Origin of the sequence: Sphingobium xenophagum NBRC 107872, assembly GCF_000367345.1 — a bacterium.
Classification (GTDB): domain Bacteria; phylum Pseudomonadota; class Alphaproteobacteria; order Sphingomonadales; family Sphingomonadaceae; genus Sphingobium; species Sphingobium xenophagum.
In genome coordinates this window covers 1-111,637 of record NZ_BARE01000018.1, presented here as the reverse complement: position 1 = coordinate 111,637, position 111,637 = coordinate 1, and the positions used below count along the sequence as shown (strand labels likewise).

General features: G+C 64.4%; 110 protein-coding genes and 2 tRNA genes (1 of these 112 cut by a window edge). 66 read left to right on the top strand and 46 right to left on the bottom strand.

The genetic code is table 11. From position 1 onward, the window contains the following. From motA to flgB, 12 genes are all read right to left on the bottom strand, one after another. Positions 1 to 814, bottom strand: the 5' portion of a protein-coding gene (gene motA, locus SX1_RS11030; RefSeq protein ID WP_017181939.1) for a flagellar motor stator protein MotA. The gene continues 50 nt to the left of window position 1, outside the view; the window shows 814 of its 864 coding nt (coding positions 1–814); it begins with the start codon at positions 812 to 814; its stop codon lies off the left edge, out of view. Between the two features lie 128 nt (positions 815 to 942). Next, positions 943 to 1,788 carry a flagellin gene (locus tag SX1_RS11025; RefSeq protein ID WP_017181938.1) on the bottom strand — a complete coding sequence of 282 codons (846 nt, stop codon included), beginning with the start codon at positions 1,786 to 1,788 and terminating at the stop codon, positions 943 to 945. A 19-nt stretch (positions 1,789 to 1,807) separates the two neighbouring features. Next, a complete protein-coding gene (flgK, locus tag SX1_RS11020) occupies positions 1,808 to 3,145 on the bottom strand; it encodes a flagellar hook-associated protein FlgK (protein WP_017181937.1) in 1,338 nt (445 codons plus the stop codon). Then, positions 3,142 to 3,453: a rod-binding protein gene (locus tag SX1_RS11015; RefSeq protein ID WP_019053028.1), complete on the bottom strand. Its 312-nt coding sequence runs from the start codon at positions 3,451 to 3,453 to the stop codon at positions 3,142 to 3,144. Before SX1_RS11015 ends, flgK begins: the two co-directional genes overlap by 4 nt. After that, positions 3,453 to 4,517: a flagellar basal body P-ring protein FlgI gene (locus SX1_RS11010; RefSeq protein WP_255209741.1), complete on the bottom strand. Its 1,065-nt coding sequence runs from the start codon at positions 4,515 to 4,517 to the stop codon at positions 3,453 to 3,455. Before SX1_RS11010 ends, SX1_RS11015 begins: the two co-directional genes overlap by 1 nt. Positions 4,518 to 4,588: 71 nt before the next feature. After that, positions 4,589 to 5,266 carry a flagellar basal body L-ring protein FlgH gene (locus SX1_RS11005; RefSeq protein ID WP_017182997.1) on the bottom strand — a complete coding sequence of 226 codons (678 nt, stop codon included), beginning with the start codon at positions 5,264 to 5,266 and terminating at the stop codon, positions 4,589 to 4,591. A gap of 8 nt (positions 5,267 to 5,274) precedes the next feature. Continuing rightward, entirely contained in the window at positions 5,275 to 6,063 is a 789-nt protein-coding gene (flgG, locus tag SX1_RS11000) for a flagellar basal-body rod protein FlgG (protein ID WP_017182998.1), read from the bottom strand. A gap of 71 nt (positions 6,064 to 6,134) precedes the next feature. Continuing rightward, positions 6,135 to 6,878 carry a flagellar basal body rod protein FlgF gene (locus SX1_RS10995; RefSeq protein WP_017182999.1) on the bottom strand — a complete coding sequence of 248 codons (744 nt, stop codon included), beginning with the start codon at positions 6,876 to 6,878 and terminating at the stop codon, positions 6,135 to 6,137. A 73-nt stretch (positions 6,879 to 6,951) separates the two neighbouring features. Continuing rightward, positions 6,952 to 7,797 (bottom strand): flagellar hook-basal body complex protein, encoded by an 846-nt coding sequence (locus SX1_RS10990; RefSeq protein WP_017183000.1) that lies wholly within the window; start codon positions 7,795 to 7,797, stop codon positions 6,952 to 6,954. 60 nt (positions 7,798 to 7,857) lie between these two features. After that, on the bottom strand, positions 7,858 to 8,514 hold the full coding sequence (locus SX1_RS10985) for a flagellar hook assembly protein FlgD (RefSeq protein ID WP_017183001.1): 657 nt from the start codon (positions 8,512 to 8,514) through the stop codon (positions 7,858 to 7,860). Continuing rightward, positions 8,511 to 8,921 carry a flagellar basal body rod protein FlgC gene (flgC, locus tag SX1_RS10980; protein ID WP_026002365.1) on the bottom strand — a complete coding sequence of 137 codons (411 nt, stop codon included), beginning with the start codon at positions 8,919 to 8,921 and terminating at the stop codon, positions 8,511 to 8,513. The genes SX1_RS10985 and flgC overlap by 4 nt, the downstream gene beginning before the upstream one ends. Before the next feature lie 2 nt (positions 8,922 to 8,923). Beyond that, entirely contained in the window at positions 8,924 to 9,292 is a 369-nt protein-coding gene (flgB, locus tag SX1_RS10975; protein WP_017183003.1) for a flagellar basal body rod protein FlgB, read from the bottom strand. A 253-nt stretch (positions 9,293 to 9,545) separates the two neighbouring features. On the opposite strand from flgB, the gene SX1_RS10970 reads away from it, so the two are divergent. From SX1_RS10970 to SX1_RS10930, 8 genes are all read left to right on the top strand, one after another. Then, on the top strand, positions 9,546 to 10,214 hold the full coding sequence (locus tag SX1_RS10970) for a MotA/TolQ/ExbB proton channel family protein (protein WP_017183005.1): 669 nt from the start codon (positions 9,546 to 9,548) through the stop codon (positions 10,212 to 10,214). Continuing rightward, complete coding sequence (locus SX1_RS10965) at positions 10,211 to 10,705, top strand: flagellar motor protein MotB (protein ID WP_019053025.1); 495 nt, start codon at positions 10,211 to 10,213, stop codon at positions 10,703 to 10,705. The genes SX1_RS10970 and SX1_RS10965 overlap by 4 nt, the downstream gene beginning before the upstream one ends. A 68-nt stretch (positions 10,706 to 10,773) precedes the next feature. Further along, positions 10,774 to 11,340: a flagella basal body P-ring formation protein FlgA gene (locus tag SX1_RS10960; protein WP_019053024.1), complete on the top strand. Its 567-nt coding sequence runs from the start codon at positions 10,774 to 10,776 to the stop codon at positions 11,338 to 11,340. 44 nt (positions 11,341 to 11,384) lie between these two features. Next, positions 11,385 to 11,663, top strand: a complete 279-nt coding sequence (flgM, locus tag SX1_RS10955) for a flagellar biosynthesis anti-sigma factor FlgM (protein WP_019053023.1) — start codon at positions 11,385 to 11,387, stop codon at positions 11,661 to 11,663. 12 nt (positions 11,664 to 11,675) lie between these two features. Continuing rightward, positions 11,676 to 11,984 carry a hypothetical protein gene (locus tag SX1_RS10950; RefSeq protein WP_017183009.1) on the top strand — a complete coding sequence of 103 codons (309 nt, stop codon included), beginning with the start codon at positions 11,676 to 11,678 and terminating at the stop codon, positions 11,982 to 11,984. 266 nt (positions 11,985 to 12,250) lie between these two features. Further along, positions 12,251 to 13,069 (top strand): lysozyme family protein, encoded by an 819-nt coding sequence (locus SX1_RS10940; RefSeq protein ID WP_019053021.1) that lies wholly within the window; start codon positions 12,251 to 12,253, stop codon positions 13,067 to 13,069. Positions 13,070 to 13,078: 9 nt separating this feature from the next. After that, on the top strand, positions 13,079 to 15,217 hold the full coding sequence (gene flhA / locus SX1_RS10935; RefSeq protein ID WP_017183011.1) for a flagellar biosynthesis protein FlhA: 2,139 nt from the start codon (positions 13,079 to 13,081) through the stop codon (positions 15,215 to 15,217). Positions 15,218 to 15,231: 14 nt separating this feature from the next. After that, a complete protein-coding gene (locus SX1_RS10930; protein ID WP_019053020.1) occupies positions 15,232 to 15,960 on the top strand; it encodes a sigma-70 family RNA polymerase sigma factor in 729 nt (242 codons plus the stop codon). A gap of 109 nt (positions 15,961 to 16,069) precedes the next feature. On the opposite strand, the gene mdoH is transcribed toward SX1_RS10930, so the two are convergent. The 3 genes from mdoH to SX1_RS10910 form a co-directional block, all read right to left on the bottom strand. Beyond that, positions 16,070 to 17,905 (bottom strand): glucans biosynthesis glucosyltransferase MdoH, encoded by a 1,836-nt coding sequence (gene mdoH, locus SX1_RS22610; protein WP_052310909.1) that lies wholly within the window; start codon positions 17,903 to 17,905, stop codon positions 16,070 to 16,072. A 114-nt stretch (positions 17,906 to 18,019) separates the two neighbouring features. Further along, positions 18,020 to 19,507: an OpgD/OpgG family glucan biosynthesis protein gene (locus SX1_RS10920; protein WP_019053018.1), complete on the bottom strand. Its 1,488-nt coding sequence runs from the start codon at positions 19,505 to 19,507 to the stop codon at positions 18,020 to 18,022. A 277-nt stretch (positions 19,508 to 19,784) separates the two neighbouring features. After that, a complete protein-coding gene (locus SX1_RS10910) occupies positions 19,785 to 20,603 on the bottom strand; it encodes a flagellin N-terminal helical domain-containing protein (protein ID WP_017182887.1) in 819 nt (272 codons plus the stop codon). Positions 20,604 to 20,937: 334 nt separating this feature from the next. Between SX1_RS10910 and SX1_RS10905 the strand changes: the two genes are divergently transcribed. The 26 genes from SX1_RS10905 to queE all read left to right on the top strand — a co-directional run bounded on the left by SX1_RS10905 (position 20,938) and on the right by queE (position 44,279). After that, entirely contained in the window at positions 20,938 to 22,197 is a 1,260-nt protein-coding gene (locus SX1_RS10905; RefSeq protein ID WP_019053015.1) for a sigma-54-dependent Fis family transcriptional regulator, read from the top strand. Between the two features lie 14 nt (positions 22,198 to 22,211). After that, the gene (gene fliE, locus SX1_RS10900; RefSeq protein WP_026149673.1) at positions 22,212 to 22,562 is read left to right on the top strand and encodes a flagellar hook-basal body complex protein FliE; all 351 of its coding nucleotides are present in this window, start codon (positions 22,212 to 22,214) and stop codon (positions 22,560 to 22,562) included. 3 nt (positions 22,563 to 22,565) lie between these two features. Continuing rightward, positions 22,566 to 24,311: a flagellar basal-body MS-ring/collar protein FliF gene (gene fliF, locus SX1_RS10895; protein WP_017182884.1), complete on the top strand. Its 1,746-nt coding sequence runs from the start codon at positions 22,566 to 22,568 to the stop codon at positions 24,309 to 24,311. Continuing rightward, on the top strand, positions 24,304 to 25,320 hold the full coding sequence (gene fliG, locus SX1_RS10890) for a flagellar motor switch protein FliG (RefSeq protein ID WP_019053013.1): 1,017 nt from the start codon (positions 24,304 to 24,306) through the stop codon (positions 25,318 to 25,320). Before fliF ends, fliG begins: the two co-directional genes overlap by 8 nt. Before the next feature lie 109 nt (positions 25,321 to 25,429). Then, positions 25,430 to 26,044, top strand: coding sequence for a FliH/SctL family protein (locus SX1_RS10885; protein WP_019053012.1), 615 nt, complete (start codon positions 25,430 to 25,432; stop codon positions 26,042 to 26,044). Then, a complete protein-coding gene (locus SX1_RS10880; protein WP_019053011.1) occupies positions 26,041 to 27,369 on the top strand; it encodes a FliI/YscN family ATPase in 1,329 nt (442 codons plus the stop codon). Before SX1_RS10885 ends, SX1_RS10880 begins: the two co-directional genes overlap by 4 nt. Beyond that, positions 27,366 to 27,791, top strand: coding sequence for a hypothetical protein (locus SX1_RS10875; protein ID WP_019053010.1), 426 nt, complete (start codon positions 27,366 to 27,368; stop codon positions 27,789 to 27,791). Before SX1_RS10880 ends, SX1_RS10875 begins: the two co-directional genes overlap by 4 nt. A gap of 1 nt (position 27,792) precedes the next feature. After that, the gene (locus tag SX1_RS10870; protein ID WP_026149672.1) at positions 27,793 to 29,880 is read left to right on the top strand and encodes a flagellar hook-length control protein FliK; all 2,088 of its coding nucleotides are present in this window, start codon (positions 27,793 to 27,795) and stop codon (positions 29,878 to 29,880) included. A 27-nt stretch (positions 29,881 to 29,907) separates the two neighbouring features. Next, positions 29,908 to 30,531 (top strand): flagellar basal body-associated FliL family protein, encoded by a 624-nt coding sequence (locus SX1_RS10865; protein WP_017182879.1) that lies wholly within the window; start codon positions 29,908 to 29,910, stop codon positions 30,529 to 30,531. A 51-nt stretch (positions 30,532 to 30,582) separates the two neighbouring features. Then, the gene (locus SX1_RS10860; protein WP_017182878.1) at positions 30,583 to 31,467 is read left to right on the top strand and encodes a flagellar motor switch protein FliM; all 885 of its coding nucleotides are present in this window, start codon (positions 30,583 to 30,585) and stop codon (positions 31,465 to 31,467) included. Beyond that, complete coding sequence (fliN, locus tag SX1_RS10855) at positions 31,464 to 31,799, top strand: flagellar motor switch protein FliN (RefSeq protein ID WP_026149671.1); 336 nt, start codon at positions 31,464 to 31,466, stop codon at positions 31,797 to 31,799. Before SX1_RS10860 ends, fliN begins: the two co-directional genes overlap by 4 nt. Positions 31,800 to 31,884: 85 nt before the next feature. After that, the gene (locus tag SX1_RS10850) at positions 31,885 to 32,148 is read left to right on the top strand and encodes a FliO/MopB family protein (protein ID WP_026149670.1); all 264 of its coding nucleotides are present in this window, start codon (positions 31,885 to 31,887) and stop codon (positions 32,146 to 32,148) included. Continuing rightward, positions 32,132 to 33,031 carry a flagellar type III secretion system pore protein FliP gene (gene fliP / locus SX1_RS10845; RefSeq protein WP_019053007.1) on the top strand — a complete coding sequence of 300 codons (900 nt, stop codon included), beginning with the start codon at positions 32,132 to 32,134 and terminating at the stop codon, positions 33,029 to 33,031. The genes SX1_RS10850 and fliP overlap by 17 nt, the downstream gene beginning before the upstream one ends. Before the next feature lie 106 nt (positions 33,032 to 33,137). Beyond that, positions 33,138 to 33,410: a flagellar biosynthesis protein FliQ gene (gene fliQ / locus SX1_RS10840; RefSeq protein WP_017182874.1), complete on the top strand. Its 273-nt coding sequence runs from the start codon at positions 33,138 to 33,140 to the stop codon at positions 33,408 to 33,410. Then, positions 33,407 to 34,189, top strand: coding sequence for a flagellar biosynthetic protein FliR (fliR, locus tag SX1_RS10835; protein ID WP_019053006.1), 783 nt, complete (start codon positions 33,407 to 33,409; stop codon positions 34,187 to 34,189). Before fliQ ends, fliR begins: the two co-directional genes overlap by 4 nt. A 3-nt stretch (positions 34,190 to 34,192) precedes the next feature. Further along, positions 34,193 to 35,329, top strand: coding sequence for a flagellar type III secretion system protein FlhB (gene flhB, locus SX1_RS10830; protein ID WP_019053005.1), 1,137 nt, complete (start codon positions 34,193 to 34,195; stop codon positions 35,327 to 35,329). A gap of 7 nt (positions 35,330 to 35,336) precedes the next feature. Beyond that, positions 35,337 to 36,482: a glycosyltransferase family 87 protein gene (locus SX1_RS10825; RefSeq protein WP_019053004.1), complete on the top strand. Its 1,146-nt coding sequence runs from the start codon at positions 35,337 to 35,339 to the stop codon at positions 36,480 to 36,482. Positions 36,483 to 36,538: 56 nt separating this feature from the next. Next, complete coding sequence (locus SX1_RS10820) at positions 36,539 to 37,000, top strand: hypothetical protein (RefSeq protein ID WP_019053003.1); 462 nt, start codon at positions 36,539 to 36,541, stop codon at positions 36,998 to 37,000. 79 nt (positions 37,001 to 37,079) lie between these two features. Further along, a complete protein-coding gene (gene fliD, locus SX1_RS10815) occupies positions 37,080 to 38,483 on the top strand; it encodes a flagellar filament capping protein FliD (protein WP_019053002.1) in 1,404 nt (467 codons plus the stop codon). 17 nt (positions 38,484 to 38,500) lie between these two features. After that, the gene (locus SX1_RS10810) at positions 38,501 to 38,896 is read left to right on the top strand and encodes a flagellar export chaperone FliS (RefSeq protein ID WP_017182868.1); all 396 of its coding nucleotides are present in this window, start codon (positions 38,501 to 38,503) and stop codon (positions 38,894 to 38,896) included. 204 nt (positions 38,897 to 39,100) lie between these two features. Then, a complete protein-coding gene (locus tag SX1_RS10805) occupies positions 39,101 to 40,297 on the top strand; it encodes an aspartate aminotransferase family protein (protein WP_026149668.1) in 1,197 nt (398 codons plus the stop codon). A 107-nt stretch (positions 40,298 to 40,404) separates the two neighbouring features. Further along, positions 40,405 to 41,331, top strand: a complete 927-nt coding sequence (argF, locus tag SX1_RS10800; protein ID WP_019053000.1) for an ornithine carbamoyltransferase — start codon at positions 40,405 to 40,407, stop codon at positions 41,329 to 41,331. Positions 41,332 to 41,352: 21 nt separating this feature from the next. After that, positions 41,353 to 42,312, top strand: a complete 960-nt coding sequence (hslO, locus tag SX1_RS10795; protein WP_019052999.1) for an Hsp33 family molecular chaperone HslO — start codon at positions 41,353 to 41,355, stop codon at positions 42,310 to 42,312. A gap of 144 nt (positions 42,313 to 42,456) precedes the next feature. Next, positions 42,457 to 42,870, top strand: a complete 414-nt coding sequence (locus SX1_RS10790; RefSeq protein WP_017182864.1) for a DUF3617 domain-containing protein — start codon at positions 42,457 to 42,459, stop codon at positions 42,868 to 42,870. 55 nt (positions 42,871 to 42,925) lie between these two features. Next, positions 42,926 to 43,618 (top strand): 7-cyano-7-deazaguanine synthase QueC, encoded by a 693-nt coding sequence (gene queC / locus SX1_RS10785; RefSeq protein WP_019052997.1) that lies wholly within the window; start codon positions 42,926 to 42,928, stop codon positions 43,616 to 43,618. Between the two features lie 13 nt (positions 43,619 to 43,631). Continuing rightward, a complete protein-coding gene (gene queE, locus SX1_RS10780) occupies positions 43,632 to 44,279 on the top strand; it encodes a 7-carboxy-7-deazaguanine synthase (RefSeq protein ID WP_019052996.1) in 648 nt (215 codons plus the stop codon). 6 nt (positions 44,280 to 44,285) lie between these two features. Here queE and SX1_RS10775 read toward each other — a convergent pair whose 3' ends face one another. The 3 genes from SX1_RS10775 to lipB all read right to left on the bottom strand — a co-directional run bounded on the left by SX1_RS10775 (position 44,286) and on the right by lipB (position 46,078). Then, positions 44,286 to 44,981: a hypothetical protein gene (locus tag SX1_RS10775; protein WP_019052995.1), complete on the bottom strand. Its 696-nt coding sequence runs from the start codon at positions 44,979 to 44,981 to the stop codon at positions 44,286 to 44,288. Between the two features lie 74 nt (positions 44,982 to 45,055). Beyond that, complete coding sequence (locus SX1_RS10770; RefSeq protein WP_026149666.1) at positions 45,056 to 45,334, bottom strand: hypothetical protein; 279 nt, start codon at positions 45,332 to 45,334, stop codon at positions 45,056 to 45,058. Between the two features lie 48 nt (positions 45,335 to 45,382). Next, the gene (lipB, locus tag SX1_RS10765; RefSeq protein ID WP_019052993.1) at positions 45,383 to 46,078 is read right to left on the bottom strand and encodes a lipoyl(octanoyl) transferase LipB; all 696 of its coding nucleotides are present in this window, start codon (positions 46,076 to 46,078) and stop codon (positions 45,383 to 45,385) included. Positions 46,079 to 46,158: 80 nt separating this feature from the next. Between lipB and SX1_RS10760 the strand changes: the two genes are divergently transcribed. Further along, positions 46,159 to 46,953, top strand: coding sequence for a DUF7847 domain-containing protein (locus SX1_RS10760; protein ID WP_019052992.1), 795 nt, complete (start codon positions 46,159 to 46,161; stop codon positions 46,951 to 46,953). On the opposite strand, the gene SX1_RS10755 is transcribed toward SX1_RS10760, so the two are convergent. From SX1_RS10755 to SX1_RS10745, 3 genes are read right to left on the bottom strand one after another with little or no spacing between them, the layout of a single operon-like run. Beyond that, positions 46,935 to 47,534: a GNAT family N-acetyltransferase gene (locus SX1_RS10755; RefSeq protein ID WP_019052991.1), complete on the bottom strand. Its 600-nt coding sequence runs from the start codon at positions 47,532 to 47,534 to the stop codon at positions 46,935 to 46,937. The genes SX1_RS10760 and SX1_RS10755 overlap by 19 nt on opposite strands. Positions 47,535 to 47,540: 6 nt before the next feature. Beyond that, entirely contained in the window at positions 47,541 to 48,443 is a 903-nt protein-coding gene (hemF, locus tag SX1_RS10750) for an oxygen-dependent coproporphyrinogen oxidase (protein ID WP_052310908.1), read from the bottom strand. Then, entirely contained in the window at positions 48,440 to 48,910 is a 471-nt protein-coding gene (locus SX1_RS10745) for a tRNA (cytidine(34)-2'-O)-methyltransferase (protein ID WP_019052989.1), read from the bottom strand. Before SX1_RS10745 ends, hemF begins: the two co-directional genes overlap by 4 nt. A gap of 196 nt (positions 48,911 to 49,106) precedes the next feature. Here SX1_RS10745 and petA point away from each other — a divergent pair, with 196 nt between their 5' ends. The 4 genes from petA to SX1_RS10725 all read left to right on the top strand — a co-directional run bounded on the left by petA (position 49,107) and on the right by SX1_RS10725 (position 52,456). After that, complete coding sequence (gene petA / locus SX1_RS10740; protein WP_017182854.1) at positions 49,107 to 49,673, top strand: ubiquinol-cytochrome c reductase iron-sulfur subunit; 567 nt, start codon at positions 49,107 to 49,109, stop codon at positions 49,671 to 49,673. Positions 49,674 to 49,684: 11 nt separating this feature from the next. Beyond that, complete coding sequence (locus SX1_RS10735; RefSeq protein WP_017182853.1) at positions 49,685 to 50,977, top strand: cytochrome b; 1,293 nt, start codon at positions 49,685 to 49,687, stop codon at positions 50,975 to 50,977. A gap of 15 nt (positions 50,978 to 50,992) precedes the next feature. Next, entirely contained in the window at positions 50,993 to 51,844 is an 852-nt protein-coding gene (locus tag SX1_RS10730) for a cytochrome c1 (RefSeq protein ID WP_019052988.1), read from the top strand. Between the two features lie 78 nt (positions 51,845 to 51,922). Beyond that, on the top strand, positions 51,923 to 52,456 hold the full coding sequence (locus tag SX1_RS10725; protein WP_019052987.1) for an adenine phosphoribosyltransferase: 534 nt from the start codon (positions 51,923 to 51,925) through the stop codon (positions 52,454 to 52,456). Between the two features lie 17 nt (positions 52,457 to 52,473). Here the strand turns inward: SX1_RS10725 and SX1_RS10720 are convergent, their stop codons facing one another. Beyond that, on the bottom strand, positions 52,474 to 53,094 hold the full coding sequence (locus SX1_RS10720; RefSeq protein WP_019052986.1) for a 5'-methylthioadenosine/S-adenosylhomocysteine nucleosidase: 621 nt from the start codon (positions 53,092 to 53,094) through the stop codon (positions 52,474 to 52,476). Between the two features lie 64 nt (positions 53,095 to 53,158). Continuing rightward, positions 53,159 to 53,233 (bottom strand) — tRNA-Val (locus SX1_RS10715). A 127-nt stretch (positions 53,234 to 53,360) separates the two neighbouring features. Here SX1_RS10715 and SX1_RS10710 point away from each other — a divergent pair. Then, a complete protein-coding gene (locus tag SX1_RS10710; RefSeq protein ID WP_019052985.1) occupies positions 53,361 to 54,692 on the top strand; it encodes a dicarboxylate/amino acid:cation symporter in 1,332 nt (443 codons plus the stop codon). A gap of 9 nt (positions 54,693 to 54,701) precedes the next feature. On the opposite strand, the gene cpdR is transcribed toward SX1_RS10710, so the two are convergent. Beyond that, a complete protein-coding gene (gene cpdR / locus SX1_RS10705; protein ID WP_017182848.1) occupies positions 54,702 to 55,079 on the bottom strand; it encodes a cell cycle two-component system response regulator CpdR in 378 nt (125 codons plus the stop codon). A 153-nt stretch (positions 55,080 to 55,232) separates the two neighbouring features. Between cpdR and SX1_RS10700 the strand changes: the two genes are divergently transcribed. Beyond that, positions 55,233 to 56,126: an N-formylglutamate amidohydrolase gene (locus SX1_RS10700; RefSeq protein ID WP_019052984.1), complete on the top strand. Its 894-nt coding sequence runs from the start codon at positions 55,233 to 55,235 to the stop codon at positions 56,124 to 56,126. Positions 56,127 to 56,129: 3 nt separating this feature from the next. Here SX1_RS10700 and SX1_RS10695 read toward each other — a convergent pair whose 3' ends face one another. Together SX1_RS10695 and SX1_RS10690 are read right to left on the bottom strand one after the other, a co-directional pair. Continuing rightward, on the bottom strand, positions 56,130 to 57,977 hold the full coding sequence (locus SX1_RS10695) for an acyltransferase family protein (RefSeq protein WP_019052983.1): 1,848 nt from the start codon (positions 57,975 to 57,977) through the stop codon (positions 56,130 to 56,132). 393 nt (positions 57,978 to 58,370) lie between these two features. After that, positions 58,371 to 59,375, bottom strand: a complete 1,005-nt coding sequence (locus SX1_RS10690; RefSeq protein WP_017182845.1) for a class 1 fructose-bisphosphatase — start codon at positions 59,373 to 59,375, stop codon at positions 58,371 to 58,373. Between the two features lie 214 nt (positions 59,376 to 59,589). Between SX1_RS10690 and SX1_RS10685 the strand changes: the two genes are divergently transcribed. After that, positions 59,590 to 60,375, top strand: a complete 786-nt coding sequence (locus SX1_RS10685) for a TerC family protein (RefSeq protein WP_017182844.1) — start codon at positions 59,590 to 59,592, stop codon at positions 60,373 to 60,375. Positions 60,376 to 60,469: 94 nt separating this feature from the next. Here SX1_RS10685 and SX1_RS10680 read toward each other — a convergent pair whose 3' ends face one another. The 3 genes from SX1_RS10680 to rnd all read right to left on the bottom strand — a co-directional run bounded on the left by SX1_RS10680 (position 60,470) and on the right by rnd (position 62,446). Then, positions 60,470 to 60,859, bottom strand: a complete 390-nt coding sequence (locus SX1_RS10680; protein WP_019052982.1) for a nuclear transport factor 2 family protein — start codon at positions 60,857 to 60,859, stop codon at positions 60,470 to 60,472. Positions 60,860 to 60,917: 58 nt separating this feature from the next. Continuing rightward, entirely contained in the window at positions 60,918 to 61,199 is a 282-nt protein-coding gene (locus tag SX1_RS10675) for an I78 family peptidase inhibitor (RefSeq protein WP_019052981.1), read from the bottom strand. A gap of 80 nt (positions 61,200 to 61,279) precedes the next feature. Continuing rightward, positions 61,280 to 62,446 carry a ribonuclease D gene (rnd, locus tag SX1_RS10670; protein WP_017182841.1) on the bottom strand — a complete coding sequence of 389 codons (1,167 nt, stop codon included), beginning with the start codon at positions 62,444 to 62,446 and terminating at the stop codon, positions 61,280 to 61,282. 125 nt (positions 62,447 to 62,571) lie between these two features. Here rnd and aspS point away from each other — a divergent pair, with 125 nt between their 5' ends. From aspS to SX1_RS10650, 4 genes are all read left to right on the top strand, one after another. Then, positions 62,572 to 64,356, top strand: a complete 1,785-nt coding sequence (gene aspS, locus SX1_RS10665) for an aspartate--tRNA ligase (protein ID WP_019052980.1) — start codon at positions 62,572 to 62,574, stop codon at positions 64,354 to 64,356. Positions 64,357 to 64,468: 112 nt separating this feature from the next. Then, positions 64,469 to 65,260, top strand: coding sequence for a polyphosphate kinase 2 family protein (locus SX1_RS10660; protein WP_019052979.1), 792 nt, complete (start codon positions 64,469 to 64,471; stop codon positions 65,258 to 65,260). Between the two features lie 83 nt (positions 65,261 to 65,343). After that, positions 65,344 to 66,657: a methyl-accepting chemotaxis protein gene (locus SX1_RS10655; protein WP_019052978.1), complete on the top strand. Its 1,314-nt coding sequence runs from the start codon at positions 65,344 to 65,346 to the stop codon at positions 66,655 to 66,657. A gap of 74 nt (positions 66,658 to 66,731) precedes the next feature. Continuing rightward, positions 66,732 to 66,917: a hypothetical protein gene (locus tag SX1_RS10650; RefSeq protein WP_017182837.1), complete on the top strand. Its 186-nt coding sequence runs from the start codon at positions 66,732 to 66,734 to the stop codon at positions 66,915 to 66,917. Positions 66,918 to 67,033: 116 nt separating this feature from the next. On the opposite strand, the gene greB is transcribed toward SX1_RS10650, so the two are convergent. Beyond that, a complete protein-coding gene (greB, locus tag SX1_RS10645; RefSeq protein ID WP_019052976.1) occupies positions 67,034 to 67,519 on the bottom strand; it encodes a transcription elongation factor GreB in 486 nt (161 codons plus the stop codon). A gap of 81 nt (positions 67,520 to 67,600) precedes the next feature. Beyond that, a complete protein-coding gene (locus SX1_RS10640) occupies positions 67,601 to 69,688 on the bottom strand; it encodes a lytic transglycosylase domain-containing protein (RefSeq protein WP_026149664.1) in 2,088 nt (695 codons plus the stop codon). 99 nt (positions 69,689 to 69,787) lie between these two features. On the opposite strand from SX1_RS10640, the gene dapA reads away from it, so the two are divergent. The 7 genes from dapA (at position 69,788) to SX1_RS10605 (ending at position 77,063) form a co-directional block, all read left to right on the top strand. Next, complete coding sequence (dapA, locus tag SX1_RS10635; protein WP_017182834.1) at positions 69,788 to 70,666, top strand: 4-hydroxy-tetrahydrodipicolinate synthase; 879 nt, start codon at positions 69,788 to 69,790, stop codon at positions 70,664 to 70,666. A 107-nt stretch (positions 70,667 to 70,773) separates the two neighbouring features. Next, entirely contained in the window at positions 70,774 to 71,256 is a 483-nt protein-coding gene (gene smpB, locus SX1_RS10630) for an SsrA-binding protein SmpB (RefSeq protein ID WP_017182833.1), read from the top strand. A 3-nt stretch (positions 71,257 to 71,259) separates the two neighbouring features. Next, on the top strand, positions 71,260 to 71,856 hold the full coding sequence (locus tag SX1_RS10625) for a DUF2062 domain-containing protein (protein ID WP_017182832.1): 597 nt from the start codon (positions 71,260 to 71,262) through the stop codon (positions 71,854 to 71,856). Positions 71,857 to 71,903: 47 nt separating this feature from the next. Further along, the gene (locus tag SX1_RS10620) at positions 71,904 to 74,333 is read left to right on the top strand and encodes a hybrid sensor histidine kinase/response regulator (RefSeq protein WP_019052974.1); all 2,430 of its coding nucleotides are present in this window, start codon (positions 71,904 to 71,906) and stop codon (positions 74,331 to 74,333) included. 96 nt (positions 74,334 to 74,429) lie between these two features. Next, a complete protein-coding gene (locus tag SX1_RS10615) occupies positions 74,430 to 74,786 on the top strand; it encodes a response regulator (RefSeq protein WP_017182830.1) in 357 nt (118 codons plus the stop codon). A 99-nt stretch (positions 74,787 to 74,885) separates the two neighbouring features. Further along, a complete protein-coding gene (gene recA, locus SX1_RS10610) occupies positions 74,886 to 75,959 on the top strand; it encodes a recombinase RecA (RefSeq protein ID WP_026002329.1) in 1,074 nt (357 codons plus the stop codon). A 315-nt stretch (positions 75,960 to 76,274) separates the two neighbouring features. After that, the gene (locus tag SX1_RS10605) at positions 76,275 to 77,063 is read left to right on the top strand and encodes a transglutaminase-like domain-containing protein (protein ID WP_019052973.1); all 789 of its coding nucleotides are present in this window, start codon (positions 76,275 to 76,277) and stop codon (positions 77,061 to 77,063) included. 119 nt (positions 77,064 to 77,182) lie between these two features. Here SX1_RS10605 and SX1_RS10600 read toward each other — a convergent pair whose 3' ends face one another. Together SX1_RS10600 and SX1_RS10595 are read right to left on the bottom strand one after the other, a co-directional pair. After that, positions 77,183 to 81,400 carry a translocation/assembly module TamB domain-containing protein gene (locus tag SX1_RS10600; RefSeq protein ID WP_019052972.1) on the bottom strand — a complete coding sequence of 1,406 codons (4,218 nt, stop codon included), beginning with the start codon at positions 81,398 to 81,400 and terminating at the stop codon, positions 77,183 to 77,185. Continuing rightward, complete coding sequence (locus SX1_RS10595; protein ID WP_026149663.1) at positions 81,400 to 83,517, bottom strand: autotransporter assembly complex protein TamA; 2,118 nt, start codon at positions 83,515 to 83,517, stop codon at positions 81,400 to 81,402. The genes SX1_RS10600 and SX1_RS10595 overlap by 1 nt, the downstream gene beginning before the upstream one ends. A 148-nt stretch (positions 83,518 to 83,665) precedes the next feature. On the opposite strand from SX1_RS10595, the gene recJ reads away from it, so the two are divergent. The 3 genes from recJ to SX1_RS10580 all read left to right on the top strand — a co-directional run bounded on the left by recJ (position 83,666) and on the right by SX1_RS10580 (position 86,068). After that, positions 83,666 to 85,432, top strand: a complete 1,767-nt coding sequence (recJ, locus tag SX1_RS10590; RefSeq protein WP_019052970.1) for a single-stranded-DNA-specific exonuclease RecJ — start codon at positions 83,666 to 83,668, stop codon at positions 85,430 to 85,432. 101 nt (positions 85,433 to 85,533) lie between these two features. After that, a tRNA-Glu gene (locus SX1_RS10585) sits at positions 85,534 to 85,608 on the top strand. A 118-nt stretch (positions 85,609 to 85,726) separates the two neighbouring features. Further along, entirely contained in the window at positions 85,727 to 86,068 is a 342-nt protein-coding gene (locus SX1_RS10580) for a MerR family transcriptional regulator (protein ID WP_019052969.1), read from the top strand. Here SX1_RS10580 and SX1_RS10575 read toward each other — a convergent pair. Genes SX1_RS10575 through SX1_RS10560 form a run of 4 tightly spaced genes read right to left on the bottom strand, consistent with a single transcriptional unit; the run spans position 86,063 to position 90,301 of the window. Further along, positions 86,063 to 86,584 carry a GNAT family N-acetyltransferase gene (locus tag SX1_RS10575; protein ID WP_019052968.1) on the bottom strand — a complete coding sequence of 174 codons (522 nt, stop codon included), beginning with the start codon at positions 86,582 to 86,584 and terminating at the stop codon, positions 86,063 to 86,065. The two genes, SX1_RS10580 and SX1_RS10575, sit on opposite strands and share 6 nt — an antisense overlap. A gap of 14 nt (positions 86,585 to 86,598) precedes the next feature. After that, positions 86,599 to 87,141, bottom strand: coding sequence for a SixA phosphatase family protein (locus SX1_RS10570; protein WP_019052967.1), 543 nt, complete (start codon positions 87,139 to 87,141; stop codon positions 86,599 to 86,601). After that, positions 87,138 to 89,891, bottom strand: coding sequence for an ATP-dependent DNA helicase (locus tag SX1_RS10565; RefSeq protein ID WP_019052966.1), 2,754 nt, complete (start codon positions 89,889 to 89,891; stop codon positions 87,138 to 87,140). The genes SX1_RS10570 and SX1_RS10565 overlap by 4 nt, the downstream gene beginning before the upstream one ends. Positions 89,892 to 89,932: 41 nt before the next feature. Next, positions 89,933 to 90,301 (bottom strand): PilZ domain-containing protein, encoded by a 369-nt coding sequence (locus SX1_RS10560; RefSeq protein WP_019052965.1) that lies wholly within the window; start codon positions 90,299 to 90,301, stop codon positions 89,933 to 89,935. Positions 90,302 to 90,427: 126 nt separating this feature from the next. On the opposite strand from SX1_RS10560, the gene SX1_RS10555 reads away from it, so the two are divergent. Beyond that, complete coding sequence (locus tag SX1_RS10555; protein WP_019052964.1) at positions 90,428 to 92,008, top strand: lysine--tRNA ligase; 1,581 nt, start codon at positions 90,428 to 90,430, stop codon at positions 92,006 to 92,008. A gap of 208 nt (positions 92,009 to 92,216) precedes the next feature. Here the strand turns inward: SX1_RS10555 and SX1_RS10550 are convergent, their stop codons facing one another. The 3 genes from SX1_RS10550 to SX1_RS10540 form a co-directional block, all read right to left on the bottom strand. Next, positions 92,217 to 92,687: an RcnB family protein gene (locus tag SX1_RS10550; protein ID WP_017181501.1), complete on the bottom strand. Its 471-nt coding sequence runs from the start codon at positions 92,685 to 92,687 to the stop codon at positions 92,217 to 92,219. 231 nt (positions 92,688 to 92,918) lie between these two features. Continuing rightward, positions 92,919 to 93,605 carry a 2OG-Fe(II) oxygenase gene (locus SX1_RS10545; RefSeq protein WP_019052963.1) on the bottom strand — a complete coding sequence of 229 codons (687 nt, stop codon included), beginning with the start codon at positions 93,603 to 93,605 and terminating at the stop codon, positions 92,919 to 92,921. A gap of 96 nt (positions 93,606 to 93,701) precedes the next feature. Then, positions 93,702 to 94,571, bottom strand: a complete 870-nt coding sequence (locus SX1_RS10540) for an RcnB family protein (protein WP_019052962.1) — start codon at positions 94,569 to 94,571, stop codon at positions 93,702 to 93,704. 243 nt (positions 94,572 to 94,814) lie between these two features. Here SX1_RS10540 and SX1_RS10535 point away from each other — a divergent pair, with 243 nt between their 5' ends. After that, positions 94,815 to 95,354, top strand: coding sequence for a biliverdin-producing heme oxygenase (locus tag SX1_RS10535; protein ID WP_019052961.1), 540 nt, complete (start codon positions 94,815 to 94,817; stop codon positions 95,352 to 95,354). Continuing rightward, a complete protein-coding gene (locus SX1_RS10530) occupies positions 95,347 to 97,911 on the top strand; it encodes an HWE histidine kinase domain-containing protein (RefSeq protein ID WP_019052960.1) in 2,565 nt (854 codons plus the stop codon). The genes SX1_RS10535 and SX1_RS10530 overlap by 8 nt, the downstream gene beginning before the upstream one ends. Before the next feature lie 10 nt (positions 97,912 to 97,921). On the opposite strand, the gene SX1_RS10525 is transcribed toward SX1_RS10530, so the two are convergent. The 3 genes from SX1_RS10525 to SX1_RS10515 are packed head-to-tail and all read right to left on the bottom strand — an operon-like array spanning position 97,922 to position 100,195. Further along, positions 97,922 to 98,491, bottom strand: a complete 570-nt coding sequence (locus SX1_RS10525; protein ID WP_019052959.1) for a (2Fe-2S)-binding protein — start codon at positions 98,489 to 98,491, stop codon at positions 97,922 to 97,924. Then, the gene (locus SX1_RS10520) at positions 98,488 to 98,970 is read right to left on the bottom strand and encodes a DUF2721 domain-containing protein (protein WP_017181495.1); all 483 of its coding nucleotides are present in this window, start codon (positions 98,968 to 98,970) and stop codon (positions 98,488 to 98,490) included. Before SX1_RS10520 ends, SX1_RS10525 begins: the two co-directional genes overlap by 4 nt. Before the next feature lie 16 nt (positions 98,971 to 98,986). Then, positions 98,987 to 100,195, bottom strand: coding sequence for an LL-diaminopimelate aminotransferase (locus SX1_RS10515; RefSeq protein WP_017181494.1), 1,209 nt, complete (start codon positions 100,193 to 100,195; stop codon positions 98,987 to 98,989). 143 nt (positions 100,196 to 100,338) lie between these two features. Here SX1_RS10515 and SX1_RS10510 point away from each other — a divergent pair, with 143 nt between their 5' ends. The 6 genes from SX1_RS10510 to SX1_RS10485 all read left to right on the top strand — a co-directional run bounded on the left by SX1_RS10510 (position 100,339) and on the right by SX1_RS10485 (position 107,560). Beyond that, positions 100,339 to 102,078, top strand: a complete 1,740-nt coding sequence (locus SX1_RS10510) for a PHA/PHB synthase family protein (RefSeq protein ID WP_019052958.1) — start codon at positions 100,339 to 100,341, stop codon at positions 102,076 to 102,078. A gap of 130 nt (positions 102,079 to 102,208) precedes the next feature. Next, a complete protein-coding gene (locus SX1_RS10505; protein ID WP_019052957.1) occupies positions 102,209 to 103,039 on the top strand; it encodes a phasin family protein in 831 nt (276 codons plus the stop codon). A 111-nt stretch (positions 103,040 to 103,150) separates the two neighbouring features. Continuing rightward, on the top strand, positions 103,151 to 103,558 hold the full coding sequence (gene clpS, locus SX1_RS10500) for an ATP-dependent Clp protease adapter ClpS (RefSeq protein ID WP_017181491.1): 408 nt from the start codon (positions 103,151 to 103,153) through the stop codon (positions 103,556 to 103,558). A gap of 117 nt (positions 103,559 to 103,675) precedes the next feature. Beyond that, a complete protein-coding gene (locus tag SX1_RS10495) occupies positions 103,676 to 105,175 on the top strand; it encodes a catalase (protein ID WP_026149661.1) in 1,500 nt (499 codons plus the stop codon). A gap of 142 nt (positions 105,176 to 105,317) precedes the next feature. Further along, positions 105,318 to 107,105: a sensor domain-containing diguanylate cyclase gene (locus SX1_RS10490; RefSeq protein WP_026149660.1), complete on the top strand. Its 1,788-nt coding sequence runs from the start codon at positions 105,318 to 105,320 to the stop codon at positions 107,103 to 107,105. 77 nt (positions 107,106 to 107,182) lie between these two features. Next, the gene (locus tag SX1_RS10485; RefSeq protein WP_026002108.1) at positions 107,183 to 107,560 is read left to right on the top strand and encodes a MerC domain-containing protein; all 378 of its coding nucleotides are present in this window, start codon (positions 107,183 to 107,185) and stop codon (positions 107,558 to 107,560) included. Between the two features lie 56 nt (positions 107,561 to 107,616). Here the strand turns inward: SX1_RS10485 and glpX are convergent, their stop codons facing one another. Beyond that, positions 107,617 to 108,600: a class II fructose-bisphosphatase gene (gene glpX, locus SX1_RS10480; protein WP_026149659.1), complete on the bottom strand. Its 984-nt coding sequence runs from the start codon at positions 108,598 to 108,600 to the stop codon at positions 107,617 to 107,619. Between the two features lie 118 nt (positions 108,601 to 108,718). Between glpX and SX1_RS10475 the strand changes: the two genes are divergently transcribed. Further along, positions 108,719 to 109,147 (top strand): hypothetical protein, encoded by a 429-nt coding sequence (locus SX1_RS10475; protein ID WP_019052953.1) that lies wholly within the window; start codon positions 108,719 to 108,721, stop codon positions 109,145 to 109,147. A gap of 20 nt (positions 109,148 to 109,167) precedes the next feature. Here SX1_RS10475 and SX1_RS10470 read toward each other — a convergent pair whose 3' ends face one another. Together SX1_RS10470 and SX1_RS10465 are read right to left on the bottom strand one after the other, a co-directional pair. Next, a complete protein-coding gene (locus SX1_RS10470; protein ID WP_017181485.1) occupies positions 109,168 to 110,472 on the bottom strand; it encodes a homoserine dehydrogenase in 1,305 nt (434 codons plus the stop codon). Positions 110,473 to 110,557: 85 nt separating this feature from the next. Further along, positions 110,558 to 111,334: a hypothetical protein gene (locus SX1_RS10465; protein ID WP_019052952.1), complete on the bottom strand. Its 777-nt coding sequence runs from the start codon at positions 111,332 to 111,334 to the stop codon at positions 110,558 to 110,560. Positions 111,335 to 111,637: the final 303 nt, after the last annotated feature.

The following is a 111,637-nucleotide window of genomic DNA, read 5'->3' as shown; positions in this document are numbered from 1 at the left end:
CATGGGTCAGGCCGGACCGGGCCGCCTCGATCACCAGCGGCTGCGGATGGCCGTGCAGCGATGCGATGATGATCTGCTTGACGACATGGTAGATCGCCCCGTCCGCCTCGATAACCGAGCGGCACCGGTTGGCGAAGGGATTGACCATGCCATAGGCGAGCAGAATGCCAAGGAAGGTGCCGACCAGCGCCGATCCGATCATCGCGCCCAGAATGGCGGGCGGCTGGTCGATCGACCCCATGGTCTTGACCACGCCCAGCACCGCCGCGACGATGCCGAGTGCGGGCAGCGCGTCGGCCAGCCCCTGAAGATTGTCGGCGGGTTTGATCGCTTCATGATGATGGGTCTTGAGGCTGTTATCCATCACCTCTTCCACCGCATGCGGATCGAGCGTGCCGGACGAGATGACGACCAGACGCAGCGTATCGCTGATCAGGTGGATCAGCGCCTTGTCCTTCATCAGCTTGGGATATTCGGTAAAGATGGTGGAGGTCGATGGGTCCTCGATATGCGGCTCCAGCGCCACCGGTCCTTCGACCCGCAGCGTTTTCATGAGCTTGCTCACCAGAAAGATGCAGTCCAGAAAATCCTGCTTCTTGTACTTGGCGCCCTTGAACACCTTGCCCAGGCCACCGCCCAGCGCCTTGAGGTCCGATCCGCTGTTGCCGATGATGAGCGCGCCGACTGCCGCGCCGCCGATGATCAGCATTTCGTGCGGCAGCGCGTGAAGCACCGGGCCAAGATCGCCGCCGGTGAAGGCGAAGCCGCCAAACACCATGACAAGCAGGACGACCAGTCCGATGGCTGCGAACATGCGAAATTCCCCGATATAAACGATCCGGCGGCGTTTCGCCCCCGGCGGCGTCCCATGCGACGCTCTGTCATCTGGTTAATACGGACTGGTTAGCGTCCGGTTTAGGACGACGACTTAATTTCGTCGGATCAGCTGATCAGGTCGAACAATGTCCGCTGGTTGATCCGGGCGAAGGCCGATTGCGCGGCTTCCAGCTGCATCAGTTGCGCCTTCACATTGGAAATGACTTCGGTCAGGTCCGTCGATTCCAGCGCGGAGCGCCGTTCGGTCAGATCAAGGTCGATGTCGGTCAGCCGGTCGCCGACCACATCCAGCCGGTTGCTGCGCACGCCCTGCCGGGCCAGTTCCACCGTGATATGGTTTTGCCCGATCTTCATCGCGTCCAGACTCGCCGCAACCGCATCGTCGTCCCCGCTTTGCAGGGCGGCGATGCTCTGGCCCAGCATGTCGTCGATCGACATCGGCGTGCCGTTGACGTCGATCCCTTCGGAAACTTCCTGTCTCGTCGCAACCACGGCCAGGTTGAGGCCGCGGCTGACCGGCACCAGCACGCTCTGCTGATCGTCGAAAACCGATACGCCCTGATAGTCCGTCTGGTTCAGCAGTTCGCTGATGGTCGCGCGGATGGTCGACATTTCCTCGTAGATCGCGACGCGGCTGGTATCGTTGACCGATCCGTTGCGGGATGACGACACCAGTTCCTGCGCGCGGGTCAACAGATTGTTGACCTCGTCCAGATTGGCTTCGGCATTGGCGGCGCGGGTCTTGCCATAGCTGATATTGGTCTGCCACGCGGACTGCTGCGCCTGCGCCCGGCCCACGTCGGACAGTTGCACCCAGGCGAGCGCGTCGTCCGACGGCTTGTTCAGCGTGACGCCGGTGGAAATGGCGGTCTGTCCGTCGACGATATTCTGCGACAATTGCTGCTGCCGGCGGATTTCGGCGAGCATGATCTTGTTGGTGATACCTACCATGGCTCAGCCCTTTCGCAGCTCAGAGGATCTGAAGAATGGAATCGATGGTTTCCTTGGCGACCTGCAAGATCTTGGCGCTGGCCGAATAGGCCTGCTGGATGCGCAGAAGATCGGCCGCTTCCATGTCCAGATCGACGCCGCTCACCGCTTCGCGCGCCGCGACCGCCTGGTCGCTGCGGCTTTGCGCAGTGGTGTTTTCCGACTTTGTCGCCGCCAGCAGATTGCCATGGGTGGCGATCAGCGCGGTCCAGGCCTGTTCGACGCTGCCATTGCCACGCAGGGTGGACGTGACGGTCAGCAGGTTGCCGTTCAGCGTGCCGTTCGATGATCGGGTGGCCAGTTCCGCCGGATCGGTGATCAACGCCGCGACGCTGGCCGCGCTGCCGCCATAGGATAATAGCGCCGCGCCGGCATTGCCAGCATCGGTGACGCCCTGCGCGTGCCAGGCGTTCATGTCGGTGACGAATTGCCCGGCAATCGTGTCGAGGCTTGCGCGGCGGTCGGTGACGGTACTGGCCGCAGAAAACAGGCCGCCCAGCGCGCCATTGGCTGGCGTGGCGAGCGCCGTGCCATCGGCCAGCGTCAGGGCCAGCGTGCCGTCGGCATTGCTGTTCGCCACCAGGCTGGCGGCGACATTGCCCTGTACCAGCGTTTGCCCGCCATAGCTGATCTGCGCGCTGTCATGTGCGCCAAAGCTGATCGTGACGTTCAGATTTTCGGTCAGGTCCTGCAACGCGGCGTCACGGCTGTCGAGCAACTGCGAATAGGCAGAGGTGCCCGGCTGCGCGCGCAACAGGCTGTTGTTGATGTCGGCCAGCGCTTCGAGCGAACGGTTGACCGTGCTGACCGACGCCTGCGCTTCGGTCGCAATGCCCTCCGACACCGCTTCCAGGTCCGCGGCGGTCTGGTTGAAGGCCTGCGCGACGCGGGAAATGCTGTCCAATGTGGTGACGCGCAGCGATGTGTCGGACGGGCTGGCGGCCAGCTTTTCCATATTCTGGAACATGCCGGTCATCAGCGCGCCGATGCCGGTGCCCGTGTCGTTGAGCGCATTTTCAGCGTCGCTCAGCCAGCGCAGCCGCGCGGTCGAACTGCCCAGCCCCATGCCGGTCAGCCGCACCGTGGCGTCCAGATAGGGGTCGGTGCCGCGATTGATGCTCGTCACCTGCGTGCCGCCAAAATTCGCCTTGGACACATACATGGCCATGGTGGATGTGGACGCGCCGGATTCGGCCGTCGTCACGGACCGGCGGGCATAGCCATCGGTGCTGGCATTGGCGATATTCTCGCCAATCGCCGCCATCGCGGTGCGATAGGCGCGGGTGCCCGAAGCGCCGATGATGAACAGGTCGCTCATGGCGCGGTCGTCCCGGCGGGTGCGTCAGGCGCAGGCTTGGCGCCGAACTGCTTGATCAGCAATTGCGCGATGCCCAGGCTGTTGCCGCTCGCCATGGCGTCGGCGGTGCGCGAATCGGCCATCGACTGAAACTGCTCGGTCGCGCTGGAATCGGAAATGCCCTCGGCCAGGCTGGCGGATCGCATCGCGCCGATCATCTGGCGCAGGAAAATCGCCTCGAACTGCTGCGCGGTCTTTTCCAGACTGGCCTTGTTCGCGGGCGTTGCGCCCGACGGGGCGGTCGCGGAGGATGTCGCGCTGATCTGCATCACAATACCACCAGTTCCGCTTTCATTGCGCCCGCCTGCTTGAGCGCTTCCAGGATCGCGACCATGTCGGCAGGAGATGCCCCGATGGCGTTGACCGCCTTGACTATATCGGCCAGCGACGCCCCGCCTTTAAAATTAACCATAGGTTTTTTCTGTTCGTCGATGCTGATGTTGCTCGACTCTTCCTGCGCTGTCTGGCCCCGGCTGAACGGCGCGGGCTGGACGATGCGCGGGCTTTCATTGACGCTGACGGTCAATTTGCCGTGCGCGACGGCGGCGGGATGAATACGCACCGCGCCATTGATGACGACCGTGCCGGTACGCGCGTTGACGATGACCTTGGCTGGTGCATCGGCGGGCGCAATCTCGATATTTTCGATCATGCCCATCATCAGGATGCGGTCCTCCGCCCCCGGAATGGCGTCGATCGTCACGGATACAGCGTCCATGGCGCGGGCGCGGCGATCGCCAAAGGCGCGGTTGATGCCGTCGGCTACGCGCAGAGCCGTGGTCAGGTCCGCTTCGGCAAGGTTGAAGGTCAGCGTGGGCGCGGTATCGAACCCGGTCGCCACCGCGCGCTCTACCGTCGCGCCGCCGGGGATGCGCCCGGCCGAGGGGATATTGACCGACACCTGGCTGCCATCGGCGCCGGACACGCCCAGACCGCCCACGGCCAGATTGCCCTGCGCCATGGCATAGATTTCATTGTCCGCACCGCGAAGCGGCGTCAGGATCAGCGTGCCGCCGCGCAGCGACTTGGCCTTGCCCAGCGCCGACACGGTAATGTCCAGCCGCTGGCCGGGCTTGGAAAAAGCGGGCAGATCGGCGGTGACCAGCACGGCCGCCGCATTTTTGAGCGCGGGATTGATCCCCTGCGGCAGCGTCAGGCCAAAGCGCGAAACCACGCCCTTCATGCCCTCGGTCGCATATTGCAGGCTGTCGTCGCCTGTGCCTGCCAGACCGACGACGATGCCATAGCCGGTCAGCTGGTTGGGGCGAACGCCCTGGAACGTGCCCAGATCCTTCACCCGTTCCGCCTGCGCGGGCACGGCGAAGGAGGCCATCACGGCCAGTGTCAGGAGCGCCAGGAAGCGGATCGGATGCAGGGCAAGGATCATGGCTGGAAAACGCTCCATCAAAACGGGCTGATCTTTGAAAAGAAACTCTGCAGCCAGCCTTGCTTGCTGGCACGGGCGATCTCGCCCTTGCCGGTGTAGATGATCTTGGCGTCGGCCACGCGGGTCGATGCGATGCGGTTGTCCGGGCCAATATCGGCCTGGCGGACGAGACCGCTGATCTGGATGAATTCGTCGCCGCGATTGAGCGTCAGCGCCTTTTCACCCCGCACCAGCATGGTGCCATTGGGATATGTCGCCGCGATCGTCACGGTAATCTCGCCCGACAGCGCGTTGGACTGGGTCGCCCCGCCCTTGCCGTTAAAGCCGTTCTGGCCGCCCATGGCGACGTCGCTGGCGGAAAACAGCTTGGACAGCAGGCCGGTCGATGGCGGGGTTAGGCCCAGATTGCCGTCGCGGCTGGTGTCGGCGCTGTTGCTCTTGGTCGCCTGCGTCCGCTCGACCAGCACGATGGTGATGATGTCGCCCACCGCCGTCGCCCGCGCGCCGCTGGTCAGGGGGGTATAGCCCATGGATGCCTGAAAGATCGAACCATTGGATGGCGGCGCGACCGGCTGCGCCACCACGGTCGGCGCATAGAGCGCGCGCTCGGTATCGCGCTTCTTGCCCGCATAAGCGGGGGCGGCGGCGAGAGCGACCAGTGATGTGGCGGTGAAGGCGATGAGGAGGGTGCGCATCAGTCCGATCACATATTCTGGTTGACGTACTGGAGCATCTCGTCCGTCGCCTTGATCATCTTGCTGTTGACCTCATAGGCGCGCTGGGTCTCGATCATGTCGACCAGTTCCTCGACGACATTGACGTTCGACGTTTCCAGACTGCCCGACCGGATCGATCCGCGTCCTTCGAGGCCCGCGACGCCGACCTGCGGCGTACCGCTGGCGGCGCTTTCGACCAGCAGGTTGCCGCCGATCGCGGAAAGCCCCGCTGCGTTCATGAAGGTCGCCAGTTCGATCTGGCCAAGCTGGGTCGGCGTCGCTTCACCCTGGAGCGTCGCGGACACGGTGCCGTCATTGCCGACCGTCACTGACGTCGCGCCTTCCGGCACGGTGATTTGCGGGATCAGCGGCAGGCCGTCGCTGGTGACGACGGTGCCTTCGGCGGTGACGCTGAAATTGCCTGCGCGGGTATAGGCGATGGAGCCATCCGGGCGCTGGACCTGAAAGAAGCCGGACCCTTCGATCGCCATGTCGAGCGCATTGCCCGTTTCGGTCAGCGTGCCCTGCGTGTTGATCTTGCTCGTCCCCTGCAACGACACGCCGGAGCCAAGGTTGAGGCCGGTCGCGAACTTGTTTTCGCTGTCCGAATTGGCGCCCGCCGCAATCATCTGCTGATAGGCGAGCGTTTCGAAATCGGCGCGATCGCGCTTGAATCCGGTGGTGTTGACGTTCGCCAGGTTGTTGGCGATCACGCGCATCTTGGTGTTTTGCGCATCGAGGCCGGTGCGGGCGACATGAAGGGCGGCGTTGCTCATCGTCTCATCTCCGTAAAGCGTCGCAGTGAAGGGACGCCTGATGCCTCAATAAAAGCAAGGTTCGTGCCAGATTAACTATCAAGCCGCATCAGCGATGCGCCGCCATCGTCCAGCTGCTTGGCGGTGTCGATCAGCTTGACCTGCGTTTCAAAGGCGCGGCTCGCCTCGATCATCTGGACAAGCGCGCTGGTTGGATTGACGTTCGATCCTTCGATCGATCCGCTGGTGACGGTGGCCAGCGGGTCTTGCGGCAATGCGCCGCCATTGACTTCGCGGAACAGGCCATCCGTACCCTTGGCGATGCCGGAACCCGTCGCATTGACGAGCTTGAGCGCATCGATCCGCTGCGGATTGGCCGCGTCGCCACCCTGCGGCACGCCCCAGATACTGCCATCCTGCGCGATCGACACGCTGTCGAGCTGGGGCAAGGTGATGGGGCCGCCTTCACCCAGTACGGGCATGCCGTCGCCGGTGGTCAGCAGGCCGCTGTCACTGATCTTCAGGTCGCCGCGCCGCGTATAGGCTTCGCTGCCGTCGGCGCCCTGAACGGCGAGCAATGCATCACCGTTCAGGGCCACGTCGAGCGCATTGCCCGTCTGGGTGACCGCGCCTTGCGCCATGTCGGCGGCGATCACCTGTTCGGATGCCTGTGCGCGCGTGTCGAACGTATCGCCCTTGATCCAGCGCGTCTCGGCATTGGCGATTTCGGCGCGAAAGCCCACCGTATTGGCGTTCGCGAGATTGTTCGCGATCGACGCCTGCCGGGCCATTGCGCCGCGCATCGCGGTAAGTGCCGTATTGACGAGCCGGTCCATGGAAAATTCCTACGTTCGCTGGAAAGTCGCGCCGGTCCCCACCCCGTAGGAAGGGACCGGCGCGGCTCGCTTATCAGGTGCGGATGTTGACGATGGTGGTGGTCAGCGTGTTTGCCGCCTCGATCGCCTTGCTGTTCGCCTGGAAGTTGCGCTGCGCCGCGATCAGCGACACCAGTTCGTCGGTGATGTCGACGTTGGACCGCTCCAGCGACCCGGTGTTGACCGCGCCGAACATGCCTTCATTGGCCAGACCCAGGATCGGGCTGCCGCTGGCGACGGTGGACGACCAGTGCGCATCCCCCTGCTGGCGCAGGCCTTCCAGGCTGTTGAAGGACGCCATGGCGACCTGACCCAGATAGACGGTGCTGCCATCGGCATAGATGGCCGATACCAGCCCGTCCTTGGCCACGCCCACGCTGGTCAGCTGCGCGCCGTCGGGCAGACCCTGATAGGTGGTCGGCACCTGCAGATCGACCAGATCGGCAGGCGTGCTGGCAGCCGTAGGCGTCGTGGTCGGAACGCCCGTGTCGGGATCGACGGGGAAAACCTGCATGCGTGCGCCGGTGGTGTCGAGCGCGTAGCGATCGTCATCGACGGAGAAAGCACCGTTGCGGGTATAGCTGATCGTGCCGTCTTCGGCCTTGACGGTGAAGAAGCCTTCGCCGGTGATGGCCATGTCCAGCGTCTTGTCGGTGGTTTCGATCGTGCCTTGGGTGAATTGCTGGCTGATGCCCTGCACGCGCACGCCCTGGCCAGCGACCTGATGCGTCGTCTGCATCGGCGCGGCGGCGAAAATGTCGCCGAACTGCGCCTTGCTCTTCTTGAACGCGGTCGAATTGACGTTGGCGACGTTGTTGGAAATGGCCGACAGATCGGCCTGCGCGCCCTTGAGGCCGGACAGGGAAACATAGAAGGTCATGGCGTAACTCCCTAGGTGAACAGAAAATGGGGGTGAAAATAAGCGTGAAAAGCGAGTGGATTAGCTGAGGCTGATGGCGTCCGACGGGCTGTAGGTGCCGAGCGCGGTGATGAGTTTGGATGCGGAGCCGTCCGCCGGAGACTGGACGGCGGCGATCGTCGCCCAGGTCGCGACCTTGCTGGGGGTCGCGCCCCTGACCTTGACCTGAAGCGCGGCGTTGCTGACGGTTGCGCCGGTGTCGTCCTTGCCATCCCAATAGAAGCTGACATCGCCTGCGGGCCGTGCGCCCAGATCGATCGACTTGACGACATTGCCATTGCCATCGACCAGATCGACCGATGCGCCATCGACTGCGGCAGGCAGGGTGATCTGGCCAGCATAGAGGCCATTTGCGTCCGGCGCTGCGATATTGCTCTGCACCAGCATGGATTTGCCGATCCAGCTCGCCGCATCGCCCAGGCGCGTGCCCGACAGCTGTTCCTTGATCGACGCCAGATTGGCGTTCATTTCGGCAATGCCGCTCGAATTGGTGATGGTCGCCATCTGCGACACCATTTCGGCGTTGTTGACCGGCTCGAACGGATCCTGCGTCTGCATCTGCGCGGTGAGCAGGCGCAGGAAATCCCCCTGACCCATTTCGGATTTGCCGGTGCCGACCTTGGCAGTCGGATTATAGACCGAAAGCCCGGCGCTGTCGGTGACGGTGGATGTCGTCATTTGCCGATCCTTATGGTTTCGAGCATCAGGGACTTGGCGGTGTTGAGCACCTGCACATTGTTCTGGTACATGCGCGCCGTCTCGATCATGTCGATCATCTCGGCATTGCTATCGACCGCCGCTTCCCACACATCGCCATTGGCATCGGCCAGCGGGTGATTGGGATCGTGCCGCTTGGTCGGCTGCGCGTCGGTTGTGACCACCTTGTCGACCTTGACCGTCGACACGCCTGGGCTGTCGGTGACTGACTGGAACACCGGCTTGATCGCGCGATAGGCTTCGGCGGCGCTGCCGGTGACATTGCCCGCGTTCGCCATGTTGGAAGCCGTCGCGTTCAGACGCACCAGCTGCGCGCTCATGGCGCGACCGGCAATGTCAAAAACATTCATGGGGCCAGAGCCGCTCATGCTCATTCTCCCTTCAGTGCGCGGTTGATGGTGTTGATGCGGCCCTCAAGGAAGGAGAGGGTCGTGCGATATTTGACGGCATTTTCCGCAAACAGCGTCTGTTCGGTGCTCAGTTCCACCGTGTTGCCGTCCAGGCTGGGTTGCAGCGGGACGCGATAGCCCATGGCGTCGTCGACGGCCTTGGACACGTCAGCCGCGCCGCCGCTTGCCTGCGTCGTCGCCTGCTTCAGCGCGGCGTCGAAATCGATGTCGCGCGCCTTGTAGCCGGGGGTGGAGGCATTGGCGATGTTGGACGCGAGCAGGGACAGGCGCTGCGAACGAAGTGCCAGCGCCTTTCCATGGATCCCGAACAGACTTTCTTCCACCGACATGCCTTTTGCCCTTTGCCAGGCCTAAAAGTTGGTCGACCGCTGCCGTTCTCATGCCTGATGGCGTTCGATACGGGCGATCCAGCCTGATATTCGCAAGAGCCGTGCCAATTTGCGCAGGTGACGCAGGGGTAGGGTGAAAATCCCCGGAATACGGGGCTTTGGCGGATAGGGGCGGCAAGGGCGGCAAGAAATTGCCGGTCGGCGGCACTGCCTTGCCGTTGTCCGGTGACGGCCAAAATGGGGACGAATTTGCATGATCGCGATGATGGGCCATCTGTTCGACCCGCTGACATTATTGGCCATGGTCGCGGGCATCATATTGGTCGCGCTGTTCCAGAACGGGGTCGCGGCGCTTGGCCGGGCGATCGCGGCGCTCGTGCCGCTGGTCACTGCCGATCCGACGCGGGATCGTGATGCGGCGCGCGCCGCCATGCTCAAAATCGATCAGGTGGCGCAGCTGCGCGGCCTGTCCTGCACTGACCGGGTCAAGACCGCCAATCCCTTCCTGACAGAAGCCGCCCGCAGGCTCGCCAACAGCGACCGCGCCGACCTGTTCGAACTATGGGCGGCGCAGGCGCTGGCCGACCGGGCGCAGCGCCATGCCGGCGCGCGCAATGTGTGGCTCTCGATCGCTGATGCCGCGCCCGCGCTGGGCATGGCCGGGACGATCATCGGCCTTATTGGCATGTTCGCGGCGATGGATGATCCCGCTGCGCTCGGCCCCGCCATGGCGCTGGCGCTGCTCACCACCTTTTATGGCGTCGTCATCGCCAATATGATCGCAGCGCCCATTGCCGCGCGCCTGGCCGACCTGTCCGAACGCGAACTGGCCTGGCAGCAGGAGGTTGTCGCCCGGATGCTGGGCATCGCGCGGCGCGAAAATGCGCCGCTGCGCCGGGCGTCGATCCGCGAAGTCGCATGAGCGCGTCCACCACCGTCGCCGCGCGGCGCAACCGCTGGGCGGTCAGCTTCGCCGATCTTTTGCTTCTGCTGCTGGCCTTCTTCGTCCTGTTGCAGGCCAGCGGATCGCGCCGCGACGCCATGCTGGGGCAGGTCGCGCAGCAATTTGGCGGCCGCGTCATGCGGCCGGGCGTGGAGATGCGCGCGGTCGAACTGTTCGTGCCGGGGGAAGCCATGCTCACCGATCAGGGCCGCGCCCGCCTGTCCGTCATTGCCCGTCAATATGCCGGGCAAGCCGGTGGCGTGGAAATTCGCAGCCATGGCAGCGACCGCGCGCGCCAGCGTTTCGACGACTGGGATCTTGCGGCCGCCCGTCTCGGCGCAGTCGCCCGCGCGCTCAAGCTGGACGGCATATCGCAGGATCGACTGCGGATTCGCGGCCTCGATCAGGCCGATGGCAGGGGCGGGCAGGGGCAGGTGATCCGCATCGCGCCGGGCGCCAAGACCGAATAACAGCCCAAACTGGCACGGATATTGCTGAATTCCCCGGAAAGACCCTCCGTCTTTTCAGGAGACAGAATGTGTTTCGAGCCAAGCCAATCCTTCTTGCCGCCATCGCCCTTGCGGCCGCGCAACCCGCGCTGGCGCAGCAGAAGTTCGAGAATCTGGACCGGATCGACAGTCTGGTGGCGATGACCGTAGGCGCCAATCTGGGTGAACCGGGCGGCCCCGTCGCGCCGGTCGATCGCCGCCTGAAGCTTGCCGCTTGCCCCACCACCCCCGCGGTCGATGGCCCCATGTTCGGCGCTGCGATCGTCAAATGCGACGCGCTGGGCTGGCGCATTCGCGTGCCGCTGGTTGCGGGAGCATCCGCCGCCGCGTCGGGCGCTGTGCCGCGCACCGCTGCCGCCAACCGTTTCACCCCCGCTGCCCGCCCGGCCCCGGCGGAACATGTCGTCAAGCGCGGCGATCCGGTCCAGTTGATGGCCGGCAACGCTGCCTTCAGCGTCTCTCGCGTGATGATCGCGGATGAAGATGGCGCGGTCGGCGAAACCATCCGGGTGCGCGAGGACAAGAAGTCCGCACCGATTTTTGCGCAAGTCGTCGAAATGGGACTTGTGCGTATTCCTGGATTTAAGGATTTCTGAACCTGTCCGTTATAGGTGTAAGGGACGAGTGAAGGATTAGACCCATGATTAAGTCCGTCGGCCAAAGCATCAGCGCCGCCATAGAGGCGAACCGCCTGCGTGAAGGGGGCAAGACGCGCGCGTCGTCGACCACCGGCTCGACCACCGCTTCGTCGTCGGCATCGTCGGCCAGCCCAGCTTCGCGCATGGCGGCGGAAGGCGCGCCGATCGACATGGATCGTGTCGCCGCCATCAAGGCCGCGATCGCGTCGGGCAACTACCCCGTCAACCCATCGGCCATTGCCGAGCGCATGGTCGCGCTCGACCTGCCGGTCGCTGGTTAAGGGACCGGGCAGATGTCGCTTGGCCTTGCTGCGCTGGACGATCTGTTCGAAGCGTTCGAGGATCTGCGCGACGTGCTGGACGGCAATGATGCCGCGGCGATCGAGATTGCCAGCAACCGGGTAAGCCACAGCGCCGCCGCCATCCGCGCCATCGGGGCATGGCGTTCCGAACCCCAGACCGTTGCGCGGCTGAGCGCGATGCTCCCTTTGATCGACAGCGCGCGGATACGGGTCAATCTGCTCGCCGATCATGCGAATCAGCGGCTGGCGATGCTCGCCGCCCATGGCGCGCGCAACGCCCCGCTGACCTACAGCCGCTAAAAAGGGCGACCAAACGCCAAGACGAAAAAGCGGCGCCCATCGGCGCCGTTTTTCGTTTGGCGGATGTTCGCGCCAGAAAAATCCTCCCCTGCAAGGGGAGGGGACCGGCGCAGCCGGTGGAGGGGTGTCGCCCTATCGATGCCGCGCACCTGCTCCGTCTGCATAACCACAATCGCAGAAAAGCAAATAGTTGCGCCCGCATTAACCAAATCTTGGCATAAGCCTTGCTCTAATGCTCCCCAGAACCAAGTGGGGAACATGTGCCGATGTCGGCTTTTGCAGACATTACAGCGACGGGGACATCGACAGGCAATCGCGTCACGAACGCGATCGCCATGGCGAGCCGCCGTACGGGCGTGGATTTCGCCTATCTGCTGGGTCAGGCCAAAATCGAATCCAGCATGAACCCCACCGCGCGCGCGACGACATCGTCCGCGACGGGCCTTTACCAGTTCATCGACCAGAGCTGGCTGGCGGTCATCGACCAGCATGGCAGCCAATATGGCCTCGGCTGGGCGGCCGACGCAATCAGCCAGGGCAGCAATGGCCGCTATTATGTGTCGGACCCGGAATTGCGGCAGCAAATACTCGACCTGCGCAAGCATCCTGAAACCGCGTCCGTGATGGCGGCGGAACATGCCGCCGACAACAAGGCTTTTCTGGAAAAGCGCCTTGGCCGCGAGGCCGAGCCGGTCGATCTCTATCTTGCCCATTTCCTGGGGGTAGGCGGCGCGAGCAAATTCTTGTCGGTCCATGACCGCGCGCCCGATGCCACGGCAGCCTCGCTCTTCCCGTCGGCGGCGCGCGCCAACCGTTCGATCTTCTACGACCGTGCCGGCCATCCTCGCAGCTTCGCCGACATTCGCGATCGCTTCGCCTCCAAATTGCAGAAGGGCGTCGATAGCCTGGGCGGTCCCGTCCAATATGCCGACGCTTCGCTGCCCGGCGGCGCAAAGACGGTGCAGCCCGCCGATTATGTGCGGATCGAAACCCAGCGCCTTGAACAGCAAATCGATGTCGGCATCCGGCCCCAGCCGCAAACCGCACGTCTCGCCTATCTCATGCTTGCCACCCTCGGAAGGTAACGGCTCCTCATGTCTCCCAACCAAATCAAAGCGAAGATCTGGATGAGCGCCGCCAAGGGGGCGGTGCTGCCCTTCGCGACGCTGATGGTCGTGCTGTTCATGATGGTGCCGGTCCCGGCGATCATGCTCGACATCGGGTTCATCACCAACATCATGATCTCGCTCGCCGTGCTGATGGTGGCGCTCAACGCCGCCAAGCCACTCGATTTTTCCGCCTTCCCGACCGTGCTGCTGTTCGCGACGCTGCTGCGCCTCGCGCTCAACGTTGCATCCACCCGCGTCGTGCTGGTGCAGGGGCATGAAGGGTCCGATTCGGCGGGACAGGTGATCGAGGCGTTCGGCCATTTCCTGATCGGCGGCGACTATGTCGTCGGCATCTTCGTGTTCGCCATCCTGATGATCATCAACCTGGTGGTCATCACCAAGGGCGCGGGCCGCGTGTCGGAAGTCAGCGCCCGCTTCACCCTGGACGCCTTGCCCGGCAAGCAGATGGCGATCGACGCCGATCTGAACGCTGGCCTCATGACCCCCGAAGAAGCCAAGCTGCGCCGCGCGGAAGTCGCGACCGAAGCGGATTTCTACGGCTCGATGGACGGCGCCAGCAAATTCGTGAAGGGTGACGCGGTCGCGGGCATCCTGATCCTGGTGATCAACATCATCGGTGGCATCATATTGGGTGTCGTCAGCCACGGCCTGACTATGGGGCAGGCGGCGGAAACCTATATTCTTCTGGCCATCGGTGATGCGCTGGTCGCGCAGATCCCTGCCTTGCTGCTGTCGATCGCGGCGGCCTCCATCGTCACCCGCGTCAAGAGCGAGGACGACCTGTCCGGCCAGATCGCCAACCAGTTCGGCTCCGGCCGCGCCTGGGTACCGGTCGCGGCGATCCTGACATTCCTGGGCATGCTGCCCGGCATGCCGCACATGATCATCCTGCCGGCCGCCGCCGTTTCCTGGCTGATCGCCTGGAACCTGCGCAAGGCCAGCCAGAAAAAAGCAGCCGAACCCGAACCTGCGCCGCCGCCCGCCAACCCAGCGCTGATCGAATGGGGCGATGTGTCGGACGGCGCGCTGCTCGGCCTGGAAATCGGCTATGGGCTCATCAGCCTGGTCGACGAACGCAAGGGCGCGCCGCTGATGGCGCGGATCACCGGCATTCGTCGCCAATTGTCCAAGGAACTGGGCTTTGTCGTGCCGATGGTCCGGGTGAAGGACAATCTGGCGCTCGAACCCAATCAATATCGCATCACCATCGCCGGTGTCGTCGTCGGCGAGGACGAAATCTGGCCGGACGACCTGCTGGCCCTCGACAGTGGCGCACTGGAAGGCACGGTCGCAGGGCGCGCGGCGAAAGACCCGACCTTCGGCCTCGACGCGGTCTGGATTCCGCAGGCCAAGCGCAGCGAGGCGGTCGTCGCGGGCTATACGGTGGTCGATCCGCCGACGGTCGTGGCGACGCATCTCAACCAGCTGATCGCCATGAACGCGGCGGAAATGTTCGGCCTCGATGAAGCGCGCAAGCTGCTCGACAATCTGAAGGATGTGGCGCCCCAGCTGGTCGATGGCCTGACGCCCGCGACGCTCAGCCTCACGCAGATCAGCGCGCTCTGCCGCGCCCTCCTGTCCGAAGGCATTGCGCTCAAGGATTTCCGCCGCATCTGCGAAGCGATGGTCGACGCCGCCCGCCCGGACATGAGCCACGAGCAACTGGTCGAAGCGGTCCGCCAGCGCATCGGCGCGCTGATCATCCAGGGGCTTGTTCCGGTCAAGATGCCGCTGCCGGTCATCACGCTCGACGGCGATCTCGAAGCCTTGCTGGCGCAGGCCATGCGCGTGGCGGGCGATGCGCGCCACCCGATCGAACCCGCGCTCGCCAACCGGATCGTCGAAGCCGTGGTGCAGGCTGCGCGGCCCCTGCTGGGGCAGGCACGCAATTTCGCCATCGTCACCTCGCCGGTCGCGCGCCGGGCGATGGCGCGGCTGTTCAAGCCGCACCTGCCCGAAACGCCCGTGCTGTCCTTCCTGGAAATACCGGACGGCAAGGGTGTGGAGGTGGCCGCCGTCGTCGGTGGCGAACAACGTCCAACGCCGCGCCACGATCCCGCGCCCCGTCATGATCCCATGATGCAGCGCGAACGGGTCGCTTGAGGAGAGGCTGACCGATGTACATGAACAAGATCACGTCCGGCGCCCACACTTATGGCAGGCCGGGGGACAACAGCCCGGAACGGCTGGCGCGCCAATATATGCCGCTGGTGCGCAAGATCGCCTGGCACGTCCATGGCCGCGTTTCCACCGCGATAGAGGTGGAGGATCTGCTACAGATCGGCATGGTCGCGCTGGTCGAGGCCGCCAATGGTTTTGAGGATCGCGGGCTGGGCTTTGCCGCCTATGCGCAACTGCGCGTGCGTGGCGCGATGATCGACCATCTGCGGCGGCAGGCGACGATCTGCCGGTCAGCCATGGCCAAGCGCAAGGATCTGGCCAAGGTGCGCAACCGGCTGGAACAGAAGCTGGGGCGCCTCCCGACCGAAGCGGAAATGTCCGCCGACATGGGGCTGGAACCGGCCGCCTATCGCGAAATCGCCGACAGCGTGGAAATGGTCCAGCACACAAGCATGGACGAAGTCTATTCCGACCAGTCGATGTGGTTCGCCGATGTGGAGGACCGCGCCGACGACATATTGGAACGCGAATCGCTCAAGGCTGCGATCGCCCGCGGCATCGGCGAATTGCCGGAGCGCGAGGCGCTGGTGCTGCAACTCTATTTTGTCGAGGAACTCAATCTGGAGGAGATCGGCCACACGCTCGACATTGGCGCGGCGCGGGTTTGCCAGATCAAGAAAGCCGCGCTCGACCGCCTGCGCGAGAAACTGCGCGACTGGGACTGAGCACACACAATCTCCGTTCGCCCTGAGCGAAGTCGAAGGCTTGTCCCTCTTGCGAAGAAGAACAAGGCTTCGACAAGCTCAGCCCGAACGGTTTTGGCCGTAGCCTGCCTCACTCATCATTCGCGGCAAACGGCCCCATCCGCCGCTCGTCGCCATTTGGCCAGCGAAAGCGCAGCGGGCGATAGCTTTGCGTGCGCCACCATGGATCGGCGACCACGAACAGGCCGCCTTGCTCGGCCCGCCGCCCCAGATCCTTGCGCGCGGTCAGCGCCGCCAGCACGGGGGCCAGCAACAATCCCGCCACCACCGGGCTGATCCAGCCCAGCCCACCGGCCTGCACGGCCATGGCGGTCAGCCCGATCCCCAGCAGAATATGCCATTTGAACAACCAGATCGCATCGAGCGCGCCCATGCCGTCACGGTCGCGGGTCTGCCCGTTCCAGCTGCTCTTGCGCCCCATCAATATGCCGAAAAGATTGATCGTCTGCGTGAGCATTGCCACCGGTGCCATCAGGATGGACAGCACAATATCGGCCATCACCCCGCGCGTCATCCGTGCCGCGCCGCCAAAGCCGATCCGCCGCGCCGGGTCGATCATCGCCCAGATCATTGCCAGCAGCTTGGGTCCAAACAGCAATGTCGCCGTCACTGCCAGCAGCCCGCCAGACGGCAACACTGCGCTCGGCGGCCACACACCCGCCAGCGCGCCGCCCAGCACCACCAGCATCAGCGCCAGCCACAGCGGCGACGTACAATAGGCCGACGCGCCGACCAGCAACTGGAATCGGCTGACCGGATGCAGCCCGGCAATCTTCATGAATAACGGCACATGCTGGATATTGCCCTGGCACCAGCGCCGGTCGCGCGTGAACAGGTCGGGCATGGCGGGCGGGAATTCCTCGAAACTGTCATCCGCATTCACCATATGCACGTCCCAGCCACGCCGCCGCAGCAGCGCAGCCTCGATCATGTCGTGGCTCATGATATGCCCGCCAAAGGGCGCGCGGCCCGGCAGCTCCGGCAGGCCGCAGCTCTGCGCGAACGCCTTGACCCGCACGATGGCGTTATGGCCCCAGAACATGCCTTCGGACCCGGCCCACCAGATCATGCCCGCCGCTGAAATCGGCCCGAACAGCCGACTGGCAAATTGCTGCCAGCGCGCAAACAGCGTCGCGGCGCCGACGACGGTGGGGACGGTCTGGATCAGCCCGACCTGCGGATGCCGTTCCATGTCGGCGGCCAGCCGCGCCATCGTCTGACCGCTCATCACGCTGTCCGCGTCCAGCACGACCATATAGTCATAGCCGCCGCCAAAACGCTCCACCCACTCGGCGATATTGCCCGGCTTGCGCCCGATATTCAGCGCCCGGCGGCGATAATGGACGGGGCGGGAAAAGGATTCGCGTAATTCCAGATAGGCGCGACGCTCGACCTCGCCATTTTCGGGGTTGGAATCGGACAGGATGAAAAATTCGAACCGTTCGCCCCCCATCACCTGCGCCAGCGATCGCTCCATGATCGACAGGCGACCCAGCACGCCCAGAAAATCCTCGTTACAGACCGGCAGCAGGATCGCGGTCTTTCCCGCCAGCGCGGTGGCGGATGTCAGTGCATGCGGCGTCACGGCGCGCCCCTTGCCCACGGTCAGCAGCAGGAAGCCGATTGACGCAGTGGCGAAACCGAAAGCGATCCAGGCGAAGAGCGGGATGAACAGCGCCAGATAGACGCCCTCCCAGGCCGAAATCCCGTCCAGCCCGATCGACCGGCGCATTTCATGCGCGGCCATGGCGGCGGGCAGCAATGCCAGCAGAACGACCAGCAGGCGGCGCGCCCACAGATCGATATTGAACCGCCGCCGCACGATCATCGGCGGACGACCGGCAAAATCCTGCACCGGCATGGCGATCGGCGTTTCCGCCGGCACCTGCTCAAATGCCCTTGGCATGGGCTTTTCTCCGGTGACGGCATCCGCCGACAGCACGCCTCCCGTCACTTGCGTTCCAGACCTGATTAGCTTTGACCCAGAGGACAGAACCGCTCGTTACGCTGGCGGTTCCCTTCATCCTGTGATTGGATAATGCACATATTCGCTGAAAACGCGACCTGCACTCCGCAATTGCAGCCGAACTTCGGACTGGACGCCCGCATTGGTCGCCAGATCGATGACCGCGCGGTACAGGCCCGGCTGCCCCAGCACGGGATACCCCGCCGCCTTGATCAGCCTGCCCCCGGTCACGTCCGTCCACACATCCGGCCGCACGCCATCCGGCACATCGGCAAAATCGACCACCAGTCGCTGCGCGTCGGGCTGGTCGCCACGCCCGCGCCAGACATTGGCGACTCTTGCCAGCACGGTTCCGGCCGGATTTTGCGCCGCCGACCAGTCCAGCCGGTAGGCGAGGTCAATCCGCCGCCCTGGCACCGGCGCAGCATCGGGCGTCCAATAGGCCGCGACATTATCGGTATATTCGCTGTCCGTCGGAAAACTGTAGAGCCGCACCTGTCCCGCGCCAAGCGGCCGGGCAGGGCTCGCCCAAAGCGAGGGGCGACGGTCGTAAAAGACGCCATCATCCTGATAATGCGCAAAATCGCGGTCCCGCTGGAGCAGGCCAAAGCCCTTCGGATCGCGCTCGGCAAAGGCGCTGATCTGCGGCATGGCGGGATTGACCAGCGGCCGGGCATGGACGCTGCCATCGCCACTGGCGATCGAGAGCATGTCGCTGTCATGGATTTCCGGTCGCCAGTCGGTCCCCTGCCGGCGGTTGGCCTGATCATACCAGAACATGCTGGTCATCGGCATCAGCCCCAGTTCGGGGATCGCGCGACGGGGGAACAGCGCGGCGGTCACATCCTGCCGCACGCCGTCCTTGCCCAGGCTGCTGACGAACCGGAACGCGCCGGTGATCGACGCGCCATCCAGCAGCGCGTGGATGGTGACGCTGCTGTCGCCCGTCCGCTCCAGCCAGAAATGGGTGAAGCGCGGAAATTCCTCCTTCCCCTGCAGGCTGGTATTGATCGCGATCGCGCGGGCGGACAGGCCGAACTGCTTTTGCGGGCTGGGCGCGCGGAAATAGCTGGCCCCCAGAAAGGACAGCCAGTCGCCGTCGCGCGCGGCGTTCATGATCCGGAACCCGGCAAAGCCTGCGTCGGGGGGCAGTTTCTTGACAGGATTGCTGTCCGGCGCATCGAACATGGCCGGATCATAGCGCAGCGGCGTCGCGCGCCCCTTGTCGACCAGCGCGATCTGCACCGGCTGCGCCGCCGTCCGGCTGAGCGGGAACAGGCGGACGCCGGTATCGCCGGGCAAATCGCCCCAGATGGTGCGATCCTCGGCAAAGCGCGCCTGATGCAGCGCATCATAGTCGATCGCCTGCGCACCGGGATAGAGCGGCGTTTCGGCAAATGGCGTACGGGCCAGCCGCTGCGCCCGCGCAATCAGCCGGTCCCAGGAAAATGGCTCGCTGGCGGCCTGCGCCATCAGCCTGTGGGGAAGGATCAGCGCAGCGCTGGTGGCGGCGATCATCGCGCGCCGGTTGATATGGGTCATGGCTTTCATCATGGAAGGCATAACCGCCAAAGCCAAGGGCGTATCCTTATATCCCTATGCGATGGACATGCCGGTGCGGCCTCACAAAATGCGCCCTTTCGCGCATTTTCAGGAACGCGACGAAACCCCCGCCCGGGGGGACGAGGGTTTCGCATATGCTGGTCGTTAGATCGAAGTTGTGACCCCCGGCACGGTGGGGACTGTTGATGTGCCGGGGGCTACTTGGCGCGGCTGTCCGGTGACCAGGACCTCAGCCGACCAATTCGGTTGGCCTGATTTAGCCGATCAGCTTCAGCACGCCCTGCTGGCTCTGGTTGGCCTGTGCCAGCATCGCGGTCGACGCCTGGCTCAGGATCTGCGACTTGGCGAGAGCGGTCGTTTCGGCCGAGAAGTCGGCGTCTTCGATGCGGCTGCGGGCGTCGGTCAGGTTGGTGACGTTGGCGGTCAGGTTGTTGACCGTCGATTCCAGGCGGTTCTGCGCGGCACCCAGCTTGGCCTGGGCGGTCGATACGGCCGACAGGGCCGTGTCATAAAGCGCCAGGGTCGCCGTGGTGGCGGTGCCGGCGCTGACCGTGGCGGCCGCCGCGCCGACGACCGGCGAAAGGTCGATGCCACCCAGCGAAAGCGAGACAGTGTCGTTCGCGGTCGCACCGGCCTGGATCGAAACCGTCGCAGCGGTGGTCGGGAACAGCGAGATGCCGTTGAACTTGGAATTGGTCATCGTGGTGCTGATCTGGGTGGACAGCTGGTCCAGTTCCGACGTGATGTTCGCCTTGGCGTTGGTGTCGTTGGTGCCGTTCAGCGCCTGAACGGTCAGTTCACGCATACGCTGCAGCATGTTGGTGACTTCGCCGAGCGAACCTTCAGCGGTCTGGGCCAGGCTGATGCCGTCATTGGCGTTGCGGATGCCCTGGGTCATGCCGCGGATCTGCGAGGTCATGGTCGAAGCGATCGCCAGGCCAGCGGCGTCGTCCTTCGCGCTGTTGATGCGCTTGCCGGTCGACAGGCGTTCCATCGCGGTGCTCAGGCCCTTGCTGGCCATCGAGGAAGCGTTGGCGGAGCGCAGAGCGGCGGTGTTGGTTCCGATAACAGTCATGGTGTTTCCCTTTCCGTGTCAATCAGGTCGCTGCCATCCGTTAGAGCGCTTGCGGCCTCGAAAGGGGATAACGGCGGGGTGCGGCGGGCTTTTAGGGGCGCTGTCGAATTTTCTGCATTTTTCGTGTTTTGCCCGTCGCTTACCGGCCCTCCACGCGCGCGCGTGATATATTAAGTCGGTTTGGGCCGTTGCCGTGGCGGAAAATAATTGCCGCCATGCGGCAAGTCCTGCCGGCAATTAACCAATTGCTAACCACGGTAGCGCACATTGGGACCATCGAAGAAGGCCAGGGCGTACGGGGGTACAAGCTGGCCAGCCATTTGGGGACCAACTAATGTCATCGCTCGATATGAGCCGAGGCGTCTGTGCGCTCGTTCCAGGGTTGCAGCACTGGCTGGAAAATGCCCTGTTCGCTGTCCGGGTCGTCGATGCCGCCGCACCGCGCGAACGCGATAGCCGCCGCGTGCTGCTGGCGACCGAAATCGGCCACGCGACGCACCGCGATATATTGATCTCGCTTGTCGACGGCGCGCCGTCGCTGGTCGCCGCCGCCAACGGCCTGCCCGCCCGTGTCGCCTTCGGGCTGGAAGATATGGGCTTCGCCTTCGCCCTGATCGCCGAACTGGCCCGTCCCGCGGCTATTCCTGCGGTGGGCGACAGCGCCAGCGCGCGCCTCATGACGCTTGCCGGTCGGGTCGCACGCAGCGAAGCCACCGTTCTCATTCAGGGCGACACCGGCACCGGCAAGGAAGGCATGGCGCGCTTCCTCCACGCCCAGTCGGGCCGCACGTCGGGCGATTTCATCGCCGTCAATTGCGCCGCGCTGCCGGAAACCATGATGGAAGCGATGCTGTTTGGCCATCGCAAGGGCAGCTTCACCGGCGCGGCCAATGCGTCCGAAGGGCTGTTCCTGGCGGCGGACGGCGGCACGCTGTTCCTCGACGAAATCGCCGAACTGCCGATCGCACTTCAGGCCAAGCTGCTGCGCGCCTTGCAGGAAGGCGAAGTCCTGCCCGTCGGCGCGACCCACGCCGTCCCGGTCAATGTCCGCGTCATCGCCGCCTGCAACCGCGATCTGGCCGCCGAATGCGCCGCCGGACGGTTCCGCGAGGATCTCTACTGGCGCTTGAATGTCATGCCGCTCGACCTGCGCCCGCTGGCCGAGCGCCCCGGCGACATCGCCGCGATTGCCGCCGCCATGCTGCTGCGCTTTTCGGACATGGCCAAGGACGGCTTTGTCTGGCCGACCGCCGCCGCGCTCGACAAGCTGGCCGCCCATGCCTGGCCGGGCAATGCCCGCGAACTGGGCAACGTCCTTCAGCGCGCTCTGGTGCTGCGCGATGGCGATCGGATCGACGCGCACGACCTGCATCTGGCGAGCGCGCCCCGGCCCCAGGGCCTGCACATCGTCTCGCCCGAACCGGCCGAACCCGTCCGCCTGCGCGACGTTGCCCATCACAGCAAGCTGGAAGCGGTCCGCACCGCGCTGCGCGAAACCGACGGCCACCGCGCCGCCGCCGCGCGCAAGCTCGGCATTTCCGAACGCACGCTGCGCTATCGGCTCGCCGAAATGCGCGATCTGGCTGCGGCTTGAAGGGAGGATAGGGCATGACCGGCATTTCTCCGACAGACAATGTGATGGCGATCCGCAACGCCATCCTGCAAAAAAACGCCGCGCTGCGCGACGTCGCCTCGACCGGGTCGGTCGGCGGCGCGAACGCCCCAAACGGTACTGCGCCCGGCGGCTTTACCGAAGCGCTCAACAGCGCGCTGCAACAGGTCAATGGCCTGCAAGGCAAGGCCGGTGAGGCAGCCGCCGCGTTCGAGCGGGGCGAAACCACCGACATCGCCGCCGTCATGCTGGCCAAGCAGCAGGCGTCGGTCAGCTTCGAAGCGACCCTTCAAGTCCGCAACAAACTTCTGTCCGCTTACAAGGACATCATGAGCATGCCGGTCTAAATCATGAGCGAGAACGCACTCACCATCGATGGCGGCGCTGCCGCCCGGCCCGCCCTCCCGGCGACCGCTTCGTCCGGCTTCGGCTCGGCCAAGGGGGTCGACGCGCTGCGCGCGCGGCTCACCGGCTTCATGAAACAGCCAGCGGTAGCCAAGAGCCTGCCGCTGCTTGGCCTGCTCGGCGTCCTTGCCGTCGCTGGCCTCGCCTGGATGGCGCTGCGCGAACCGCCGCAGCGCGATCTGTTCCGCGGCCTGCCCGACGGTGACAAGTCCGCCGTGGCGCAGGTTCTCGACCAGAACGGCATTCCCTACGACTTCGACAATAGCGGCGCGATGACCGTGGGCGAGGGCGATTATTTCAAGGCGAAGATGATGCTCGCCGCGCAGGGCCTGCCCAAGAGCGCGCCCGACGGCAACAGCATGATCGATAGCCTGCCGATGGGCGCCAGCCGCGCGGTCGAGGGCGAAAAGCTCCGTTCGGCCCGCGAAATGGATCTGGCCCGCACCATCGAGGCGATCGACAGCGTCGAAAGCGCCAAGGTCCACCTCGCCGTAGAACCGCCCAGCGTATTCCTGCGCGACCGGGCCAAGCCGTCCGCCTCGGTCATGCTGCGCCTTGCCAATGGCCGCACGCTCACCGATGCGCAGGTCAGCGCGATCGTTCACCTCGTGGCATCGTCCATTCCCGAACTTTCGCCCGACCAGATCTCGCTGGTCGACCAGAATGGCCGCCTGCTCAGCAAGAATGACAGCGACTCCGGCGACGATCGCCAGCTGGCGATCCAGAGCCGGATCGAGGACCGCTATCGCCAGTCGGTCGTCGCGCTGCTCACCCCGATCCTGGGGGCCAATAATTTCTCGACCGAAGTCCATGCCGAACTCAATTTTGCCGAGCGGCAGGCGACCCGCGAAACCTATCCGCAGGACGAAGCCCGGTTGCGCACCGAACAGGGCACCTGGGCCTCCGATCCGCGTGGTCAGGGCACGGGCGAAGCATCGGGCATCCCCGGCGCGCTCAGCAATCAGGCGCCCGTCAACCCGACCGTGACCCAGACCAATCCCAATGGTCAGGCCGTGCAACAGGGTCAGACCGCCGCGCAGACGCCCGGCACGCCGCCCAACCCGCTGATGAAGACCGAGGAAACCTTCAACCGCAGCTTTGAACTGGGCCGTGAAGTGTCCGTTACCAAGGATGCGGTCGGCACCGTCAAGCGCCTGTCGGTCGCCGTCGCGCTCGACAATGCACCCGATGGCAAGGCGCGCACGCCGCAGGAAATCGCTGCCCTCGAAGCCTTGGTGAAGGGTGCGATCGGCTTCGACCAGGCCCGTGGCGACGTGGTCGCGCTCTCCTCGCGCAGCTTCCTCAAGACGCCGGAAGAACAGCCCCTCTGGTATGAGGCGGATTGGGTCTCGCCGCTCATTCGCAACGTCTCGGCCCTGCTGGTCGCGCTGCTCGTCATCTTCGGCATCGGCCGCCCGCTGCTCAAGCGTCGCGCCGCAGCACAGGAAGCGATCGCCGCCGACACGGCCCAGAATGGCCAGCGCATCGGCCGCGAAATTTCCGGCGAACTGACCCGGCAGGCGGTCGAGGCGCCCGATCCGGCCCGCCCGGTCACGCTCGATATGATTTCCTCCACCTATGACTATGCCCAGCGCGCCGACCTCATTCGCAACTTTGTGAAGCAGGACCCCGACCGTGCCGCCCTGGTCGTCCGCGACCTCCTGAAGGAGGGGAAGAAGGAAAATGCCTGAGATCGTTCCCGGTCGGCCAGAGGCGCTCAAGGGCAGCGCCGCCGCCGCCGTCCTGCTGATGCTGTTCGACGAGGATGAGGCCGCGCAGATCCTTGCGCGCCTGGAGCCTGATGAAGTGCGCCAGCTGGGCTATGCCATGTATGACGTCGCCGATGTCGATCCTGAAGAGGTGAACGAGGCGCTCGACCATTTCGTGACCAAGGCGAAGAAGCGCACCACCATCGGCTATGGTGCGACCCGCCATATTCGCGGCGCGATGACCAAGGCATTGGGCGAGGAGCGGGCCGAAACCATCCTCGCGCGCATCACCCCGCCGACCCGCTCCACCCAGCTTGAAATGCTCAAATGGATGGACGCCAAGGAAATCGCCGCGCTCATCGAGGCGGAGCATCCGCAGATCATGGCGATCGTGCTGGCCCATCTCGAAGCGCCGATTGCCGCCGACGTGCTGCAATTGCTGCCGGTCGAATATCAGGAAGAGATTGTCTACCGCATCGCCACGCTAGGCCCGGTGTCGAACGAGGCGCTGGACGATCTGGAGCAGTTGCTGCTGCGCGGCCCCGCCAAGAAGCAGGGCGCGGCATCGCAGCGCGGCGGCACGATCGAGGCGGCTGCGATCATGAACAATGTCCGCAAGGACAATGAGCAGCGGATCATGAAGGCGGTGGCCAAGCGCGACAAGATGATCGCCCAGACCATCGAGGAAGAGATGTTCGTGTTCGATAACCTTATCGACATGGATGACAAGAATCTCGGCACGCTGATGCGCACCGTCGACAGCGCCGTGCTGGTTGTGGCGCTCAAGGGCGTCAACGACCTGCTCAAGGCCAAGATCTTTGGCTGCATGTCCGCCCGCGCGGCGCAATCGATCGCCGACGAGATCGAGGAACGCGGTCCGATCCGCCTTGCCGAAGTGATCGACGCGCAAAAACTCATCATCGCCACTGCGCGCCGCATGGCGGACGCGGGCACCATCATGCTGGGTGGCAAGGGGAATGACTTTGTCTGAAGCATTTTCAAGTCGGCCCTTTGCCGACGGCTCGGAAAATGCGGCAACCAGGACTCTGGAGCCGCGCCGCGCCAGCGGAAGCGGCTCCAGAATCTGGGGTGCGGAAGCCATGCAGGATGTCGCGCCGGTCTCGATGACCGGCGTGCGCCAGGTCGAAAGCGGCGGCTTTCGCAGCCTCTATACCTCGGTCCCCGGTCAGCATACCGCCACGATGCGCCATGGCGTCATCGAAATGGAGCCGGAGGCCGATCCGCTGGAGGAGGCCCGGCTGGAAGCCTTCACCATGGGTTTCGACGAAGGCTGTCGCGTCACCGCCCAGACCCATGCCGATGCGTCTGAGGCGCATGAACGGCTGACGCAGGCGCTCGAAATGCTCAGCCCCGCGCCCAGCGGCATGTTATCCACCATGCTCTCGGCCACGGTCGTGCGGCTGGTCGAACAGATTGTCGGCGAAGTGGAGATCGACATCGAACGGCTGGTGCAGCGCTGCGACACCGTTGCCGCCTTTATCGAGGATAATCAGGGCAAGAGCGCCCTTCATCTCCATCCCGACGACATCGCCCTGCTCGAAGGCGAATCGATCGGCGTGTCGCTGGTTCCCGACAAGGCGTTGCACCGTGGCTGCGTCCGGCTCGAAACCGCCGACGGCTGGGTGGAGGATGGCCCGGACGTTCGCCTGTCCCGCCTGCGCGCGCTGATGGACGATATGGAGGGCAAGTCATGATCCGCGCCGCGCTGGCGCAGGCCGAAACCCTGTTCGATCATCTTCAGGTCCAGAATCGCACGCCCCGCCGCGTGGGCCGTCTGGTCAGCCATGACGCGGGCATGCTCGAAGTCACCGGCTTTCGCCGTCCGATCGGCTCCGGCGCGCGCGTCATGGCCAGCGACGGGTCGATCTGCCGCGCCGAAGTCGTCGGCTTTCGTGGCGATCGCACATTGCTGGTGCCGCTCGACGCCGACGCGCCGCTGGAAAACGGCATCCGGGTCGAACCCGATAGCCAGGCCAATATGGTGCAGGTCGGGGAAGGGCTGATCGGCCGCGTCGTCGACGCCATGGGTCAGCCGCTCGACCGCAAGGGGCCGATCATCGCGGGCGGCGTCTGGCCGCTGAACGGGGTCAAGGGCAATGTTCTGGATCGTGGCCGCGTCACCGAACCGTTCGACCTTGGCGTCCGCGCCGTCAACGCCCTGCTGACCGCCGGGCGCGGCCAGCGCATCGCCATCATCGCCGGGTCGGGCGTCGGCAAATCGGTGCTGATGGGCCAGATGATCGCCGGGGCCGAAGCCGATGTGGTCGTTGTCGGCCTGATCGGCGAACGTGGCCGCGAAGTCAGCGATTTTCTCGAAACCAAATTGAAGCACATGATGCACAAGAGCATCGTCGTTGCTGTTCCTGCAGATCATCCCCCGGTGCTGCGCCTGCGCGCCGCTGCGCGCGCTACTGCCATCGCCGAATATTTCCGCGCCCGTGGCAAGAAGGTGCTGCTGCTGATCGACAGCCTGACCCGCTGCGCCCATGCCCAGCGCGAAATCGGCCTTGCCCTTGGCGAACCGCCCGCGATGAAGGGCTATCCGCCCTCCGCGCTCGCGCTCATCCCCCGTCTGGTCGAACGGGCTGGGGTGGATTCGCGCACCGGCGGGTCGATCACCGCGCTCTACACCGTGCTGGCCGATGGCGATGATACCGACGATCCGATCGTCGACGCCGCTCGCGCCATTGTGGACGGCCATTTCGTCCTGTCGCGCCATCTGTCCGAACAGGCGATCTTCCCGGCCATCGACATTGGCAAGTCCCTGTCGCGCGTCATGGCCGACGTGGTGCCCGACGACCATCGCATGGCCGCCGCCAATTATCGCCGCCTGTGGGCCGCTTATGAGGAAAATCGCGATCTCATCCTGATGGGCGCCTATCGCCCCGGCAATGATCCGGTGATCGACGAAGCGGTCCAGCGCCGTCAGGAAATTCTCGACTTCATCCGGCAGGACCAGAAGAGCCGTATCGATCTCGATACCAGCGCCAACGCGCTCGTCGCGAGCTTTAGCGCATGAAGGGGCTTGTGTCCCGCCGCCAGCGCGTGCTGCGCGTACGCCACGTCCAGCATGCCATGGCCGTCGCGGAAACCGCCCGCGCGCGGGACGAAGCGGACGGGCTCGCCCGCAATATCGAGCGCCTCAACAAGGTGCGCGGCGAATTATTCGAGACCGAAGGGGCGGCGACCGGCGCGTCCTTCGCCGCGATGCAGGAACTGGCTACCCGGCTGGAACAGGCCGGGAGACAGCTGGACGGCGCCCTTTATGACGCCCGGCGCAAGGTGGAGGCCAGGGAAGGCATGACTCTTGCAGCGAACCGCGAGAAGGAAATCGCCACCCGCCTCAAGGACCGCGCCCGCGCGACCCTGGAGGAATGGCGCGAAAACAAGCTGGCGGCATTGCCGAGCTATCGTCGGATGCAGCGAAACGGGGAAGTCTGACATGAATATGATTGCCAGCCTCAAGGCGCTACTCTTCGCCAGCACGCCCGTTGGCGCGACCGGCAAGGCCGAGACATCAGCGGTGCCAGATGGCACGGCCGACTTTGCCGCGATGATCGACGCCGCCAGGCTCTCGCCAAACGGATCGCCCGCCGCCGCCAGTGATCCGCAAGGCCATGGCGCGCAGCCTTTGGCGATGCCCCAGGCCAGCATGCCCGACCCTGGCGACAATGCGCCTCTGCCCGATGCCCCCGCCATAAACGCGCCGGTTCCGACAGATGGCGACGCCTTGCCGCTTCCAGCTGCCGCCCCGGCGGTGCCGCCCAGCCCCAGCGCGCCGATCGCCGCCGCGCCGAAGCCGCACGCGCCAAGCCCGCTGCCCATCACCCAGCAATCCGACGATCCCCAGACGGCCCCGACTGCACCGGCTGCGCCCATGCAGTCGGTGGCGCAGCTGCTGGTCGCGGCGCACATCGCGCCTACCGAGGCGGCCGTTATCGCCCCCCAGCAAACGCCCGCGCCCGCCATCGCGCCGTCCGACGCAATGCCGGTGACAGACACGGACGCGGAGCCATCCGACATCGACGCGGAGCGTCCGGAACAGCCCGACGCCCCGCCGCAACCGTCCGCCATGGCGACGATGCTGCCGCCTGCGCCGCCGCTGCCCGCTACGCCCGTATCGGATACGCCCGCCAAACCGGCCCCCAAGGCTGAGCATCATGCGATCCCGGAACAAGGCGCGCCAATGCCTGCGCCCGCGCCCGCCATCGCGCCGTCCGAGGCAATGCCGGTGACAGACGCGGACGCGGAACCTTCCGACATCGAAGCGGCGCGTACGGAACAGCCCGACGCCCCGCCGCAACCGTCCGCCATGGGGATGATGCCGCCGCCTGCTGCGCCGCTACCCGCTACGCCCCCGCAACAATCCCCTGACGCGCCGCCGGCTTCCTCTCCCGCCACGGTCCAGCCCGCCGCCGCGCCAGCCGTAACAATCCAGCCTGTCGGCGATCAAGCGCAATCGATTGCTAACATGGGCGCGGAGCAGCCAGTTGCCCCCATCGCGGCAGCGACGCCGACCGGAAATGGCGCTAATTCTGCTGCCGTGCCAGCTGCGATTGCGCCAGCGCCGGGGCAGGCCGCTCCGCTCGCTGTCGCGCCCACGCCGCTTGACGCCACGGCGACCGGAACGGTGACCGTGCCCAGCCCCGTTCTTGCGCCCGATCCTGCGCCGACGCTTCCCGACCCCGCGTCGGACCCGGCACCCATCATAAACGCCGCCAATATGTCCAGCTCACTGTCGGCCAGGGCAGAGGCCCTGTCGCTGCTCCAGCTTGCGCGTCAGCATATGGCCCGTCAGTCCGCGCCGTCGCCTGCGGCCGGGGGCGACACGGCACCCGCTGATGCACCCGTCGCCCCGACCACGGAGGCGATGCCCAGAGCCATTGACCCCGCCGTCCCCGCGCCCGCCGCCCCGCCGCTAACGATCCCGACCGTCGCCTCCGCGCTTCCCGCGGTCGATCTCTCCGCCACCCTTGGCGCGCAGGTCGTCGACATGGGCGTGTCGGGCCAGTGGATCGATTCGCTGGCGCGCGACATTGCGGGCCTGTCCGCCAATGGCGCGCAGGGCCGGTTCCAGATCAGCAGCGACCAGCTCGGCCCGATCGACGTCAGCATCCGCCAGGGCATTGATGGCGCAGCGGTCAGCCTGACCGTCTCCAGCGACATCGCCGAAGCCGCCCTGCGACAGGACAGCGACCGGCTGCGCCTGGACGCGGGTCTGTCTGCGGTGCGCATCAGCGAGGTGAAGATCGAACGCGCCCCGCATGTCGGCGATGCGGCGCGATCCGACCCGTCGTCGCAGCAGCAACCCTCCCAACAGCAACAGGGCCAGCACAACGGCCCGTCCGCCAACTGGCAGGGCGCTGGTCAGGGTATTGGGCAGGGCATGGGCCAGTCGCAGCAGCAAGGCCGCTGGCAACAGCGTGAAAATATCGCACTCGCCCATAAAGCGGGCGGCGATCCGGCCGTTCTTAACCATGAGCAGACTGGTGATACCGCCAGCCAAGCCATTCGCGCGCGCTATGCGTGACCAGCGCTATCCTGGGGGATATGAACGATGAGCGACGATCCTAAGGCCAAGAAGAAGAAAAAGGGCGGGGGCATGAAAATGATCCTGCTGATCGTCGTCGCCATGGTGGTCGGCGGCGCCGGAGCGGCCGGTGGTCTTTACGCCGCCGGTTTCTTCAGCCCCAAGGAAGAAGGGCCCAAGGAAGACCCCAACAAGCCCGTGCTGGTGCTGGCCGGCGAAAGCGCCGAGGAAATCGCCAAGGCCCATGCCGCGCCGCATGGTGAAGCCGCAGCGGCGGCCCATGGCGCGCATGGCAAGGGCATAGACCTGCCCGCGCCTGCCAACCCGGCCGCCTATCAGGCGACCTATTTCCAGCTTCAGACCCCCTTCACCTCCAACATGTCCGATACGGACGCCTTCGCCCAGATTTCGGTCGCGGTATCGACCTATTACGACCTGCGCGTGATCGACGCGATCAAGACGCACGAAATGGCGATCCGCAGCCAGGTGCTCATGATGCTCGCGCAGCAGCCGGAGGAGATGCTGTCCACCCCCGAAGGCAAGCGGGCGCTCCAGGGCAAGATCAAGGGCATTATCAACGATATATTGAAGCAAAAAACGGGTTATGGCGGGGTTGATAACGTTTATTTTACCAATTTCGTTATTCAATAGGCCTGTCTGAAAGGTCGGGAAATCCCCTGACCCGAAGGGCAGGGGACCAAGATGGACGACGTTCAAACCTACGCCTTCGGGCGCGGGGAATCGCAGGCACCAATGATGCTGTCGGGGCTGGACCGGCTGGGCGAAAAGCTCGGCCGGCGCATCCGTGCGCTGGTGGAACCGATCTGCGGCGTGCGCCCGCAGGTGGAGGCGCAGGACGCGCAGCTGCTCGATTTTTCCGCCTGGTCCGCCCAGGTGCCGGCCTTTACCAGCATTTCCATCTACCGCGTGGCCCCGCTCAAGGGGCAGGTGCTGCTGCGCATGGACGCAGCGATGATTTCCACCCTGGTTGACTGTTTCTATGGCGGTATCGGCAATCGTCCCTTGCCCCCGCGCGGCGAATTCACGCCGACAGAAGACCGGCTGATTGCCCGGCTGTCTGAATCCCTCCTTTCCCGCCTGGTCGAGACATGGTCCGACATCCTGCCGCTGGAACCGGCGCTGATCGTGCGCGAAACCGGCGTCGGTTTTGCTGCCTCCGCCCAGCCGGGCGACCAGATGGTCGTCCAGCGCTTCATGATCGGCATCACCCGCGACCAGCTCTGGCCGGTCGATCTCGTCTTTCCGCTGGCCGCCCTGCGCGCCGTCGAACCGCTGATGGGCACCAGATTACCCGCCGACGATGATCAGAAGGATCCCGTCTGGCAGGCGCGCATTGCCCGCCGCATGCGCGACATCCGCCTTCCCGCCCGCACCGTGCTGGCCCGTCCCAACCTGTCGCTCGCCGAACTGATGCAGCTCAAGGTCGGGGACGTCATTCCCGTCACCATCAGCCGCAGCCTGCCGCTGATCGTGGGTAACCGCATCGTCGCGCGCGGCAGCATCGGCGAACAGGATGGCCGCGCCGCCTTCCAGATTGAAAAGATTGTACAAGGACCCGACCAATGAGTGACATGAGCGAAGCCCCCCGCATGGAGCGTGGAGATGATCCGGTCGGGCGGATGAGCAATAACCATCAGTTCAAACTGCTGGCCGACATTCCCGTGCGCATGTCGGTGGAGGTCGGCTCCACCTCGCTGCGCCTTGCCGAAGTCATGGATCTGGCCGAAGGCTCGATTGTCGAACTGGATCGGCAGGCCGACGATCTGCTCGACATCATGGTCAATGGCGCGCTGATCGCCAAGGGTGAGGTGGTGACGGTCAATGGCCGTTATGGCATCCGCATCATCGACATTGCCGCGACCGAAACCCGGCTGGCCGGGATCGAACGGCGCGGTTGATCGCACGCATCGGATTTTACGCTTGCCTTGACGGCCGAAACTGCGGAACGCAGGGCATTAACCATAATCTGCGGGCGGCTTCATGATGGTCTGGTATTTCGTCAAATTGCTGATCCTCCTGCCGCTGGTCGGCGGCATGGCTTTTGGCGCGCTGTGGCTGTGGCGCAAATATCAGCCGGGCATGATCGGCACGCAGGGCGACCGTTCGCTCAAACTGCTCGAAGCCCTGCCGATGGGGGCGTTCGGCAAGCTTGCCGTCGTGGAGTTTGAGGGCAAGAAAATCCTCCTCTCGGTCACCCGCGGCCGCATCGAAAAAATCGCGGAAGGCGATCATGTCCGTGTTCGCTGACTTGCTCCTGCTACCTGACAATCGTCACCCCGGCGAAGGCCGGGGTCCAGGGCGTTGGCGCGCAGCTTATGCCACCCCGGATTGCGGCCTGCGCCGGAATGACGGGATCAGAATTGCGCTGGCGCTGACGGCCGCCTTTCTTGTGATCCTGCTCTTTTCCACCCCCGCCTTCGCCCAGGCCGCACCCGCTGCGCCGGTCGACAATGGCGGCGCATTGAGCCGCGCCATGGGTCAGATTTCGGGCGATGGCCGCTCGCTCTCGCTCAGCCTGCAAATCCTGATCCTCATGAGCCTGCTGACGGTGTTGCCGTCGCTGATCCTCATGATGACCAGCTTCACCCGCATCATCATCGTCCTGTCGCTGCTGCGGCAGGCGCTGGGCCTGCAACAGACCCCGCCCAACCAGGTGCTGCTGGGCCTGTCCCTGTTCCTGTCCCTGTTCGTGATGCGGCCCGCCATCGACCAGATCAACCAGCTGGCGTTCGACCCCTATGGCAAGGGGCAGATCAGCATAGAGGAAGCGGTCGGTCGGTCGGGCAAGGTGCTGCACGGTTTCATGGCCAAGCAGACGCGCGAAAGCGACCTCAAGCTGTTCGCCGGTCTGGCCGAAGCCCCGCCCTTCCGCACGTCCGCCGACATCCCCTTCACCATCCTGCTGCCCGCTTTCGTCACCAGCGAACTCAAGACCGCCTTCCAGATCGGCTTCATGATCTTTCTGCCCTTCCTCATCATCGACCTTGTCGTCGCCTCCACGCTGATGGCGCTGGGCATGATGATGCTGTCCCCAACCATCATCTCCATGCCGTTCAAGCTGCTCTTGTTCGTGCTGGTCGATGGCTGGGCGCTGACCATGGGCAGCTTGGCGGGGTCGTTCGCGACATGATTGGCGTGCTTACTCCCCTTCCGTTCGTTTCGAGCGAAGTCGAGAAACGGTTGTGCGCAGGTTTCTCGACTTCGCTCGAAACGAACGGCGTTGGGTTGCCCGGCTGATGGAAAACGCCGATTTCTTCATGGGCCTTGCCCAGCAGGCGCTCTGGATCACGGCGCTGGCCGCCGCCCCCATCCTGCTGCCCGCGCTGGTCGCGGGTCTGGTGATCGGCATGGTGCAGGCCGCGACCTCGATCAACGAACAGACGTTGAGCTTCATTCCCAAGATCATCGTCGTCGGCGGTATGCTCGCTTTGTTCGGCGGTTCGATCATGGTGCTGATCGCCGATTTCACCCGCGAGATTTTCGAGCGGATACCGGACCTGCTGCAATGATCGCACCGGGCTTCGCAGGCGTGGAGGCCCAGTTGTGGATCTGGCTGATCGCCATGATCCGCCCCGGCGCGGCCTTCATCGCGGCCCCGGTATTCGGCGCGCCCGCCGTGCCGCTGCAACTGCGCCTGATCCTCAGCCTCGCGCTCGGCCTTGCTGCGCTCAACACCGTCACCATCGTCCTGCCGCCCGACGGCATCGCCAGTTTTGAAGGCGTGATGATGGTCGCGGGCGAAGTGCTGGCTGGTCTCGCCATGGGGTTTGCGGTCCAGATCGGCTATGCCGCCGCTTTCGTCGCGGGGGAAACGATCGGCAACGCCATGGGCCTCAATTTCGCGGCGATGGTCGATCCGTCGTCAGGGCAGGGGACGCAGGTGGTGGGGCAGTTCCTCTCCATCCTGGCGACCTTCCTGCTGCTTGGCATGGACGGGCATCTGCTGCTCGCGGCCTTTGTCGTCAAAAGCTATCAGGCGCTGCCCCCCGGCGCGGCGATGCTGTCCAACGATGCGGTCTGGCATCTGGTCGAATTTGGCGGCGCGTTGCTGGGCGCTGGCGTCACCGTCGCGCTGCCGGTTGGCTTCGCGCTGGTGCTGGTGCAGATCGTCATGGGCATGCTGGCGCGCGCCGCGCCCTCGCTCAACCTGTTCGCGGTCGGCATGCCGATGGCGATGATGGCGGGCCTTGTCCTGCTGGCGATTGCCGCGCCGATCATGGGCGAAGGGCTGACGGTCGCGCTCAAGGCAGGGCTGGATCATGCCCAGTCGATCGCGGAAGGGCGCTAGACCATGGCGGACAGTCCCGGCGGCGGCGAAAAGACCGAAAAACCGACACCCAAAAAATTGCAGGACGCCGCCAAGAAGGGCGACATTCTCCAGTCGCGCGAACTGGGCACGGCGCTGGTGGTGATGGCAGGTATCGGCTGGCTGGCGGTGACCGGCCCCTCGATGATCGACGCCTTGTCGGACATGCTGACACAGGCGCTGCGCTTCAGGCGGGACGATATCGTCGATTTTTCGCCCGCCGAACGCGGGCTGGACCTGCTGACCGGCATCGCCCTGCCGGTGGCTGGCGTCATGCTGGCGACCTTCCTCGCCGCCATCGCCGCGCCCGCCTTGCTGGGGTCGCTTGGGTTCCGCCCCGGCGCCTTCGCGCCCAAGGCGTCGAAATTGAATCCCGGCGCTGGCCTCAAGCGAATCTTCGGCACCCAGGGGCTTATCGAACTGCTCAAGTCCATCGCCAAGGTCGGGCTGCTCGGCAGCATCGGCGTGTGGATGATCTGGGACCGGCTGACCGCGATCATCGGGCTTGGCAAGCAGGGCATCGCACCCGCCATGGCCGACCTTGGCAATATGTTCATCCTGACCTGCCTGGTAATGGCGGGCGGTCTGTTCCTGATCGCGGGCATCGACGTGCCGGCGCAGATCATGCAGCGGGCCAAGCGGCTCGGCATGTCCAAGCAGGAAATCAAGGATGAGCATAAGGAAAGCGAAGGTTCGCCTGAACTCAAGGGCCAGATCCGCCGCCGCCAATATGAAACGCTCAATGGCTCCACCCGGCAGGCCGTGGCGGAAGCCAGCGTCATCATCACCAACCCGACCCATTTCGCCGTCGCGCTGCGCTACAAGCCAGGCGTCGATGCCGCCCCGGTCGTGGTCGCGCGCGGCAGCGACGCGATCGCCGCAGCCATCCGTGAATTGGCCGACCAGAATGGCGTGACCGTCCTCCAATATCCCGAACTCGCCCGCGCCATCTATTTCACCTCGCGCACCGGGCAGATCGTCAATGAAGGCCTCTACATGGCGGTCGCGACCGTGCTGGCCTTCGTATTCCGGGTCGAAAACCGCATGGCGAGCGAGATGGACCGGCCGTTCATCACGATTCCTGAAGACCTGCGCTTCGACGCCGACGGCAAGAAGCATTAACGCCTTCATGGACAGGCTCCGCCTGCTATGGATCGGCGCGGGCCTTACGCTGCTGATATTCGTTCCGGCCTATTGTCTGACCCTGTCCTTGGGTCCAGCCATCCCGCGCGATGGCACATCGCTGGTCGTCGGGCGCGATTTCCTCAACATCTGGATGTATGGCCGCGCCGCGTGGCAGGCCGACCCGGCCCGCTATTATGACATGCCGACCTATCTTGCCGCGCTCGGCCCCGTGGTCGGCGCGGGCTATCCCGGTCAGCTCTGGTCCTATCCCCCCGTTGCCCTGCTGATCGCTGCCCCTTTCGGCCTGCTTCCCTATCTTCCCGCCCTGTCGCTGTGGACGGCGTGCGGCATTGTCGGCTTCACTGTCGCCCTGCGCCTATGGACCCGCGACTGGCGCATCATCGCGCTGCTTCTGGCCGCGCCTGCCGCGCTGATCGGCCTCATGTCGGGCCAGTTCGCGCTGCTGGCCGCCGCTATCCTGCTGGCCGTGCTGCGCTGGCGCGAAAGCCGCCCCTGGCTGGCTGGCGCGCTGGTCGGCCTGCTGCTGGTAAAGCCCCAGCTTGCCCTGCTGATCCCCTTGCTGTTCATCGCGACCGGCAACTGGCGCGCCTTTGCCGCCGCCACCCTGTCCAGCGTCACGCTGGCGGGCGTCGTCGCGCTGATCTGGGGCATCGACATCTGGCACATCTATATCGCCACCGGCATCGCCAACCAGTCGCTGGTGCTCAGTGATCCCGATCATCTCGCCGGGCCGTTCATGCCCACCCTGTTCATGAACCTGCGCGTCATCGGCGTGCCCGTCTCGGCTGCGAGCGCGCTCCAGACGGTGCTGGCGCTGCTCGCCGCTATTCTGGTCTGGCTGCGTTTCCGGCAGCGCCCTGCGCCTGACGACCTGCGTGCCAATCTCCTGTTCCTTGCCTGCGCCGTTTCGGCCACGCCCTACATGCTCTCCTACGACACGCTGGCGCTGGCTGCCGTGGCGGTGCTGGCTCTGGCGGCGGGGGAGGGGCGAATCGGGCCATCGCTCGCCTTCTTCCTCCCCTTGCTTCAGATCGTCGCTGGCATGGCCGGGCTGCCGGGGCCGGGCCTCATCCCCATCCTTCTCGCCCTCCATCTGTCGGGCCAGCAAAAAAACATCGTGGTGAATTAAAGTTTAGCCGCACTCATCCGTAATCTCTTCACGGGGACGCATTATGATGGTGCGTCATGAACGACTATGGTTCACGCAGCGAAGTATCGCCGATAGACAGGGCCGCAACGCGCGCGCTGTCCCCGGTGCAGGCCGTCCCGCCTGCGTCGCTCGGCCGGGCGGGTCGCGAAGCGCCCGGCGCGCGTGGCGCCGCGTCGCAGGTCGACCTTGCCTCGATTGACGAGGATGTCGCCAGCGTTGCCGAATATGCCAAGGTTCATGTCGAAATTGCCGACATATTGGCCGACCTGCGATCAGCGACCAACCCGCCCAGCGTCGAAGCGGCTGCGGGCGCGATCCAGGCGCTGATGCCGGTGCCGATCATTCTGGTGCCGTTGCCGCCCGCCAGCAAGGAAGCGGTCGAACACGCCACCGTCATCGCCCGGCGCATGGTGGAACAGGCCGCCTATGCCAAGGCTGCCCAGGGCGCGATCAGCCGCGCCACGGTCGATCAGGTGCTGGCGTCCGCCAACGGATAATCCGCGCGGGACGTCTCGCGAAAATCATTCCTAAAGGTCTTGCCGCTAGCGCCGTTCTTTCCTCTGAAAGGACGGCGCAATGGCATCGGTCACCTCCAATATCACCACCGCACTCGGCATTGGATCGGGCATCGACACCAAGTCGCTCGTATCGAGCCTGGTCGCCGCCACGCGCGATCCGAAGGAAAAGGTGATCACCGATCGCCAGAGCCTGAACAGCGCACGGATTTCCGCACTGGCGTCCGCCTCCAGTTCGCTGGACACTTTTGCCGACGCGCTGACCACCTTGTTGTCGGGCACTGGCTATGCGGGCGTGCCCGCATCCAACGACACCAGCATTGCCTCGGTCAGCCCGCTGCCGGGGGGCGTGCCCAAGGGATTGCCGGCCCAGCTGGAAGTGCAGCAACTTGCTTCCGGCCGTACCCTGGCGTCGATCCCGGTGTCGGGCGCGAGCGCCGCCAGCGCGGTCGGCGAAGGGGAACTGACGCTGACGGTCGGCGGCTCATCCGCTGCCATCACGATCAACGCCAGCAATAACAGCTATACCGGCCTTGCCGCCGCCATCAACGCATCGGGACTGGGCGTCACCGCATCGGTCGTGACCGACGTGCAGGGGACGCGGCTGGTGATGAAGGGCGCGACCGGCGCGGCCAATGATTTTTCGCTGACATCGGTCAGCGGCGATGATCTGGCTGCCTTCGCCTGGAATGGTGCCGACAGCCTCACCATGGAGTCCAAGGCCAGCCCGCAAAATGCCATCATCAAGCTCGACGGGGTGGAGCAGCATTACGCCACCAACACCATCGACACCGCGATCGCCAATCTGCGCATCGACCTGAACAAGGCCGCGCCCGGCACCACCGTCACGCTGGCGACGACCGAGCCGACCACGTCGATGCGCGACCTGATGGTCGAATTTGTCGATGCCTATAATACGCTGGTCAAGGCGCTGAACACGGCCACGGCGACCGGAGCGGACTCATCGTCCGCAGGCGTGCTGAACGGCGAAGCCTCGATCCGCGACATGCGCCGCCAACTGTCGGCGATGACCTCCACGCCCTTGTCCGACACGGGCACCTACAGGACGCTGTCGGACATCGGCGTCGCCACCAATCGCGATGGCACGCTCAAACTTGATACCGACACGCTGGACAAGGCCATCGCGGCCGATCCTTCCGCGATCACGCAATTGCTCAACCCTGCGGTCGCGTCGGCGACCAATCCGGGGCTGGCGGGGCTGATGGACAGCGTACGGGACAAGATCCAGCTGAAGGACGGCTCCTTCGCGCAATCCCAGGCCAAATATAAGACCCTGGGCGAAACGCTGACCAAGCAGCTGGAAAAGCTCGACACACAGATGGCCAGCTACGAAGCGCAACTCACCAGCGTCTATTCCAAGATGGAAACGCGACTGACCGCGCTCAAGGCGACGCAGAGCTATCTCGATCAGCAGATTGAAATCTGGAACAACAGCAAGAATTAATCGGGGACGGCAGGACGATGTTCTACAATCAGGGTTATGCAGGCAATATGGCGGCGCGGCGCTATGCAGCGGTCCATTCGGGCAGCCGGACGGAAGGCGCGACCCCTCATGCGCTGGTCAAGATCTTGTTCGACGAACTGCTGATCGCGATGGAAGCGGCGGCGCTGGCGGAACGCCAGGGCGACCGGATGAAAGTATCCGACAAGCAGGCGCGGGCGATGTCGATCCTGTTCGCGCTCGAATCGAGCCTGGACTTCGACAAGGGCGGCGACATTTCCGTCGGGCTGGCGCAAATCTACCGCGAAGCGCGCCGCCTGCTGCTCGTCGGCGCCAAGGAAAGGTCGGCAGAGCCGGTCGATCAGGCGCGTGAACTGATCGCGGAAATCGCCGACGCCTGGAATCAGATCGGATAAGATGCGCGCTATGACATGCGCGCTTTCGCGCATTTTCAAGAATGCCAGCATGGTCTGACTGGCCCGTGTTGCGGGGTTGCACCCCAAACATGGCGTCTGTATAGGCGATGCTCGCAAAGGGCGGCCCGGCGGGGGCCGCCTTTTTGCGTTGTACCACCAGTCCTTCGTGCAAGGACGCGCATCAAGCCCAGAAAGGGAAGGCTCATGTCGATTACGCCGCTCATGCCCGTTTACCCCCGGTGCGATGTTCGTCCGGTGCGAGGCGAAGGTTGCTATCTGATCGGTGAGCGCGGTGAGCGCTATCTCGATTTTGCCAGCGGCATTGCGGTGAACCTGCTGGGGCATGGCCATCCCAGGCTGGTGAAGGCCATTGCCGATCAGGCCGCGACGCTGATGCATGTGTCCAACCTCTATGGCATGCCGCTGGGGGAAAAATTCGCGCAGAAGCTGGTCGATACGACCTTTGCCGATACCGTGTTCTTCACCAATTCGGGCGCGGAAGCGGTCGAATGCGCGATCAAGACCGCGCGCCGCTACCATTATGTCAATGGCCAGGCGCACCGGCACAAGATCATCAGCTTCGACAACGCGTTTCACGGGCGGACGCTGGGGACGATCTCGGCCACCAGCCAGCCCAAGATGCGCGATGGGTTCGAACCGTTGCTGCCCGGTTTCGCCGTGGTGCCGTTCAACGATCTGGACGCCGCGCTGGCGCAGATCGACGACAATAGCGCCGGTTTCCTGCTGGAGCCGGTGCAGGGCGAAGGCGGCGTGACGCCAGCGACGCATGAGTTCCTGACCGGCCTGCGCAAGGCATGTGACGAACATGGCCTGCTGCTCATCCTGGATGAGGTCCAGTGCGGCTATGCCCGTACCGGCACCTTCTTCGCGCATGAACAATATGGCATTACGCCCGACATCATGTCGGTGGCCAAGGGCATCGGCGCTGGCTTCCCGCTGGGCGCGTGCCTGGCGACCGAGGAAGCCGCCAAGGGCATGGTATTTGGCACCCATGGCACCACCTATGGCGGCAATCCCCTCGCCATGGCGGCGGGTCTGGCCGTGCTGGAAGAGGTCATGGCCGACGGTTTCATGGATCATGTGAAAGCGATCGGCGCACGCCTGCGCGCTGCGCTGGAACAGCTTATCCCCAATCATGACGGTCTGTTCCAGGACGTGCGCGGCATGGGGCTGATGCTGGGCGTGAAGCTCAACGACAGTGTCGAAGCGCGCGGCTTTGTCGCCCATCTGCGCGACAATCATGGTCTGCTGACCGTGTCGGCGGGGCAGAATGTCGTCCGAATCCTGCCGCCGCTGGTGATTGACGAAAGCCATATCGCCGAATGTGTCGAAAAACTGTCCGCGGGCGCGCGCAGCTATGCGGAGGCCCAGGCGGCCTGATTTTACCTTCGTTCGCGTTGAGCGAAGTCGAAGCGTCGTTTTTCTTCCGCAAGAAAGGAAGCGGCTTCGACTTCGCTCAGCCCGAACGGTCGAGGGGGTTGTTACCAATGACCAGACATTTTCTGAACCTGTCCGACGCAGGCGGCGATGCCATTGCCGCGATGATTGCCGATGCCATCGACCGCAAGGCCGCGCGGGCCAGCTGGCCCAAGGGCCGCGCCGATGCTGACGCGCCGCTGGCGGGCCACACGCTGGCGATGATCTTCGAAAAAAACTCGACCCGCACGCGCGTGTCGTTCGACATGGCGATCCGCCAGCTGGGCGGCACGTCGCTGATCCTCGACGGCGCGACCAGCCAGCTCGGCCGCGGCGAGACGGTGGCGGACACCGCCCGCGTGCTCAGCCGCATGTGCGACGCGATCATGATCCGCACCGATGATCATGCCAAGATCGAGGAAATGGCCTATTACGCCACCGTCCCGGTCATCAACGGCCTGACAGACCTGTCGCATCCGTGCCAGATCGTTGCGGACCTGCTGACCGTGGTGGAACATGGGCTGGCGCTTCCGGGCAGCCAGTGGGCCTGGCTGGGCGACGGCAATAACGTCCTCCATTCGATTATCGAGGCGGCTGGCCTGCTGAAGTTCGACGTCCGCATCGGCGTGCCGCAGGGCTATGATCCCGATCCCGCTTTTGCGGCAGCGGCGCAGGCGCTGGGGGCCAGCATCACCCTGACCCGCGATCCCGTGGCGGCGGTGGCCGGCGCGGACGTGGTCGTGACCGATACCTGGATTTCGATGGGCCAGTCCCATGCGGAAGAAAAGCTGGCGGCGATGATGCCCTATCAGGTCACACCCGCGCTGATGGCAGAGGCGAAGCCGCAGGCCCGCTTCCTCCACTGCCTGCCCGCCCATCGCGGCGAGGAAGTCGTCGCAGACGTGATCGACGGCCCCCAGTCGCTGATCTGGGACGAAGCGGAAAACCGCATCCATGGCCAGAAGTCGGTCCTGCTCTGGGCGCTTGGAAAGCTCTAGAGCCGCCCTATATTCGGGTGAATGCATTGCCGCCCGATCCCGCAACCGGGGTCGGGCGGATCACAAGGAATCGTCATTCTGCCTCCTCATATCGACCATGCTATCGGCTTCACCATTCCGTCGCGTCATGCGCGCGGGCGAATCGTGCGGCTGGGGCCGGTGCTGGATCAGGTTCTGGCCGCCCACGCCTATCCCCCGCCGATCGAGCGGCTGCTGGCGTCGGCGCTGGTGCTTGCCGCGTTGCTGGGCAGCACGCTCAAGCAGGCGGGCGGGCAGCTGACGCTACAGGCGCAGACCGAAACCGGCGTCGTCCGGCTGCTGGTCGCTGACTATAAGAATGGCGAACTGCGCGGCTATGCCAAGTTCGACGCTGACCGGCTGGCCGAGCTTGGCCCGGACCCGACGCTGTTCGGCCTGTTCGGCAAGGGCTATCTCGCCATCACGTTCGATCAGGCGCTCACCGGCGAACGCTATCAGGGCATCGTCCCGCTCGACGGCGAAACGCTGGCCGATGCGGCGGAACAATATTTCTTCCAGTCCGAACAGATCCCCAGCATCATTCGCATGGGCACCCGCCATGACGCGGGGCAGGGCTGCATCGCGGGGGGCATGCTGATCCAGCATCTGCCCGAAGGCGAAGTGGGGCGGGAACGGCTGCATGTCCGTCACGATCACCCGGAATGGGAGCATGTCCAGGCATTGGGCATCACGTTGGGCCAGGCGGAACTGACCGACGAGACGCTGCCGCTGACCGACATCGTCTGGCGCCTTTTCCATGAGGAGCCCGAAGTACGGGTCATGGAGCCGTCGCCGCTGGCCAAGGGCTGCCGCTGCGACATCGCCCATATCCGTGATGTGATTGGTCGCTTTCCGGCGGAAGAGCGGGTCGAAATGGCGGGCAGCGATGGCATTATCGGGGTCGATTGCGCTTTTTGCTCGCGCATTTTCCCGCTCGCGCTCGACAGTTTTACGGCGCATTGAGCGGATCGTTACGCTAACGACATTTGTAATTTGGGCAAACTCGCCCGCGCGCGCTATCAAAATGCCGCAATTGGGCTTCATCTGTCGGGTAGGCGGCTTGCGGCCCATCGGGCGCGCAATCCATGGCGGGACATAGGTAATATCATGGCAAGGAACGGACTGCGGACGCTGGCCGTCGCGGCGGCGATGATGACGGGGAGTTGGGCCGGAGCCGCCCAGGGCCCGTCGCTCGCGGCGCTGCGTCCGTTGCAGCCTGGCCAATGGGAATTGCACGAACGCGGCGAGGGCAGCGAAGACGGCCAGACCCGCAAGCTGTGCATCACCGATCTGCGCCAGTTGCTTCAGGTCCGCCATGGCCGCACGCTGTGCCGCAGCTTCGTGGTCAGCGACGCCCCGACCATGGCGACCATCACCTATGATTGCGCCGCTGCGGGCAATGGCCGCACCGACCTGCGTGTCGAAACGCCCCGGCTGGTCCAGATCAATTCGCAGGGGATTGCCGATGGCGCACCCTTCGCCTTTGCAATGGAAGCCCGGCGCATCGGCGACTGCCAATAATCGGACCATGATTGCGCCGCTTGCACTGGCGCGTCACGGGCGGTAGCGCGGGGCCATGGGTTCCAATGAACGAAAATTCGCCGTCGTCCTGCTATCGGGCGGCCTTGATTCGATGGTCGCGGGCGGCCTGGCGCGGGAAGCTGGCTATCATCTGCTGGCCCTGTCGATCGACTATAACCAGCGCCATCGCGTCGAAATGCGCGCGGCCGGACGGGTCGCGCAGGCGCTCAACGCGATGCGCCACATCGTCCTCCCGCTCGATCTGACGGCGTTTGGCGGGTCGGCGCTGACGGCCGACATCGCTGTGCCAAAGGGCGGAGTAGGTGACGATATTCCCGTCACTTACGTACCCGCCCGCAATACCATCTTCCTGTCGCTGACGCTGGGGCTGGCCGAAGTGGCCGGGGCCAGCGACATTTTCATCGGCGTCAACGCGCTCGACTATTCGGGATATCCCGATTGCCGCCCCGAATTTATCGACGCCTTCCAGACCATGGCGGCCCTCGCGACCAAGGCGGGGGTGGAGGGCCATCCGATTCGCATCAACGCGCCGCTGCAACATATGAGCAAGGCGGACATCGTGCGTGAAGCGCATCGTCTGGGGCTGGATGCCGGGGTCAGCTGGTCCTGCTATGATCCCACCCCGGACGGCAAGCATTGCGGCCTGTGCGACAGTTGCCGTTTGCGGTCCAAGGGGTTTGAGGAGGCTGGCCTGCCCGATCCCACCATCTACGCTGCCCGGCCCTGAACGGCGGCGGACGATGAGCTATGCCGTCAAGGAAATGTTCCTGACCCTTCAGGGGGAGGGGGTGCAGGCCGGGCGGCGCGCGGTGTTCCTGCGCTTTGCCGGCTGCAACCTGTGGAGCGGGCGCGAACAGGATCGCGCGCAGGCGATCTGCCGCTTTTGCGACACCGATTTCGTCGGGACGGACGGCGATGGCGGCGGCAAATTCGCCGATGCCGATGCGCTGGCCGATGCTGCCCTGGCTTTCTGGGGCGCGGGCGATGCTGGCCGCTATATCGTCCTGACCGGCGGCGAGCCGATGTTGCAGGTCGATGATGCGCTGGTCGACGCGCTCCACGCCCGCGGCTTCGCCATCGCGATCGAAAGCAACGGCACGCTGGCCGTCCATCCCGGCATCGACTGGATCTGCATCAGTCCCAAGGCTGGCAGCGATGTCGTTCAGCGCGAAGGCCATGAATTGAAGCTGGTCTGGCCCCAGCCCGGTGGCGGACACAGCATTGCCGATGTGGCGGCCATGGAGCAATGGGCCTTCGCCCATCATCTGCTTCAGCCGCTCGATGATCCTCATGCGCAGGATAATGCCCGCGCTGCGATCGCGCTGGTCATGGATCGCCCACGCTGGCGGCTGACGGTGCAGGCCCATAAATATCTGGGCCTGCGGTAACGCCGGTCAGGGCTGCGCCTCGCCCTTCTGCGCATTCCATTGCTGCTGGCACTCGGGCTGCAAAACGCCCTTCTTCCAGCAATTGGCGGCCAGGGAGGGCATGGCGACCCGATAGTCGTAGCCGGGCGATCCATAATATTGCTCGCCCGCGACCACGAGCGACTTCTTGATCGAGGCCAGCCCATTGCGCGCCACTTCATGCAGAGTGCCGCGATCGGCGAAGATCGCCTGCCGCCCGACCACAGTGGCCGCCTGGCAAAAGCCCTTTTGCGCCTGCACCGTCGAATAGCCCGAATAGATGCGCGTGCCATATTGGTCCGACGCGGCCTGTCCGGGCCGTCCCTTGCCCACGGTCCGCTGGAAATAGCCCAATAGCACCGACTGCGCCGAATCGAGTTCCGCATCGTGATGGGCGATCATCGCGTTATAATTGCTGATCGCCAGCAGCGTCGGCTCGAACTGGCATTGCAATGCGGCGATATTGAGCGCCGCGCGCAGGTTCCACACCAGCCCGGCCTTGATCTCCGCCGCCGTCGCGCCGGGCAGGCCCATCGCGGTCGCGGCGGCCGCATCGGTCAGTGGCGGGGCCGACAGGTCAGGCGGCGACCAGAAAAACTGCGCGGCGGCGGGCTGCGCCATTATCGGCGCGGCGGCCAGCGCGAAACCCGCAAGGACAGGGCGCAAAGAGGAACGGAAGCTCATGAAACGATATTCTCCAACGGGACGTCCTGCGTCCCCCACCTATTCTCTCGACAAACTATATCAGGGCTGAACCGTCACTGATCGGCCAGAACCTCCGCATCTTCGGCCTGCGCCTTTTGCTCGGCTGGCTTGGGACGAGCGGCCGTCGCATTGTCGGCTGCATTGCTATTCGGCATCGCGACCGCCGTGCCTTCGCTCTGCACCCCGTCCAGATCGGTCATGGCATCGGTCGCGGTGCCGTCCACCACTTCCATATCCTTCATCTCGACCTTGTTGCCGCCCTTGTCGGCACTGCCACAGGCGGCAAGCGCAAACAGCATGGCGAAAGCTACGGTCATTGCGTTACGGCGCATCCGGGTCTCCTTCAGGCCCGGCAGCCTCGCCCGGCGAAAGGCCAGACCCTAGCGGCCCGTTCCGCATTGCTCAACCCCCGTGCCGCATCGGCCCAAGCGATTGAGAAAAGCAGGGAAATGCGCCCGTAAAGCATCGTCCAGCGCGGCCATGGAGGCGCTGCCGCCCAATGCTGCGATGCTGGTGACGGGATATTCGCTGATCCCGCATGGCACGATGCCGGTAAAATGGGTCAGGTCTGGATCGACATTGATCGAAAAGCCGTGGAGCGTCACCCAGCGCCGCACCCGAATGCCCAGCGCGCCGATCTTCGCTTCGCGCCCGTCGCGGTCGTCGGTCCAGATGCCGATCCGCCCTTCCGCCCGCCGCGCAGCAATGCCCAGATCGCTCAATGCCGCGATCATCCAGCCTTCGAGGTGATGGACGAAATTGCGGACATCCTTGCCGCGTTTGCCAAGGTCGATGTTGAGATAGCCGATCCGCTGCCCCGGCCCATGATAGGTATAACGCCCGCCGCGCCCGGCGTTATGGACCGGAAAGCGCGGGTCGATCAGTTCCGCGGGATCGGCGCTCGTCCCGGCGGTGTAGAGCGGCGGATGCTCGATCAACCAGACCCGCTCGCCCGCTTCGCCCGCATGGATCGCGGCGGCGCGCGCCTCCATGTCCGCCAGCGCTTGCGGGTAAGCGACAGGTGATCTGTCCACGCGCCATTCGACGTCAGGGGGAAAGGGGAAAATTTGGCTCATGACCCTTCCTTGACTTGGGCCGGGCGAGCGATCAAGTCTCGACCCGGTTTTACGCAGCGATCAGGCAGGCAGTTCAAGATATGGCAACGATGTCCATTGGCAAGGCATGGGAGGAGGCCGTGGCCTTCGTCGCGCGCGAAGCCACGCTGCTTTTCCCCGTCGCGCTGCTGTTCGTGGCGCTGCCGGGCCTGATCCTGCAGGAAATGACCCCACCGGAACTCGCCGCCTGGTCGCTCTCGCCCACCGCATCGACTATGCCTGCGGTTCCCCTCAGCTACTGGCTGGGACTGATAGTGGCGGTCCTTCTGGTCTGGTTCGGATCGCTCACCCTGTTCGCGCTGGCCCTGCGTCCGGGCATCAGCGTCGGTGAAGCGCTGCGCCTGGGCCTCAATCGCCTGCCCGTATTGATCGGTACGGCCCTGGTGGTGATCGGGGCGCTGATGGCGGCTGCGATGGTGCTGGTTACCGTCATGATCCTGTTGTCGCTGGTGTCGAAGCCGCTGGCAGCGGGCGGCGGGGTTCTGTTGGGATTCGGGCTGGTCGGGCTGGCGCTCTTTGCCAGTATCCGGCTGATGCTGCTCAATCCGGTCGTCATTGACGGCAGCGCTGGCGTCATGCCCTCACTGCGTCAGTCATGGTCGCTCACGCGCGGCCATTTCTTGCGGCTGCTGGCCTTCATCCTCATCACCCTGATCGTGTCGGCGATCGCCAGCACGGCGGCGCAGGCGATCTTCGGTCTGATCGGCGGCCTCATCGGCGGCGCGGAAGCCGCGCGGCTGATCGGCGGAGTCGCTGGCGCTGTCATTTCGACAGCCATCCAGGTCTATATGCTGGTCATGATCGCCCGCCTCTATCGTCAGGCGTTGGCGGACTGATCCAGCAACGGCACATGCGGCGCACAGTCGCGCGGTAAAATACCGGCGAGGCGCGGGTCGGCGAATGTCTCGATCTCGCGCCTGGTCGGGACGAACCCGGCCTTCATATAGAATCCCAGCGCTGCGGGACTATCGAGCGTGCAGGTGTGGACCCAGAATCGCTCCACCCCCTTGCGCCATGCCAGCGCCTTGGCCTGCGCCATCAGCCATTTGCCATGGCCCTTGCCGTTCAGTTGCGGCACCAGCCCGAAAAAGGCCAGTTCGCAATCGGGCATCGCGCGGAAGTCCAGCTCCAGCAATCCGACCTCGATCCCGCGTGGATCAGCAACGGCGTAAATCTCGACCATCGGATCATGGATGATCGCGGCGAGCGATTCGTCGCTCATCACCAGCCGTGAAAACCACAGCCATGGCTCGCCCACCCGGCGAAACAGGGCGCGATAGGTGTCGATCTTCGGCGCCTTCCATCGCACCAGTTGCAGCGGGGCGGGTGGAATCGGCGCGGGGCGGGGGCGCGCCCGCATTTCCAGATGAGTGACGACCGCCGCCACCATCCCCGGCTCGACCGGGATCGACCCCATCGCGCCTTAGCTCCAGCTCGCCATGGGCGGCAGGCTCATCAGGATCGCCTCGATATTGCCCCCGGTCTTGAGGCCGAACAGCGTCCCCCGGTCATGCACCAGATTGAATTCGGCATAGCGGCCGCGCCATTCCAGCATTTGGGCATAGTCCGCCTTGCTCCATTCGTCGCTCATGCGCCGCCTTACGATCGGCGGATACGCCTCCAGAAAAGCCTCGCCCACCGCGCGGGTAAAGGCGAAGTTGGCGTCGAACCCGGCATCGTCGGCACATTCCAGATGATCGTAGAAAATCCCGCCGACCCCGCGATGCACGCCGCGATGGGGAATGTAGAAATACTCGTCGGCCCACGCCTTGAAGCGGGGATAATAGTCCCCGTCATGCGCATCACAGGCGCGTTTCAGCACATCGTGAAAATAGGCCGTATCCTCCTCGCGCGGCAAGGGCGGGTTCAGGTCCGCGCCGCCGCCGAACCAGCTTTTGGTCGTCACCAGATAGCGCGTGTTCATATGCACGGCAGGAACGTGGGGATTGGCCATATGCGCGACCAGGCTGATGCCGGTGGCGAAGAAGGCGGGGTTTTCGGCCGCGCCGTGGATCGTCTGCGCGAATCCGGGGGCGAACTCCCCGCCGACGGTGGAGACGTTGACGCCGACCTTCTCGAAAATCTTGCCCTTCATCACCCCGCGCACGCCGCCGCCGCCTTCGCCGGGCGCCTGCCCTTCGGCTTCGCGGTCCCAATGGGTGTAGGCAAAGCGGGCCTCGCTGCCGGCCTCCCGCTCGATCGCCTCGAACGCGGCGCAGATTCGGTCGCGCAGCGATTCGAACCAGGCGCGCGCGGCCTGCTGCCGGGAATCGAGGGCGAAGGGGACGGTGGGCACGGGGGCTGGGGTTATCGGGGCAGGGGTCATTGCGGGAACTTTCCGGTCTGGCGCAGGGCTTCGGCGACGGCGATGCCCGTGGAAACGGCGATGTTCAAGGATCGAAACCCCGCCGCCATCGGAATGCGGATGCGGATGTCGGCCATATCGCGCACCGCCTCCGGTACGCCGGCGCTTTCCGATCCCATCAGCAACACGTCGTCGACGTGGAAGGCAACGTCGGGCAGCCGTTCCGACGCATGGGCGCTCATCAGCAGCAGGCGGCGGCCCTGCGCGCGGCGTTCGGCGTCGAAGGCCGCGAAATTGGCGTGGCGGGTGACATCGGCCGACGCGCCATAGTCCATGGCCGCGCGCTTCAGGCGCGCGTCGGAAAAGGCGAATCCGGTTGGCATGATGATGTCCACCGGCACGGCAAAACAGGCGGCCAGGCGCAGGATCGCGCCGACATTGCCCGCTATTTCGGGTTGATAAAGGGCTATACGCATGACCCGCGCCATAATGCAGCGGGGCAAATTGTCATAGGGTCAGTGACTTTGCTGTTGGCAAAGAGCGCGCACTGAGGTTATCAGGCCCGCGAACCACGCCGGGGGGAAGGCGGGGCCGTTTCGCATGGCCATCCGAATTCCTTGACATAATGGCGCCGGAAACGGCGCTCCGGCGGGATCAGGGACGTTCTTGCAAGGGTTAAGGTGCATGGCGATCGTTGAACATACAGACAGCACGGGTCTATCCGGCGATGATGGGGTGCGTCGTCGCGATTTCATCAACATCGCTGCGGTGAGTTTCGCGGGGGTCGGCGCTGTTGCCGTCGTCCTGCCGTTGATCGACCAGATGAACCCCAGCGCCGACGTGCTGGCGCTTGCATCGACCGAAGTTGATCTTTCGGCCATCCAGCCGGGTCAGGCGATCAAGACCACCTTCCGCAGCCAGCCGCTTTTCGTGCGCCAGCTGACGGAAAAAGAAATCGCCGAAGCCGACAAGGTGGACCCTTCCACGCTGCGCGATCCGCAGACGCTGGAAGAGCGCACCGTGGATGGCAAGAAGCAGTGGCTGGTGACCATGGGTGTCTGCACCCATCTGGGCTGCGTGCCGCTGGGCGCGGGCGAAGGTGAAAATCGGGGTGAATATGGCGGCTATTTCTGCCCATGCCATGGTTCGTCCTACGATACCGCCGCGCGCATCCGCAAAGGCCCCGCGCCCAAGAACCTGGAAGTGCCGAAGTTCGCCTTCACTTCCGACACCGCCATTCTCGTAGGCTGAGGTAAGAAACGATGAGCTTTCCCTGGGCTGAGCAATATACGCCGAAAAATCCGGTCATGGTGTGGATCGACGAGAAGCTGCCGCTTCCGCGTCTCGCCTATAACGCCGTTGGCGCGGGCTATCCCGTGCCGCGCAACCTCAACTATTTCTGGAACTTCGGTGTTCTCGCCGGTCTTGCGCTGGTGATCCAGATCGTCACCGGCGTGATCATGGCGATGCATTACGGCGCCAATGATCTCGTCGCGTTCAGCACCGTCGAACAGACGATGCGTGACGTGAACGCGGGCTGGCTGATGCGCTATGCTCACGCCAACGGGGCAAGCTTCTTCTTCATCGTCGTCTATCTCCACATTTTCCGCGGTCTCTATTTCGGTTCCTACAAGGCGCCGCGCGAAATGGTGTGGCTGCTCGGCCTCGTCATCTTCCTGCTGATGATGGCGACCGCTTTCATGGGCTACGTCCTCCCTTGGGGCCAGATGTCCTACTGGGGCGCAAAGGTGATCACCGGCCTGTTCGGCGCGATCCCGGTCGTGGGCGAACCGATCCAGACCTGGCTGCTGGGCGGCTTTGCCCCTGGTAACGCTTCGCTCAACCGCTTCTTCTCGCTCCACTTCCTGCTGCCCTTCGTGATTGCCGGTGTCATCATCCTGCACATCTGGGCGCTGCATATTCCCGGTTCCTCGAACCCGACCGGCGTGGAAGTGAAGGGGCCGCAGGACACTGTGCCGTTCCACCCCTATTATACCGCAAAGGATGGCTTCGGCGCGGGCGTGTTCCTCATCGCCTTCTGCGCGCTGCTGTTCTTCGCCCCCAACTTCCTGGGCCACCCGGATAACTATATCGAGGCGAACCCGCTCTCGACCCCCGCGCACATCGTGCCGGAATGGTATTTCTGGCCCTTCTACGCCATCCTGCGCGCGTTCACCGTGGACTTCTTCTTCGTGCCCGCAAAGCTGCTCGGCGTGCTGGCGATGTTCGCGTCGATCCTGCTGCTCTTCTTCCTGCCCTGGCTCGACACCTCGCCGGTGCGGTCGGGCAAGTATCGGCCGACCTTCAACAAGTTCTTCTGGATCCTGTGCCTCGACGTGCTGATCCTGGGCTGGTTGGGCGGCGCGCCGGCGGAAGAACCCTATGTCATGATGAGCCAGTTGGCGGGTGCCTATTATTTCGCCCACTTCCTGATCATCCTTCCGCTGATCTCGCGTTTTGAAAAGCCGCTCCCGCTGCCCGGCTCGATCACCGAGGCTGTGCTGGCCAAATATGGCAAGACCGACGGCGAAACCGTCGCGGTTCCGGCCGAATAAGGGGTAGATAAGACCATGGTTCGCATTGGCGCATTCCTCGTCGGCCTCTTCTTTGCAGGCTGGCTGTTCATCTCCTTCCTGGTTGGTGCGGTGGCTTATGTCTCCGAACCGCCGCAGCCGACCGTGGAGCATGAATTCCACAAGCCGGTAAAGCATGTGTCCTTCTCGTTTGACGGGCCGCTTGGCAAATATGATCAGGCGCAGCTGCAACGCGGCTTCCAGGTGTTTAAGGAAGTCTGCTCGGCTTGCCACAGCCTGAAATTCGTCGCTTTCCGCGATCTTCAGGCGCTCGGCTATAACGAAGCCGAAGTGAAGGCGATCGCCAAGCAGTGGGCGATCAAGACCCCGTCGGTCGACCCGGCCACTGGTGAGGCGTCGAGCCGCGATCCTGTGCCGTCGGATCATTTCCCCAAGCCTTTCGCGAACAATGTCGCGGCGGCGGCGGCTAACAACAATGCGATCCCGCCAGACCTCTCGCTGATGACCAAGGCCCGCCACCACGGCAGCGCCTATGTCTATTCGCTGCTGACGGGCTTCCAGGCGCAGCCGGCTGAACTGCTCAAGGAGTTCCCGGATGCCAAGACGCCGGAAGGGCTGCACTACAACCCCTATTTCCCGAACCTCAACCTTGCCATGGCGCCGCCGCTGACGGCTGATGGCCAGGTGACCTATGGTCCGGGCCAGCCCAAGCCGACCGTCGACCAGATGGCGCAGGACGTCTCGGCCTTCCTGACCTGGACCGCCGAACCCAAGCTGGAAAACCGTCGGCGCGCGGGTCTGGCAACGCTGATCTTCCTGCTGATCGCGACGGGCCTGGCTTATATGTCCTATCAGAATATCTGGGCGGACAAGAAAAAGGCGGCCTGACCGTCCGGTCCGACAGGACAAGCATAGCAAAGGGCGCGGTTTCTTGAGGAAGCCGCGCCCTTTCTCTATAGGGGCGCGATGACCAGCGACCTGACCGACCTCATTCGCACCATTCCCGACTTTCCCAAGCCGGGCATCCAGTTTCGCGACATCACGACGCTGCTGGCTGATGGGGAAGGGCTGCGCGACCTGACCGCGCGCCTGGCCGACATCGCCCGTCCGCTTGACCCGGACCTGATCGTGGGTGTCGAGGCGCGGGGCTTCATCCTGGGCGCAGCGCTGGCGTTCACGCTCGGCAAGGGCTTCGTGCCGGTGCGCAAGAAGGGCAAGCTCCCCGGCAAGACCGTGGGCATCGATTATGTTCTGGAATATGGCACCGACCGGCTGGAACTGCATGAAGGCCAGGTGCCCAAGGGCGCGCGCGTGGTGCTGGTCGATGATCTGATCGCCACTGGCGGGACGGCTGTGGCTGCGGCGCAGTTGCTGCGAGAACAGGGGGCAAGCGTGCTCATGGCCCTGTTCGCGATCGACCTGCCCGATCTCGGCGGCATGGCGGCGCTCGCCGCCGAAGGCGTCGCCGCGCGGGCGATCATGACGTTTGCGGGCGAGTAGTCGACCCTCGCACGTCGCTATTTTGCCAGCGCGGCCGCCAACCCGTCCACCGCCAGCGCCAACCGCTCGTCCAGCAGGCCCAGCAACGCTGTCCAGCCATGGATATGGGCCAGTTCGCCCGGCCCGTCGGAAATGCCGCGCAGCCCCATCAGCGGGACGCCAAAACGGGCGCAGGCGCGTGCCACTGCAAATGTCTCCATGTCCACCATGTCGGCGTCGATCGCCGCATAGTCATCGCCGCCCACGATATTGGCGCCGGTCGACAGCCGCGCGCTCGGCAGGGTGAGGGGCGTTACCAGCGGCAGATCGACCGGATGATCGGCGAACGGCGTCACCCCCTTCACGAACCCCAGTCGCGACGCATCCATGTCGCGCCACGATACGCTGGCCACCTGCACCACTTCGCCCAGCCCGCAGATCCGCGATCCGGCCGATCCCAGGCAGACGACCAGATCGGGCAGGGCGTTTGCGCGCGCCATGTCGTGCAGGGCAATGCCGGTCGCCAATGCCGCCTCGATCGGGCCAACCCCGGTCATCAGCGGCGCGAATCGGGCGCGCAGTTGCGGCCCATATTCCGCGTCGGCCGCCATCACGAACAACAGGCGTTGCCCCGAAATCGTCTCGCAAACCGGGATCATATCATCCTCCGCCTGTGGCAAAAGAGAAAGCCCGCCACCTGAAACCAGGCGACGGGCTTTGTCATGGTGGGCGTAGCAAGGATTGAACTTGCGACCCCTGCGATGTCAACACAGTGCTCTACCACTGAGCTATACGCCCACGGGAGTTGGGCCAATAGCCGGGGGACCGGACCTGCGCAAGCGGGAAATTGCAGGGGTGCGACATTCTTCTGGACAGGGCAGGGACGGCCCATATGCTGCGGTGCAAACAGGGGGACGCCAGACCTATGCTGCCATCGCCATCTTCGCCGATCCAGACGACGCCGCGTCTGCCATGGTATCGCCAACTCTATGTTCAGGTACTGATCGCGATCGCGCTGGGCGTCGGCATTGGCCATTTCTTTCCCGACATGGGCGTGCAGTTGAAGCCGCTGGGGGACGCGTTCATCAAACTGGTGAAGATGATCATCGCCCCCGTCATTTTCCTCACCATCGTCACCGGCATTGCCGGAATGAAGGAATTGGGCGCGATCGGCCGGGTCGCGGCCAAGGCTTTTGCCTATTTCCTGACCTTTTCGACGCTCGCGCTCATTGTCGGGCTGATTGTCGCCAATCTGGTCCAGCCGGGCGCTGGCCTGAATATCGATCCGGCCAGCCTCGACGCGGGCAAGGTCGCGGACTTCGCGCACAAGGCGCATGAAACCACGCTGACGGGCTTCCTGATGAGCATCATCCCGTCGACCATGGTGTCGGCGGTCGCGGACGGCAACATCCTGCAAGTGCTGTTCGTCGCCATCCTGTTCGGCATCGCGCTGACCATGATCGGCGACAAGGCGGCGCCGTTGATGGCGGTCCTCGAATCGGCCAGCCATGCCGTATTCAAACTGGTCGCCTTCCTGATGAAGGCGGCGCCGGTCGGGGCGTTCGGGGCGATGGCCTTCACCATCGGCGAATATGGCGTGGGCACGCTTGCCAATCTGGTCGGTCTGGTCGCGACCTTCTACCTGACTTCGCTGCTGTTCGTGCTGGTGGTGCTGGGCACGGTCGCGCGGCTGGCCGGCTTCAATATCCTGCACCTCATCCGTTACTTGAAGGCGGAACTGCTGCTCGTGCTGGGCACATCCTCGTCCGAAGCCGCGCTGCCCAGCCTGATCGAGAAGATGGAGCGGGCGGGATGCCGCAAGTCGGTGGTCGGGCTGGTCGTGCCGACCGGCTACAGCTTCAACCTCGACGGCACGAACATCTACATGACGCTGGCGGCGCTGTTCATCGCGCAGGCATGCAATGTCGACCTGACCCTGCAACAGCAGGTGTTGCTGCTGCTCGTCGCGATGATTTCGTCCAAGGGCGCGGCGGGCGTGACGGGCGCGGGGTTCATCACGCTGGCGGCGACGCTGTCGATCGTGCCGTCGGTGCCGGTCGCGGGCATGGCGCTGATTTTGGGGGTCGACCGCTTCATGAGCGAGGTTCGGGCACTCACCAACTTTGTCGGCAACGCCGTCGCCACCATCGTCGTATCAGCGTGGGAAAAGGGGCTGGACCGCGAAAGGCTCACCGCCGCGATGGCCGGCATCCCGCTCAACCCCACGGCCGATATGGAAGAAGTGATCGAGGATTGACGGGCGGGGTCAGTTCAGCCCGGTCAGACTCTCGCTACCGAACATCCGTTCAACCTCCAGCACCAGGTCGCGCAGGTGGAAGGGCTTGGACAATACCTTGGCCTGCGGCACCGCCTTCCCGGCCTTCAGCGTCACGGCGGCAAAGCCGGTAATGAACATGATCCGCATGTCCGGGGCCACGGACGCCGCGTGCTGCGCCAGTTCGATCCCGTCCATTTCGGGCATCACGATATCGGTCAGCAACAGGTCGAATCGGTCGGACGCGATATGGGGCAGGGCTTCGGTGCCGGTCGCGACGGCCACGACCTCATAGCCGGACCGTTCCAGCGCACGGGCCAGATAGACCCGCATACTCTCGTCATCTTCCGCCAATAATATGCGAACCATTGCGCCAGCTACTCTCATTGCCGTTTCCGGCCTGTCCCCATGCCCCCGTCAGGGTGGCGTCCCTGTCCGATATATGCGACAAGGTGTAAACATTATCCAGCCAAGTAACCATTTTTGGTGCGGCCAGTCATATGGCCGGTGAAAGGAGCCTTATTGGATCGTCCCGCGCCATGTCCTCCCGCCCGGACCGAGGCGGGTTTCGACCAATTCGGCCCCGTCAATCCCGACCGGCCCGTCATCCTTTCCGTCCCCCATGCCGGGCGCGATTATCCGCCCGAACTGCTGGCGCAAGCGCGGGTACGGCGACAACAATTGCAACGGCTGGAAGACCGCTGGGCCGACCTGCTGGTCCATCCGCTCATCGCGCGCGGCTTCACCGTCGTCCTTGCCCGCGCGCCGCGCGCGCTGATCGACCTTAACCGTCACGAGCGCGAAATCGACCCTGCCATGCTCGTCGGCGCGCCGCGCGACGCCGCGTTTCAGAGCAGCGTCAAGCTGCGCGGCGGGCTGGGCCTTTTCCCCCGCCGCATGGTCGGCGCGCATGAATTATGGCACAAGCCTGTGGCGTGGAGCGAGGCGCAGCGCCGGATCGAAGCGATTCACCGGCCCTATCATGCCGAACTGACCCGCCTGATGAGGGCAGCGCGCGACGCCTTTGGCCATGCGATCCTGATCGACCTTCATTCCATGCCGCCGCTGCCGCCCCCCGCCGCCGGGCAGGAAGCACCCAAAATCGTGCTGGGCGATCGGTTCGGGCGCAGCGCCTCCACCCGGCTGATGACGCTCGCGGCCGATGTCGCCGCTGGCCATGGCATCGTCGCGGCGCAAAACCATCCCTATGCCGGCGATCATCTGATCGAACGCCATGGTCGTCCCGAAAGCGGCATGCACGCGATCCAGATAGAGGTGGATCGCAGCCTCTATCTGGATGATGCGCTGGATCAGCCGGGGCCGGGCCTCGCCCGGATACAGGGGATCATCATGGCCATCGCCCAGGCTTTGGCGAACGAATTGCCGCGCGCCAATTATGCGCTGGCGGCCGAATAGGCGTCAGCCGCCGCGCGCGATGACCAGCCGCGCGCCTGTTACGCTCAGATGGTGCGAATCGAAATAGAGCGGCTTGCCGCCCTGCTCGATCGCGCAGTGCCGGGCATCGCACAGCGCGACTGCCGGATCGATCAGCCTGACGCCCTGTGCCTGCCATCGCGCAAATAGCGCGCGCAAATGGACGGTCCGGGCATCCAGCCAGGACCGCGCGACGCCTTGCGCCTCTGCCAGTCGCCCGGCGCGTGCCAGGTGAGCAAGGCGGCGCGGCACGTCAAAGGGTTGCGGAGGCACCGCGCCGATCAGCACGACCTCCCGTCCTTCGGCCCGGATCGCGGCGATGCTGCGGTCCAGCTTGGCCACGAATGCCGGATCGTCAAACGCGCCATTGGCCCAGAAGGCGGCCAGATAGACGCGGCGGATGGCGGGGTTTGCGCACAATGCGGCAAAGGCGGCGCGATTGGCCGCCGCGCACCGCGCATCCCTGGGCGCATCATAGCCCAGCACCGGCGGGCAACTCGATGTCGTGCGCTGCACCAGCGCCCATCCTTGCGCCCTGGCCTCCAGCGCCAGCGCATAGGCCAGTTCGACCCCATGGCTGTCACCCCATAGCATCGCATCGGGCGGGACCGCCGCGCCCAGCACGCATGGCGTCGCGCCACGGGCGAATATGTCGTGGCAGCGCTTGCGTTCGGGGCTGATGTCGTCGCGCCCAGCCGCCTGCGCCAACACTGTCGGCGCGAAACGCGATGGCCATGGTCCCGCAGCCATCAAGGCCAGCGACAAGGTGCACAGCAGCGCCATGGTCGCGCCGGTGAAGCGGAAGATGGCGCGCGCGGGCATCGCCTGCGAATCGCGAAAGGGGCGCTCGACAAAGCGCCAGGACAGGATCGCTGCGACAAATGATCCGGCAATGACCGCGATTCGCGTCCAGCCCGTAATGGCCATGTCGGTCGCATATTCGGTGAACACGATCATTGGCCAGTGCCACAGATAGAGCGAGTAGGAGACAAGACCCACGCCCATCAGTGGCGCCCAGCCAAGCAACCGTCCCGCGCTCGTCCCCGGCGCGCTGTGGATCAGCGCCGCCGCGCCCAGCACCGGGGCGAGGGCGGCGATGCCGGGGAACAGCGTGTCGCGATCATAACAGCCGACCGCGAACGCAATTCCGGCGATCCCGCCCCACGCCACCAGTTCGCGCAACCAGCGGGCCTTTAGCGCGGGCACGACGCCCAGCGCCAATGACGCCCCCGCCAGCAATTCCCAGGCGCGCGTCGGCAACAGGTAGAAGGCGAAACCGCTGGTATCGCGCTGCATCGCGATCGACAGCAGCAGCGATCCTGCCGCAATCGCCATCACCACAGCCGTTCGCCAGCGGGGGGCGAAGCGGGCGATCAGCATCAGCAGGATGGGGAAGCCGATATAATATTGTTCCTCCACCGCCAGCGACCATGTGTGGAGCAGCGGCTTGACGTCCGCGCCCCCCGCGAAATAGCCGGTGTCGGTAAAGAACCACAGGTTCGAGGCAAACAGCGTGGCGGCCAGCGCGGACCGCGGCACCCCCTCCAGGTCACCGGGCAGATAGAGCCAGGCGCTCAGCCCCAGCACCACCAATATCATCAGCCCCAGCGCCGGGACGATCCGCCGGAATCGCCGCTCGTAAAAGCGCGCGAGCGAGAAGCGGCCATCATCGACTTCGCGGGCGATGATGCCGGTGATCAGATAGCCTGAAATGACGAAGAATATATCGACGCCGACATAGCCGCCATCAAATCCCGGCACATGGGCGTGGAACAGCAGCACCGGCAGAATCGCCAGGGCGCGCAGTCCGTCGATATCGCGGCGATAATGCATCGGCCCCGCTTAGGGGCAAAGCCCTGACATTTGCTTTACCGGCGACTCGAACGGACGTTGGGATGGTTAAAATTGCAGCAAGCGATTGCGTTTGGCGCAACCGCGCTTTCATCCTTCGCATTTGCGAAAATTCTGCCCCGGCTGCAAAAGAACTGTGCCTTTCAGGCATCCTCTCCTAAACTTTTTGGGCTGGTCTGCGGATCGGCCCTTTTTTTTGGCTCCGGCTTGGTCTAGGCGAATTGCGCTACAGCCGCGCCATATAAAATGTTTCTGGAGAGGGGCCGCCGGTAAGACCGGCAGGGCGAGGCCATAGCAAGGGGGATTGAGCGGCGCTCCGCTCTCCCCCACTTTTACTATCTCTGACCATCGCTGAACAGGAACGCCGCAGATCGGCTATTCCCGTCCATAGGCTGTGACCATTTCCACTTCCGCCTTGTCGCCCAGAATCACGCCGACGCGCTGGTGCAGGCTGGTGGCATCGACATCCATGATCGGGATGAAACCGTCGGTGGCCGCGCCGCCGGCCTGCTCGATCAGATAGCTCATCGGATTGGCTTCATACATCAGGCGCAGCTTGGCCTTGCCGGGTGTGCGATGGTCGGCGGGATACATGAAGATGCCGCCGCGCTTCAGGATGCGGTGGACGTCCGCAACCATGGAAGCGGTCCAGCGCATATTGTAATCCACCCCGCATGGCCCCTGCGCGCCCATCACCCGTTCTTCGATATAGCGGGCGATGCCGGGCGACCATTGGCGGCGATTGGACATGTTGATGGCGAATTCGCACTTGCCCTGCGGCATCTTCATGTCGGGATCGGTCATGACCCAACTGCCGACTTCGCGGTCCAGCGTGAATTCATATACGCCGGTGCCGACGCTCAGCACCAGCAGCGTCTGCGGGCCATAAATGGCATAGCCCGCTGCGACCTGCGCCCGGCCATTCTGAAGGAAATCCTCTTCCGTCACTTCGCGACCGGCACATTCGTCGGGCGCTTTCAGCACCGAAAAGATCGTCCCGACCGACAGATCGACGTCGATATTGCTGGACCCGTCGATCGGATCGAACAGCAGCAGATATTCACCCTTGGGATAGCGGTTGGGGATGCGGTGGATCGTTTCCATCTCTTCCGACGCCATCGCCGCCAGATGTCCGCCCCATTCATTGGCGTCGAGCAGCAGTTCGTTGGCGATCACGTCCAGCTTCTTCTGCACCTCGCCCTGCACATTTTCACTGTCCAGGCTGCCCAGCACTTCGCCCAGCGCACCCTTGCTCACCGAATGGCTGATCGTCTTGCACGCGCGCGCCACGGTTTCGATCAACAGGCGCAATTCGGCGGGCAGCGCATTGGCCAGCCGCTGTTGTTCGATCAGGAAACGGGTGAGGGTGGTTCTGGCCATGGGCTGCCTTTCGCTTGGGACTGGTGCGCCGCAGCCGGGGCTGCCGCGTGAAAAGGAGAACGCGCCTTCGCTATGCGACTGGTCTCGTCCAGTCCAGTCGCTTGGACCGCGCTTTTGCCGATGGTAGCGCACCCATGTGACAAAGTGTGTCAGTTGGAACCAGTGGGCCTTCCTGTCGTTGCGCTGGCGTGCCGAAAGACCGGACGGAAGGATCATGATGGACAGCCTGCTTACCGCCTTTACCGATCCCGCCGCCCTGGCTGCGCTCGTCGCGCTGGTGGTGATGGAAGTGGTGCTGGGCATCGACAATCTGGTGTTCATTTCGATCCTGACGAACAAGCTGCCCGAACATCAGCGGCAAAAGGCGCGCCGTATCGGCATTGGCCTGGCGCTGGGGATGCGGCTGGTGCTGCTGTCGATGATCGCCTGGATCGTCGGCCTGACCGCGCCCGTGTTCGACCTGGGGATCATCGGCCCGCCCAATCAATATGGCGCGCCGACCTTTGAAACCGAATTTTCCTGGCGTGACCTGATCCTGATCGCGGGCGGGCTGTTCCTGATCTGGAAGGCGACCAAGGAAATCCATCATAATGTCGATCCCGCACGTGGCGACGATATGCTGGACAAGAAGAGCGTGGCGACGCTGACCTTCGGCAGCGCGATCGTGCAGATCATCCTGCTCGATATGATCTTCTCGCTCGATTCGATCCTGACTGCCGTGGGCATGACCGATAATCTTGCAGTCATGGTCATTGCCGTGCTGGTCGCTGTGGGTGCGATGGTGCTGGCCGCCGATCCGCTCGCCAATTTCATCGCCAGGAACCCGACCGTTGTGATGCTGGCGCTGGGCTTTTTGCTGATGATCGGCGCGGTGCTGATCGCCGATGGCTTCGGCGTGCATGTGCCAAAGGGCTATATCTACGCGGCGATGGCCTTCTCGACGCTGGTGGAGTGCCTCAACATCTTTGCCCGCCGGGCGCAACAGCGCAAAGGGGCATGATCAGGGGAGGACGGGATGATGGCATGACCGGAAGCCGACGCCATGCCTCGCCCCTATTGCGGGCGGCCACCAGGCAGTTCGCGCTCCATGCCGGTCAGGCCAGGGTCAGGAAAATCTCCGCCTCGATCATCCACGCGCCGCCGCTGTTTCGCCATTTGGCGCTATAGGTGCCTGACGCCAGCGTCTCGCCGCTGCCGCTCGCCACGCCCTGCCAATGGCCCTGCTCCATGGCGATCGGTTCTACCGGGGAAACAAGGATTGTGTCGGGCGTGCGGGTGTAGATCAGTCGCTCGGCTGCCGCGAATTCGCGTTTCCAGGCAATCAGTTGCGCCTTGCGCCCGGTGATTAGCGCGCTGTCGGTGCCCGCGACCAGCACGGCGTCGGGCGCGAGCAGCGGGCCGATCGCGGCCAGATTCGCGTCGGCCAGCGCGCGATTGAAGGTCGCGCGAGCCATGCGGATGGCGATGTCTGCGGTGGCGCTCATGGCAGGGCTTTCGATCTCATCGCTCCCTGTTCCCGCCTGCGCGGGAATAGGGATGGGTTCAACCGCAGCGCGCCGAGGTGATCGTCATCGCTTCGTCATAGCTGACGGTCAGCCGGTCGGGGCGAAAGTCCATCGTCATCGCCATGCCGGGGCCGCCCCAGCGCAGCGTTCTGGCCCCCGATGCAGCCAGCAGCGCCGCGCCGGTTTCCGCGCTCGCCTTTTGCCCGGTAAAACGTGCAAGGGCATCATGATTGCACGGGCCAGCCGCCACTGGCGGCGGCGCGGTGGTGGCGCAGGCGGTCAGCGCAAGCGCGCCGGTCAGAGACAGGATGCGGTGCATGGGGTTATTCTCCTTACCCAAATTCCATTCTTCGCTCAGCCTGACCCTTCGACAGGCTCAACTCGAACAAGAGTAGGAAATCACTCCGTCCGCGTCATCTTCAGCCGACCGCCCTTGACCGCAAAGGCCAGCCGCCCCTCGACCAGATCGACCGCGTCGCGGCCATATTGTTCGTAACGCCACCCCTCCAGGATCGATAGGTCGTTCCGCACGCCCGCCGCCAGCGCTTCAATGTCATCGCTGCGCGCCAGCAGGCGCGATGCGACATTGATGTCGCGCGACCGGATCTTGAGCAGCAGCTTGAGCAGGTCTGCGACGAGCGCGCCATCCTTGCCCAGCCCCGGACGCCGCGGCTCCCGGTCGGGCATTTCATCCTTGCTGAGCGGCTGCTGCTTGCCCAGCGCCGCCATTAACCGCGCGCCGATGTCATTGGTGCGCCAGGTCGCGGACAGGCCGCGCACCTTGCCCAGATCATCCTGCGTGCGCGGCGGATGGCTGGCAATGTCGGCCAGCGTCTCATCCTTGACGATGCGGCCGCGCGGCAGATTCTTGTCCTGCGCCTCGATCTCGCGCCACGCCGCCAGCGCTTTCAGGCGACCCAGCACATCGGCTTTCTTGCTGGCGATGCGGACGCGCTTCCAGGCATCTTCGGGCAGCGTTTCATAATGGCTGGGATCGCTGATCCGCTCCATTTCCTGGTCCAGCCAGTCGCCACGCCCGGTCTTGCGCAACTCTTCCAGCATCTTGGGGAAAATCTGGATCAGATAGGTGACGTCGCCGATGGCATAGTCGATCTGGCGCTTGTCGAGCGGGCGGCGCGCCCAGTCGGTAAAGCGCGCGCCCTTGTCCAGCTGTACGCCCAGCCACGCCTCGACCAGATTGCCATAGCCGATCTGCTCGCCAAGGCCCAATGCCATCGCCGCAATCTGGGTATCGAACATCGGGTGCGGGGTCTTGCCGGTCAGATTATAGACAATCTCTATGTCCTGTCCGCCGGCATGAAAGATTTTCAGCACATCCTCATTGTCGACCATCAGGTCGAGCAGGGGCTTCAGGTCGATGCCCGGCGCCTTTGGGTCGATGGCGGCGGCTTCGTCCGCGTCGGCCACCTGGATCAGGCAGAGTTCGGGCCAATAGCTGTTTTCGCGCATGAATTCCGTGTCGATGGCGACATAGGGGGATTTGGCGATGCGGGCGCAGAAATCGGAAAGTGTCTTGCTGTCGGTAATCAGCGGATGGATTTGCATATGGTCATCGATCTTATTATGGGCAGGCCCGCTCCCTGGCGGGCTGGTCGTAGTGACCTTATGCCCATAGCCTGCCGTCAGGGCTTTGTCATTTCCGTAAAACGAAGCTGAAAGACCAAAACGCCATGCACGCCTATCGCACCCATACTTGCGGCGCCCTTCGTGAAGCCGATGTCGGCACGGCCGTGCGCCTGTCCGGCTGGGTGCATCGCAAGCGCGACCATGGCGGCGTGCTGTTCGTCGACCTGCGCGACCATTATGGCATCACCCAGATGGTGGCGAAGGCGGATAGCGAAGCGCTGCGCGTGCTGGAGGGGCTGCGTCTCGAATCAGTGGTGACGATCGACGGCACGGTCGTGGCGCGCGGTCCCGAAGCGACCAATCCCAAGATGGAAACCGGCACGATCGAAGTGGTGGCCGATGCCGTCACCGTCCTGTCGACTGCCGCCGAACTGCCGCTGCCGGTCGCGGGCGAGCAGGACTATCCCGAAGACATCCGCCTGCGCTACCGCTTCCTCGACCTGCGGCGCGAAACGCTGCACGCCAATATCGTCAAGCGCACGAAGATCATTTCGGACATGCGCCGCCGGATGGAAGGCGCGGGCTTCACCGAATATTCGACGCCGATCCTGACCGCGTCCAGCCCGGAAGGCGCGCGCGACTTTCTGGTGCCCAGCCGTATCCATCCCGGCAAATTCTACGCCCTGCCGCAGGCGCCCCAGCAATATAAGCAGTTGCTGATGGTCGCAGGCTTCGACCGTTATTTCCAGATCGCCCCCTGCTTCCGTGACGAAGACCCGCGTGCTGACCGGCTGCCGGGCGAATTCTACCAGCTCGACCTGGAAATGAGCTTCGTGACCCAGGAAGAAGTGTGGGACACGATGGAGCCGGTGATCGCCCAGGTGTTCGAACAATTTGCCGACGGCAAGCCGGTCACCCCGGCCGGCAGCTTCCCGCGGATCCCGCATGCCGAAGCGCTGCTGAAATATGGCAGCGACAAGCCGGACCTGCGCAACCCTATCGAAATCGTCGATGTGACCGACCATTTCGTCGGCTCCGGCTTTGGCATCTTCGCGTCGCTGGTCGAAAGCGGCGCCCGGATTCGCGCGATCCCGGCACCCGGTGCTGGCGCGGGCAGCCGCAAATTCTTCGACGAAATGAACAATTGGGCGCGGGGCGAGGGCTATTCGGGCCTTGGCTATATCAACATCAAGGATGGCGTGCCTGGCGGCCCGATCGCCAAAAATCATGGCGAGGAAGCGACCGCAAAGCTGATCGCGGCGCTGGGTCTTGGTGATAATGACGGCGTGTTCTTCGCCGCTGGCAAGGAAGCGCAGGCCGCCAAGCTGGCAGGCCTTGCCCGCACCCGCGTGGGCGAAACGCTGGACCTCATCGACAAGGATCGGTTCGCCCTGTGCTGGATCGTCGACTTCCCCTTCTACGAATATGATGAGGATACGAAGTCGGTCGATTTCGCGCACAACCCCTTCTCCATGCCGCAGGGCGGCCTGGAGGCGCTGAACACGCAAGACCCGCTGACGATCAACGCCTATCAATATGACATGGTCTGCAACGGGTTCGAAATTGCGTCGGGGTCGATCCGCAACCAGTCGCCCGAACTGATGGTCAAGGCGTTCGAACTGGTCGGCCTGTCCCAGCAGGATGTGGAGGATCGCTTTGGCGGCCTCTATCGCGCCTTCCAATATGGCGCGCCGCCCCATGGCGGCATGGCCGCGGGCGTCGATCGCATCGTGATGCTGCTGTGCGGGGCGCAGAATCTGCGCGAAATCACGCTCTTCCCGATGAACCAGAAGGCGGAAGACCTGCTGATGGGCGCACCCAGCGCCGCCGAATTCAAGCAGCTGCGCGAACTGCATGTGCGCGTCGTGGAGCCACAGGCGAAGGGTTGAGTTTTCCTTTTTCGTCATGCTGAACTTGCTTCAGCATCCAGGGTGTCGGACACTGTCCCTGTCGCCCTGGATGCTGGATCAGGTCCGGCATGACGATTGAGGATAGCTGCCCATGACCATCGACCTCGCGACCTACGAAGACGCGCCGAAATATGACGGCGATTATGATGCGGCGCTGGCTGCGCTCCAGCAACGCCTCGCTAAGATTCAGGTCGCCCATATCCTGCACAAGCGCCGCAGCGTCATCCTGCTGGAGGGCTGGGACGCAGCGGGCAAGGGCGGCATCATCAAGCGGATGTCGGCCGACTGGGATCCGCGCTACTATCAGGTTCATCCCATCGCCGCGCCCAATGAGGTGGAGCGCGATCATCATTTCCTCTGGCGCTTCTGGACGCGCCTGCCCGCCAGCGGCAACATCGCGGTCTTTGACCGTAGCTGGTATGGCCGGGTGCTGGTGGAGCGGGTCGAGGGATTTTGCAGCAAGGCCGACTGGAAGCGCGGCTATGACGAAATCAACGCGTTCGAAAAGCAGCAGATCGACGCTGGCATGAATATCGTCAAACTCTTCGTCCACATCACCCAGGACACGCAGGACAAGCAGTTGGCCGAGCGGCTGGACATCCCGTGGAAGCGCTGGAAAACCGGCGCGGACGACTATCGCAACCGGGCCAGGCGCGCGGACTATCTGGATGCGATGCACGCCATGTTCAAAAAGACCGACACGAAACATGCGCCATGGCACGTCATTGACAATAATCACCGCAAGAGCGGACGCATCGCCGCGCTGACCTATGTGGCGGAACGACTGGAAGCGCTCGTCCCGATGGATTTCCCGGCGGCGGACCCGGCGGTCGTCAAGCTCGCGCAGGACGCCTTTGGCTATCGCCCCGCCAAATCTGTATAAAATTCAGTGAAAACAGTTACTTGTAACAAAAATGTCATGAAATTCTAACGGCTCGTTACCATTGGGCGGCTAAGGCTCTGGCCATGTTTCATGCCCCCATAATCCCGCCGGACGCGCCCGGCTTGGTCAGCCTGCCCCTGGCGCAGGACAAGCCGGTTATCTGGCTGGGGCGTCCGCTCAGTGAGGCGGTCGATTGCTTCCAGCGGGATTCCGCCCTGCGCCTGCTGCCGGTGCTGGACGCGCGCGACCGGCCCGTCGGCGCGATCTATGAGCGCGACATGCGCCGCATCCTGTTCAACCCCTTCGGCCATGCCTTGCTGCGCAACCCCAGTTTCGGCGGGCGGCTGGACGATCATGTCCGCCCCTGCGCCCTTGTGGACCGGGGTGCGGGCCTCGATCGGCTGGTCGATCTCTATGCCGCGCAGGGGACCGGGTGCGAAGGGCTGATCGTCACGGACGACGGGCGCTATGCAGGCGTACTGGACGGCACCCTGTTGCTACGCCTGACGGCGCAGCGCGACGCGCAGGTGGCGCTGGCGCGATCGGAACGGGTCGAGCAGATACGGCGCGAAAGTGCTGGCTTTCAGGGCGATGTCGCGCTGCTGATCGCGGACATGGTGGCCATGGCCGACCAGTTGTCGGCGCTCGCAACGCAGGCGGCGGAGCGCGCGGCGGGCGATGGCGCGGACAGTGCGGCGATGGCGGTCGCCGCGGCGCAGACGGCCGATCGGCTGGCGAGCATCGCGGCGGGCGGCGTCGAACTGGGTCAGATATTCCAGGCGATGGAGAGCGAGGCGCGCGATGCGGGCGCAGCGATGCGCGATGCCGCCGCGCGCAGCCGCGCAGGCATGGCGCAGGGCGAGGCGCTGCGGAGCGAGACGGAGAATATCGGCGAAGTCGTCGCCCTGATCGACAGCATCGCGGGCGCGACGGCGATGCTGGCGCTCAATGCCAGTATAGAGGCGGCGCGGGCGGGTGATGCGGGCAACGGCTTTGCCGTGGTCGCGCGCGAGGTAAAGTCGCTGGCCCAACAGACACGCGATGCCGCGGCGGGCATCGCCGGGCGGATCGCGCATGTCCGCGCGACGGTCGCTGATGTGGCGGCGGGCCATATGCATATGGATGCGGCCATGGCCCGCGCCGACCGTCTGTCAGCTTCGCTGTTCGACGCGGTCGCCCGCCAGGCCGCTTTCAGCCGCGCCATTGCCGAAAGCGTGGCGGAGGCGGGGTCGTCGAGCGACCATATCCGCTCCGGCGCGCAGGCGATCAGCGGCAATGCGGACGCGACCGTGCTGGGTGCGCGCGCGATGCAGTCGGTGGCGCAAAGACTGGCCGGGGAGGCTCATCGGCTGGAAGCGCGCGCGGGCGGCTTCATCATGGCGATCGGCGCGACCTGACGATCCGTAGAAATCCCTCTGGCGTCGCGCGCAAATGGCGATAGGCTGTGCGTCCATAAAAAGGAGAGGAAGCCATGCTCGTCATGTTCGTGGGCACTGACCGCACTGAAACCGCTGTCAACGCGTCGCAAGTCACCTTCGTCTCGTCGGTCAATGACGGCACGCGCATCCGCTTTGGCGAAGGCCGCAGCGTGACCGTGACCGAACCGATCGCTGAAGTGCTCGAAAGCCTCAACCGCTCGCTGCGCCCGCACGACTAGAGGCCGTCTCGCTTCTGTTCGCCATGACCGGGCGGCGCGGCATCCTGTCGTGACGCCCGCCATGGGTGGCTTGCTATCGGGCGGCGGGCGCGCGCCTTGCACCGCGCAAGCGCGGCTCAGTCGGGATAGCGGATCGCCATCACCTCATATTCCTTCTCGCCCGACGGCAGCATCACGCGGCGCAAGTCGCCGATGGCCGCGCCGCGCAGGGCGCGGGCGATGGGGGAGGACCAGCCGATCCGGCCAGCCTCGATGTCGGTTTCGTCATTGCCGACTAGCGTGACGATGCGGTGATTGTCATCCTCATCGGCGATGGTGACGGTCGCGCCGAAATAGACGCGGCTCTTGTCGCCCTGCTGCCGGGCGTCGACGACCTTGGCGTCCTTCATCTTCTTGGACAGGCGCTTCAGCTGAAAGTCGATCTCGCGCATCCGCTTGCGACCATAGAGATAGTCGCCATTTTCGCTGCGGTCGCCATTGCCCGCCGCCCAGCTCACGACTTCGACGATGGCGGGGCGCTCGACGCCGAGCAAATGGTCATATTCCGCGCGCAATTTGGCGAAGCCTTCGGGCGAGATATAATTGGGATAGGGGGTCGTCATCCCTCCATCCCATAACCATTCTGGCGGACCTTGTCGAAGCCTTGCGCTTCGCTCAGGGCGAAGGGGGCGGCGATAGGCCTCTCAACCCGGCGTCTGTTTCCCCAGATAGCGGCTCAGCACCGCGCTGGTCCCGCGGAATTTCGCCCGTTCCGGGTTCATCGCTTCATAGACGACGGCATTTTCCAGCACCCGCTGCACATAGTTGCGGGTCTCGAAAATCGGGATCTGCTCGATCCAGCGAAGCATGTCGGCACCAGGCAGGCGCGGGTCGCCATTGGCGGCGATCCATTTGTTCACATTGCCCGGCCCGGCATTATAGGCCGCGACGGCCAGCGGATAGCTGCCGCCATAATAGTCCAGCATCCGCTGGAAATAGCCCGAACCCAGCATGATATTGTAGCTGGGATCGTTGAGCGAGGCGGGATTGTAGCCAAGACCCAGCTTGCCCGCCTGTTCGCGCGCCGTGCCGGGCATCAGCTGCATCAGCCCGCGCGCGCCTGCATGGCTGACGATCTGCTTGTCGAACTGGCTTTCCTGCCGGGCGATGGCATGCACCATGGTCCAGTTATATTGCGCCGTGGGCGGCACGGGCACGCGCGGGAAGGCGCTTTCGCCATAGCCGGTCAGGCCGCTGGAAACGGCGCGACGGCCGACCATGACGCTCATGTCGGTGCGGCCGATCTTTTCGGCCAGTTCCGCCGCGAGATAATGATCGGTGTCGCTGTCGGCATTGTTGGCGATGGCGCGGGCGAATTTGCCCTGATCCTGCCAATAGCCCATCTGTCCCAGCGCCTTGACCGCGCGCACGACGGATCGCTGATCGAACGCGGCGCGTTCGGCGGCGGAAATCGGCACCGGGCGCTCGACCGTGGCGGGCGCGGGGATCGGACGGCCCAGCCGTTCGAGCGCCAGCTGACCGTAAAACTGGTCGGGATAGACGCCCGCCTGTGTGAAATAGCCGTTGGCGCTGGCGGCGTCGCCCGCCTGAAGCGCGGCGCGACCGGCCCAATAATAGCCTTTCGACCTGGTCTGGGGCGATTTGGCCGCATCGGCATAGCGGCGGAACATCGCCACCGCGTCGGTCGGGCGATTGAGATTGTAGAAGGCGGTCGTCCCGGCCAGCCAGGCCAGGCTGGTATAATCGTCCCGTACCCCGATCGGCTGGTCGGACAGGTCGACGCCCGGCGGCACCGCGTCGTCAATCTTGCTGGCGATGCCCCAGGCAAAGCTCCACTGGCTGTCATTGGCCGCGGCGCGCGCCTGTCCCAGCAATATTTCGTAGAATTTCTCGACGTTGGTCGGGCGGTAGCTGAGCGGGCCGCGATTGGCGAGATATTGGCGTGCCGCAACCCAGTTGCCGCTGTCGCGCAGCCACAACGCCTTGTCGGCGACAAAGCCTGCATCGCTTGCGCCGACTGGTTCGGCGGCCTGCATCAGCATCGCAGCGTCGGCCGACTTGCGGCGGAAGGCGATGCGCGCCTGATAGACGGCGCGCCTGCCCGGCGAGACATAGGCCAGCATCCGCGTCGCCCCGACCGTGTCGTTGGCCCACAGCAGCATGTCGGCGCGCAGGTCGTGATCGGCAGGCGTCAGGCCGGACCCGAAGAGGGACAGCAATCGCGCTTCGTCCGCAGCGCTCAGGCTGCCGCCGATCCAGGCATTGCGCGCGGCGACCCGCGCTTCGTCCATCCGCCCCATCTGCATCAGCGCGGTGGCGTTGCGGGCGTGGCCGGTCGCGGTGCGCGGCGGGAAACGGGCGAAGAAGGCTGTGACCTGCCGGGGATCGTAGCTGTCGGGATTGATGCCGGTTTCGGCCAGCCGCCGCATCCTGTCCTCACCCGGCCAGCCCGGATTGGCGGTGATGAAGCTTGCATAGGTGGAAAAGCCCAGCCCGTCGCTTTGCTGCAGCGCGCGCCACTGGTCGATCGTCGCACCGATCGTGCCGTCGCTGGCCATGCCGACGCGGGACGCCACCCTGTTCCATTGCGCCCCCGGCGTATCCTGCGCGGGCAGCGGCTGGACCACGGCGCCGGGCGGGTCGGCGGGCGCTGACGCGGGGGCTGGGCCTTCGGTCTGGGCGCTTGCGCCGGCGGTAAACAGCAACAGTGCAACAAGGGGCATACGGATAATGTAACTTTCAATCATTCGGGGCGTCGCCATGCTGGACATTATCGCAAATGCATCCTTATCAGCGCCTGAATGACGCGCTATAGCGCGCCGCTTGACTGATCATGCCCCGGCCGGCCGGAGAATTGAAGGAGTTTAATCATGTTTTCCGGCTCGATTCCGGCTCTGGTGACCCCGTTTCGCGACGGATCGGTGGATGAGGCGGCGTTTCGCGCGCTGGTCGACTGGCAGATCGCCGAAGGATCAAGCGCGCTCGTCCCCTGCGGCACCACCGGCGAAAGCGCGACCATGACGGTCGAGGAGCATAATCGCGTCATCGCCATCTGCGTCGATCAGGCCGCCGGGCGCGTGCCCGTGATCGCGGGTTGCGGCTCCAACGATACGCGGATCGCGCTTGATCATATGTATGCCGCGCAAGGGGCCGGGGCGGATGCCGCACTGGTGGTCGCGCCCTATTACAACAAGCCCAATCAGGACGGCGTCTATCAGCATTTCGCCTATCTCGCCGAACGCTGCTCGCTGCCGATCGTCCTCTACAACGTCCCCAGCCGCACCATCACCGACATCGGCGTGCCGGTTATCCACCGCCTGTCGGAAGAATTTCAGACGATCGTGGGGATCAAGGACGCCACCGGGAATCTGGGGCGGGTCAGCGCACAGCGTCTCGCCTGCCGCCCGGATTTCTGCCAGCTTTCGGGCAATGACGAAACCGCATTGGGATTCAACGCCATGGGTGGCAAGGGGTGCATCTCCGTCACCGCCAATGTCGCGCCGCGCCTTACCGCCGATTTCCAGGCGGCCTGCGCCGCGCATGACTGGGATGGTGCCTTGGCGTTGCAGGATCGTCTTTACCCCTTGCATGATGCCCTGTTCAGCGATTCTTCACCCGGGCCTGTTAAATATGCCCTTACGCGCGTGCGGCCCGACATGCCCGGCGACGTCCGCCTGCCAATCACCTGGCCGTCGGAATCCAGCCGGGCCGCGGTCGACCGCGCGCTGGAAATTGCGGGGCTGGTATAGAAGGCCCATCTCCGTTCGGTTCGAGCTTGTCGAGAACTGCGCGGGGAGGGTTCTCGCCCTTCGACAGGCTCAGGATTCTCGAACCGAACGGATGAAAAAGTAGATTAATGGCCCGCCCCCGTCCCGTTACCTTCGACAAGAAAAAGATCGTCGCCGAAAACCGGCGCGCGCGCTTTGACTATTTCATCGAAGATGTGTTCGAAGCGGGCATCGCCCTGCAGGGGACAGAGGTGAAGGCGCTGCGCGGCGGCGAAGGGTCGATCGCCGAAAGCTATGCCGAGGTGAAGGGTAATCAGGTGTTTCTGGTGAACAGCAACATCCCCGAATATAGCCACGGCAATCGTCAGAATCACGAACCCAAACGCCCCCGCAAGCTGCTGCTGCACGAGCGGGAGATCCACAAGATGCACAGCGCCGTGTCGCGACAGGGCATGACGCTGGTACCACTGATGGTCTATTTCAACAGCCAGGGCCGCGCAAAGATCGAACTGGCGCTGGCCAAGGGCAAGCAGAACCACGACAAGCGCGAAACGATCAAGGACCGCGACTGGAAGCGCGACCAGCAGCGCATCATGCGGGACAAGGGCTGAGCCATGGACAACCGCCTCAGCCGCTGGTGGCACGCCAATGCGCCGACGCGCGAAAGCCTGGAGCATAACAGGTTCCTCGCCCCCGTCGCGCACCGCGTGCTGGAACCCTCGCTGTGGCGCTTCACGCGCCGGTCGGTGCCCCGCGGCGTGGCACTGGGACTGCTGGTCGGCATCTTCCTGCTGATCCCTGGCGTGCAGATTGCAGGCGCGGCGCTGCTGGCGCTGCCCTTCCGCGCCAATATTCCTGTCGCGGCGGCCATGACCTTCCTGTCCAATCCCGCGACCACGCCGCTGATCCTGTGGCTGTCGGTCTATATCGGCAACTGGATGCTGGGCCGCAGCGCGGACGCATCGGGCTTCATGACGCTGGTGGATCATCATGCCACGATTGGCCAATGGGCCGCCTGGCTGGTGTCCGAAGCAGCGCCCGCCTTGCTGCTGGGTCTCTCGATCATCTCGATCGTTGCGGCCGCCATCGGCTATGTCATTGCCGACTGGGTCTGGCGTCATCGCATGGGCCGCAAATGGCAGGCGCGCAAATTGAGGATTGGCAAGGCCCATAAAAGCAGCGCATTGGAGAAACCAGCTCCTGTCCTCTAGGATGGGCAAGCGGGTTTGACAGTGTCGATGCAGGGGAAGGGCCGCCCATGGCCGCGCGGGTGAACAGCAATGGGGATGCGTGGCTGACCCAGTCGCGATCGGGTTTTGCCCTGCCGCTGTTGCTGCTGGCGGCGGCGCTTTCGGCCGGGCTGATTTTCTATGCGATCGACAATTGGCTGCTGACCGGCGGATTTGCGGCCACTGTCCTCACCATTGCGGCGCTCATGGCCTGGCATCGCCGCCTTTATCCGCCGCAACTTTCCGACAAGGAAGCGATCCCCGACTGGACGGTCGCCCGCGCCGCCGCTGACGCATCCAGCATGGCGATCGCCGTTACCGATCGCGCCGGGCGGCTGGTTTGCGCCAGCGACCTGTTTGGCGAATGGTTCGCCGGTTATCCCACCCCGCCGGGCATCACCGGCGATCCGGCGCTCACCGAAAGCCTGTCGGTCGCTGCCCGTGCCGCCTGGCGCGATGGGGAGGCGAAGGTCGGCGGGATCGCGCAAGGCGCGCTGCGGCTGGATGCGGAGGTGGTGCGTACCGGCCGGGCCGAGGATTATCTGCTCTGGCGCTTTGCCCCGGTGCGCCAGCCCAGCGCGCTGGACGACGTCAACCGCTTCCTGACCGGCGAAGCGGGCCGCCAGCTGGGCGAGGCGGGCGTGATGGCGGTGATGATCGGCGGCGAAGGCCGCATCCGTGCCGCCAATGGCGCGTTCCTGCTGCGCGCCGCCGGGCGGATCGACGCCAATATCACCGGGCGCGATTTCGCCGGCCATATGCGCGTGGATGACAAAGGGCGACTGTTCCTGGCGCGCGAAGAGCAGGGCGGCCTGCCGCTGCGCCTGCTACAGGTGCCGTTGAAGCGGGTGACGCAGGGCAACGGCATGGCGGCGCAGGTCAGCGCGCAGGACGGGCCGATGCTGCTGCTGCTGATCGACGAACCGGCGGGCGGCGGCGGCACGTCGGCGCTTTCCTACATCGAAACCCTGCTGTCGCTGCTGCCCTTTGGCCTGGCCATGGCCGACCGCGACGGGCGGGTGCTGTTCCTCAATAATGCCTTTGCGCGGGTCGCGGGCCTCAAACCCGGCGACAAGCCCAGCTATCCCGGCGATCTGGTAGTGCGGGAGGATCAGGCGGCGGTGGCCGACGCGGTGCGGCGCTTTGCCGTGGGGCCGCAAATGTCGGGCGACATAGCCGTGCGTATGCGGGACCAGCCTGACGAGCCGATCGCATTGAGCCTGGCTGGCGTGCGCGGGCTGGGCGAGGCGGCGGTGCTCCTCTCGCTCAAGGATAATAGCGAGGAATCCAAGCTCAAGCGGCAGGTGGCGCAGGCGACCAAGATGCAGGCGATCGGCCAGCTGGCGGGCGGCGTCGCGCATGATTTCAACAATATCCTGACCGCGATCATCGGCCATTGCGACCTGATGCTGATGCGCCATACGCCCGGCGACAGCGACTATGACGACATTCAGCAGATCAAGTCGAACAGCAATCGCGCCGCTGGCCTGACCCGGCAATTGCTCGCCTTTTCGCGCCAGCAGACGCTGCGGCCCCAGATCCTGCAACTGCCTGACATCGTGGCGGACGTCTCCAATCTTTTGAAGCGCCTGCTGGGCGAAAATGTGAAGCTGGACGTCAGCCATGGGCGCAATCTGGGCGCGGTGCGCGCCGATCCCGGCCAGCTGGAACAGGTGATCGTCAATCTGGCGGTCAATGCCCGCGATGCCATGCCCGAAGGCGGCACGCTCAATATCCAGACCTATGCCGTGCCCGCGATCAAGGTGCGCGAAATGCGCCAGCAGATCCTGCCGGCGGGGGACTATACCGCGCTGCGCGTATCGGACACCGGGCTTGGCATCCCGCCCGACATATTGGCCAAGATTTTCGAGCCGTTCTTCACCACCAAGGAACTGGGCAAGGGGACGGGCCTTGGCCTGTCCACCGTCTATGGCATCGTCAAGCAGTCGGGCGGCTACATCTTTGCCGAATCCGAACTGGGGCGCGGTGCCAGCTTCGTCATCTACCTGCCTGTCTATGCCGGGTCCGATGCGAATGACGTCGCGCCGGTCAAGCCGCCGGTCAGGCGCAGCGAGACATGGGGCACCGGCACCATCCTGCTGGTGGAGGATGAGGATATGGTCCGTGCCGTCGCGGAACGGGCATTGGTGCGGCAGGGCTATACCGTGCTGACCGCCAGCGACGGCGAACAGGGGCTGGAGGTGTTGGCGGGCGATGTCGCGATCGACCTTTTGATCTCCGACGTGGTGATGCCCAATATGGACGGCCCCGCCATGGTGGCGCAGGCGCGTCGCGCTTTCCCCGACCTGCCGGTATTGTTCATGTCGGGCTATGCCGAGGAGCAATTGCGCAAGTCGATCGACATCGCCAACGTCGCTTTCCTCCCCAAGCCCTTCTCGGTCAATCAACTGGCCGAAGCGGCGCGGGACGCACTGGCGACGCGACCCGTGGCGGAATGACCCTCGAATAAGTTGTGCTTGATCAAGGTAATTATCCTGTCCATTCCCGCACCGATGGGTTAGCGCATGCGCGTATCAACAGGGGATCGCCACGGCATGTCGGACGGCAAGAGCATTTTGATCGTCGAGGATGAAGCGATGATCGGCATGATGCTGGAAGATTATCTCGACGCGCTGGGTTATCGCTTGCATGCGGTCGCCGCTTCGGTCGACGAAGCCTGCGCCCATGCGCGCGACGGCGGCTTTGACGCGGCCCTGCTCGACTGCAATTTGCAGGGTGAGAAAAGCTGGCCCGTCGCTGACATATTGGTCCAGAAAGGCGTGCCCTTCGTCTTTGCGACGGGCGGCATGGCCGACGATCTGCCGACCCATCACGCCGACCGCCCCACGCTTGCCAAGCCCTTCACCATCGGCGCGGTCGAGCGGGCGTTGGGAAAAATACTGGGCGAATAGGAAATTTCCGTTCCCCTCTTGTTCTATTAGAACAAACAGGATACATCATCGCCAGGCGCCGAGAGAATCGACGCAGTCCGCTTGACAGGGATTAGGCCGATGTCCGCTATGCTCACACTCATCGATTCCAAGAAGAACGGGACTATGGACAGACAAAAAGCATTGGACGCCGCGCTTGCCCAGATCGACCGGGCCTTTGGCAAAGGCTCTGCGATGAAGCTGGGCAGCCGGGAAAAGATCGAGATTGAAGCCATCTCGACCGGCTCGCTCGGCCTCGACATCGCTCTTGGCATTGGCGGCCTGCCCAAGGGGCGGATTATCGAGATTTACGGCCCGGAAAGTTCGGGCAAAACCACGCTGGCGCTGCACGCCATTGCCGAAGCGCAGAAGAATGGCGGCACTGCCGCCTTTGTGGACGCGGAACATGCGCTCGATCCGGGCTATGCCAAGAAACTGGGCGTCGACATTGACGAACTGATCGTGTCGCAGCCCGACACGGGCGAACAGGCGCTGGAAATCGTCGATACGCTGGTGCGCTCCAACGCCATCGACGTGCTGGTGGTCGACTCGGTCGCCGCGCTGGTGCCGCGGGCGGAAATCGAAGGCGAAATGGGCGACAGCCATGTCGGCCTTCAGGCGCGCCTCATGAGCCAGGCGCTGCGCAAGCTGACCGGCTCGATCTCGCGCTCCAAATGCATGGTGATCTTCATCAACCAGGTGCGGATGAAGATCGGCGTGATGTACGGCAATCCGGAAACCACGACTGGCGGCAATGCGCTCAAATTCTACGCCTCGGTCCGCCTCGACATTCGCCGCACCGGCCAGATCAAGGATCGCGAAGATATTGTCGGCAATGCGACCCGCGTAAAAGTGGTCAAGAACAAGGTTGCCCCGCCGTTCAAGCAGGTCGAATTCGACATCATGTATGGCGAAGGCATCTCCAAGATCGGCGAAATCCTCGATCTGGGCGTCAAGGCCGGGATCGTTGAGAAATCGGGCGCCTGGTTCTCCTACGACTCTGTCCGCATCGGCCAGGGTCGTGAAAACGCCAAGACATTTCTGAAAACGCATCCTGAGATGGCGGATCGTCTGGAAAAGGCGATCCGGGGCAAGACCGAAGAGGTTGCCGAAGCGTTGATGGCCGGACCCGAAGCGGAGGATGATGACGAATAAGCGCAGATGCTCGTCCGGCCCGATCAGCCGGAACGATCTCTGGCGCAACTCGTCCGCCCCTCGCTTCACGCACTGAAAAGGCCCGCCGCGCACCCCCTGCGCAGCGGGCCTTTTACCGTCCGGCTCCATCAACGCCGACTTTCCGATAGGATCGGGCCAGCGCAAGATAACGTCCGATTTGCCGGGAAATATGCGAAGTTAAGCGGTTCAGCGGATCTGGCACTTGCGCCCTGCCTGCGCTCTCGCAATGCTCTGCACCCTAATGGCGGCTGGCGCGTTACCGCGTCTTCTTCCCGCTTTTGAAAGGCTCCCCTGATGCGCGTCGCGATCGAGGCGATACTGGACTATGACTTCGCCGAACCGACCGATGTGCTGCTGGCGGTGGAAGCCGCCGCGCTGCCGGATCAGCGAATCGTCAGCCAGTCCCACATCATCAACAATGCCGGGCCATTGACCAACAAGGTGGGCGGCAGCGGCGTTGGCCGGCGCACCTGGACCCGCACCGGCACCGGACGGATGCTCAGCACCTACCGCGCCACCGTCGATGTCGACCGGCCCGCGATCGACCTTGTCAGCCTCGCCAAAAGCCCGCTGGCCAGCCTGCCGGAGGATGTGCTGCCCTTCATCTGGCCCAGCCGCTATTGCGAGGCTGACCGCTTTGTCAGCTTCGTCTGCGGCCATTTCCCCGATCTGGAGGGCGGCGCGCTGGTCGCGGCGCTGCGCGACTGGGTGCATGACAATCTCATCTATGTGCCCGGCAGTTCCGACGGCACGACCACCGCTGCCGATACCTTCGTTGCCCAACAGGGTGTCTGTCGCGACTATGCCCATCTGACCGCCGCGCTGATCCGCTCCCGCGATATTCCGGCACGGCTCGTCTCGGTCTATGCCCTCGATCTTGATCCGCCCGATTTCCATGCCGTTGTCGAAGTCTGGCTCGACGGCGCGTGGCACATCGTCGTTTCGACCGGCCTCGCCCCGGTCGAAACCATGGTCCGCATTGCGGTCGGCCGCGACGCCACCGACATTGCCTTCATGACCGCCTTTGGCAACGCCATGATGAACGCCCAGTCGATCCTCGTCTCGCGCGTGGACGAGGGCTAGGCAGCCCATCCCAGTTCGCCCTGCGCCTGTCGAAGTGTCGTCCTGCTTGATGTAAGGACAGGGCTTCGACAGGTTCGGCCCGAACCGACAATCTCAAGAGCGCGATGCCCGCGCTCCCATCAATAATCCTTGGAATAGCGCAGGTTCGCGGACGATCCGGCATTGGTCCCGGTCTTGGACAACAGGCTCAGCGTCCTGGACAGTGCGATCTCCAGCTGGGTGGCGGTAAAGCCCTTGGAATCGGTGATCACCTCCACATAGACATTGTTGGAGATATGCTGCCCCACCGCCAGGCTCGTGCCGCGCCCGGTCGTTTCATCGCCGCCGACAATGCCGATGCGGTCGATTCCCGACGCGCCCTGCAACTTGCCCATCGGGTTCAACCCGCCGCTGCCGCCGCGCAGGCCGTTGAGCGCCGCCGCCAGCTGCACCGCCTGCATCGCAGACAGGTTGGCGACATTGTCGCCGAACAATATGCGCGACAGGATTTCGTCCTGCGGCAGGGTGGGATTGGAAATGAACGCGATGTCGGGCTGCTGCGCCGATCCGGTCACCTGTATGCCCGCCGTCACCGTGTCGATCCGCGTCTGCGCCTTGATCGCCAGCACCGGGTTCAGCATCGGTCCGTTAAAGGTGATGAGCCCCTGTTCCAGGTCGAACTGTTTGCCCGAAAAACTATAGCGTCCGCGCAGCACTTCCAGCTTGCCGACAACCCGCGGGTTGGCGGTAGTGCCGGTCACCCGCATCGCTGTCTTCCATTCCGAATCCAGCCCCATGCCGGTGACATAGATTTCATTGTCGGCCCGCACCCGGATGTCGAGCTTCCAGTCAGCGGGCTTCGCCGCCGCCTGACGCGCGGCCTGGCGCTGGTCCAGAATGTCCGCGCCTTCGCCCTTGCGCCGCACGCCCTGCAACTGGCGAATCTCGGTGCCACCCTGCCAGGCAACCCTGTAGCGGGTTTCGGGCAGGCTCAGGTCGCCCTTGATCAGGCCGCCATTGGCCGCGCTGTTGGTGATGGCCAGCGTGCCGCTGACGACGCTGGTGATTGCTTCGCTTCGGGCCAGCCGGGCGCGGTCGAGTTTGATGGCGATATTCATCGGGAACCCGCTGTCGGCGGCAAGGCCCACCGTGCCGGACGCCTGGACCGTGCCGTCGCCTGCTCGACCGGAAAAGTCGCGCAACTCCAGCCGGTCGTTCGTGAAGCGGCCATCGAGCTTCATCTGGGTGACCCGCGTGCCGAACGTCTCATTTTCATAGGTCAGCGCATTGGCGCGGGCGACGCCGTTGATACGCGGATCGGCCAGTCGCCCGCTGAAATCGGCTGCTACCGCCAGCCCGCCGGTCAGTTGCTGGTCGGCAAGACCCGCGAAGGAAAAGAGAATGTCGGCCGGTCCGGCATAGCGGATGCCACCGCCCAGCGGCGCCGCCTGCAACTGCTCGCTCCAGCTGTTGCCGGGGCCGGGCGGGGCGAGCGTCGCCACGAACCGTCCCAGCGTCGACGAACCGCGCCGGATCAGCCCGCGCAGGTCGCCGCCCGCGCTGGAAAGCTTGCCCTCCATGCTCATCGACACGGGATCGGACACGGCGGTCAGGCTGGAGCGCCGGAAATCGGCGATGGCGAGCCGCGTGGTCGCGGTCGGGAAAGCATTGCCGGTCTGCACATAGTCGATCGTCCCGGTCGCCTTGCCGCCAATACCCAGTCCCGGCGAGGCCATGTTGATGATCGCCAGGTCAAAATCCTTGAACCGCATCTGCATGGCCGTGCTGTCGCCAGACCGTCCGGCCAGATCGACCTTGCCCTGCGGCAGGATCAGCGTGGCCGGCTCCAGTCGATAACCCCCCGCCTCCGTACGGATGATCGCGGGGTTGGCGAGGCGGAAGGGAATATTGCCTGCCTTGCCCTGTAACGCCACGGCATAAAGATCGGGGCGCAGCGCGGCATTGGCCGCGATCGAGAAGGGGACGCCGCTGGAGCCATCGGCCACGAGCTGCGCCTTGCCACGCCCGCCCTGATAATCGACCTTGGCGCGCGCCGTGCGCACCACATAGTCGCCATAGGCAGCGTTGGCGATCTGCACGTCGGCCAGGATTCGGGGCTGGTCGGTCAGCACCATGGAGGCGTTGACGATGGCGCGGCCGATGATCACGTCCGCGTCGCCCGGCAGCTTGGCGTTATTGGCGGTGGCGTTGACATCCACGCCCTGCGCCTCGCCGACCGCCGCCAGCCGCACCGCGCCTGTAATGCCCGACCCGTTCAGGCTCAGCTGACCTGCAAAGGGACCGGCCGCGCTCTGCCGCAGCGTGCCTGCCATATCGACCCCGGCAAAGCGGGCCTTGGCGATGTCGATCGTCAACGGGCCAGCGGCGGTGCGGATCAGCACATTGGCGAAGAAGGGGCCATAGGGCGATCCGCCGGTCGCTTCGAGCCGATAGCCTGCGGCCTCTCCGTTCAGCTTCGCGACCACATCATTCAGCTGCACGCCGACATTGGGCCGTGCCGCGCGCAACACCGCCTGGGGTCGCTCCATCGTCCCGCGGACGGTCAGCGCCAGCGGCCCATATTGGTGCGAGGCGGCGGTGGCGTCGAACGCGATCTGGCCGTTGGTGTCGTAGCTGCCCGAACCCGACTGGATGGTGAAATTGGGCGCCGCGCCCTTCAGCCCGGCGAGCGTGAACTTGCCCTCCGGCGTCATGCCGATCCGCCCGGTGGCGATGGCGTTGCCGCCCAGGAAATCGCGTACCGACGCATTGTCCCAGCGCGCGGTTCGCACGCCAAAGCGGCCCGACAGGCCAAAGCCGCCCTTGGGACCGGGGACCAGCTCTATATCGGTGTTCAGATTGACGATGCCGACGCCGTCGATCCGGTAGTCATTGACCCGTCCTTTCAGCGCCCCGCGATAAAGGGCGTTGTCCAGATCGGCGAGGACTATTGCGGTCGCGTCGATCTTGTCACTGTCGATCTTGAGGTTGTCGCTGATCAACCTGCCACTGGCATAGGCGAAATCGCCCTTCACCCGCAGATTGTTCATCAACCCGCCAGCCGCGGCGTTAAGGCCGGTCACCCGGCTCGCGGTGGCGTTGACCGGAATGCGGATGCGGTCGGCGTCGATCACCGCGCGGCCGGTGGCTTTCAGATTTTCGATGCCGGTGGCGTCGAACGCCAGATATTTGGCGCTGATGTCATAATCGATGAACGGCGTGGCGATCGGCCCGTCCAGAATGATGGCGGCCCGCACGTCGCGACCCTTTACCTTCTCCATGATCGCGCCGGGGGTCAGCAGCGCCGCATTGATCTTCAGCGCGCTGAACCGGCTCGTGCCCAGATCGACCACGCCCTGCGCATCGGCGGACAGGGCAGGGGACCGCAGTGTCGCCTTCAGGTTGACGCGCCGTTCGTTCAGGCCTGCAAACAGGTCGACGTCCAGCTGCGGCGCGGTCAGGCGATCGACCGTGCCGGCCATGACCAGGCCGGGGCGCAGCGGACCCTTGGCGGAGAACGCGCCATCACGCGCGGCGACGGCGATGTTGGCGATCTCGCCCCTGGGACTGGTCGCAACGATGCGCCCGTTCCAGGCCTGCCATGTCCCCTTGCCATCCAGCGTCGCGGTCATCCCGTCGGTCAGGCCCGACATGGCGGCAATGACACCGCCCCTGGGCGCGGTCAGCGTGCCGCTCATGGCCAGCCGATTTTGCGCCGGAACCGCGTCCAGCTTCGCTTGCAACCGGTCGCCGCTGTCGACGATCGCGTCGGCGGACAGGATCGCGCGGCCGTCGGCGATATGGGTCACGCCGTCGATCGCGATTTCGCGCTTCTGGCCGATGACGGGCTTCGCCAGCACGAATTTGCCGATCTTCAGCCGGTCGACGTCAATGTCCAGATCCGGCAGGATAGGGGCATTGGGATCGGTCGGGGTGGCGTTGAACTGCGGGCTGCGCGCCAGCACCACCAGCGGGGTCTCCAGCAGGCTGACCGAAATATGGTTGTTCACATAACGAAACGGCTTCCACACGACATGCACGCGCGGGGACACCGCGAACACGCCCTTGGGATCGCGCAGAACAAGATCGTGGATCACCATGTCGCTATAGATCGACCCGTCGATCCGTCCGACTTCGATGGCCATGCCCGATTCGAGTTTCAGCGCCGCGATCTGCTGGATCAGGAATCGCTTGCCCGGCTGGGTGTTGAGGCCCAGCAGCAGGCCCGCCACCAGCACGATCACCGCCACGACCAGGCCGACGACCCCGATCGCGATCTTCTGCCACAAGGGGCGACCTTCGCGCACGATCACGGCCTCGCTAGGGACGGTCTGGGCGGGGGTGTCATCCTGAGTCATTAGAAGGCCTGCCCAATACCGATATAGACAGCGAATTTGGATTCGCCCGGCTGCCGGTTGATCGGCATTGCAATGTCGGCGCGGAAGGGACCGAAATTGGTGTAGAAGCGCCCACCGATGCCGACGCCATAGCGCATGTCGGAAAATTTCGGGATCGCGCTGTTATAGACCTGACCTGCATCGACAAAGGCCACCGCGCCATAATTGCCGAAACGATACCGGCCCTCGACCGCAAATTCATTGACCGATCGGCCCCCGATGGGATCGTTGTTTACATCTTTCGGCCCCAGTTCCTGATAGCCATAGCCACGCACTGATCCGCCGCCGCCCGCATAGATGCGCCGCGATGGCGCGACATCGTCGCGCGACACGCCGCTGATCGTGCCAAGCCGGGTGCGCGCTGCGATGACCAGCGAATCCGACACGGGGTAATAGCCGGTCAGGTCGAACGTGCCGCGCACATAGGGCGAAACATTGCCCTGCAATGACGCTTCGGGCGACACGCGCACACTGGCGCGGAACCCCTTGGTCGGGTTGAGCAGATCGTCGGACCGGTCATAGCCGACCTGCACCGGCAGCGCGCCGATGAAATAGGTCAGCCGCTTGTTCTGGCCAGTCGCCGGATCGATCGTCGTCTGTTCGTTCGACAGCAGGATTTCCGCGCCATAGGTATAGGTCCAGCGCTTCTGGAAGATCGGCGTCGATTGCCGCGCCCAACTGATGTTCAGCCCGGCGGTGAAGGCTTCATAGGCGTCATATTTCTGATGGTTGATCAGCGCACCGGCCTGAAACGTCTTGTCGCGCTTGCCCGCGTTGGATCGGCGGAACGTGCCCGACACGCCCTGTTCCTGCGTGCCCGCGACCACGCCCGCGATCAGCGCGCCTTCGGGCGGGAACAGGTTGCGATGGGTCCATGTCCCTTCCGCGCGGAAACCCTGCCCGGTGCCATATCCCACCTCGCCCGCCAGCGTACGCGGCGGCCCGGCAGCCTGTTCGACGTGCAGGTCGACATATTCGGTCCCGTCCGGCCCTGCCTCGTTGGTGCGAACGGGATCGACCGCGACGCTGGAAAACAGGCCGGTCGCGACCAGCGCCTTGCGCAAATCATCGACCTTGCGGCTGTCATAGATCTCGCCCGGCTTGTAGCGGCGGATCACCTCGATATGATCGGCCCCGAACGCCTGCTTGTCGCCACTGGTGGTAATCTTGCGGAACGTGCCGCGCGGCCCGGTGTCCACGGGCAGGGTATAGGCGCCCGTCACCGTCGCGGGGTCGAGCAATATGTCGCGCTCCCCCACCTTGGCGAAAGCATAGCCTTGTTCGGGCAGCCGCAGTGCGACATTGGCCTCCGCGCCTTCGACCGTCGTCGCGACGATATAGTCCCCGGTCTTGAGCGGCAGACTGTCGCGCACCAGCCCCGGCGGCACGGTCGGCCCGGCCTGCACGATGATCTCGCCCAGCTTGTAGCGCTTGCCCGGCGTCACGGAAATCACGGCGGTCAACGTGCCATCGCCGGTCTGGTCGAGGCTGGCGAGGGCGGTCGCGTCATAATAGCCTTCGGAATAGAAAAGCCGTACCGCCAGCTTCTCATCCTCCTGCGCCCGTGCCTGCACCATCGCGGCGGTCTCTGCCTTGCCATCGCCGTCGATCAGCGCGGATGCATCCCGAAATTCGTCTTCAAGGCCCGTCTTGCCAAAACCCTCGATCCGGGTGGCATAACGGACGTCGGGCAGCTTTGCGTTCGGGTCGCTGTCGGCCGCGACGTTGGCGGGCACGGTTACGCTGTCCAGCGGGGGCAGCGGTTGCGCCAGTTCCTGCTCCTCAGCCGGCTCGATGGCAGGCGGCAGTTCCGCCGCCGCGCCGGTCGAGGGCATTTGCTGGTCGATCCAGCTGTCGATCGACGGCAGCGGCTTGGCAGGGTCGCTTCCCTCCATCTGCGGCAGGCGCGCCTCGAACTGGTCGTCCGGCAGGATCGGCTCTTCAGCCTGCGTCGCATCATAGGGCAGGGAAGGCGTGGTGGCGGGCGGCGGCGTCTGCGCCAGCAGCGGCAGGGGGGATGCGGTCGCGATAAGAAGGCCCAACATGTGCCGGACATGATGCGCCTGTCTTATTATCATATGTCCGTCACGCCCCTCTGGTCGCCAGCCATGAAGGCGGCCACAAAGCAGCAATACGCTCAAGCAGTTGCCGCGGTTCCGTCCGGCGGGCAATTCGCCGCGACGGGCCGTGCTTCCATCCCTGCATGCAAGCGACTAGAGCGGCGGCATGACATTTGCGCTCAACATCTCCCGCTCCATCACTGGCCAGCCCTGGAAATGGCGGGGAGAGGGCGCGGATGCGCGCGAACCGGGCTATGCGCCCGACGATCTGGTGACGCAATTGCTGCTGGCGCGCGGCTGTCCGCGCGACGCGCTGGATGCGCACCGCAACCCCACGATCCGCGCCTTCATGCCCGACCCCAGCCTGTTCCGCGACATGGATGCCGCCGCGGAACGGCTGGCCGACGCGGTGCAGCGGGGCGAGGATGTGCGCATTTTTGGCGATTATGACGTCGATGGCGCCACCAGTGCGGCCCTGCTCATCCGCCTGCTGCGCGACCTGGGACTGACGGCGAAACCCTATATCCCCGACCGGCTGATGGAAGGCTATGGCCCGTCCGGTGAGGCGCTGGTGCGGCTGGCGGGCGAGGGCGCGACCCTGATCGTCACCGTCGATTGCGGCGCACAGGCATTCGAGGCGCTGGCCATGGCACGCGACACCGGAGTCGATGTCGTCGTGGTCGATCATCATAAATGCAGCGCGGCGCTGCCCATGGCGCTGGCCCTGGTCAATCCCAACCGGCTGGATGAAGGGGATGAGGCCGCAACCCATGGTCATCTCGCGGCGGTCGGCGTCGCCTTTCTTCTGGGCGCGGCACTGGTGCGGGTGCTGCGCGCCCGCAGCTGGTTCGTAACGCGGGCCGAACCGGCGCTGATGGAGTTGCTGGACATCGTCGCGCTGGGCACGGTGGCCGATGTCGCGCAGTTGAAAGGCCTGAACCGCGCCTTCGTGGCGCAGGGGCTCAAGGTGATGGCCCGGCGCCGCAATATTGGCCTGGCCGCGTTGATCGACGCCAGCCGCCTGACCCGCGCCCCGCTATGCCACGACCTGGGTTTTGCGCTGGGACCGCGAATCAATGCGGGCGGGCGTGTCGGGCAGGCCGATCTGGGGGTGCGCCTGCTGACGACGCAGGATCCTGCCGAAGCCGCGCGGATCGCCGAACAATTGAATCAGTATAATGAAGAACGGCGCGCGATCGAGGCGGCGGTGCAGGAGCAGGCCGAGGCATTGCTGGCGGCCCAGGGCAATCGCGCCATAGCGGTGATCGCCGGGCAGGGATGGCACCCCGGCGTCATTGGCATCGTCGCCGGGCGGATCAAGGAAAAGGCAGGCCGCCCGGCCATCGTCATCGCGCTGGACGAAGATGGCGTGGGCAAGGGATCGGGCCGATCGATCAGCGGGGTCGATCTGGGCGCGGCGGTGATGGCGGCCAAGGATAGTGGCCTGCTGGTCGCGGGCGGCGGTCATGCGATGGCGGCGGGACTGACCGTAGCGGCGGACCGGGTCGATGCGCTGGCCGATTTCCTTGACGATCGGTTGTCAGGTGCCGTCGCCCGCGCCCGCGACGACCGGGCGTTGCTGATCGACGCCGTGCTGGCCCCCGCCGGGGTCAATCCCGATTTTATCGCCGCGATCGAGGCGGGCGGACCCTATGGCGCGGGCTGGCCAGCCCCCCGCATCGCTGCCGGACCGATGCGCGTGATCAAGGCCGATGTCGTGGGCAACGGCCATTTGCGCGCGATCATGGGCGGGGAGGATGGCCGCTCGTTCAAGACCATCGCCTTCCGGCAGGCCGAGACCGAACTGGGGCAGGCGATACTGGGCGCGCCGCGCGACCGGCGGCTATGGGTCGCGGGTCGGGCGAAGATCGACGACTGGGGTAGCCGCCCGGCCGCCGAACTTCATCTGGAGGACGCGGCCTGGGCGGATTGAGGGTGGAGAAATCCGACACAGGAAAAAGGGGGGTTGACCCCTGCGCCGTCTCCTCCTAATGCCCGCCTCGCTTCGCAGCGCCATCCGGTGGCGCCGCCAACGGCCCCTTCGTCTAGCGGTTAGGACGCGGCCCTTTCACGGCTGAAACACGGGTTCGATTCCCGTAGGGGTCACCATCTTGCAGGCGGGCGTTCGGTCGCCGGGCCTCGATGCTGTGCAGTTGCATGTTTTCCGCGCTAACCCGTAGTTTACCGTGATTGACCTTGATGGGTCTTAGGGTGCAACATTGCTGTCATGAAAAAGGCAGAGGGTGCATTGCTGACCATCAGTGAACTGGCTGATGAATTGGGCCTGCCCCAGCATATATTGCGCTATTGGGAAACGCGTTTCCCGCAACTGCGCCCGCTCCAGCGTTCCGGCAATCGCCGCTACTACCGTCCCGCCGACGTGGCGCTGGCCCGTCGCATCCATGATCTGCTCAACATCGAAGGCTTCACTGTGAAGGGCGCGCAGAAGATGCTGGTCGATGGCAATGGGGCCGTATCGCCGGATGTGCCGGAGCCAGGGACGCACGATGATGTGCTGGCGCGGCTGGAGGGCATACGCGACCAGTTGGCCCGCGCCATTCGGCTATAATTGCCGGGCATAGATCAGGTCGCGGAACGGCACGTCGCCGACCATGAAGGTCAGCGATCCGACCTCAACAAAATCATGCCGCGCATAGAAGCGCCGCGCCCGGTCATTTTGGGGATAGACGGCCAGTAGCAGGCGGCTGGCCCCGCGCCGCCGGGCTTCCTGCGCAACCAGGTCCATGATCCTATCGCCATGCCCGCCACCCTGCCAGCCCGACAGCAGATAGAGCCGCTTCAATTCCCGGTCGCAGGCCGGATCGGTCGCGATCGGCAGGTCAGGCGGCGTGACCATCGCATAGCTCACCGGCGCGCCAAGTGGCGTCTCGCCAATCAGGACGGTCTGCTCAGGATCGGCCAGTGCGGCATCATAATAAGGGATGCCATGGGCGGTGCGGATATGACGGACCAGCGCCGCGCCGGGATGGTCGTGGGCGAAGCTGGACAGGAAGGTCGCCCCGCCAAGGATGGAAAGCGCAGGGGCATCGTCGGCCCGCGCGACGCGCCAGATTATGGGCGTCATGGCCGCCGGCCTCGTCAGCGCATCCCCGGACCCAGCGCCGGGTCCAGATCGCGCGGGCGGGTGAAGCTGACCAGCGTGGCGATATTCTCCCGCGCCTCGCTCCAGCGGTCGACTTTGAGGTCCAGCACCGCGATGCTGGCGGTCGGGAACTTCACCTCCACATCCTCGCGCAGCGGATTGGCGCCATCGTCGGGGACGAGATCGAGGATCAACTCCTCCAGCCCCGGATTATGCCCGGCCAGCAGGGCGCTGTCGGTGCTTTCGGGCAGGTCGCGAATGACATCGAACAATGTCGGGGAGGAGGCGAGATAGATGCGCCTGTCCCAACGCGCATCGAGCGATTCGCCAAGGCCGGTGAAAAACGTCTCCAGCGTCTGCACCACCCGCACGGCGGGCGACGCCACCAGCATATCGAACTGCATCTGCCGCTGGGCGGCAAACTGGCCCATCAACAGCGCCGCCTTCTCGCCCCGATGATTCAAGGGCCGGTCGAAGTCGCGGGCCACCGGATCGTCCCAGTCGGACTTGGCGTGGCGCAACAGGGTCAGCCGCTTCATTCTCTCTCCAGATGGCTGTGGCCGGATTCGTGTCCCTGATGCCCTAAGGACGCAGTTTCGCCAAGGGTTTCGCGTCGCGAAGCGACACTGACCGCTATGATTGCCTCGTCCAGCGTCACCCGACGGATCGGCGTGCCGGGCGGAAAGGCGCTGAGCAAGCGACTGGGCATGGCGGCCGACAGGATGACGAAACAGCCCTTGTCCTCGGCCCGGCGGATCAGGCGGCCGAACGCCTGCGCCAGCCGCGCACGAATCAGCCGGTCGTCATAGGCATTGCCGCCATTGGCCAGCCGCCGCGCCGCGTGCAGCACGGTTGGCTTGGACCATGGCACCCCCTCCATCACCACCAGGCGCAGCGAATGGCCGGGCACGTCCACGCCGTCGCGCAGCGCGTCCGTCCCCAACAGTGATGCGCGCGGATCGTCGCGGAAGATGTCGACCAGCGTGCCCGTGTCGATCGGATCGACATGCTGGGCGTAGAGCGGCAGCCCCGCGCGCGCCAGCCGGTCGGCGATGCGGGCATGGACGGCGCGCAATCGCCGGATCGCGGTGAACAGCCCCAGCGTGCCGCCGCCCGCTGCTTCGATCAGACGGCCATAGGCGCCCGACAATGCGGCGAGATCGCCCCGCTTGATGTCGGTGACGATCAGCACTTGCGCGCGCGCGGCATAATCGAACGGGCTGCCAGCTTCGAACCGTCCGGCGCCGTGGGGCAGGTGGACAGCGCCGCTGCGGCTTTCCGCATCGCCCCAGTCGCCCCCACCTTTCAGCGTCGCGGAGGTGACGATCACGCCCTGCGCGGGTTTCAATACGGTTTCGGCAAGCGGTCGGCTGGGGTCCAGCCAGTGGCGGTGGATGCCAATGTCATATTCCCGCCCCTCGACCCGGTCGACCGTCATCCAGTCGACATAGTCGGGATCGGCCGGCCCGCCGATCCGCGCCAGCAGCGCCAGCCATGCGCTGATCAGGTCGCGCCGCCAGCCGAGCGAGGCCACCGCCCCCTCGATTCGCGCCCGCGCCGCGCCGTCCAGCCAGTCGGGCGCATCCTCGATCACTGCCTCCAGCCGTCGCGACAGGTGCGTCAGCGGGCGCAGCAGAGCATCGAGCGCCAGCGCGGCCTCCTGCGCCGCCTCGACCAGCGGACCATCCGGTGCGGCCAGTTCGGTCTCCAGTCCATAGCCCGCATCCGCCTCGCCCGTGTCCGCGGCACGCGCAAAGACAGTGCCGCGCACGGCCGTAAAGAGGGCTTCAAGCGGTCCGAACGGCTCATCGGCCACGACGCGCTTCAGCCATTCGTCGGCGGGCAGGGCCAGCGCCGCGTCGGCGGCGGCGCGGATCGCCTCTCCGCCCTCCACATCATAGCTGGCAAGGTCGGACAGGCGCGCCGACAGGCCGCGCCGTCGCCCGCGCGATCCGCCCTCCGGCCCCATGATCCAGCGGCGCAGCTCGATCGCCTCCTGTCCCGACAAGGCGACCGAAAAGGTAGAATCGGCAGCGTCAAACAGATGATGGCCTTCGTCAAAGATGATCCGCTGGGGTCGCTGGCCGGTTTCGCGGCCGCGCGCCGCGTTGATCATCACCAGCGCATGATTGGCGATGACGATGTCGGCATCGGCGGACGCGCGGGCCGACCGCTCGATGAAGCATTTGCGATAATGCGGGCAGCCGGCATAGATGCACTCGCCGCGCCGATCGGTCAGCGCGGTGGAGCCGTTGCGGCGGAACAGGGTGGGCAACCAGCCGGGCAGGTCGCCGCCGACCATATCCCCATCCTTGCTGAAAGCCGCCCAGCGCGCGACCAGTTGCGCCAATATCGCGGCCCGGCCGCTAAAGCCCCCCTGCAACGCATCTTCCAGATTGAGCAGGCAGAGATAATTTTCCCGCCCCTTGCGCACCACCACCCGCCGGGCCGCGACCGCCGCGTCGGGAAACAGCCGCAGTGATTCGCGGTCAAGCTGGCGTTGCAGTGCCTTGGTATAGGTGGATACCCACACCGTCCCCTGCGCTTGCGCCGCCCAGAGCGAGGCGGGCGCAAGATACCCCAATGTCTTGCCAATGCCGGTGCCCGCTTCCGCCAGCAGCATGTTGGGCTGGTCGCGGTGCGCGCGCGGGCGGAACGGGCCGATCGCGGCGGTGGCATAGGCGCGCTGGCCCGGACGCGCCTCCGCCCCCGCGCCGGTCAGCGTGTCGAGCCGGTCCAGCACCTGCGCCTCATCCAGCATCACGGTGCGCGGGGCAGGGCGGGGCTGCGCTTCCTCCCATTCGGGCAATTTGGAAAAGAGCCAGCGCTCGGCCTCACGCGGCTTGGCGATGCGCGGCGCGACCAGCGGCGACCATGGCCAGCGCAGCCGGTGCAGCGTCTGCGCCGACGTCCAAGCGCCTTCCCGCTCACGCCAGTCCGGCGATTCGAGCCGGTCGAGCAGGGCCTGCGTCGCATTCTGGAGCAAGGCGGGAATGTCCGCTTCCGCGCCCGGTACCGGCAGGCCAAGCGCTTGCGCCAACCCCTTGGGCGTGGGGACAAGGAAGCGGGCAGGGTGGAGAAATGCCCAAAGTTCCAGCAGGTCCAGGCCGTTGAGATCGGGATAGCCCAGACGCTGGCCGGTCAGCGGCGCATTGAGCAGCAGCACCGGCGTTTCTGCCGCGCGACCGATCGCCTGCCCCTTGGCCAGCCCTTGCGTCCGACCGCCTTCGCGCAACCAGATGCCGCCATGACTGGCGTGGAGGGCTGGCAGGGATGCTGGATCGATCACCCGCCCCGTTTAAGCGAGCGGGAACAAAAGGAAAACCTGTTTCAGCTGGTCCGGCGGCCAAAACCGCCACCGCCGGTGGCTGCGGCCATAATGCGGGCGCGCGGCTGGAAGGCGACGGGCGTGCGCCGCGCCGCGCGGGCCAGTTCCAGCTGGTCGTACAGCGGACCTTCGTTCAACTCATAGGGGAAGCGAATGCCCATGCGGTCTTCTTCGGACCAGCGCACCGTGCTAAAGGTGATGTGGCCGTCCAGATCGATCTGGCACGATGAACCGGCAGGCAGGGTGCAGCCGACCACTTGCGCGCCGCCTTCGCTCAGGTCGACGATCGTGCCTTCCAGGCTGTCGAGTACGGTCGTGACGACGATGGCGATGTCGACCACGATGCGTTCGCGGGTGCGCAAGATCTGCATGATGCCTCCAGAAGCCTGATTATCCCTCGATAGGGTTAATGAAGCTCTAATGTGCGAACGGTTCTTAACGCAGATTTGCCCGCAAAGAGCGTTTCTTTTCGGCCTGTCCGGAGCTAGGGGCATGTCATGACCGCGACCGATCTATTCCGCACCGCCGCCCTGGCGGCCAAGGCCTGGCCCTATGAAGAAGCGCGCAAGCTGCTCAAGCGCTATCCCGATGGCGCGCCGGACAAAGGCCATATCCTGTTTGAAACCGGCTATGGACCTTCGGGCCTGCCGCATATCGGCACGTTCAACGAAGTGCTGCGCACGACGATGGTGCGCAACGCCTATCACGCCCTGTCGGATATTCCCACGCGGCTGGTGGCGTTCAGCGACGATATGGACGGGCTGCGCAAGGTGCCTGACAATGTGCCCAATCAGGCGATGCTGACGCAGCATCTGGGCAAGCCGCTGACGCAGGTGCCCGATCCGTTCGAAAAGTTCGAAAGCTTCGCCCATCACAATAATGCGATGCTGCGCGAATTTCTCGACCGCTTCGGCTTTGACTATGAATTTGTCTCCGCGACCGAACGCTATCGGGCCGGGGCGTTTGACGAGGCGCTCAAGCAGGTGTTGCGGCGGTATCAGGCGATCATGGACATCATGCTGCCCACCCTGCGCAAGGAACGGCAGGCGACCTATTCCCCGGTCCTGCCCATTTCGCCCAAGAGCGGCATCGTCCTTCAGGTGCCGGTGGAAGTCGTCGACGCCGAAGCCGGGATCGTCCGTTTCGAGGATGAAGGCGAAATGGTCGAACAGTCGATCCTGTCGGGCGGCGCAAAGCTGCAATGGAAGGTCGACTGGGCGATGCGCTGGTATGCGCTGGGCGTCGACTATGAAATGGCGGGCAAGGATCTGATCGATTCGGTCACGCAATCGTCGAAGATTTGCCGCGCGCTTGGCGCCCGGCCGCCCGAGGGCTTCAACTATGAGATGTTCCTCGACGAAAAGGGCGAGAAAATCTCCAAGTCCAAGGGCAATGGCCTGAGCCTTGAGCAATGGCTGACATACGGTCCGCAGGAAAGCCTGGCCTTCTACGCCTATCGCGAACCCAAAAAGGCCAAGCAGTTGCACATGGGCGTTATCCCGCGCGCGGTGGACGAATATTGGCAGTTCCGGGGCAATTATCCGGGCCAGCCGGTCGAACAGCAGTTGGGTAATCCGGTCCACCATGTTCATGACGGCAAGCTGCCCGACGGCCGGTTGCCGGTGACCTTTGGCCTGTTGCTCAATCTGGTCGGCGTCATGGGCGATGCCAGCCGCGATCAGGTGTGGGGTTATCTCACCAATTATGTCGCGGACGCCTCGCCGGAAACCTATCCTGATCTTGACGCGCTGATTGGCCATGCGCTGGCCTATCATCGCGATTTCGTCGCTCCCACCCTCCAGCGCCGCGCGCCCGACGCCAATGAGGCTGCGGCCTTGCGCAGGCTGGACGCGGAACTCGCTGCTCTGCCTGCCGATGCATCAGCGGAGGACATCCAGAATATCGTCTATGCCATCGGCAAGGATGAGGTGTTCGGTTTTGCCGAATTGCGGGACTGGTTCAAGGCGCTGTACCAGACGCTGCTGGGCGCGGACCAAGGGCCGCGCATGGGCAGTTTCATCGCGCTTTATGGTATCGATAACAGTCGTAAGCTGATTGGGCAGGCACTGGCGGCCTGAATCGGCGGATTTTACCGGAAAAGCGGAACTTTTCGGCCAAGCGCGCGTTTTGCGCAACGGTCCACCCCCCTTTCGGACTGATGGTGCGTTCTGCGTGCCATCGGCCGCGCTTGTCTGGCAACGGGCGGCGCGGCCAAGTTGGGCGGAAATGCAACGAAAACGGCCCCGGACATCGCTGTCCGGGGCCGTTTCCCCATGGGCTGGCCTCTTACCAGAAGAAGCCGCGATGCACCTGGATCACGCGCCCGTTGCGGACATTGACCAGCAGCACATCATTATAATGGCGTACCCAGCGCTGGTTCACGCCCGGACGGGGCAGGCGATAGCGATAGGGGTCGGCGATATAATAGCGCGAGTTGTAATAGGCCGGGCGTAGGCGGACGCCGACATTCCACTGGTTGTAACGGAACGGCGCGCGCCAGTTGCCGCCGCGATACACGTCGCGGTGCGAGCGGCGATAGTCGCGCCAATCCTCACGAACCTCCTGGCGGGCCTGACGGACATCGCGGCGTTCATCGCGCACGTCGCGACGATCGCCATAACGCTGGGCCTGGCGCAATTCCTGCTTTTCTTCACGCAAATTGCGTTCGCTGCGGCGCACTTCGCCATAGGACTGTGCGGACGCGACACTAGGCGCGACCGTGGCGGCCAGCAGGCCCAGGATGATCAGTTTACGCATAGCATAACTCCTATTTCCTTGGCGGCTGAACCCTGTCCGGCTGGACCGGGTTCCCTGTCGCCAACACAGGGAGATATGGCGCAGCGCGCCTGAACGGACTGAAAATGAAGCTGTCAGTTTTCAGTCATTTATGTCGCAAAGTGTATCGCTGGGGATGTTCGACAATGCGTGGCAGGGCGCATTTCGAAGCCGCACCGGCCCTTTCCTGCACGAATGGGCGAAGGCCCATTCTCAAGCAGATCTCGGCGTCCAGGGCCTTTCGCGAAACCATTTGGTGACGACATATTTGGTGCCCTGTTCGACTGGCCGGGCGGCGTGCAGGCTGAAATTGTTGGGGGCGCCGTCAGCATCCATATTGTTCCAGATCAGGATCATCCCCTCGACCGGCGGCACCATGAATTCGCAATGGGGGAAATGCGTCTCGCCCCCCGCCTCGACCGGGGAAAGATAGATCATGGTCGTCCAGCTGCGCTGCCCGCCAGTGACGCGCATGGCCGGCCAATAGTTGGCGGTGACCGGAAAATAATCGCAATGCAGCCGATATTCCTGGCCGCTGGTATAGCGCTGTCCCTGCAATGTTTCCCCATGATCCGCAGGCAGGCCGGTGAGCGCGCATATACGGTCGCTGATCGCCTTGATCAGCGGATCGAAGGGGTCGAGATTGCAACTGTGGCTGGTCCGGTAATCGGCGTTCGCACTGCCCGAAAACAGGGTCGAAGGCTGTGCCCCCGCATCGATAATGGCGCGCAGATCGGCGCATTCTTCGGGGCTGAGGAAATCCTGCCGCCCATAGATGGCCAGATGGGGCGACTCGATCCGGCTGACCATTGGGTTGCGCTCCAGCCGGGCCTGCACCTGCGCCCCGATCGCCGCGCGGGCGGGGGAGGCGATGCCGCCATCATCGTCATTGTCTGTCATTCCGTCACCTTGCCACAGCGGCCGGTGCCATGAAAAGACCCCGGCGCGTCACCGCACCGGGGCCAGTATTCCTGAAGGCCACTTCAGGGAGCGCGATTACCAGAAAAAGTCATGGATCACGTCGACGACATAGCCGTCCCGAATGTCCACCAGCAGCGCATCGTCATAATAGCGGATCCAGCGCAGTGTGCCGTAAGCGGGCGGCAGGCGATAGGCATAGGGATCGTTCAGCCAATAGCTGTTGGAATAGAGCAGGCTGCTCAGCACGATACCCACAGAGAAACGGCGATAGCCATAGTCCCAGCCACGCGGCGCGTAGTAGCGGCCCAGACGGTACTGGTTGCCATAGCGGTTGCGATAGCTGTTCCAGTCATAGCGCCTGTCCTGCCGCCAGCCCTGATTCCAGCGCTGCTGGTTGCTCCAGCGGGTACGATCGTCATAGCGGCGGCCATTGTTCCAGTTGCCCACCACGCCCCGATTGTCGTTCCAGCGCCGGTCATCGCGCCGATCCTGGCGATAATCCCGCCGGTCGTCGCGGCGATCGTTACGCCAGTCCTGGCGATCGGTGCGTTGGCCCTCGCGATAATCCTGCCAGTCATTGCGGCGATCGCCACGCCTGTCCTGCCGCGCATCCTGTCGATCAGGCGCGGACACTACCGCAGAGCTGCCGGGATTGCGCCACGGGCGGTCGGCGCGGGGCTGCTGTACGGGGGCCTGGGGCGCCGGTGTCTGCGCAACCGCGCGGCTCTCTCTTTGTTGCCAGCGTTGCGCCTGCTGCCCTTCGCCGCCCATCGGGCGCTGCCCATTGCCGCGCCATTGATAGGCCTGACGGTCACCGCCGCCACGTTCTGCACGATCGCCGCGATTGCCACGGCCATTCTCATTGCTCTGGGCATAAGCGGGGGCGACACCGCTGAGCAGCGTTGCGGCCATGAGTCCCGTCAGCATCATCTTCCTGAACATCATCGTGACTTTCTTTGCGCGGGAACCTCCTGTCCCCTCATGCCGCCTTTCTAGGGCGCGCGCGATGTCGCAAGTCTGAACCTGTCCGTCAGCCATTTGAAAGAATCGCGGGACGTAATGAACCCAAATCCCGCCTCGCGCGTTATTTCGTTTTCGTATCGGTCTGTCCGCTAAAAACGGCCGGACCCGGATCAAATGCTGATCCAGATCAGTGCAGGGTGCTTGCCCCCTCTATAGGACTGCCGAGTGAATAAATCTCCCCATGTCAGCGGCGTCCGTCAGGCCCTGCGCGAAGCTACCAGCGACAGTCATAGCCATGTTGATGGCCTATTTTCAGCCTATCGGCTTGATTCAGAAAGCGATTATGCTGCGTTCCTGACGGCCCATGCCCGCGCGCTGGGCGCGCTCGAATCGGTTGCGCGCCCCGAATCGCCGCGCCTGCCCATGATCGCGGCGGATCTCGCGGCGATGGATATGGCTATGCCCGCGCCCCTTTCGCTCGCTGATCCCGATCGCGATGGCTATCGCTGGGGGCTGCTTTATGCGCTGGAAGGGTCGCGGCTGGGTGGCGCGATGCTCGCGCGCCGGGTCGCACCCGGCCTGCCGCATGCCTATTTGTCCGCCGTCCATGGCAAGGGCGGTTGGGTCGCGTTTCAGCAGGCGCTCGATCGGGCAGCCGCTGACAGGGGCGACGACTGGCTGGACGACGCCGTGCAGGGCGCGCAGGCCGCCTTCGCCCTTTTTGCTGCCGCAACCCGCGCTGAACTGGCCACTGCCCATGGCTGATGGCGGCGGTACAGGCGCGGACTTCGCCGTCAATCTGACCAATTGCGATCGGGAACCGATCCATGTGCTGGGCACGGTTCAACCTTTCGGTTTCCTGATCGCGCTGACCGCCGACTGGCTCGTCTCGCGCGTATCGGCCAACAGCGCTGCCTTCATTGGCCTGTCCCCGGACGACATGCTGGGCAAGCCGGTCAGCGACCTGCTGGATGCCGATGCGATCCATGCGCTGCGCAACCGCATCACCCTGCTGCGTGGCGCCGACTCGGTGGAACGCATCTTCTCCCTGCCGCTGATGTCCGGCGGCGCGCCGTTCGATGTCGCCGTCCATTTCTCCGGTCCGCTGGTGGTGATAGAGGCCGAACCCGCCAGCGCCGACGAGATGGAGGCGAGCAGCACCGTTCGCTCCATGGTTGCGCGACTGGCACAGGCCGATGGGATGACGGCTTTCCTGCGCGATGGTGCGCGACAGGTGCGGGCGCTGACCGGCTTTGATCGGGTGATGGTCTATCGCTTCGCCGATGGCGGCGATGGCGAAGTCCTGGCCGAAGCGCTGCGGCCCGGCATCGACAGCTTCTTTGGCCTGCATTACCCCGCCTCCGACATTCCGGTGCAGGCGCGCGCGCTCTATCTGCGCAACATCTTCCGGGTGATCGCCGATGTTCATGCACAGCCCGTGCCGATCGTCCCGACGCTCGATCCGACCGGCGCGGCGCTCGACATGTCGCTCTGCCTCACGCGCGCGGTATCACCCATCCATATCGAATATCTGCGCAATATGGGGGTGGGGGCGTCGCTCTCCATCTCCATCATAGTCGAAGGGCGGCTATGGGGGCTGTTCGCCTGCCACCACTACGCCCCGCGCCTGCCGACCTTTGCCCAGCGCAGCGCGGCGGAACTGTTCGGCCAGATATTCTCGATGATGCTGGAAAGCCGCGAACGCGCGGAGACAGCCGACTATGAGGGCAAGGCGAGACAGGTTGCCGACCGGCTCATGTCGGCCGTGGCGCAGGATCATGACCTGCTGTCCAACGCGCGCTGGCTGGGCGACATCATCTTCGACACGATTCCGGCCGATGGCGTTGGTGTCTATATTGACGGGCAGATCAGCCTGTCGGGGCTGACCCCTGACGAAGCGGCGTTCGCTGGCATCATCTCGATGCTCAACCGCGTCGCCGCCAGTCAGGTCTATACGACCGATGCGCTCGGCCGCGTCCTGCCCGAAGCGACCGCTTATGCCGATCGCGTTTCCGGGCTGCTCGCCATTCCGCTGTCGCGCCGACCGCGCGACTATGTGGTCTTGTTCCGTGCCGAACAGTTGCGTGCGGTGCGCTGGGCGGGCAATCAGGACAAGCATATCGAATATGGCCCCAATGGCCCGCGGCTCACTCCGCGCAAAAGTTTCGAGGAATGGTCGGAACTGGTGAAGGGAACGGCACTGCCTTTCGCCCCCGCGCAATTGCGCGTCGCCGAAGCCCTGCGCACAGCCCTGCTGGAAGTCGTGCTGCGCCTGTCCGATTCAGCGGATGCCGAACGGCAGCGCGCGCATGAGAAGCAGGAATTGCTGATCGCGGAACTCAATCACCGGGTCCGCAACATATTGGCGCTGATTCGCGGGCTTTTGTCGCAGACGCGCAGCAGCGCCGTGTCGGTAGAGGATTTCATCGGCACGCTGGAAAGCCGCATCCACGCGCTGGCCCGCGCCCACGACCAGATCACTGCCGACCGCTGGAGCCCTGCGCGCCTCTATGACCTGATAGAGGTAGAGGCGGGCGTGTATCTGGGTGAACGGCGCGACCGGGTGCGGCTGTCTGGCCCCAATGTGCTGCTGACGCCTGGTTGCTTCACGGTCATGGCGCTGGTGATCCACGAAATGCTGACCAATGCCGCCAAATATGGCGCGCTGTCGGACAATGGGACTGTGACGATCGACTGGCGCGTAGATCAGGATGGCAGCCTGCTGATCGACTGGCGCGAAAGCGGCGGTCCCGCGGTGGTCGCGCCCACGCGCCGTGGTTTTGGATCGACCGTGATCGAGCGATCCATCCCCTATGATCTGGATGGCCGCGCCGAAATCCACTACCGGCTGGCCGGGCTGGAGGCGCATTTCTGCATCCCTTCCACTCATGTCGTGTCGGTGCTGCCCGACGTCGTCGGCACCGATCGTTCGCGCCCCGTCATTGCCGCGACGCCCGCATTGCTCAAGGGGCGCCACGTCCTGCTTGTGGAAGATAATATGATCATCGCCATGGACGGGGAGGACGCCCTGCGCGATCTGGGCGCGGATGTGACGACCGCCGCCACCACCGCCCGCGCGCGCGAAGCCCTTCATCAGCATCCGGTCGATCTGGCGGTGCTCGATTTCAACCTGGGCGCGGAAACCAGCATGCCGGTGGCCGATCTGCTGGCGGATCAGGGCATCCCCTTCCTGTTTGCGACCGGCTATGGTGACGGACTGGAACTGCCGGATCGCTTCGCCGATGTCACGCTGGTCAAGAAGCCCTATTCGGGCGCGACGCTGGCGCAGGCGATGACGCCGCTGATCGAGGACGCAGCCTAGTCGGGCAGCGCTATCGTTTGGGCGCAGGCGCTGCCCGACCAAGTGCCGGGATCGTACGGGCCGCCTCCTCCGGGGTGATGCCCGGCGGCGGCGCGGCGGCTCCCTGATCGCCCGTGCCCGTATCTTCGCCCCGCATGATCCGCCCGGCCCGGCGGATCGCGCCGCGCAGCCGGGGATAGATGCCGCACCGGCAGATATTGGTGATCGCCGCGTCAATTTCCGCGTCGCTTGGATCATTGGTCCGGCGCAGCAGCACTGACGCCGCCATGATCATGCCGGGGATGCAATAGCCGCATTGCGACACATTGTCGGCGGCGAACGCCTGTTGCAGCGGATGACCGCGATCGGGCGACAGCGCCTCGATCGTGGTGACGAAACGCCCTTCGGTCTTGCCGATCGTCACCTGGCAGGAGCGTACCGCTTCCCCGTCTATATCCACCGTGCAGGCGCCGCAGTCGCCCGTGCCGCAGCCATATTTGGTGCCGGTCAGGTTCGATGCGTCGCGCAGCGCCCATAGCAGCGGCGTGTCCGGGTCCATGCGATACTGGACTGGCCGGTCATTGACGGTGAAGCGCGTCATTCGGCGTCCGGCTCTTCCATCTCGGCCTTATGATACAGGACTTCGTTGCGGACATGGATGATCTTCGACCCCAGCCGGATCTCCTGAATGAAGGTCGCAAAGCCGCCTGCCTGCAACAGCATCGCCAGGCTGAACAATATGGCGATCGGCGTCCCCAGATGGGCGTCGAACAAATTGCCCGCAAACAGCAGGATGACGACCAGACACACCGCGCAGGCGGACGCAACCGACAGGAAGATCGCCATATTGACGACGCTCATCCGCTGGTCGAGGACGCGGATTTCATGCACCAGCCGGTCATGCTCGCGCCCGCGCGTGGTCAGGATCGCCGCCTCCACCGTCCGCGCCCGGTCGATGATCCGCGCCAGCCTGCTGACGGAGACATTCAGGAACGCGCCGATCCCAGCGAGCAGGAACACCGGGGCAAGCGCCAGCTGGATCGTCTGAGAGACCAGCGAAACCTGGGGAAGGGGGATCATGGCGCGACTGCGATCGTCAAGCCGCGCCCTTGGCTGGCGTATTGACGCCCATCGACTGAAGATATTTCTTCACGTTGCGGGCCGCCTGCCGCAGCCGCTGTTCATTTTCCACCATAGCGATGCGGACATAGCCTTCGCCATCCTCGCCATAGCCGACGCCCGGCGCAACCGCGACCTTGGCATGGGTCAGCAATTGCTTGGAAAATTCCAGGCTGCCCATGTCCTTCAGCGCAGGCGGCAACGGCGCCCAGGCGAACATGGACGCGGGCGGGGCGGGAATGTCCCATCCAGCGCGGCCAAAGCTTTCGACCAGCACGTCGCGGCGCTTGTGGTACAGTTCGCGATTCTTCTGCACGATATCCTGCGGCCCGTTGAGCGCGGCGCAGGCCGCCGCCTGGATCGGCGTGAACGCGCCGTAGTCGAGATAGGATTTCACCCGGCTCATCGCCGCGATCAGTTGCTTGTTGCCGACCGCAAAGCCGATCCGCCAGCCCGCCATCGAATAGGTCTTGCTGAGCGAGGTGAACTCGATCGCAATGTCCTTCGCGCCCGGCACCTGCAGGATGGATGGCGTCGGGTTGCCGTCATAATATAGCTCGGAATAGGCAAGGTCGGACAAGACCCACACCTTATTCTCCTTCGCCCAGGCGACCAGTCGCTCATAAAAGGCCAGGTCCACCGTCTCGGCGGTCGGGTTGGACGGATAATTGACCACCAGGATCGACGGGCGCGGCACGGTGAAGGCCATGGCGCGGTCGAGCGAGCGGAAATAATTGTCGTCCGGCGTCGTCGGCACCGACCGGATGGTCGCGCCCGCCAGGATGAAGCCGAACATATGGATCGGATAGCTGGGGTTGGGGGCCAGCACGACATCGCCCGGCGCCGTGATCGCGGTGGCCAGGCTTGCCAGACCTTCCTTCGATCCCATGGTCACGACGACCTCGGTTTCCGGGTCGACATCCACGCCGAAGCGGCGGCCATAATAATTGGCCTGCGCCTTGCGGAGGCCCGGAATCCCCTTCGACTGGGAATAGCCATGGGCGTCGGGCTTGCGCGCTACCTCGACCAGCTTGTCGATGACATGGGACGGCGGCGGCAGATCGGGATTGCCCATGCCCAGGTCGATAATATCCTCTCCCGCCGCGCGCGCGGCCGCCCGCATCGCGTTCACTTCGGCGATGACATAGGGGGGCAGGCGTTTCATGCGGTAGAATTCTTCGGACATTTTGGGGGCTTTCCTGAAAGCGCTCGGTAGGGAATAGTGCGTGTCGCGCCGTTGCCGCGTCACAATCTGGCTATAACCGGCCAGCTTGCGCCGCGCCAGAAAAAGCGATGCGATGAAACGATGCCAGGAACAGGAGAGTGGCCATGGATAAAGCCGACATCATGGAGCCGCATCTGCCTACGCTGGAACAGATGCAGCAATGGACCCACGCGATTGGTCAGGCCCAGCAACTGATGCTGGAACAGGCGGCGGGCGCCGCGGGCCAGACGCTCCCCTTTTCGCCCGAAACGGTGGCGCGTATCCAGACGAGTTTCGCTGACGAAGGGCTGGCGATGTGGCAGCGCTTCATCGATTCAGGCGGCATGTTCCGCGAAAAGCCCGAACCCGTGCCGGCCGACAGCCCGGCCGCGCGCAAGGACCGCCGCTTTGCCGATCCCGCCTGGACCCAGCACCCCTTTTACGACCTGATCCGGCAAAGCTATCTGCTCGTTTCGGACTATATGCTGCAACTGGCCGATGCCGTCGACGGCGTCGATCCCAAGCAGAAGGCGAAGCTGCGCTTTGCGACCAGCGGCATGCTCGATGCGCTTTCGCCCTCCAATTTCCCGCTGACCAACCCGACCGTGGTGGAAAAGACGATCGAGAGTGGAGGCGAAAATCTGGTCAAGGGCTTGCAGCATATGCTGGCCGATCTGGAAAAGGGCCAATTGACCCATACCGACGGCACCCAGTTTGAACTGGGCGTCAATATCGCCGCGACGCCTGGCAAGGTCATCCACGAAACCCCGCTCTACCAGCTTATCCATTATGCGCCTTCCACGCCGGATGTGCTGGCGACGCCGCTCATCATCTTCCCGCCATGGATCAACCGCTTCTATATCCTCGACCTCAGCCCGCAGAAAAGCTTTGTCAAATGGGCGGTGGATCAGGGGATCAGCGTGTTTCTCGTCTCCTGGAAATCCGCCGACGCATCGATGAAGGATCTGATCTGGGACGATTATATCCTGCGCGGCCAGATCGACGCGATCGATACGGTGCGCGATCTGCTGGGCGTGCCGAGCGTGCATACGATCGGCTATTGCGTCGCGGGCACCACGCTGGCGGCAACGCTGGCGCTGCTGGCCGCGCGCGGGGAGGGGGGCAAGGTGGCGAGCGCGACCTTCTTCACCGCCCAGGTCGATTTCAGCCGGGCGGGCGACCTGACCCTGTTCATCGATAATGAACAGATGAAGCTGGTCGACCAATTGTCATCGCAGGGGTTTCTGGACGGGCGCTATATGGCGCTCACCTTCAACCTGCTGCGCGGTCGCGACCTGATCTGGAACTATGTCGTCAACAATTATCTGTTGGGGCAGGATTATCCGCCGTTCGACCTGCTCTACTGGAATGGCGACACGACCAATCTGCCCGCTCGCTGGCACAGGGATTATCTGACCCAGCTCTATCGCGACAATCTGCTGGTGGTGCCCGGCGCCATCACGGTAGACGGCACGCCGATCGATCTCACGAAAGTCACGACGCCCGCTTATGTGCAGGCGGGGAAAGAGGATCATATCGCGCCGCTGGAAAGCGTGTGGAAGCTTACCGAAAATCTGTCCGGGCCGGTCCGCTTCCTGCTGGCAGGGTCGGGGCATATCGCCGGGGTCATCAATCCTCCGGCGGCGCAGAAATATCAATATTGGGCGTGCGAGGATAGCCAGCCGACGCTCGACGCCTTCCTGACCGCGGCGCAGGAAACCAAGGGCAGCTGGTGGCCCGACTGGCGCGCCTGGATCGAACGACTCGATCCGCAGACCGTCCCGGTCAAAGGGGCGCGTGTACCGGGCAAGGGCCGGCTGAAGGCGGTGGAAGATGCGCCCGGACGCTATGTAAAAGCGCGTTAATCGCGCTTTTTCCAGCCCTTGGATCGCCTCCTCCACCCTACTGCGTGACGCTTTTGTTGCAGCGCACAATAAGTCTTGCAATCACATGGCAAAGCGACTATTGTGCACTGCAACAAATGGAGGAAAGTCCATGGCCGTAACACCCAAGACCGGACGCAGCGCCCCGCGCGCTAAAAGCGCATCGACGACCTTGTCGGCCAGCGAAGCGCTCAAGGCTGCCGAAGCGGCGATTGCCCCCGCACCCAAGAAAGCGCCCCCGCGTAAGGCGGCGGCGTCCAGCGTGAAAGCAATCGACGCCAATCCCGCTGCCGTTGTTGCAGCGACGACCGCCGTCGACGCGCCGCCACTTCCGGAACCGGTTGCCGAACCGGAGGCGCAGGCGCCCGTAGACGCCACGCCGCCTGAGGCTCCGGCCGAACCCGAAATGACCAAGAGCTTGCCCGAGCAGGCCGAACCGTTCGCACTCAAGACGCTGTCCGCCATAGAAGGAACCAAAACGATGAACGACGTAATCGAAACCGGCAAGAAGTTCGCTGAAGACGCCAAGGCGAAGCTGGAAACCGTTTATGCCGACATGAACGAAAAGGCGAAGGCCAGCGTCGAAAAGTCGACCAAGGCCATCGAAGAATTCAGCGACATCGCCAAGGGCAATGTCGAAGCGATGGTCGAATCCGGCAAGATCGCAGCCAAGGGCATGGAAACCCTGGGCCAGGAAGCTGTCGACTACAGCCGCAAGAGCTTCGAAAAGGCGACCGCCTCTTTCAAGTCCTTCGCGACCGTCAAGACCCCGACCGAATTCTTCCAGCTGCAAAGCCAGATGTTTTCGAGCAGCTTTGACGATTTCACCAAGGAAGCCGCCACGAGCAGCGAAGCGATGATGAAGCTGGCCAGCGACGTTGCCAGCCCGCTGACCGCCCGCGTGACCGTGGTGACCGACAAGGTGAAGTCGCTCGCTGCCTAAGCGATCGGACGAACAGCATCAGGGCGCGCTCTCCATATCGGGGGGTGCGCCCTTTTTGCCGTATGCAAAATTGATGGTTACCATCGCATCCAGCCATGGCGGCCCCTTGCCATGGGCCGGCAAATTGCCATATCCTCGACCATCATGACCAGCATTTTGACAGCATCTATGATCCCCGCGACGATGACGGGGGAGGATCGGGACGATCCGGGCGATGGCACCGGTCCCAGCGTCGGCATCGCCACGCGCACCCGGACCCGCACGAAAAAGCCATCTCTCTACAAAGTGCTCATGCTCAACGACGATTACACGCCGATGGAATTCGTCGTGCACGTCCTCCAGCAATTTTTCCGCATGGATATGGAGCAGGCGACTCGCGTGATGCTGCATGTTCACCAGCGCGGCGTGGGCGTATGCGGGATTTTCAGCTATGAAGTGGCCGAAACCAAGGTCAATCAGGTGATGGATTTCGCCCGGCAGAACCAGCATCCGCTGCAATGCACGCTGGAAAAGGCCTGATCGCCGACCTGCGCCTGATTTACCGTAAAATTCGATCAGTCAGCATGTTTTAATCAATTTCTCTGGAACCTGAGCGCCGCTTATCCTTTCATCATTCGCAATATGAGGATGATGACCATGGCCGATAAGCCCCTAATGACGACCAGCGGCGGCGCGCCGATCGCTGATAATCAGAACAGCCTGAGCGCTGGCCCGCGCGGCCCCCTGCTGTTGCAGGACTATCAGTTGCTGGAAAAGCTGGCCCACCAGAATCGCGAACGCATCCCCGAACGCGTCGTCCACGCCAAGGGCTGGGGCGCACATGGCACGCTGACCATCACCGGCGACATCAGCAAATATACCAAGGCGAAGGTGCTGCAACCGGGCGCGCAAACGCCGATGATCCTGCGCTTTTCGACCGTCGCCGGCGAAGCGGGCGCGGCCGATGCCGAGCGCGACGTGCGCGGCTTTGCGATGAAATTCTACACGCCCGAAGGCAATTGGGATCTGGTCGGCAACAACACCCCGGTCTTTTTCGTGCGCGATCCGCTGAAATTCCCCGATTTCATCCACACGCAAAAGCGCCACCCGCGCACCAATCTGCGTTCGCCCACGGCGATGTGGGATTTCTGGTCGCTCAGCCCGGAATCGCTGCATCAGGTGACGATCCTGATGTCCGATCGCGGTCTGCCGACGGACGTGCGCCACATCAACGGCTATGGCAGCCACACCTTCAGCCTGATCAACGACGCCAATGAGCGTTTCTGGGTCAAATTCCACTTCAAGACGATGCAGGGCCACAAGCATTGGACCAATGAGGAAGCGGCGCAGGTCGTGGGCCGCACCCGTGAATCGACGCAGGAGGATTTGTTCGAGGCAATCGAGCGCGGCGAGTTTCCGAAGTGGAAGGTCCAGGTGCAGATCATGCCCGAACTGGATGCCGACAAGACGCCCTACAATCCGTTCGACCTGACCAAGGTGTGGCCGCATGCGGACTATCCGCCGATCGACATTGGCGTGATGGAGCTGAACCGCAACGCGGACAATTATTTCGCGGAAATCGAGCAACTGGCGATGTCGCCATCGAACATCGTGCCAGGCATCGGCTTTTCGCCCGACAAGATGCTTCAGGCGCGAATCTTCAGCTATGCCGACGCCCATCGCCACCGCATCGGCACCCATTATGAGGCATTGCCGGTCAATGCCCCCAAATGCCCCGTGCATCATTATCACAAGGATGGAGCGATGCGCTTCACCCCCAATAACCCCAATCCGGCGGCCTATTATGAACCGAACAGCTTTGGCGGACCGGTCGAGGACAATAAGTTTCTGGAGCCGCCGCTGCGAATTTCGGGTGATGCAGACCGCTGGAGCCACAGGGAGGGTAATGACGATTTCAGCCAGCCCCGCGCCTTGTTCGAACTGTTCGATGCGGGCGAGAAGGAACGGCTGTTCGCCAATATCGCCGCGGCCATGGGCGACATTCCCGACTTTATCGAGGAACGCCAGTGCAAGCTGTTTGACGCCGTCCATCCCGATTATGGGGCCGGCGTGCGGGCTGCGCGCGCGAAGATCAAGGATCGCAATCCGTCCATCTCGGCGCCAACCGATGATTTGCTTTCCGACGCATCGGCCTGACGGCGCGGCCAGATTTGCATGACGATCGACCCCGGCGCCTCACGCGCCGGGGTTTTTGCGTCGCTATTACAGGGGCTTTCCCCGATCGCGGGCATTCATGGTGAGCAAATATTAAGGATGCCGCGCTAGCCTCCCCGCCAATATGCAACGGTCCGCTCTTCGTCACTCCTCCTCGATCTTCGCGCCTGTTGTCACTGGCAGCGTCTATTTCATCGTGGCGACAATGGCGTTGCTGATCTCTCGTTTTGAAGGCGGCCTTGCCTTCATCTGGGGTGCCAATGCCTTTTTGATGGCGGAGTTGCTGACGTCGCGCACCCGCTACTGGCCGCGCGCGATCATGGCCTGCGCCATCGCCAGCACCTTGGCGACTGCGTTGTTCGGCATGGGGCCATTGGCCGCGATCCCCATGGCGGCGATCAACGTCGTCGAATCGCTGATCGTGGCGATCATCTGTCGCCGTTTCGTGCCGGATCGCCGGATCATCGGATCGATTCGTCCCCTCGTGGTGTTCATCATCGCCCTATGCGGCATCGCCAATGTCGTCGCCGGGGTTATGGCGGCGACGGTTGCCTCCTTCGTGACGTCCGTGCCGTTCGGCGCATCCTGGCTGCAATGGTATAGCGGGCATGTGCTGGGCGGGCTGACATTCGCGCCGATCCTGATCCTGCTGTTGCAGGGCGAATGCGGTCGCTGGCTGCGGGATACGCCGAAGCGGGTCAAGGTCGAGACCATCCTGCTGCTCGCGCTGTTCACGCTGGCCATCGTCCATGTGTTTTTCTGGGCCCGCTATCCGCTGCTGTTCGCGCCACTCCTGCCGCTGGTTCTGATTGCCTTTCGCACCGGGCAGGTGGGTGCGGCGGCCTCCATCATCATCCTGGCGGTGGTTGGGGGAGCGGCGACCGTGCAAGGGCTCGGCCCGCTGAACCTCGTTCCCGGAACGGTCGGCGCGCGGGTGCAATATTTCCAATTCTACATCGCGCTCAGTTTTCTGCTCAGCATGCTGATCACGGCCGAACTCAACAGCCGTCGCCGCCTGTTCCTGATGTTGCACGACAGCGAGGCGCGGTATCGCGCCATTGCCGAACATAGCGGCGATGTGGTGCTCAACATCGGCGTCGACGGTATCATCCGTTACGCCTCGCCATCGGCCGCTGAACAGATTGGCTGCGCGCCAGACCTGTTGATCGGCCAGTCCGCCGCCCATCTGGTCGATCCAAAGGACCGGAGGATCGTCATCGCCACGCATCGCCGCGCGCTGGCCAATCCCGGCGTCAGCCACACCGTCGAATTCCGGTCCCTGCTGTCCGGCAGCGATCCGCAATGGTGCGAAATGGTGAGCCGCGCCGTGGTTGACGAACGAGGCGTCGCCAGTGGTGTCGTAAGCATGATCCGCGACATGTCCCGGCACAAGGCCCGCCAGCAGGCGCTGCAAGACGTCGCATCGCATGATTCGCTGACCGGAGCGGATAGTCGCGGCGCCTTCCTCGAAAAGCTGGAAGCGGAAATCCTGCGCGCACGCCATGGCGCGCGGTCCTGCCTGTTGTTGATCGACATAGACCATTTCAAGGCGGTCAATGACCGCTATGGCCATGGCGCCGGCGACCGGGTGTTGAGCGCTTTTGTCGAACGGCTGCGACCGGGATTGCGGAGTATCGACAGCATCGGACGTCTGGGTGGCGAGGAATTTGCGATTTTGCTCGTCGATAGCGACATTGATCGGGCCAGCATGATCTGTGAACGGCTGCGCGCTCGCATGGTCGCGCCGATTCCCGTGGGGGAGGCGGGGAGCGAGGCCATCTCCGTGACCTTCAGCGCCGGACTGGTCCGACTGGACGGCGGATCAACGCGATCGGCGATGCTGGAGGCCGCTGACAAGGCGCTCTATCGTGCCAAGCATAGCGGCCGGAACTGCCTGCGCCTGGCGGCTTAGCTGCTTTTGTGGCCATCGCGCATAAATCATGATGATATGTTGTAACTTATAACGGTTTGGCCTATGTAGCCACCAGCATGTCGCAGACCATTCGCCACTTTCTGATGTCCGGCCGTCTCGATCGCTTTGCGATCGCGCTGTCGGGCCTGTGCCTGGCGCATTGCTTCATCACGGCTGTCGTGCTGGGCCTGCTGGCGACGGCGGGCGGTATTTTTGAAAGCCCGATCTTTCACGAAGCGGGACTGGTGCTGGCCATATTGATGGGCGCGATCGCGCTCGGCCATGGCGCGCTGGTCCATCGGTTCATGATGCCCGCGGCGATCGGAGCGCTGGGGCTTGGGGTGATGGCAGGCGCGCTGACCATGGACCATGGCTGGCAGGAAAGCGTCTACACGCTGATCGGCGTCGGCATCCTGGCACTAGGCCACGATCTCAACCACCGCGCCGGGCGTTAGACCCACAAAAAAGGGAGCCATCCGGCTCCCTTTCCCTATGTTCGGCTCGCTGTCGGTCAAACCGGCTTGTGGTTCAGCCGATGTTCGCCCTTCACCCAACGTACCGTGCCGGTGCTGGCGCGCATCACCACGCTCTCGGTCGTCAGCTTGCCACCCGGCAGCCGCTTGACCCCGTCGAGCAACGACCCGTCAGTAACCCCGGTGGCGGCAAAGATGCAGTCGCCCTTTGCCAGTTCCTTCAGGTCATAAATCTTGTCGAGATCGGTGATGCCCCATTTGCGGGCGCGCTGCTTTTCATCCTCGTTACGGAACAGCAGCCGCCCTTTGAACTGCCCGCCGACACAGCGCAGCGCGGCGCAGGCCAGCACGCCTTCGGGCGCGCCGCCCGATCCCATATAGATGTCGATCGTGGTTTCAGGATCGGTCGTGGCGATCACCCCCGCCACATCGCCATCGGGGATCAGCATGATGCCGCAGCCGATCGCGCGCAGTTCCGCAATCAGTTTTTCATGGCGCGGTCGGTCCAGCACGCACACGATGATGTCGGATGGTTCCACGCCCTTGGCAGCGGCGACCGCCTCGACATTCTCCTTGGCTGACCGGCTCAGGTCGATCACGCCGTCGGGATAGCCCGGCCCTACCGCCAGCTTGTCCATATAGACGTCGGGCGCGTTGAGCAGTCCGCCCTCTTCGGAAATCGCGAGTACCGCCAGCGCGTTCGGGCCAGCTTTGGCAGTGATGGTCGTGCCTTCCAGCGGGTCGAGCGCGATGTCGATCTTGGGTCCGGTGCTGATCGCATTGCCGACCTTCTCGCCGATATAGAGCATCGGCGCTTCGTCGCGCTCACCTTCGCCGATGACGACGGTGCCGTCCATATAGAGGTCGTTGAAGGCCAGGCGCATGGCTTCTACGGCGGCAGCATCGGCTGCCTTTTCATCGCCCCGGCCGATCAGCTTGGAAGCAGCAATGGCCGCCGCTTCGGTGACGCGGACCATTTCCAGCACCAGAACGCGATCCAGCGTCGAACTTGCCTGTACCATCTTCATCCCTCTGCCTATCCTTATGGCCAGAGCGGATAGGCCGTTGCCCCGTCCTTGTCGAGCGACGAAGGAGGCCGGTCATCATGCGGCCATGATTGCATGATGAACAGGCAGGGCGATGAAAGCTCTGGTCAGCATCCTCCTTCTCGCCGCACCGGTAACCGCCCATGCGGCGGATGAAGAATTGATGGCCGCGTATCGCAGCAAGACCCAAGCGATAAAACCCTGTGACCACAGCGGCGATGCGATCGTCGTGTGCGGCAACCGGGCCGAGCGCAATGCCCGCGAACGCCTGCCCCTGCCGCGCGACCCGGCGCAAAATGGCGGCATCGTGCGGGGGGATGCACCGCGGGCTTCGGCGGCGGCAGTGCGGCAGGGCAGTTGCGGCGTGGTCGGCGGGCAGGGGACAGGGTGCGTAGGCGGCCTGTCGGTGTTCAAGGTGGCGGATGTCATGGCCAGGACTGTCACCGCCATCATCGATCCCGACGCGGATCTCGCGCCGCCACCGCCGCTGCCCGATCGCTTTGAGGGCGCCGGGCAGCATTAGATCCGGGTCGCCGGGCTGCGTCAGTCGAGAATATGCATCACCATCGGCGTGCCGATCAGGCTGTCCGATCCGGCCAGTCGATCGAGCGTGTCGCGGATGCAGCGTTCCTCGCCCGCATGGGTGACGATGGCGACCAGCACGCCATCATCCTGATGCGCGCCGCGCTGGATCATGCTTTCGATAGACACGCCTGCGTCGCGGGTAGCGGCTGCGATTTCCGCCAGCACGCCGGGGCGGTCCTGCACCATGAAGCGCAAATAGGTGCGTCCCACCCGTGCGCCAGCATCAGCGGTATTTTGCGGCGTCAGCGCGGCGACCGGCATGGCGAAGGCATCGCCATATTCGTCGCGCGCGACATCGATGAGGTCGGCGACCACGGCAGATGCTGTCGGCCCATCGCCTGCGCCACGGCCCTGGAAGAAGAGGCGACCGACAAAATTGCCCTCCGCCACCACGGCGTTCAACGATCCATCGACATGGGCCAGCGGATGGTCGAGCGGCACGAGCATCGGGTGGACTCGCTGGAACAGCCCGTCCGCGCCGTTCTGGGCCATGCCGACCAGCCGGATGCGGAAACCCAGCGCAGCGGCCTCGGCAATGTCGGCGGCGATGACATGACGAATGCCGGTCGTGGCGACGGCGGCGAAATCCAGTTCGGTGCCAAAGGCCAGGCTGGCGAGGATGGTCAGCTTGTGCGCGGCATCCACGCCATCAATGTCGAAACTGGGGTCGGCCTCGGCATAGCCCAGTTCCTGTGCTTCCTTCAGTACCTCGTCAAAGCCCCGGCCTTCCTTTTCCATCGTGGTCAGGATGTAATTGCAGGTGCCGTTGAGAATGCCGTAGACGCGCGATATTTCGTTCGCTGCAGCGCCTTCGCGCATGCCCTTGATCACCGGGATGCCGCCAGCAACCGCAGCTTCATATTTGAGCGCAATGCCACCCTTTTCGGCCAGCCGGGCAAGGTCCAGCCCATGATGGGCCAGCATCGCCTTGTTCGCGGTGACGAACGGCTTGCCCGCATTCAGGCAGTGGCGCGCCAGCGTCAGCGCCGGACCATCCGACCCGCCGATCAGTTCGACCACGACGTCGATATCGTCGCGCGTCGCCAGGCTGTTCATATCGTCCACCCATTCATAGGGGGACAGGTCGACGCCGCGATCCTTGTTCCGGTCACGCGCCGAAATCGCGACGACCTGAACCGGGCAACCCGCACGCCGGGCAATCAGGGCCGCATTGGTGTTGAGCAGCCGGATGACGCCTCCGCCCACCGTGCCTAGGCCGACGAGCGCGACGCGCAGCGGGGCATGGCGGTGCAGATTGGTCATAGGGGCGTCTTTCTCTATAATCAGCGCGGATGATGAAGCCCGCGCTGATAGCGACAGGTGCGCGTGGGTCCAAGCAAAAGCTGTATCAGGCGGGCGTCCGCGTCCGTCCGCACGGGCCCAGCGCGTCGATCACCACGCGATAGTCTGCGCGGGCCGCTTCGGCGTCCTGCACGGACAGGGTCCGCACCGCGCGGGCGGGCAGGGCAGGGGGCAGCGTGCAGGCCAGGCGATACCAGAGCAGACTGCCCGGCGCCGGCGCCTTCGCCGCTTCATCGACAATCTCGCCCAGCGCCATTGCCCAGCGGGGCTGCTCGCCGGGCCGACGGAGGATCGAGAGCGAGACGGGGTCGCCATTTTCGGTACGCAGGAAAATCTGGGTCTCGCCCTCACCAGCCACCGTGCCGGCAACATGGAAAGCATCGCCCAATCCCAGGATGCGGGGCGGCGCATCGCGTGCGACCAGCGCGGACAATATGGTTTTCACCCGCTCGATCTCTGCGGGCGTAGCCGGGATCTGGGCGTCGCGGGCAACCAACTGGATCTGGCCGGGCCGCCCGCCGGGCCGCGCGAACAGGATGACCTGCGCCTTTTTCAGCTTCGGCAACTTGCCGCGGGCGTCGACAGGCGCATCGTAGAGCCAGCTTACAAGGGGGGCGATTCCCGCCTCGCCGCGAATCAAACCCGTGACGTCGCCTTCCACGAACAGCCGTTTATGGCCCGCCGGGACGTCCCCGGCCTGTTCGGGCTTCAACGGAATGATGTTGCGGATTCGCACATGGGCCACTAGCGGCGCGTTGTCCGCCAGGTCGACAATGTCGGCGTAGGACAAGCCGGTGGCGGCGGACGCTGAGCGCGTTGTCATCGGAAGATGTTGCGCTAAAACAGGGAAAACCGGGAGATTTACGGCTGAAATGAGGCATGGCAGCGCGAGCCGGTAAAGCAGGGTGGAGGATTTCATGATCAGCTTCGTCCTATATTTTTGGCTCGTGGCAAGGATGTCACAGGCAAGTCATTCCGCTATGAAATGGTAACCGCAAATGAACATATCGATAAAGCGTTTGCGTGCCACGATGTACCGCGATAGGAGTTTGTGCGGTAGCAATTGGACGGACAGTGGCCGAAGGTGGCCGGGATAGCCCGGTCGGCTTGGGTCGTTTTTGGGGCT

What these genes read in the sequence shown, in the direction of transcription:
- SX1_RS10690 (WP_017182845.1), bottom strand. Translation starts at nt 59,375, where the DNA reads ATGGCCAGAACCACCCTCACCCGTTTCCTGATCGAACAACAGCGGCTG.
- SX1_RS10595 (WP_026149663.1), bottom strand. Translation starts at nt 83,517, where the DNA reads ATGATAATAAGACAGGCGCATCATGTCCGGCACATGTTGGGCCTTCTT.
- SX1_RS10600 (WP_019052972.1), bottom strand. Translation starts at nt 81,400, where the DNA reads ATGACTCAGGATGACACCCCCGCCCAGACCGTCCCTAGCGAGGCCGTG.
- rnd (WP_017182841.1), bottom strand. Translation starts at nt 62,446, where the DNA reads ATGCAAATCCATCCGCTGATTACCGACAGCAAGACACTTTCCGATTTC.
- SX1_RS10695 (WP_019052983.1), bottom strand. Translation starts at nt 57,977, where the DNA reads ATGCATTATCGCCGCGATATCGACGGACTGCGCGCCCTGGCGATTCTG.
- SX1_RS10940 (WP_019053021.1), top strand. Translation starts at nt 12,251, where the DNA reads ATGTCGGCTTTTGCAGACATTACAGCGACGGGGACATCGACAGGCAAT.
- flgB (WP_017183003.1), bottom strand. Translation starts at nt 9,292, where the DNA reads ATGTCGGTGGAAGAAAGTCTGTTCGGGATCCATGGAAAGGCGCTGGCA.
- SX1_RS10805 (WP_026149668.1), top strand. Translation starts at nt 39,101, where the DNA reads ATGTCGATTACGCCGCTCATGCCCGTTTACCCCCGGTGCGATGTTCGT.
- SX1_RS10615 (WP_017182830.1), top strand. Translation starts at nt 74,430, where the DNA reads ATGTCGGACGGCAAGAGCATTTTGATCGTCGAGGATGAAGCGATGATC.
- SX1_RS10730 (WP_019052988.1), top strand. Translation starts at nt 50,993, where the DNA reads ATGGTTCGCATTGGCGCATTCCTCGTCGGCCTCTTCTTTGCAGGCTGG.
- SX1_RS10725 (WP_019052987.1), top strand. Translation starts at nt 51,923, where the DNA reads ATGACCAGCGACCTGACCGACCTCATTCGCACCATTCCCGACTTTCCC.
- SX1_RS10990 (WP_017183000.1), bottom strand. Translation starts at nt 7,797, where the DNA reads ATGACCTTCTATGTTTCCCTGTCCGGCCTCAAGGGCGCGCAGGCCGAT.
- SX1_RS10465 (WP_019052952.1), bottom strand. Translation starts at nt 111,334, where the DNA reads ATGACAACGCGCTCAGCGTCCGCCGCCACCGGCTTGTCCTACGCCGAC.
- clpS (WP_017181491.1), top strand. Translation starts at nt 103,151, where the DNA reads ATGGGCCGGCAAATTGCCATATCCTCGACCATCATGACCAGCATTTTG.
- fliD (WP_019053002.1), top strand. Translation starts at nt 37,080, where the DNA reads ATGGCATCGGTCACCTCCAATATCACCACCGCACTCGGCATTGGATCG.
- SX1_RS10685 (WP_017182844.1), top strand. Translation starts at nt 59,590, where the DNA reads ATGATGGACAGCCTGCTTACCGCCTTTACCGATCCCGCCGCCCTGGCT.
- SX1_RS10620 (WP_019052974.1), top strand. Translation starts at nt 71,904, where the DNA reads ATGGCCGCGCGGGTGAACAGCAATGGGGATGCGTGGCTGACCCAGTCG.
- SX1_RS10910 (WP_017182887.1), bottom strand. Translation starts at nt 20,603, where the DNA reads ATGACTGTTATCGGAACCAACACCGCCGCTCTGCGCTCCGCCAACGCT.
- fliQ (WP_017182874.1), top strand. Translation starts at nt 33,138, where the DNA reads ATGGAAAACGCCGATTTCTTCATGGGCCTTGCCCAGCAGGCGCTCTGG.
- glpX (WP_026149659.1), bottom strand. Translation starts at nt 108,600, where the DNA reads ATGGTACAGGCAAGTTCGACGCTGGATCGCGTTCTGGTGCTGGAAATG.
- SX1_RS10505 (WP_019052957.1), top strand. Translation starts at nt 102,209, where the DNA reads ATGGCCGTAACACCCAAGACCGGACGCAGCGCCCCGCGCGCTAAAAGC.
- recJ (WP_019052970.1), top strand. Translation starts at nt 83,666, where the DNA reads ATGACATTTGCGCTCAACATCTCCCGCTCCATCACTGGCCAGCCCTGG.
- SX1_RS10515 (WP_017181494.1), bottom strand. Translation starts at nt 100,195, where the DNA reads ATGTCCGAAGAATTCTACCGCATGAAACGCCTGCCCCCCTATGTCATC.
- SX1_RS10545 (WP_019052963.1), bottom strand. Translation starts at nt 93,605, where the DNA reads ATGACAGACAATGACGATGATGGCGGCATCGCCTCCCCCGCCCGCGCG.
- SX1_RS10995 (WP_017182999.1), bottom strand. Translation starts at nt 6,878, where the DNA reads ATGGACCGGCTCGTCAATACGGCACTTACCGCGATGCGCGGCGCAATG.
- petA (WP_017182854.1), top strand. Translation starts at nt 49,107, where the DNA reads ATGGCGATCGTTGAACATACAGACAGCACGGGTCTATCCGGCGATGAT.
- SX1_RS10625 (WP_017182832.1), top strand. Translation starts at nt 71,260, where the DNA reads ATGGACAACCGCCTCAGCCGCTGGTGGCACGCCAATGCGCCGACGCGC.
- SX1_RS10525 (WP_019052959.1), bottom strand. Translation starts at nt 98,491, where the DNA reads ATGACGCGCTTCACCGTCAATGACCGGCCAGTCCAGTATCGCATGGAC.
- SX1_RS10755 (WP_019052991.1), bottom strand. Translation starts at nt 47,534, where the DNA reads ATGGGGTCGATCCCGGTCGAGCCGGGGATGGTGGCGGCGGTCGTCACT.
- SX1_RS11015 (WP_019053028.1), bottom strand. Translation starts at nt 3,453, where the DNA reads ATGCAGATCAGCGCGACATCCTCCGCGACCGCCCCGTCGGGCGCAACG.
- SX1_RS10530 (WP_019052960.1), top strand. Translation starts at nt 95,347, where the DNA reads ATGGCTGATGGCGGCGGTACAGGCGCGGACTTCGCCGTCAATCTGACC.
- SX1_RS10970 (WP_017183005.1), top strand. Translation starts at nt 9,546, where the DNA reads ATGATCGCGATGATGGGCCATCTGTTCGACCCGCTGACATTATTGGCC.
- SX1_RS10675 (WP_019052981.1), bottom strand. Translation starts at nt 61,199, where the DNA reads ATGCACCGCATCCTGTCTCTGACCGGCGCGCTTGCGCTGACCGCCTGC.
- SX1_RS10650 (WP_017182837.1), top strand. Translation starts at nt 66,732, where the DNA reads ATGCTCGTCATGTTCGTGGGCACTGACCGCACTGAAACCGCTGTCAAC.
- SX1_RS10770 (WP_026149666.1), bottom strand. Translation starts at nt 45,334, where the DNA reads ATGCGCCGTAACGCAATGACCGTAGCTTTCGCCATGCTGTTTGCGCTT.
- SX1_RS11010 (WP_255209741.1), bottom strand. Translation starts at nt 4,517, where the DNA reads ATGGCCTCCTTCGCCGTGCCCGCGCAGGCGGAACGGGTGAAGGATCTG.
- SX1_RS10575 (WP_019052968.1), bottom strand. Translation starts at nt 86,584, where the DNA reads ATGACGCCCATAATCTGGCGCGTCGCGCGGGCCGACGATGCCCCTGCG.
- SX1_RS10880 (WP_019053011.1), top strand. Translation starts at nt 26,041, where the DNA reads ATGATCCGCGCCGCGCTGGCGCAGGCCGAAACCCTGTTCGATCATCTT.
- SX1_RS10605 (WP_019052973.1), top strand. Translation starts at nt 76,275, where the DNA reads ATGCGCGTCGCGATCGAGGCGATACTGGACTATGACTTCGCCGAACCG.
- fliE (WP_026149673.1), top strand. Translation starts at nt 22,212, where the DNA reads ATGACCGGCATTTCTCCGACAGACAATGTGATGGCGATCCGCAACGCC.
- SX1_RS10555 (WP_019052964.1), top strand. Translation starts at nt 90,428, where the DNA reads ATGACCGCGACCGATCTATTCCGCACCGCCGCCCTGGCGGCCAAGGCC.
- SX1_RS10810 (WP_017182868.1), top strand. Translation starts at nt 38,501, where the DNA reads ATGTTCTACAATCAGGGTTATGCAGGCAATATGGCGGCGCGGCGCTAT.
- SX1_RS10850 (WP_026149670.1), top strand. Translation starts at nt 31,885, where the DNA reads ATGGTCTGGTATTTCGTCAAATTGCTGATCCTCCTGCCGCTGGTCGGC.
- SX1_RS10660 (WP_019052979.1), top strand. Translation starts at nt 64,469, where the DNA reads ATGACCATCGACCTCGCGACCTACGAAGACGCGCCGAAATATGACGGC.
- fliP (WP_019053007.1), top strand. Translation starts at nt 32,132, where the DNA reads ATGTCCGTGTTCGCTGACTTGCTCCTGCTACCTGACAATCGTCACCCC.
- SX1_RS10875 (WP_019053010.1), top strand. Translation starts at nt 27,366, where the DNA reads ATGAAGGGGCTTGTGTCCCGCCGCCAGCGCGTGCTGCGCGTACGCCAC.
- SX1_RS10485 (WP_026002108.1), top strand. Translation starts at nt 107,183, where the DNA reads ATGTCGCAGACCATTCGCCACTTTCTGATGTCCGGCCGTCTCGATCGC.
- smpB (WP_017182833.1), top strand. Translation starts at nt 70,774, where the DNA reads ATGGCCCGCCCCCGTCCCGTTACCTTCGACAAGAAAAAGATCGTCGCC.
- SX1_RS10985 (WP_017183001.1), bottom strand. Translation starts at nt 8,514, where the DNA reads ATGACGACATCCACCGTCACCGACAGCGCCGGGCTTTCGGTCTATAAT.
- SX1_RS10710 (WP_019052985.1), top strand. Translation starts at nt 53,361, where the DNA reads ATGCTGCCATCGCCATCTTCGCCGATCCAGACGACGCCGCGTCTGCCA.
- SX1_RS10540 (WP_019052962.1), bottom strand. Translation starts at nt 94,571, where the DNA reads ATGATGTTCAGGAAGATGATGCTGACGGGACTCATGGCCGCAACGCTG.
- SX1_RS10950 (WP_017183009.1), top strand. Translation starts at nt 11,676, where the DNA reads ATGTCGCTTGGCCTTGCTGCGCTGGACGATCTGTTCGAAGCGTTCGAG.
- mdoH (WP_052310909.1), bottom strand. Translation starts at nt 17,905, where the DNA reads ATGCCAAGGGCATTTGAGCAGGTGCCGGCGGAAACGCCGATCGCCATG.
- SX1_RS10470 (WP_017181485.1), bottom strand. Translation starts at nt 110,472, where the DNA reads ATGACCAATCTGCACCGCCATGCCCCGCTGCGCGTCGCGCTCGTCGGC.
- hemF (WP_052310908.1), bottom strand. Translation starts at nt 48,443, where the DNA reads ATGACCCCTGCCCCGATAACCCCAGCCCCCGTGCCCACCGTCCCCTTC.
- SX1_RS10655 (WP_019052978.1), top strand. Translation starts at nt 65,344, where the DNA reads ATGTTTCATGCCCCCATAATCCCGCCGGACGCGCCCGGCTTGGTCAGC.
- dapA (WP_017182834.1), top strand. Translation starts at nt 69,788, where the DNA reads ATGTTTTCCGGCTCGATTCCGGCTCTGGTGACCCCGTTTCGCGACGGA.
- SX1_RS10475 (WP_019052953.1), top strand. Translation starts at nt 108,719, where the DNA reads ATGAAAGCTCTGGTCAGCATCCTCCTTCTCGCCGCACCGGTAACCGCC.
- SX1_RS10580 (WP_019052969.1), top strand. Translation starts at nt 85,727, where the DNA reads ATGAAAAAGGCAGAGGGTGCATTGCTGACCATCAGTGAACTGGCTGAT.
- SX1_RS10885 (WP_019053012.1), top strand. Translation starts at nt 25,430, where the DNA reads ATGCAGGATGTCGCGCCGGTCTCGATGACCGGCGTGCGCCAGGTCGAA.
- fliN (WP_026149671.1), top strand. Translation starts at nt 31,464, where the DNA reads ATGAGTGACATGAGCGAAGCCCCCCGCATGGAGCGTGGAGATGATCCG.
- SX1_RS10745 (WP_019052989.1), bottom strand. Translation starts at nt 48,910, where the DNA reads ATGGCGCGGGTCATGCGTATAGCCCTTTATCAACCCGAAATAGCGGGC.
- SX1_RS10735 (WP_017182853.1), top strand. Translation starts at nt 49,685, where the DNA reads ATGAGCTTTCCCTGGGCTGAGCAATATACGCCGAAAAATCCGGTCATG.
- fliR (WP_019053006.1), top strand. Translation starts at nt 33,407, where the DNA reads ATGATCGCACCGGGCTTCGCAGGCGTGGAGGCCCAGTTGTGGATCTGG.
- SX1_RS10920 (WP_019053018.1), bottom strand. Translation starts at nt 19,507, where the DNA reads ATGACCCATATCAACCGGCGCGCGATGATCGCCGCCACCAGCGCTGCG.
- flhA (WP_017183011.1), top strand. Translation starts at nt 13,079, where the DNA reads ATGTCTCCCAACCAAATCAAAGCGAAGATCTGGATGAGCGCCGCCAAG.
- lipB (WP_019052993.1), bottom strand. Translation starts at nt 46,078, where the DNA reads ATGAGCCAAATTTTCCCCTTTCCCCCTGACGTCGAATGGCGCGTGGAC.
- SX1_RS10760 (WP_019052992.1), top strand. Translation starts at nt 46,159, where the DNA reads ATGGCAACGATGTCCATTGGCAAGGCATGGGAGGAGGCCGTGGCCTTC.
- SX1_RS10680 (WP_019052982.1), bottom strand. Translation starts at nt 60,859, where the DNA reads ATGAGCGCCACCGCAGACATCGCCATCCGCATGGCTCGCGCGACCTTC.
- SX1_RS10825 (WP_019053004.1), top strand. Translation starts at nt 35,337, where the DNA reads ATGGACAGGCTCCGCCTGCTATGGATCGGCGCGGGCCTTACGCTGCTG.
- SX1_RS10790 (WP_017182864.1), top strand. Translation starts at nt 42,457, where the DNA reads ATGGCAAGGAACGGACTGCGGACGCTGGCCGTCGCGGCGGCGATGATG.
- SX1_RS10550 (WP_017181501.1), bottom strand. Translation starts at nt 92,687, where the DNA reads ATGCGTAAACTGATCATCCTGGGCCTGCTGGCCGCCACGGTCGCGCCT.
- SX1_RS10905 (WP_019053015.1), top strand. Translation starts at nt 20,938, where the DNA reads ATGTCATCGCTCGATATGAGCCGAGGCGTCTGTGCGCTCGTTCCAGGG.
- SX1_RS11025 (WP_017181938.1), bottom strand. Translation starts at nt 1,788, where the DNA reads ATGGTAGGTATCACCAACAAGATCATGCTCGCCGAAATCCGCCGGCAG.
- flgM (WP_019053023.1), top strand. Translation starts at nt 11,385, where the DNA reads ATGATTAAGTCCGTCGGCCAAAGCATCAGCGCCGCCATAGAGGCGAAC.
- SX1_RS10870 (WP_026149672.1), top strand. Translation starts at nt 27,793, where the DNA reads ATGAATATGATTGCCAGCCTCAAGGCGCTACTCTTCGCCAGCACGCCC.
- flgK (WP_017181937.1), bottom strand. Translation starts at nt 3,145, where the DNA reads ATGAGCGACCTGTTCATCATCGGCGCTTCGGGCACCCGCGCCTATCGC.
- flgG (WP_017182998.1), bottom strand. Translation starts at nt 6,063, where the DNA reads ATGAGCAACGCCGCCCTTCATGTCGCCCGCACCGGCCTCGATGCGCAA.
- recA (WP_026002329.1), top strand. Translation starts at nt 74,886, where the DNA reads ATGTCCGCTATGCTCACACTCATCGATTCCAAGAAGAACGGGACTATG.
- queE (WP_019052996.1), top strand. Translation starts at nt 43,632, where the DNA reads ATGAGCTATGCCGTCAAGGAAATGTTCCTGACCCTTCAGGGGGAGGGG.
- fliG (WP_019053013.1), top strand. Translation starts at nt 24,304, where the DNA reads ATGCCTGAGATCGTTCCCGGTCGGCCAGAGGCGCTCAAGGGCAGCGCC.
- SX1_RS11005 (WP_017182997.1), bottom strand. Translation starts at nt 5,266, where the DNA reads ATGCGCACCCTCCTCATCGCCTTCACCGCCACATCACTGGTCGCTCTC.
- SX1_RS10820 (WP_019053003.1), top strand. Translation starts at nt 36,539, where the DNA reads ATGAACGACTATGGTTCACGCAGCGAAGTATCGCCGATAGACAGGGCC.
- SX1_RS10775 (WP_019052995.1), bottom strand. Translation starts at nt 44,981, where the DNA reads ATGAGCTTCCGTTCCTCTTTGCGCCCTGTCCTTGCGGGTTTCGCGCTG.
- flgC (WP_026002365.1), bottom strand. Translation starts at nt 8,921, where the DNA reads ATGAGCGGCTCTGGCCCCATGAATGTTTTTGACATTGCCGGTCGCGCC.
- cpdR (WP_017182848.1), bottom strand. Translation starts at nt 55,079, where the DNA reads ATGGTTCGCATATTATTGGCGGAAGATGACGAGAGTATGCGGGTCTAT.
- SX1_RS10720 (WP_019052986.1), bottom strand. Translation starts at nt 53,094, where the DNA reads ATGATCCCGGTTTGCGAGACGATTTCGGGGCAACGCCTGTTGTTCGTG.
- SX1_RS10965 (WP_019053025.1), top strand. Translation starts at nt 10,211, where the DNA reads ATGAGCGCGTCCACCACCGTCGCCGCGCGGCGCAACCGCTGGGCGGTC.
- aspS (WP_019052980.1), top strand. Translation starts at nt 62,572, where the DNA reads ATGCACGCCTATCGCACCCATACTTGCGGCGCCCTTCGTGAAGCCGAT.
- fliF (WP_017182884.1), top strand. Translation starts at nt 22,566, where the DNA reads ATGAGCGAGAACGCACTCACCATCGATGGCGGCGCTGCCGCCCGGCCC.
- flhB (WP_019053005.1), top strand. Translation starts at nt 34,193, where the DNA reads ATGGCGGACAGTCCCGGCGGCGGCGAAAAGACCGAAAAACCGACACCC.
- SX1_RS10865 (WP_017182879.1), top strand. Translation starts at nt 29,908, where the DNA reads ATGAGCGACGATCCTAAGGCCAAGAAGAAGAAAAAGGGCGGGGGCATG.
- SX1_RS10520 (WP_017181495.1), bottom strand. Translation starts at nt 98,970, where the DNA reads ATGATCCCCCTTCCCCAGGTTTCGCTGGTCTCTCAGACGATCCAGCTG.
- SX1_RS10490 (WP_026149660.1), top strand. Translation starts at nt 105,318, where the DNA reads ATGCAACGGTCCGCTCTTCGTCACTCCTCCTCGATCTTCGCGCCTGTT.
- SX1_RS10560 (WP_019052965.1), bottom strand. Translation starts at nt 90,301, where the DNA reads ATGCAGATCTTGCGCACCCGCGAACGCATCGTGGTCGACATCGCCATC.
- SX1_RS10510 (WP_019052958.1), top strand. Translation starts at nt 100,339, where the DNA reads ATGGATAAAGCCGACATCATGGAGCCGCATCTGCCTACGCTGGAACAG.
- SX1_RS10860 (WP_017182878.1), top strand. Translation starts at nt 30,583, where the DNA reads ATGGACGACGTTCAAACCTACGCCTTCGGGCGCGGGGAATCGCAGGCA.
- SX1_RS10570 (WP_019052967.1), bottom strand. Translation starts at nt 87,141, where the DNA reads ATGAAGCGGCTGACCCTGTTGCGCCACGCCAAGTCCGACTGGGACGAT.
- greB (WP_019052976.1), bottom strand. Translation starts at nt 67,519, where the DNA reads ATGACGACCCCCTATCCCAATTATATCTCGCCCGAAGGCTTCGCCAAA.
- hslO (WP_019052999.1), top strand. Translation starts at nt 41,353, where the DNA reads ATGCATTGCCGCCCGATCCCGCAACCGGGGTCGGGCGGATCACAAGGA.
- SX1_RS10640 (WP_026149664.1), bottom strand. Translation starts at nt 69,688, where the DNA reads ATGTCCAGCATGGCGACGCCCCGAATGATTGAAAGTTACATTATCCGT.
- queC (WP_019052997.1), top strand. Translation starts at nt 42,926, where the DNA reads ATGGGTTCCAATGAACGAAAATTCGCCGTCGTCCTGCTATCGGGCGGC.
- SX1_RS10930 (WP_019053020.1), top strand. Translation starts at nt 15,232, where the DNA reads ATGTACATGAACAAGATCACGTCCGGCGCCCACACTTATGGCAGGCCG.
- SX1_RS10495 (WP_026149661.1), top strand. Translation starts at nt 103,676, where the DNA reads ATGGCCGATAAGCCCCTAATGACGACCAGCGGCGGCGCGCCGATCGCT.
- argF (WP_019053000.1), top strand. Translation starts at nt 40,405, where the DNA reads ATGACCAGACATTTTCTGAACCTGTCCGACGCAGGCGGCGATGCCATT.